Raw genomic sequence first — 97,869 nt, 5'->3', positions numbered from 1 at the left:
GGGGCAAGCCCGCTCGCCACAACTTGCCCTGAAACAGTGCGCAACGGCATACGTCAAATGACGTACACCGTTACGTCAGGCTGCGTATACCCGCGATGGCCGGCTGCCGCCATGCTGAACCCCTCATTGCAGAGGAGTCGCCCCATGGCACCACGATTGATCCGCTCCACACCGCTGTTGGCCTTGTCCTTACTGGCGGCCGCTCTGTTCAGCCAGGGCGCGCTGGCCGATAACGAAGGCCTGGCCGTGACCCCTACCGAAGTCACCGTCGGCCAGTTGCACTCGGCCACCGGCACCATGGCGATTTCCGAGACCGGCTCGATCCAGGCTGAGCGCCTGGCTATCGAACAGATCAACGCTTCGGGCGGGATCCTGGGACGCCAGATCAAAGTGATCCAGGAAGACGGCGCCTCCGACTGGCCGACCTTTGCCGAAAAAGCCAAGAAGCTGCTGGTCAACGACAAGGTTGCCGCCGTGTTCGGCTGCTGGACGTCGGCTTCACGCAAAGCCGTGCTGCCGATCTTCGAGAAAGAAAACGGCTTGCTCTACTACCCGACCTTCTATGAAGGCCTGGAACAGTCGAAAAACGTCATCTACACCGGCCAGGAAGCCACCCAGCAAATCCTCGCCAGCCTTGACTGGATCGCCAAGACCAAGGGCGCCAAGACCTTCTACCTGGTCGGCTCGGACTACATCTGGCCACGCACCTCGATGAAGATCGCGCGCAAGCACATTGAGAACGTGCTGCACGGCACCGTGGTCGGCGAAGACTACTACCCGCTGGGCAACACTCAGTTCGGCTCGTTGATCAACAAGGTCAAGCTGAAGAAGCCGGACGTGGTGTTTGCGGCCGTGGTCGGCGGCTCCAACGTGGCGTTCTACAAGCAACTCAATGCGGCGGGTGTGAATTCGTCCAAACAAACCCTGCTCACCCTGTCGGTCACCGAAGACGAGTTGCTCGGCATCGGCGGCGAAAACATGGCCGGCTTCTACGCCTCGATGAAGTACTTCCAGAGCCTGGACAACCCGAACAACAAAGCCTTCGTCGAAGCCTTCAAGGCCAAGTACGGCAAGGACGCGGTCATCGGCGACGTGACCCAGGCGGCGTACCTCGGCCCTTGGTTGTGGAAAGCGGCGGTGGAGAAGGCCGGCAGTTTCGACGTGGATAAAGTCGTGGCGGCAAGCCCTGGCATCGAGCTGAAAAACACGCCGGAAGGCTACGTGAAGATCCACGAGAACCATCACCTGTGGAGCAAGTCGCGCATCGGCGAAGTGCAGCCCAACGGGCAGTTCAAGGTGATCTACGAGTCGGATCTGATCGAGCCGAACCCGTTTCCCAAGGGTTACCAATAACCCCCAGGCACACGGAGTTTCAAACTGTGGGAGGCGGCTTGCCCCCGATAGCCGTGGGTCAGCCACAGCTTTATAAGCTGACCCACCCTCATCGCGGCAAGCCCCTTCCCACATAAGGCAAAACGGCACAAGCCTGCATTTCATCTCTCTGTAGGAGACCATCATCATGGAATGGCTATCGGAATTTGGAGCCATCGCGGCGATGCAGGGGTTCAACGGTTTGTCCGTGTTCTGCGTGCTGTTGCTGATGGCATTGGGGCTGGCGATCATTTTTGGCCAGATGGGCGTGATCAACATGGCCCACGGCGAGTTCCTGACCATCGGCGCCTACACCACCTACGTGTGTTCCAGCCTTACCGCGCACTTTGCGCCAAGCTTTCAACCCTATTACTTCTTCGTTGCCATTGCCCTGTCATTCCTCGTTGCCGGTGCCATTGGCTGGCTGGTGGAGTGGGCGATGATCAGCCGGTTGTACAAGCGTCCGCTGGACACCTTGCTTGCCACCTGGGGGTTGTCCCTGGTGATGCAGCAAACCTTTCGCTCGGTGTTCGGCGCGCGTGAAGTCAGCGCCGAACCGCCGGCCTGGCTGATGGGCTCGGTGAATTTCACCGATGCCATCGAGATCCCGCGCAACGGCCTGTTCATGATGGGCCTGACCCTGCTGCTGACCGCCGCGATCTTCCTGATGCTGTACCGCTCGCGCTGGGGCCTGCAGGTGCGCGCCACGGTGCAGAACCGCCTGATGAGCCGCGCGGTGGGCATCAATACGCGCAAGGTCGACCGCATGACCTTCGCCCTCGGCTGCGGCGTGGCCGGTGTCGCGGGCGCGGCGTTTACCACCATTGGCTCCACCGGGCCGACGGCGGGTTCGCAGTACATCGTCGACACCTTCCTGGTGGTGGTGTTCGGCGGCGCGCAGAGCCTGTTCGGCACCATCGCCTCGGCGTTCGTGATCGCCCAGACCCAATCGCTGTCGGAGTTTTTCCTCAGTGGCTCGATGGCCAAGGTACTCACGTTGTCCTCGGTCATTCTGATCCTGATGCTGCGCCCGCAAGGGTTGTTCTCCATCAAAGTGCGCAAGTAGAGGCGAGCAGATGAAGGCTTTAGACAAGCTGCTGGGCGGCCAGCAAAATCTGATTGGTATCGTGTTGTTGGCATTGCTGGTACTGGTGGTATTTCCCCTGACCCTGGACGCGTTCCGCCTGAACATGGTCGGCAAATACCTGACCTATGCGTTTGTCGCCGTGGGCCTGGTGCTGTGCTGGGGCTATGGCGGCATTCTCAGCCTGGGGCAGGGTGTTTTCTTCGGCGTCGGCGGTTACTGCATGGCGATGTTCCTCAAGCTGGAAGCCTCCGACCCCGAGAGCACCAAGATCCAATCCACACCGGGCATCCCGGACTTCATGGACTGGAACCAGATCACCGAACTGCCCTGGCTGTGGCAGCCGTTTCACAGTTTCAGCTTCACGCTGGTAGCGGTGATTGCGGTGCCGGTGCTGCTGGCGTTCATCATCGGTATGGCGCTGTTCAAGCGGCGCGTGGGCGATGTGTATTTCTCCATCGTCACCCAGGCGATTGCGCTGATCCTTACCGTGCTGATCGTCGGCCAGCAAGGGCTGACCGGTGGCGTCAACGGCATCACCGACCTCAAGACCCTGCTGGGCTGGGACCTGCGCACCGACAGCGCGAAAATGATCCTGTACTTCATCAACGCCGGCTTGCTGTTCGGCTGCATCTTTATCGGCCGTTTTATCCTCGCGTCCAAGCTGGGCCGGCTGCTGATGGCGATGCGCGACAAAGAAGAGCGTGTGCGGTTTTCCGGCTACGACGTGGCCAGTTTCAAGATCTTTGTGTTCTGCGTGGCCGCCGCGTTTTCGGCGATTGGCGGGGCGATGTTTGCCCTGCAGGTGGGCTTTATGTCGCCGTCGTTCGTGGGCATCGTGCCGTCAATCGAGATGGTGATTTTCGCCGCGGTGGGCGGGCGCATGTCACTGCTCGGCGCGGTGTATGGCGCGCTGCTGGTGAACTACGGCAAGACCTACTTTTCCGAGTCCTTTCCTGAATTATGGCTGTACCTGATGGGCGGGCTGTTTATCGCCGTGGTCATGTATTTCCCCAATGGCCTGGCTGGGTTGTGGGACAGCCACGGTCGCCAGGCATTGGCCAGACTGCTGCGGCGCACACCCGTGGCGGCGCCCCCGGTGAGTCCGGCGGTTAAACCCAAGACTAAAAGCAACATCCTGGAGACCCAGCCATGACCGCCGTCGGCTTTGAAATGAAAAAACCGGTGTTGGCCATTGAAGGCCTCACCGTGTCGTTCGACGGCTTCAAGGCGGTCGACAACCTCAACCTGTACATCGACCGCAATGAAGTGCGCGTGGTCATCGGCCCCAATGGCGCCGGCAAGACCACGGTGCTCGACCTGATCTGCGGCAAAACCCGCGCTACCAGCGGCAGCATCCAGTTCGACGGCCAGGAACTGACTAAGATGCGCGAGTACAACATCGTGCGCGCCGGCGTGGGGCGCAAGTTCCAGAACCCGTCGATCTACGAAAACCTCACGGTGTTTGAAAACCTCGAGATGTCTTATCCCGCCGGGCGCAAGGTGTGGGGCGCGCTGTTTTTCAAGCGCAGCGCTCAGGTGGTTGCGCGGGTCGAGGAGGTGGCTAGAGAGATTTTTCTCGGGGATTTATTGCAGCAACAGGCCGACCTGCTGTCCCACGGGCAAAAGCAGTGGCTGGAAATCGGCATGTTGCTGATGCAGGACCCGGAGTTGCTGATGCTCGACGAGCCGGTGGCAGGCATGAGCGTGAATGAGCGCGCGCAAACCGCCGAATTGCTCAACCGCATCAGCCAGGGCCGCTCGGTGCTGGTGATCGAGCACGACATGGAGTTCGTCAAAAGCATCGCGCATAAAGTCACGGTGCTGCACCAGGGCAAGGTGCTGGCCGAGGGCAGCATGGAGTCGGTGCAAAGCAACCCGAAAGTCATTGAAGTGTATTTGGGCCACTGAGGAATCCGGCATGTTCAAGATCGACCAGTTGTCCTGTGGTTACGGGCAGAGCCAGATCCTGCACGATCTGCAACTGAACGTGGCCAAGCGCGAGATCGTCGCGGTGATGGGCCGCAATGGCATGGGCAAGACCACGCTGTTCAAGAGCCTGATGGGCATTCTGCCGCAGTGGCAAGGCCAGGTCAGTGTGGACGGGCACGATGTGTCGGCGCTGGAAACCCATGAGCGGGTGGCGCGCGGGATTGCCTATGTGCCCCAGGGCCGCATGATTTTCCCGAGCATGACGGTGCTGGAAAATATCCAGACCGGGTTGCCAGCGTCGGCCCGCGGCAAGGTGCCGGAGGATTTGTATGCGCTGTTTCCGGTGCTGCATGACATGCAGTCGCGCAAGGGCGGCAACCTGTCCGGCGGGCAGCAACAGCAGTTGGCGATTGCGCGGGCGCTGGCGACCAACCCCAAGGTGTTGTTGCTCGACGAGCCGACGGAGGGCATCCAGCCGTCGATCATCAAGGACATTGCGCGCACGCTCAAAGAGATTCGCAACCTGCGCGATTTGACCATCGTGGTGTCCGAACAGGTGCTGTCGTTCACCCTGGAGATTGCCGACCGCTTTCTGGTGATCGAGAAGGGCCGCTTCGTGATCGAAGAGACCCGCGACCGCGTGGATGAAGCGACCATCAGCCGCTACCTGTCTGTCTAAAACAACACAGTTCTAATGTGGGAGCGGGCTTGCTCGCGAAAGCGGTGTACCAGTCGACTTATCTGTTAACTGACACACCGCTTTCGCGAGCAAGCCCGCTCCCACAGTTGTTTTGTGTCTGCTTTGAAAATCTCATACGTCATCCAACGTATTTCCGGTTTTCCCTGGCTCCCCGAGACTGGATTCCACGCACCAGACCATCCGCTCAGGAGCCAGTCCATGACCGAAACGCTGATCAAAGTCGACCTCAACCAGCCCGTCACTGAAAACGAAAATATCCATAACCGCTGGCACCCGGATATCCCGATGGCGTGCTGGGTGAAGCCCGGCGATGACTTCATTCTGGAAACCTACGACTGGACCGCCGGCGCGATCAAGAACAACGATGACGCCAGTGACGTGCGCGACGTGGACCTGTCCACCGTGCATTACCTGTCAGGCCCGGTGGGTGTGCACGGCGCCGAGCCGGGTGATTTGTTGGTGGTGGACTTGCTCGATATCGGCGCCAAGGCGGATTCGCAATGGGGCTTCAACGGCTTCTTCTCACGGCAGAACGGCGGCGGTTTTCTCACCGATCATTTCCCCAGCGCACAAAAAGCCATCTGGGATTTCAAAGGCATGTTCACCCGTTCGCGGCACATTCCGGGGGTTAACTTTGCCGGCCTGATCCACCCCGGCCTGATCGGCTGCCTGCCCGACCCGGTGATGCTCGCCGACTGGAACCGCCGCGAGCAGGAACTGATCGATACCAACCCGACCCGCATGCCGCCGCTGGCCAATGCGCCACTGGCCGCCACCGCGCACATGGGCAAGCTCAAGGGCCAGGCCCGTGACGATGCGGCTGCGACCGGCGCGCGCACGGTGCCGCCGCGTGAGCATGGCGGTAACTGCGATATCAAGGACCTGTCGCGCGGTTCGAAGATTTTTTTCCCGGTCTATGTCAACGGTGCCGGGTTGTCGGTGGGTGACCTGCACTTCAGCCAGGGCGACGGCGAAATCACATTTTGCGGCGCCATCGAAATGGCCGGCTGGGTGCACATGAAGGTCGAGCTGATCAAGGGCGGCATGGCCAAATACGGGATCAAGAACCCGGTGTTCAAGCCCAGCCCGATCACGCCGAACTACAAGAATTACCTGATCTTCGAAGGCATCTCGGTGGACGAACAGGGCCAGCAGCACTACCTGGACGTCAACGTCGCCTACCGCCAGGCCTGCCTGAATGCGATCAACTACCTGACCAAATTCGGCTACTCGCCGGCCCAGGGCTATGCCTTGCTCGGCTCGGCGCCGGTGCAGGGGCATATCAGCGGTGTGGTGGATATTCCGAATGCCTGCGCGACCTTGTGGCTGCCGACGGAAATCTTCGAGTTCGACATCAACCCCAATGCCAACGGCCCCACCCAGTTCCTCGACGGCAGCGTCGACCTGCCCATTGCCCCGGACCTGTAGCCATGCCGACCTACGAATATGCCTGTGACACCTGCGGCACGTTCACGATGTTGCGGCCCATCGCCCAGCGCAACGAGCCCAGCCAGTGCCCGTACTGCGAAGGGCCGGGCGGTCCGCTCAGGGTCTCGGCCCCGGCACTGCAAACGCTGTCGGCCAACCAGCGCAAGGCTATCGCCGGCAACGAGCGCAGCGCCCATGCGCCGCAAACCGTCGGCGAATACCAGCAAAGCCGCAAACATCCGGCCGGTTGCAGCTGCTGCGGCACCCGCAAGAAAGTCGAGCCGAGCAAGGCCAACCCCTTGGGCCTCAAGACCAGGACCGGGCCACGGCCGTGGATGATCAGTCACTAGACCAGGAGTGATGTTATGCGTCATGGCGACATTTCCAGCAGCCCGGACACCGTCGGTGTCGCGGTGGTGAACTACAAGATGCCGCGCCTGCATTCCAAGGCCGAGGTCATCGACAACGCGAAGAAAATCGCCGGGATTATCCTCGGGATGAAGCAGGGCTTGCCCGGCATGGACCTGGTGGTGTTCCCCGAATACAGCACCATGGGCATCATGTACGACCACGACGAGATGATGGCCACGGCCGCGAGCATCCCCGGCGAAGAGACGGCGATTTTCTCGGCAGCGTGCCGCCAGGCAAACACCTGGGGCGTATTTTCCCTGACCGGCGAGCGCCACGAGGAGCACCCGCACAAGGCGCCGTACAACACGCTGGTGCTGATCAATAACCTCGGCGAAATCGTGCAGCGCTACCGCAAGTGCATCCCCTGGTGCCCCATCGAGGGTTGGTATCCGGGTGACCGCACCTATGTGTGCGACGGGCCCAAGGGCATGAAGATCAGCCTGATTATCTGCGACGACGGCAATTACCCGGAGATCTGGCGCGACTGCGCGATGAAGGGCGCCGAGTTGATCGTGCGCTGTCAGGGTTATATGTACCCGGCCAAGGATCAGCAGGTGCAGATGTCCAAGAGCATGGCCTGGGCGAATAACTGCTATGTGGCAGTGGCCAACGCGGCGGGGTTCGATGGGGTGTATTCGTACTTCGGCCACTCGGCGATCATCGGCTTTGACGGGCGCACCCTGGGTGAGTGCGGCGAGGAAGAGATGGGCATCCAGTACGCGCAACTGTCGGTGTCGCAGATTCGCGATGCGCGGGCCAACGACCAGTCGCAGAACCACCTGTTCAAGTTGCTGCACCGTGGCTATACCGGCATGCATGCCTCGGGCGATGGCGACAAGGGCGTGGCGGACTGCCCGTTCGAGTTCTACCGCACCTGGGTGCTGGACGCGCAAAAGGCTCAGGAGAATGTCGAAAAAATCACCCGCAGCACCGTGGGTGTCGCCGAGTGCCCGGTGGGGCAACTGCCCCATGGCGGCAAAGAAAAAGGGGTGGAGTAGGGCATGCGGTTTACCTTTGAACCGGCGCAGGTGATGGCGCTGTTGCGCAGTCGCATCGTTGGCCAGGAGGCGGCGCTGGCGCAGGTGGAGCGGCTGCTCAAGGTGGTCAAGGCCGATATCGGCGAGCGCGATCGGCCATTGAGCGTCAACCTGTTCATGGGCCCGACCGGCGTGGGCAAAACCGAAATCGTGCGCCTGCTGGCCCAGGCGCTGCATGGCCGGGCCGACGGGTTTTGCCGCATCGACATGCACACCCTGGCCCAGGAGCATTACGCCGCCGCGCTGACCGGCGCGCCGCCGGGGTACGTGGGCAGCAAGGAAGGCATCAGCCTGTTCAACAGCGAATTGATCCAGGGCAGCTACAGCCGCCCTGGCATCGTGTTGTTCGATGAACTGGAAAAAGCCAGCCAGGAGGTGGTGCGCAGCCTGCTGGGCATTCTTGATAACGGCCAACTGACCCTGGCGGGTGGCACGCGCACCCTGGATTTTCGTAACAGCCTGATTTTCATGACCAGCAACATCGGCGCGCACCAGGCGCGTCGTCATCGCCAACGCTTCGCCCAGGGCTGGCGGCGGCTGCTGCGGGTATTTGTGCGGGGCGAAGCGGCGGTGTTGGAAGAGGCGTTGCACGGGCATTTCGAGCCGGAGTTTCTCAACCGCATCGACCGTATCCTGATGTTCGAACCCCTCGACAAGCGCTGGCTTGATGCGCTGCTGGACGTGGAGCTGGAGAAGCTCAACCAGCGTCTGGCGGCGCACCAGCGCTCATTAAGCATGGATGCGTCGGCGCGGGCATGGTTGTGTCGCCAGCACGACGCACGGTTTGGCGCGCGTGCGCTGGGCCGCCGTGTACGGGTGGAGCTGGAGCCGGCGATCGCGGAGTGCTTGCTGCGCGATCCTGCTGTGCAAGGGATGCGAGTAGCGGTGCGGGGTGAACACTTGGACGTTTCGCGACAATAGCCTTGCATGCTGACCAATTAGGGCTAATATGATCCGGGTAAAACAAATAACATCCGGGTAATAAGCCATGCCTACGCAACATACATCGCTGTGCACTGCCTTCTTCCGTCACCAGCGCGTGGCGGCCGGCGCCTATTCGGCGGTGGCCGAAACCCTGGCAGGGCTGGACCTGACAGCCGGCACCTTCCTGGTCTTTGATGACGCCACCGGCGCCCAAGTCGATTACCCATGGCCTGGCGGTTATGTGCCCGAGCAACCCGCAGACACAGCAATCGACGAAGAGCCTCCCGCAACCCCAACGGTGGGCCGCCCGAAGCTGGGTGTGGTCGCGCGGGAAGTCACGCTGCTGCCGCGCCACTGGGAATGGCTGGGCCAACAACCCGGCGGCGCCTCGGCGGCCTTGCGCCGGTTGGTGGATGACGCGCGAAATGCCAGCGCTGGCCGTGATCAGGCGCGCCAGGCCAAGGAAGCCAGCTATCGTTTCATGAGCGCCATCGGCGGCGACCTGCCTGGGTTTGAAGACGCCTCGCGGGCATTGTTCGCTGAAGATGCGGCGGCCTTCGCCAGCAAGATCGGGCACTGGCCGAAGGATGTGCAGACGTACCTGGCCTGGCTGTCGCGCAATGCTTTCCCCGTCTAACAATAATTCCGGGACTCGAACGACCATGGAAGTCACTCAGCAACGGCCGTTGTGGCAGATCTACCTGATTTTTTTGGCACCGATGGTGCTGTCCAATTTTCTGCAAAGCTTTTCCGGCACCCTCAACGGCATCTATGTCGGGCAAATGCTCGGCACCCAGGCACTGGCGGCGGTGTCGGGGATGTTTCCCATCGTGTTTTTCTTTATTGCCCTGGTGATCGGCCTGGGGGCGGGCGCTTCGGTGCTGATCGGCCAGGCCTGGGGCGCGCAGGAAACCGGAATGGTGAAGGTGATCACCGGTGCGACGCTGACCCTTGGCGCGCTGGTAGGCCTGATCGCGGCGGTGCTCGGCAGCCTGTTCGCGCGCCCGGCCCTGCAGGCGCTGGGCACCCCGATGGATGTGCTCGACGATGCCGTGGGTTATGCCCAGGTGATGATGCTGATCATGCCGCTGCTGTTGGTCTTCATCCTCTACACCCAGTTGCTGCGCGGCGTCAGTGACACGATCTCGCCGCTGCTGGCGCTGATGGTCTCGACCCTGATCGGCCTGTTGCTGACGCCGGCGCTGATTCGTGGCTGGATCGGCCTGCCGCCCATGGGCATCCAGAGCGCGGTGTACGCGGGGCTGGTCGGTAATGCCTCGGCGATGCTGTTTTTGATCCTGCGCCTGCGCCACAAGAACCATGTGATGGCGCCGGACCGTGAATTGCTGGCTGCCTTGCGCCTGGACCGGGCGATCCTCGGCAAAGTGCTGCGCATCGGCTTGCCGACCGGCTTGCAGATGGTGGTGTTGTCGCTGTCCGAATTGGTCATTCTTGCGCTGGTCAACAGCCACGGTTCCCAGGCCACGGCGGCGTATGGCGCGGTGACGCAGATCGTCAATTACGTGCAGTTCCCGGCGCTGTCGATTGCCATTACCGCTTCGATCCTCGGCGCCCAGGCGATTGGCGCCGGGCGCCTGGAGCGAATCGGGCCGATCCTGCGCACCGGCCTGTTGATCAACACCTGCCTGACCGGTGGATTGATTGTGCTCGGCTACCTGTTGTCGCACTGGCTGCTGGGGCTGTTCATCACCGACGACGCCGCGCGGCTTAATGCCGAGCACCTGCTGCACATTATGCTCTGGAGCGTTTTGGTCTTTGGCTTCCAGGCGGTAGTGGGCGGGATCATGCGCGCCAGCGGCGTGGTGCTGATGCCGGTCGCTATCTCGATTTTCTGCGTGCTGTGTGTGGAGCTGCCGATGGCGTATGTGCTCAATGCGCACTTCGGCCTGCAAGGTGTGTGGATGGCGTTTCCGGTGACCTACCTGGCGATGCTGGCGCTGCAGACTGCGTATTACCGGCTGGTGTGGCGGCACAAGCAGATCAAGCGGCTGGTGTAGCGCGGGCTTATTGCTTCAAGCCGCGCAGCAGTAACTCCAGACCCTGCAAGCCTTGCTCCAAACGGTCGCCCGGGTGTTCATCGCGGGCGATCCACAGCGCGGTGTTGACCAGGCTGCCATTGATCAATTGCGCCAGCGCGACGCTGGGGCCCTGTTCGATGGCTCCGGCCTGCATCAAGCCCTCAAGCAACTGGCACAGCGACGCGACGCAGTGTTGCTGCGACCCGGTATCGCCGAGCACGGCCGGCGCATCCTGCAAAACGATGCGTTGGATTTCGTCGTCCTGGGCCATGCGCAAATACGTTCGGCAGCGTTCGCGAAAACCTTCCCACGGGTCCTGGGCCTGATCGGTGATGTGCTGCAGTCGCGCGTCCATTTCGCTGTCGAGTTGGGCGACCACGGCGGCCAACAGGCCTTTCTTGTCACCAAAGTGATGGTACAACGCACCACGGGTCAGGCCGGCGCGCGCGGTGAAGTCGTCCATCGACGTGTTGGCATAGCCCTGTGTGGCGAAGGCTTGGCGGGCGCTGGCGATCAGGCGGGCGCGGGTTTCTTCGATTATTTCGGCACGGGCTCGGCTCATGGGGTGGGCTCGCGAGGGTGTTTGAGGGTTTGACATACGCCGCGTATGTTACGCATGATTTTGCCACATACGCACCGTATGTATTTTGCCTTGATGCCTGCCGATAGCAAGCTTCAAGGTCTTGAGGAAGAGGTCAAGCAGGATGGCAAATCCCTACGCCGAATTGTTCCACGCCCCTGGCAGCCGGGCTTTTGTACTGGCCGGCATGCTTGCGCGCATGCCGATATCGATGACCGGTATCGGCCTGATCACCATGCTGTCGCAAGTGCATGGCGGCTTTGGCCTGGCGGGCGCGGTGGCGGCGGTGTTTGCCTTGGCCACGGCGTTTTGTGCGCCGCAGGTTTCGCGGTTAGTGGATCGCTACAGCCAGGGCAGGGTGCTGCCGATAGCGGCGCTGATTGGCGGTGGGGCGTTGTTGCTGTTGCTGTTGTGCACCTGGTTGCAGGCGCCAAGCTGGACATTGTTTGTGTTCGCCGCCCTGGCCGGTTGCATGCCCAATATGTCGGCCATGGTGCGGGCGCGCTGGACCGAGTTGTACCGCGGCCAGCCCAAGTTGCAGACCGCGTTTGCCCTTGAGTCGGTGCTCGACGAGGTCTGTTTCATCATCGGCCCGCCGATCTCGGTGGGCCTGAGTGTGGTGCTGTTCCCGCAAGCCGGACCCTTGGTGGCAGCGCTGCTGTTGGCGGTGGGGGTGACCACCTTCGTGCTGCAACGCGCAACTGAGCCGCCGGTGCATGAACATCAGGACCATCACGGCCGCTGGCTGATCGCCTCACCGTCGGTACTGATCCTGATGATCCTGTTGCTGGCCATGGGCGTGATTGTCGGCGTGGTGGACGTGGTCAGCGTCGCATTCGCCCAGCATCAAGGCCAACCGGCGGCGGCGAGCATCGTGCTTTCGGTGTATGCCATTGGCTCGTGCCTGGCGGGGTTGGCGTTCGGCACGCTCAAGCTCAAGGCGCCGTTGCCCCGCCAGTTTCTGTTCTGCGGCGTGGCGACGGCGTTGACCACCTTGCCGTTGTTGCTGGTGACAAATATCCCCGGGCTGGCCGTGGCCATCTTCATCTCAGGCTTGTTCTTTGCCCCGACGCTGATCGTGTCCATGGCCCTGGTGGAGCGGATCGTCCCGCCCAGCCGCCTGACCGAAGGCATGACCTGGTTGATCACCGGCCTGAGTATCGGGGTGGCCATTGGGGCCGCCAGCTCGGGTTGGATGATCGACCATTTCGGCGCCACCAGCGGGTTCTGGGTGGCGCTGGTGGCGGGTGCGGTGGTGCTGGGCTCAGCGCTGCTGGGCTATCGAAGGTTGGGCTGATCAGCCGATCGCCGGAGAAGGTTCTGCGCAATGATGTTGCAAAAACTCATTCAGCGCCTGGCGCGTCAGGTCATTGAGCGTCACTTTCTTACGGGTCGCTGCCAGGGCTGCAGCCAGATGCAGGTCATGGCCGACCCGCACGTTGAATGAACCCTTGCACGGTTTCTCCGGTGTTTGCCCGAGGGTGTGGCACGTCGCGAGATAGTCTTCCACGGCCTCTCGAAAGGCCACGTCCAGCTCCGCGACGGTTTTGCCCTCATAGCTGACCAGCGCCTTGATAAACAGCACTTTGCCAAACAGGCAATTGTCTTCGAGGCTGGCTTCGATAGAGCCGATGTAGCCGTTGTGTTTCAGTTGGTTGTTCACTGAATCAGTTCTCCTGATTTCAATTGTTCGATGATCTGGCGCCGAATGTAGTGTTTCAGTTCGTTGCCAGGGTGAGGCTTGTGCAAGGTGATCATTGCACTGGGGTCGCCGATGTCGAATTTGACGCGGCTTCCAGCCCCTTCAATCTGTGTGTAGCCAAGACGCTTGAGTAGCGTTTCGAGCTCTGGCCAGGTAAAGGCCATGCGCTCGTTGAGCAGTTTGGCGAGCAGCTTTTCATTTTTGGACACGGCGTTCCCTGCGTGTAACTAAATGTAGTTGCAAAAAGTGGTGTTCGTCAATGCTAGCTCGGCTTCGTGTGTCTTTGCTGAGATTGATGTAACCCTTGATGACACCGCGCCTCACGCCCTTGATCCCCCGCTAATTTTTCCCCGCCCGGTTCGTTTTATAGGGACGACGTGCCTTTGTGCTTCCTGCCTATTGCTCCGGACTCCAAGAAATGAATGCTGAAGACTCCTTGAAACTTGCTCGCCGGTTTATCGGGTTGCCCCTGGAAAAACGCCAAGTATTCCTGCAGGCCTTGCAGAAAGAGGGCGTGGATTTTTCCCGGTTTCCGATTCCGGCGAGTGTGGAGGCAGAGGATCGCCAGGCGCTCTCCTACGCGCAGCAGCGCATGTGGTTTCTGTGGCAATTGGACCCGGCCAGCGGCGCCTACAACCTGCCCGGCGCGGTGCGGCTCAAGGGCGCGCTCAGCCTGCGTGCGCTGGAGCAAGCCTTCGCCAGCCTGGTGGCGCGGCATGAAACCTTGCGCACAGTCTTCCAACGCCAGGCCGATGAACGCCTGACCCAGGTTTCGGTAGATCCGTCGCTTGTCGTCGAGCACCTGGACTTCAGCGCCATGGCCGCCGTTGAGCAGGAGCAGGCCGTCAACGACGCGGCGACGCGTCAATCGCTGTTGCCGTTCGATTTGGAACACGGCCCTTTGCTGCGCGTGCAGTTGCTCAAGCTCAACGCGCAAGAGCATGTGTTGCTGCTGACCCTGCACCACATCGTCTCCGACGGCTGGTCGATGAACGTGCTGATCGACGAGTTCATCCGCTGCTACGACGCCCATGAGCGCAACGAGGCGCCGCAATTGCCGGCGCTGCCGATCCAGTACAGCGACTACGCCCTGTGGCAGCGCCGCTGGTTGGAAGCAGGGGAGCAGGCACGTCAGCTCGGGTACTGGCAGGCGCGTCTGGGCGACGAGCATCCGATACTGGAACTGCCAACCGACCACCCGCGTCCAGCGATGCCGAGTTATCAGGGCACTCGCCATCATTTCGCGATTGACCCAAGCCTGGCCGCGCAACTGCGAACCTGCGCGCAAAAGCACAACGTCACGCTGTTCATGCTGTTGCTGGGTGCTTTCAATGTGCTGCTGCACCGTTACACCGGGCAGGCAGACATTCGCGTCGGCGTGCCGATCGCCAATCGCAACCGTACCGAAGTCGAAGGGCTGATCGGCTTTTTCGTCAACACGCAAGTCCTGCGCACCGAACTGACCGGGCAAACCCGCGTTGGCGAACTGCTGCTAGGCATCAAGGAACACGCGCTGGGCGCCCAGGCTCATCAGGAATTACCCTTTGAGCGCCTGGTGGAGGCCCTCAAGGTCGAGCGCAGCCTGAGCCATACGCCGCTGTTTCAGGTGATGTACAACCACCAGCCGGTGGTAGCCGACATTGCCAATGTCAGCACCGCTTCAGGCCTTGAGCTTTCGCTGGTGGAATGGCAAGGGCGCACCACCCAATTCGACCTGACCCTCGATACCTATGAGAAGTCCGGCACCCTGCATGCTGCGCTGACTTATGCCAATGACTTGTTCGAGGCGCCTTCCATTGCGCGCATGGCCCAACACTGGATCAGCCTGTTACAGGCCATGGTGGCCGACGGCGAACAGCGCATTGGTGAATTGCCGATGCTGGCAGCCGATGAGCAGCACGTACTGACCCATGCGTGGAACCAGACTGACGAAGCCTACCCAACCGAGCGCGGCATCCATCAACTGATCGAAGACCAGGTGCAGCGCACGCCGAGTGCTCCCGCGCTGGTATTCGGCGAAACCACGTGGACCTACGCCCAACTCAATGCCCGCGCCAACCAACTGGCGCATGCTTTGCGTGAGCAGGGCGTGGGCCCGGACGTGCTGGTGGGGCTGTGCGTCGAGCGCTCCGTCGAAATGGTCGTGGGCCTGCTGGCGATCCTCAAGGCCGGTGGCGCTTACGTGCCGCTGGACCCGGAATATCCTCAGGAACGCCTGGCCTACATGATCGAAGACAGTGGTATCACGCTGCTGCTCAGCCAGCAAAGCCTGCTGGCCATCTTGCCTGTCGAAGGTATTCAGGTGATTGCCCTCGACCAGCCGGCCAGTTGGCTGGCGGGCTACAGCAGTGCATCGCCCGACAGCGGCGTTCACGCACTCAACCTGGCTTACGTGATTTACACCTCCGGCTCGACCGGCAAGCCCAAGGGCGCAGGCAACAGCCATCGCGCCTTGGTCAACCGCTTGTGCTGGATGCAGCAAGCCTACGAATTGACGGCCAGTGATGCTGTGCTGCAGAAAACCCCGTTCAGTTTTGACGTGTCCGTATGGGAGTTTTTCTGGCCGCTGATGACCGGCGCGCGCCTGGTGGTCGCGGCCCCCGGCGAACACCGCGAGCCGGCCCGGCTGATCGAAACCATTGGCCGCCACGCCATCACCACGTTGCACTTCGTGCCGTCGATGTTGCAGGCGTTTATCCATGAGCCGGGCGTGCAAGCCTGTACCAGCCTCAAGCGCATCGTGTGCAGCGGTGAAGCCTTGCCGCTGGATGCGCAACGGCAGGTCTTTGCCAAGCTGCCAGCAGCCGGGTTGTTCAACCTCTACGGCCCGACTGAAGCGGCCATCGACGTGACCCACTGGACCTGCATCGATGAAGGCGCCGACAGCGTGCCCATCGGGCGGCCCATCGCCAACCTCGCCACCTATGTGCTCGACGCTCAACTCAACCCGGTGCCCGCCGGTGTGTCCGGCGAGCTGTACCTGGGCGGTACCGGCCTGGCGCGCAGTTATCACCGGCGCCCGGCGCTGACTGCCGAGCGCTTTGTGCCGAGCCCGTTCGTCAACGGCGAGCGCCTTTATCGCACCGGCGACCGCGTGCGTCAGCGCACTGACGGCGTGATCGAATACCTCGGCCGTCTTGATCACCAGGTTAAATTGCGCGGCTTGCGCATTGAGCTGGGCGAAATCGAAACGCGCCTGCTCCAACACCCTTCGGTGCGCGAGGCGGTGGTGCTGGTGCAGGGTGGCAAGCAGTTGGTCGCCTACCTGGTGCTCGACAGCGAAAAGCCAGCGGACCTCAAGGCCTGGTTGCTCAGCAGCTTGCCGGAATACATGGTGCCGACCCATTTCGTCGTGCTCACCCAGTTGCCGGTCACCGCCAACGGCAAGCTCGATCGCAAAGCCTTGCCACTGCCGGATGCTGCGCCGCAACAGGCATTCATCGCGCCTTCGAGCGACCTGCAAAAAGCCCTTGCGGCGATCTGGAGTGATGTACTGGGCGTTCCACACGTGGGTGTGGACGACAACTTTTTCGAGCTGGGCGGCGATTCGATCATCTCCATCCAGGTGGTCAGCCGTGCCCGTCAGGCAGGCATTCGCCTGAGCCCGCGGGACTTGTTCCAATATCAGAGCGTGCGTAGCCTGGCGCTGGTGGCGAGCTTTGAGCAGGCAGTGGTTATGGATCAGGGGCCGGTCACCGGTGAGGTGATTCTGACCCCGGTGCAACAGGCGTTTTTCAGCCAGGCAATTGCTGCGCGCCACCACTGGAACCAATCACTGTTGCTGACCCCGCGCGAGGCGCTGGAACCTGCGCAGTTGGACGCCGCCCTCACACAGTTGATCAACCACCACGACGCCCTGCGCCTGAGATTCACCCGGCAGGCCGATGGCTGGCAGCAAGCCCACGCCGCACCGGCCGCTGAAGCTGTGCTGTGGCAATCCAGCGTCGGCACCGAGGCTGAATTGGCCGCGTTGTGCGATGAAGCCCAGCGCAGCCTGAACCTGGAACAAGGCCCGATGCTGCGCGCAGCGTTGGTCACCCTGGCTGACGGCGCCCAGCGCCTGCTGCTGGTGGTCCATCACCTGGTGGTCGACGGCGTGTCCTGGCGCGTGCTGCTTGAGGATCTGCAACAGGCTTACCGCCAGGTCCCATTACCCGCCAAAACCAGCAGCTACCAACAGTGGGCGCAGCAGTTGCAGGCGCACGCGTATACGCTGGAAGCGCAACTGCCTTTCTGGCTGGCGCAGTCCTGCGATGCCGAGCTGCCATGCGATAACCCCCAGGGCGGCCTGCACAATCGCCTGGGCGCCACGCTTGAAACCCGCCTTGATGCCGAACACACCCGGCAACTGCTGCAAGACGCGCCAGCGGCTTATCGCACCCAGGTCAACGACCTGCTGCTGACGGCGCTGACGCGCGTGATCAGCCGCTGGAGCGGCCAGGCCGCCGCACTGATCCAGCTGGAGGGCCATGGTCGCGAAGACCTGTTCGACAGCCTCGATCTGAGCCGCACGGTCGGCTGGTTCACCAGCCTGTTTCCGGTGCGTTTACAGGCCGCAGGCGAACTGTCGGATGCAATCAAGTCGATCAAGGAGCAACTGCGCGCGGTTCCGGAAAAGGGCCTGGGCTACGGCCTGCTGCGCTATCTGGGCCAACCGCAATCGCGTGAAGCCCTGGCCGATTTGGCTGCGCCGCGTATCACCTTCAACTACCTGGGGCAGTTCGACCGCCAGTTCAACGAGTCAGTGCTTTTCGTCCCGGCCAGCGAAGGCAGCGGCCAGGCGCAGGACCCCCAAGCACCGTTGGCCAACTGGTTGACGGTGGAAGGGCAGGTGTATGGCGGTGAGTTGTCGCTGCAATGGGGTTTCAGTCGCGAGATGTTCAACGCTGCGACTATTCAGCGCCTGGCGGATGACTACGCTACGGAACTCAAGGCGTTGATCGAGCATTGCTGTGCAACGCCTGCTGGGCAGGTCACGCCGTCGGACTTCCCGCTGGCGCGTATCACCCAGCAGCAACTGGATGCGTTGCCCGTGGCCGGGCCGGACATCGCCGATCTTTACCCGTTGTCGCCGATGCAGCAGGGCATGCTGTTCCACACCCTGTACGCGCCCCAGGGCCAGGCCTATATCAACCAACTGCGCCTTGACATTGAAGGCCTTGACCTGCTGATTTTCGGCCGCGCCTGGCAAGCGGCACTGGACCGGCACGACATCTTGCGCAGCAGCTTCCACTGGCTGGGCCTGGACAGCGCCCATCAGGTAATCAGGCGTCAGGCCGACGTGCAGTTGCAGGTGATCGAAGACGTGAATGCCGACCTCGATGCGCTGGCTGATGCCGAACGCTCACGCGGCTTTGAACTCAATGCCGCACCGCTGTTTCGCCTGATGCTGGTGCGCAGCACAGGTTCGGCCTGGCACTTCATCTTCACCAGCCACCACATCCTGATGGATGGCTGGAGTAACGCGCAGTTGCTCGGCGAAGTGCTTGCCCATTACGCAGGCCAGGCCGTGCCGGCGCCGCAGGGGCAGTTCCGCGATTACCTGGGCTGGCTGCAACAGCAACCGTCGGGCGAGGGCTACTGGAAAAATGCCCTGGCGCCATTGCAAGCGCCAACCTTGCTGGCTCAGGCACTGCGTGCGCCGGTCGGCGGCGTGGGCATGGCTGACCATCAAGTGCTGCTGGACAACGACTTTACTCAGGCCCTCGGCGAATTTGCCCGCCAACAAAAAGTCACGCTCAATACTGTGCTGCAAGGCGCCTGGAGCCTGTTGCTGCAACGCTACAGCGGCCAGGCTTGCGTGGTGTTCGGCGCGACCGTCGCCGGGCGTTCAGCGCCGCTGCCGGGGATTGAGCAGCAGTTGGGCTTGTTCATCAACACCTTGCCGTTGATCAGTGCCGCGTCGCCCGCCCAATCGGCCGGCGCCTGGCTCAGCGAGCTGCAAGCCTTGAACCTCAGCTTGCGTGACCATGAACACGTGCCGCTGTACGACATCCAGGCGTGGGCTGGCCAGCAAGGTGCGGCGTTGTTCGACACCTTGCTGGTGTTCGAAAACTTCCCGGTGGCCGACGCATTGAAGCAAGGTGCGCCCGCAGGCCTGACCTTCGGCCGCATGCACAACCATGAGCGCACCAACTACCCGCTGACCCTGGGCGTCGAACTCGGTGCCGGCCTGCGCCTGGACTTCAGCTATGACCGCGCCCATTTCAGCGAGCAGCAGGTGAAGCGGCTGGGCGCCAACGTGCGTTACCTGTTGGCGCAAATGATGGCGGACGCCGGTGTGCCGCTGGGTAACCTGCAACTGCTTGACGCCGCGGCGCAGCACGATGTACTCACGCTCAGCCAGTCTGCCGGTGCCGCCCAGCGTCCTCAGCGCGTGCATGAGCGCATCGCTGCCCAGGCCCACGCCACACCTGACGCGCTGGCGGTTCAGGCGGGCAGTGAGCGGCTGAGCTACGCCCAACTCAACGCCCGGGCCAACCGCTTGGCCCATCATCTGGTGGCGCTCGGCGTAGGGCCGGGCCAGCGTGTAGGCCTGGCCAGTCGGCGTGGTCCGCAGCTGATCGTCAGCCTGCTGGCGGTGCTCAAAAGCGGTGCTGCCTATGTGCCGCTGGACCCGAAATACCCTGCAGAACGTTTGGCCTACATGCTGGCAGACAGTCGTTTGAACGTGCTGCTCAGCGAAACCGGTTTGCTCGCGGATCTGCCGCTGCCACAAGGTTTGGTCCGTGTGGATTTCAGTGCGTCTGGTGAGGAACTGGACGGCTACCCGGCGACCAATCCGCTCAACACGGCGGCGGCGGCCGACCTGGCGTATGTGATCTACACCTCCGGTTCTACCGGCCTGCCCAAAGGCGTGGCCATCGATCATGCCGCGCTCGGCCAGTTCTGCGACAGCGCAGAGGCCTACAGCCGGCTCAGTGCGCAGGACCGCGTACTGCAATTTGCGACCTTCAGCTTCGACGGCTTTGTCGAGCAGTGCTACCCGCCGCTGTGCGTGGGCGCCGCCTTGATTATGCGTGGCGACGAGCTGTGGGACGCCGGCCAACTGGCGCGCGAGATCGTCGAACAGGGCGTGACCCTGGCCGACTTGCCGGCCGCTTACTGGTATTTGCTGGCCAAGGAGTGCGCCGTCGACCGCCGCACCTTGGGCAACCTGCGCCAGGTGCACGTGGGCGGTGAAGCCATGTCGGTGGAAGGCATCCGTGCCTGGCATGCGGCGGGGCTGGGCGCTGTGCGCCTGGTCAACACCTACGGGCCGACCGAGGCGACGGTGGTGTCCAGCGTGCACGATTGCCAACTGGCGGATGCCAGTGATGCGTTCGGCGTGCCGATTGGCCGCGCCATCGCAGGCCGTTCGTTGTATGTGCTCGACAGTGGTTTCGAGCTGCTCGGCACCGACGGCGTCGGCGAACTGTGCATCGGCGCCGAAGCGGGCCTGGCCCAGCGCTATTTCGACCGCCCGGCCTTGACCGCCGAACGCTTCCTGCCGGACCCGTTTTCTGCTGTGCCCGGTGCACGCCTCTACCGCAGTGGCGACCTGGCGCGTTACAACGAAGCCGGTGCGTTGGAGTACGTCGGTCGTATCGACCATCAGGTGAAAATTCGTGGCTACCGCATCGAAATGGGCGAAATCGAGGCCGGCCTGCAAGCTTTGCCGCAGGTGCGTGAAGCCGCGGTGATCGCCCAGCCGAGTGCGGTTGGCATGCAACTGGTCGCCTACGTGGTGCCCGCCCATGGTCACACCCTGGACGCTCAGGACCTGGCGGCCACCTTGCGCCAGTCTCTGCCCGATTACATGGTGCCCGGGCATTGGCTGGTACTTGACGCTCTGCCACTGAACAACAACGGCAAGCTTGACCGCCGTGCACTGCCGACGCCTGACCTGAACCTGCGTCAACAGGCGTATGTGGCCCCGCAAAGCCCGCTGCAAGTGCAATTGGCGGCGATCTGGCAAGCGGTGTTGCAGGTCGAGCAGGTCGGCCTGACGGATCACTTCTTCGAGCTGGGCGGCCATTCGTTGCTGGCCACCCAGGTGATTTCCCGCGTGCGTCATGAGTTGAAACTGGAAGTGCCGCTGCGCGCACTGTTTGAGCAGCCGACGCTGCAAGGGTTTGCGTCGGCCTGTTCGGGCTTGCATCAACACAGCGCTCAGCCGCTGGTGGCGCTGGAACGTGGCCAGCCGATGGCGCTGTCTTTCGCCCAGGAACGCCAGTGGTTTTTGTGGCAACTGGACCCCACTAGCGCCGCGTATCACGTACCTACGGCGCTGCATGTGCGCGGCCAATTGGACATCACCGCGCTGGAGCGCACGTTCCAGGCGCTGGTGCTGCGCCATGAACCGTTGCGCACCACCTTTGCTGACGACGGTGAGCGGACCTGGCAGGTGATTCATCCCGACCTGGCGATAAATGTCGAGCAGGCGAGGGCAGCGGCCCCGGCGATCCAGGCCTGTGTGGAGCAAGAGATCCAGCGCCCGTTCGACTTGCGCAACGGCCCGCTGATGCGCGTCAAACTGCTGGTGATCGCGTCCGATCACCATGTGCTGGTGATCACCCAACACCACATCATCTCTGACGGCTGGTCGATGCACGTGATGGTGGATGAGTTGGTGGCGCTGTATCAGGGCCAAGCTCAGCTGTCGGCGTTGCCGATCCAATATGCCGACTATGCCGTGTGGCAGCGCAACTGGATGGCGGCCGGTGAACAACAGCGCCAACTCGATTACTGGCAACAGCGCCTGGGCGATGAACACCCGGTGCTGGAACTGCCGTTGGACCACTCGCGCCCGGCGGTGCAGAGCTTTCGCGGTGCGCGTCAGCAGGCCCAACTCGAACCTGCGTTGTTGGCTGACCTGAAGGCATTGGCCCAGCGTGAGGACGTGACCCTGTTCATGCTCTTGCTGGCCTCGTTCCAGACCTTGCTGCATCGCTACAGCGGGCAGTCCAGGCTGCGTGTCGGGGTGCCGATCGCCAACCGCAACCGCCTCGAAACCGAGCAGCTGATCGGTTTCTTCGTCAACACCCAAGTCATCCAAGTCGACCTTGACGGGCAGATGGCCTTCGAGCAATTGCTCGGTCAGGTCAAGCAGCGCGCCCTGGAGGCCCAAGCCCATCAGGACCTGCCGTTCGAACAGTTGGTAGAAGCGCTGCAGCCAGCGCGCAGCCTGAGCCACAACCCACTGTTCCAGGTGATGTTCAATCACCAGGACAACCTGCGCTCCGCCCCGGTGCAACTGCCGGGCCTGGCGTTAGAGCCGCTGGATTGGGCCGGCCACACCACGCAATTCGATTTGAGCCTGGAAACCGAAGAGTCTGCCGACGGCCTGTGGGCCTCTCTGACCTACGCCACCGATCTGTTCGAACCCGAGACGCTTGCGCGCCTGGCGCAACATTGGCAAAGCCTGCTGCGCGCTGTGGTGAATGACGCGTCGCAGGCGCTGGATGAACTGCCGATGCTCAGCGAGCAGCAATGGCAACAGACTGTGCACAGCTGGAACGACAGCCACGCCGAGTACCCGCATACGCGTTGCGTGCATCAGTTGTTCGAAGCGCAAGTACTGGCAACACCGGACGCAAGCGCACTGCAATTCAATGGCGACACCCTGAGTTACTGCGAACTCAACCGCCGCGCCAACCGCTTGGCCCATCGCCTGATTGCGGCGGGCGTCGGCCCTGACGTGCTGGTGGCGGTGCATGTCGAGCGCTCGTTGGACATGGTCGTCGGCCTGTTGGCGACCCTCAAGGCCGGCGGCGCCTATGTGCCGCTCGACCCGCAGTTCCCGGCGGATCGGCTGGCGTTCATGCTCGGAGACAGCCAAGCGCAGGTGTTGCTGACCCAGCCACACCTCAATGGTCGCCTGGCGCAACCGCAGGGCCTGCACGTGCTGCTGGTCGATGACGCGTGTGGGGACGAACACAACCCGCAGGTCAATGTCACGCCGGAGCACCTGGCCTACGTGATTTACACCTCTGGTTCCACCGGCAAGCCCAAGGGCGTGATGGTGCGGCATCAGGCACTGTGCAGCTTTACCTGCGGCATGGCGGACACCCTGCAGATCGGCAGTGATGCGCGGATTTTGTCGCTGACCACTTTCTCATTCGACATCTTCGCCCTTGAGCTATACGTGCCACTGACCGTGGGCGCCACGGTGCTGCTGAGCGGCAAGGAACTGGCGCTCGACCCGGAGGCGATTCTCGATCTGGTGCACAACCAGTGCGCCAATGTGCTGCAAGCCACGCCTTCGACCTGGCGGATGCTCCTGGAAAGCCCGCGCGCGTCGCTGCTACAGGGCATCAAATGCCTGTGTGGCGGCGAAGCGCTGCCGGTCGACCTGGCCCAACGACTGCTCGACCTGCAGGGCTCGGTGTGGAACCTTTATGGCCCGACGGAAACCACCATCTGGTCGGCTGCTCACCGCCTTGAGCAGGCGCAGCCTTTTGTTGGTCGCCCGATTGCCAACACGTCGCTGTTCATTCTCAACGCCGGGCTGACGCCATGCCCACAAGGGGCGGCCGGTGAATTGCTGATCGGCGGCGCTGGTCTGGCGCGCGGTTATCACGCGCGCCCGGCGCTGACCGCCGAACGTTTCGTGCCCAACCCGTATGGCGCACCCGGTGAGCGCCTGTACCGCACCGGCGATTTGGCGCGCTATCGTCCGGACGGCGTAGTGGAGTACATCGGCCGCGTAGACCATCAGGTCAAGGTGCGCGGTTTCCGTATCGAGCTGGGTGAAATCGAAGCCTGCCTGCGTGAGAACGCGGCGGTGCGTGAAGCCGTGGTACTGGCCGACAACGACCGTTTGATCGCCTATCTAGTGACCTTTGCTCCCGAGCAACAGGCGAGCCTGCGTGAGCAATACAAGGTTGATCTGCGCGCGCGTTTGCCGGACTACATGGTGCCTGCGCACCTGATATTCCTTGAAACCCTGCCGCTGACTCCCAACGGCAAGCTCGACCGCAAGGCACTGCCCAAGGCGGATGCCGAGCTGTTGCTCAAAGCCCATGTGGCGCCCGTCAGCCCGCGCGAACAGCAGGTCGCGGCGATCTGGGCCGACGTGCTGGAGGTGCCGCAGGTGGGCCTCGATGACCACTTTTTTGAACTGGGCGGGCATTCGCTGCTGGCCACGCGCGTGGTGTCGCGAGTACGTCAGGTAGTGGCGTTGGAAGTCGCGCTCAAGACCCTGTTCGAACAGCCTGTGCTCGGTGACTTTGTGCGTGCCTTGGGTGAGGAGGGCGTCACCGCGCCTGCACTGCTCAAGGCCGACCGTGCGCAGCCGTTGCCACTGTCTTACGCCCAGGAGCGCCAGTGGTTCCTTTGGCAGCTCGACCCGCACAGCTCGGCGTACCACATCCCCAGCGCCTTGCGCTTGAAAGGCGCGTTGGACGTGGCCGCGCTGCAACGCAGTTTCGACACCTTGCTGGCGCGCCATGAAAGCCTGCGCACGCATCTGCGCCAAGACGCGAGCGGTGCGGTGCAAGTGATTGAAGACCTGGGCCTGATTGAAATCGAACGTTGCGATACCGATGAGGCCGGGCTCAAGACGCAAGTGGCCGAGGCGGTCGCGCAGCCGTTTGACCTGCTGCGCGGGCCGTTGCTGCGCGTGAAATTGTTGCGCCTGGCCGCGGACGATCATGTGGTGGTGCTGGTGCAGCACCATATCGTCTCCGATGGCTGGTCGATGCAGCTGATGGTCGAGGAGTTGGTGAAACTCTACGCCGCCTTCAGCGACGGCCACACGCCGAATTCGCCGGCGTTGCCGATTCAATACGCCGACTACGCCCTGTGGCAGCGCAACTGGATGGAGGCCGGCGAGAAAGCACGCCAGTTGGCGTACTGGCGTGAACAGTTAGGCGGTGAGCAGCCTGTACTGGAGTTGCCGTTTGACTACCAGCGCCCGGCGTTGCCGACCCATCGCGGTGCGCGCTTGGGCTTTGAATTGACACCGCAGCTATTGGCTGGCTTGCGTGGTGTGGCGAAACAGGCCGGGGTCACGTTGCCGATGGTGTTGCTGGCGGCCTATCAGGCCTTGCTGCACCGCTACAGCGGTCAGGAAGATGTGCGCGTCGGCGTGCCGATCGCCAACCGCAACCGCCTTGAAACTGAGGGCCTGATCGGCTTCTTCGTCAACACCCAAGTGCTTAAGGCTGACGTCAACGGCCAGATGAGCGTGGCGCAACTGTTGCATCAGGTGCGCCAACGCTCTCTGGAAGCCCAGGCCCATCAGGACCTGCCTTTCGAGCAACTGGTAGAGGCGCTGCAGCCCGAGCGCAGCATGAGCCTGAGCCCGTTGTTCCAAGTGCTGTTCAACCACCGCGTGACCTCGGCGGGCAGCCATTTGCAGCGTTTGCCGAGCCTGCAGGTCGAGGTGTTGAGTTGGGATGAGGGCGTGGCACAGTTCGACCTGGCGTTGGATGTAGAAGAGTCGCGCGAAGCACTGCATGCATCCCTGAGTTACGCCACTGATCTGTTTGCCCCCGCGACCATCGAACGCATGGCCGGGCATTGGCAGAACCTGTTGCAGGCCATGGTCGATGATCAGCAGCAGGCCATCGGGCAGTTGAACCTGCTGAACCCGGATGAGCAGCAGCACATTCTGCACCTGTGGGATTGCACCGGCTCGGGCTTCTCAGCCGCACGTTTGGTGCACGAACTGATCGCCGACCGCGCGCGGGAAACCCCAGATGCCGTGGCGGTGAAATTCGACTCGCACACCCTGACTTACGGCGAGCTTGATGCACAGGCCAACCGCCTGGCGCATGCGCTGATCGCTCGTGGTGTGGGGCCCGAAGTTCGCGTGGCGATCGCCATGCCGCGCAGCGCTGAAATCATGGTGGCGTTCCTCGCCGTGCTCAAAGCCGGTGGTGTGTATGTGCCGCTGGACATTGAGTACCCGCGTGATCGCCTGCTCTACATGATGGGCGACAGCCGCGCCCAGTTGCTGTTGACGCACACCAGCGCCTTGCAGCAATTGCCGGTCCCGCAAGGACTGAACACTCTGGCAATCGACCGCAGCGAGGACTGGGCCAACTTCAGCGACGCCGCCCCTCAGGTGGCACTGGACGGCGACAACCTGGCCTACGTGATCTACACCTCCGGCTCCACCGGTATGCCCAAAGGGGTGGCCGTGTCCCACGGTCCGCTGGTGGCGCACATCATCGCCACCGGTGAGCGTTACGAAACCGGCCCGGCGGATTGCGAACTGCACTTCATGTCGTTCGCTTTCGATGGCTCCCACGAAGGCTGGATGCACCCGCTGATCAACGGCGCCAGCGTGCTGATCCGCGACGACAGCCTGTGGTTGCCGGAGTACACCTACGCCCAAATGCACCGCCACAATGTGACGATGGCGGTGTTCCCACCGGTTTACCTGCAACAACTGGCCGAGCACGCCGAACGCGATGGCAACCCACCGGCAGTGCGCGTCTACTGCTTTGGCGGGGACGCGGTAGCCCAGGCGAGTTACGACCTGGCATGGCGCGCACTGAAACCCACCTACTTGTTCAACGGCTACGGCCCGACCGAAACCGTGGTGACGCCGCTGCTGTGGAAAGCCCGTAAGGGCGACCCGTGCGGTGCGGTGTATGCGCCCATCGGCACGTTGCTGGGCAACCGCAACGGTTACGTATTGGATGCGCAGTTGAACCTGCAACCCATCGGCGTCGCTGGTGAGTTGTACCTGGGCGGTGAGGGGGTGGCGCGTGGTTACCTCGAGCGCCCGGCACTGACCGCCGAGCGTTTCGTACCGGACCCGTTCGGCAAACCTGGCAGCCGCGTGTACCGCAGCGGCGACTTGACCCGTGGTCGCCCGGACGGCGTGGTGGATTACCTGGGCCGTGTCGACCATCAGGTGAAAATCCGGGGTTTCCGCATCGAACTAGGTGAAATCGAAGCCCGTCTGCGCGAACAGGACAGTGTTGGTGAAACCGTGGTGGTGGCACAGGAAGGCCCGACCGGCAAGCAACTGGTGGCATATGTCGTACCCACTGATCCGGCCCTGATCGACCAGGCCGAGTTCCGCGACGCCTTGCGTCGGGCCCTCAAGACCCGCCTGCCGGATTACATGGTGCCCACGCACTTCATGTTCCTCGCGCAGATGCCGCTGACCCCCAACGGCAAGCTCGATCGCAAAGGCTTGCCCGCGCCGGATGTGAGCCTGATGCAGCAACGCTACGTGGCCCCGCAAACCGAACTGGAACAGCAGATTGCGGCGATCTGGGCCGAGGTGTTGCGCCTGCCGCAAGTGGGCCTGGACGACAACTTCTTCGAAGTCGGCGGCCATTCTTTGCTGGCGATCCAGATCACATCGCGGGTCCAGTCCGAGCTGGGCCTGGAAGTGCCCCTGGTTGAAGTGTTCCAGACCGAAACGCTGCGCGCCTATGTGCAGGCCGCAGCCACCTTCCGCGCCGGCAGCGCGGAAGATTTTGATGATCTTCGTGACTTTTTGAGCGAACTAGAGGCGATTTGAACCATGCTTTCCAACCCTAATATCGATCTGGTCTCGCGCTTTCTTCGCCTGCCGCTTGAACAACGTCAGCAGTTTTATCAGCGCCTGCAAGCGCGTGGCATGAGCTTCGCGCAACTGCCGATTGCCCCGACCCGCCACGAGGTCCAAGCACTGCCCTTGTCTTACGCTCAGGAACGCCAGTGGTTCCTCTGGCAGTTGGACCCTGACAGCGCCACCTATCACATCCCTGGCGCGCTGCGCCTGCAAGGCCAGTTGGACTTGGTGGCGCTGCAGCACAGTTTCGACCGTTTGCTGGCGCGCCACGAAGGCCTGCGCACCCGCTTGCTACAGGATGGTGAGCAGTTGTTGCAGGCCGTGATGCCTGAGGCTCGCGTTGAAATCGTGCAGCGACGCACGGACGAACAGCACCTGATGGCGCAGGTGGAAGCTGAGGTCGCGCGGCCTTTCGATCTGCTCCAGGCACCGCTGTTGCGCGTGACGCTGCTGCAACTGGCCGACGATGAGCATGTGCTGGTGATGGTGCAGCACCACATCATTTCCGATGGCTGGTCGATGCAGGTCATGGTCGAGGAGCTGGTGCAGCTCTATGCCGCCAGCAGCCAGGGCCGCAGCCTGGAATTGCCCGACCTGCCGATCCAGTACGCTGACTATGCCCTGTGGCAGCGCGGCTGGATGGAAGCGGGTGAGAAAGCCCGTCAATTGGCGTACTGGGAGTCACTGCTGGGCGGCGAGCAACCGGTGCTGGAATTGCCCCTCGATCACCCGCGACCGGCTCAGCAAAGCCATCGCGGTGCCAGTTTGCAGGTGCATCTGTCACCGACGCTGGTCAGTGGTATCAAGCGCCTTGCGCAGCAAGAGGGCGCGACCCCGTTCATGCTGCTGCTGGCTGCGTTCCAGACCTTGCTCTATCGCTACAGTGGACAGTCGGACATCCGTGTCGGCGTGCCGATTGCCAACCGCAACCGGGTCGAGACCGAGCGGCTGATCGGCTTTTTCGTCAACACCCAAGTGCTCAAGGCCGACCTTGACGGGCAGATGAGTTTCGTCGAACTGCTGCAGCAGACCAAGCGTCGCTCGCTGCAAGCCCAGGCCCATCAGGACCTGCCGTTCGAACAACTGGTGGTGGCGTTGCAGCCCGAGCGCAGCCTGAGCCACAACCCATTGTTCCAGGTGATGTTCAACCACCAGACCGACGCCCAGGGCGGGCGCGAGGGCCAGCAATTACCGGGGCTGCGCGTCTTGGAACTGGACTGGGACAACCAGACCACGCACTTCGATTTGAGCCTGGACACCCATGAGTCCGCCGAAGGCATCTGGGCGGCGCTGACCTATGCGACCGACCTGTTCGAGGCCGCGACGATCGAGCGTTTGGCGCAGCACTGGCAGAACCTGCTGCACGCAGTGGTGAACGCACCGCAGAGTCGTCTCAGTGATGTGGTGATGCTCGGCGCCGCCGAACAAACGGTGGTACTCAAGGCGTGGAACGCGCCAGCTACCGGCATCGAACTGCACGCGGTGCATCAACTGTTCGAGGCTCAGGCCCGGCAGCACCCTGAACGCCAGGCTTTGGCGCTGGACGAGCAGGCCATCAGCTATGGCGAGTTGAACCGCCAGGCCAACCGTCTGGCCCACTACCTGATCGCCCAGGGCGTAGGCCCGGAAGTGCTGGTCGGCATCGCCGTGGAGCGCTCGTTTGCCATGGTGGTGAGCCTGCTGGCGGTGCTCAAGGCGGGCGGTGCGTACGTGCCGCTCGACCCGGAATACCCGCGTGAGCGCCTGCTGCACATGCTTGAAGACAGCGGCGTGAGGCTGGTGCTCACGCAATCGTCGCTGCGTCAGCGCCTGCCGCTGCCTGGGCATTTGGCGACCCTGGACATCGACCTGGCGGATGCGCAACTGGCGCAATGTGCCGAGCACAATCCACGGCTCGACTTCGAACCGCGCAACCTGGCCTACGTCATCTACACCTCAGGCTCTACCGGCAAGCCCAAGGGCGTCGCCATCAACCATGCCGCCTTGAGTGAGTTCGCGAGCATTGCCGCTGACTATTCGTGCCTGACTGCGGACGACCGAGTTCTGCAGTTCGCGACCTTGAACTTCGACGGCTTCGTCGAGCAGCTGTACCCAGCCCTGACACTCGGTGCCACCGTGGTGCTGCGTGGCGCGCAACTGTGGGACGGTGCCGAGCTGTACCGGCAGGTTATTGCTCAGGGCATCACCCTGGCCGACTTGCCCACGGCCTACTGGAAACTCTTTTTGCAGGATTGCCTGGTGGCCGGCCCGCGCGCTTACGGCGCACTGCGCCAGGTGCATATCGGCGGCGAAGCCATGCCGCTGGATGGCCCGGCGTTGTGGCGTCGTGCTGGGCTTGGGCATGTGCGCCTGCTCAATACTTATGGGCCGACCGAGGCGACCGTGGTGTCCAGCGTGCTGGACTGCAGCGCCGACACCACTATGATCGGCGCCAGCAACAGCCCTATCGGCCGCGCGCTGGCGGGGCGTGGGTTGTATGTGCTCGACCGTGATTTGAACCTGCTGCCGGTCGGTGCCGTGGGTGAGCTGTATATCGCCAGTGAAAGCGGCCTGGCGCGTGCCTATCTGCAACGCCCTGCGCTGACGGCGGAACGGTTTGTCGCCGACCCTTTCAGTCATTCGGGTGCGCGCCTGTATCGCACGGGTGACCTGGCTCGCTGTCGCGCTGATGGCGTGATCGAGTACGTCGGGCGGGTCGATCATCAGGTCAAGATCCGAGGTTTCCGCATTGAGCTGGGTGAAATCGAAGCATTGCTGCTGGCCCAGCCAGGCGTGCGCGAAACCCTGCTTCTGGCGGCTGACAACCAACTGCTGGCCTACGTGGTACCTACTCACGCGCTGCCCGAGCACGAGCAGGTTGCGGCGGGTGAACAGCTCAAGGCCACGCTGCGCGAGCAATTGCCGGATTACATGGTGCCTGCGCACCTGATCTTCCTCGCACGCATGCCTTTGAACCCCAATGGCAAGCTGGACCGCCATGCCTTGCCCAAACCGGATGCCACGTCGGCGCAAGCCGATTGGCAAGCGCCGGTTACCGCCCTGCAACAGCAGGTTGCGGCGATCTGGGCCGACATCCTCGGCACCGAGCGGGTCGGGCTGACTCAGCACTTCTTCGAGCTGGGCGGGCATTCGTTGCTGGCGATGCAGGTGGTCTCGCGCCTTCGTCAGGCGCTGAACCTGGAAGTGCCGCTCAAGACCCTGTTCGAGCAACCGCGCCTGGACGGTTTTGTCGCCGCTATTGAAGCCCATTCCCCGACCGCACCAAAGGCGCCGGCGCTGGTGCCGGTGGGGCGTGACCAACCGCTGCCGTTGTCGTATGCCCAGGAGCGCCAGTGGTTCCTCTGGCAACTGGAGCCGCAAAGCGCGGCGTATCACGTGCCTAGCGCCTTGCGTTTGAAAGGGCAGTTGGACATTGCCGCGTTGCAGCGCAGTTTCGACACGTTGCTGGCACGGCATGAAAGCCTGCGCACGCATGTGCGCCAGACCCACGACGGCGCAGTGCAGGTGATCGACCCGTTGGCGTCGGTGCAGATAGTGTGTGGCGATGTCGAGGAGGCCCAGCTCAAGGCGCGAGTAGAAGCTGAAATTGCCAAGCCGTTCGACCTGCAACAGGGGCCGTTGCTGCGCGTGGCGCTGCTGCGTCTGGCGGCTGATGAGCATGTGTTGGTGCTGGTTCAGCATCACATCGTGTCCGATGGTTGGTCGATGCAGCTGGTGGTGGAGGAACTGGTACAGCTTTACGCCGCGTACAGCCAAGGGCAGGGCGTGCAATTGCCGGCGTTGCCGATTCAGTACGCTGACTACGCTGTGTGGCAACGCAACTGGATGGGCGCGGGTGAGAAAGCGCGCCAACTGGCCTATTGGCGCGAGGTGCTGGGCGGTGAGCAGAGCGTGTTGGAGCTGCCCTTCGACCACCCACGCCCGGCCGTGCAGAGCCACCGTGGCGCACGCCTGCCTATCGAGCTGGCGCCGACACTGGCCCATGACCTCAAAGCCTTGGCCCGGCAGCAAGGTGTGACACTGTTCATGCTGTTGCTGGCGTCGTTCCAGACCTTGCTGCACCGCTACAGCGGTCAGGAAGAAATCCGCGTCGGCGTGCCGATTGCCAACCGCAATCGCAGGGAAACCGAGCGCCTGATCGGCTTCTTCGTCAACACGCAAGTGCTCAAGGCCGACCTGCATGGCCAGATGAGCGTCGAGCAGTTATTGCAGCACACGCGCCAGCGCGCGCTGGATGCTCAGGCGCATCAGGACCTGCCGTTCGAGCAACTGGTCGAAGCCTTGCAACCGGAGCGCAGCCTGAGCCACAACCCGTTGTTCCAGGTGATGTTCAACCACCAGACCGATGTGGGTCAGGCCCAGGTTCAGCACCAACTGCCGCAGTTGCGGGTAGAGGGGCTGGACTGGGAGAGCAAGACCGCGCACTTCGATCTGGACCTGGATATCCAGGAATCCAACGAGGGTATCTGGGCCACGCTGGGGTATGCCCAGGATTTGTTTGAGGCCGGCACCGTGCAACGTATGGCTCGCCATTGGCAGAACCTGTTGCAGGGCATGGTCGCCAACCCGCAGCAAAGCCTCAGTCAATTGCCGCTGTTGGACAGTGCCGAGCAGCAACAGATTCTGCACCTGTGGAACTGCACCGATTCGGGCTTCTCGGCCAAACGCCTGGTGCACGAATTGGTCGCCGACCGTGCGCGGGAAAACCCGAATGCCGTGGCGGTGAAATTCGATTCGCAAACCCTGACGTATGGTGAACTCGATGGCCAGGCCAATCGCCTGGCGCATGCGCTGATCGCCCGAGGTGTGGGGCCGGAAGTACGCGTGGCCATCGCCATGCCGCGCAGTGCCGAGATCATGGTGGCGTTTCTGGCGGTGATGAAATCCGGTGGCGTCTACGTACCGTTGGACGTGGAATACCCACGTGATCGCCTGCTGTACATGATGCAAGACAGCCGTGCAAAATTGTTGCTGACCCACTCGGCTGTGCAGCAGCGGCTGCCGATCCCCGAAGGCCTGGAAGCGCTTGCGGTTGATCAGGTCCAAACTTGGGCCGAGGCTGACGACAGCGCCCCTCAGGTGGCACTGGACGGCGACAACCTGGCCTACGTGATCTACACCTCCGGCTCCACCGGTATGCCCAAAGGGGTGGCCGTGTCCCACGGTCCGCTGGTGGCGCACATCATCGCCACCGGTGAGCGTTACGAAACCGGCCCGGCGGATTGCGAACTGCACTTCATGTCGTTCGCTTTCGATGGCTCCCACGAAGGCTGGATGCACCCGCTGATCAACGGCGCCAGCGTGCTGATCCGCGACGACAGCCTGTGGCTGCCGGAGTACACCTACGCCCAAATGCACCGCCACAATGTGACGATGGCGGTGTTCCCACCGGTTTACCTGCAACAACTGGCCGAGCACGCCGAACGCGATGGCAACCCACCGGCAGTGCGCGTCTACTGCTTTGGCGGGGACGCGGTAGCCCAGGCGAGTTACGACCTGGCATGGCGCGCACTGAAACCCACCTACTTGTTCAACGGCTATGGCCCGACCGAAACCGTGGTGACGCCGCTGCTGTGGAAAGCCCGTAAGGGCGACCCGTGCGGCGCGGTGTATGCGCCCATCGGCACGTTGCTGGGCAACCGCAACGGTTACGTATTGGATGCGCAGTTGAACCTGCAACCCATCGGCGTCGCTGGTGAGTTGTACCTGGGCGGTGAGGGGGTGGCGCGTGGTTACCTCGAGCGCCCGGCACTGACCGCTGAGCGTTTCGTACCGGACCCGTTCGGCAAACCTGGCAGCCGCGTGTACCGCAGCGGCGACTTGACCCGTGGTCGCCCGGACGGCGTGGTGGACTACCTGGGCCGTGTCGACCATCAGGTGAAAATCCGTGGTTTCCGTATCGAATTGGGTGAAATCGAAGCCCGTCTGCGCGAACAGGACAGTGTTGGTGAAACCGTGGTGGTGGCTCAGGAGGGCCCATCCGGCAAGCAATTGGTCGCCTATGTGGTGCCGTTGGACCCGGCGTTGATCGACGATGCCGTGGCGCAATCGAACGGCCGCGAGGCGCTGCGTCGTGCCTTGAAAACCCGTCTGCCGGATTACATGGTGCCCACGCATCTGATGTTTTTGCCACGCATGCCGCTGACGCCCAACGGCAAGCTGGACCGCAAAGGCTTGCCGCTGCCCGACGTGAGCCAGATGCAGCAGGTCTACGTAGCGCCACAGAGTGAACTGGAGCAGAAGATTGCCGCGATCTGGTCCGACGTGCTGCGCCTGCCGCGTGTGGGCTTGCATGACAATTTCTTCGAACTGGGCGGCGACTCGATCATTTCGATCCAGGTGGTCAGCCGCGCCCGCCAAGCGGGTGTGCGCTTCACGCCCAAGGACCTGTTCCAGCACCAGACGGTGCAGAGCCTGGCAGCCGTAGCCCGCGAAGGCGAGGGCGCGGTGGTGCTGGATCAGTCGGCGCTGACCGGCGAGTTGCTGCTACTGCCGATCCAGCACGCGTTTTTTGCCGATGACATCCCGCAGCGCGAGCACTGGAACCAGTCGGTGGTGCTGCAGCCGCACCAACGGTTGGAGGTGCCTGTGCTGTTGGCGGCACTTGAGGCGTTGATCGTGCATCACGACGCCCTGCGCACTATGTTTGTCCAAGGTGCAGACGGCTGGCGTGCGGTGTATCGAACTGCGCAGCAGCATCAGGCCGAACAGGTGTTGTGGCAGACCACGCTGAACACGGCTGAAGAGCTTGATGCCCTGGGCGAAGAAGCCCAGCGCAGCCTCGACCTGAGCCAAGGCCCGCTGCTGCGTGCGGTGTTGGTGGGCATGGCCGACGGCTCGCAACGCTTATTGTTGGTGATCCATCACTTGGTGGTGGACGGTGTGTCCTGGCGCATCCTGTTGGAAGATCTGCAAACCGCCTACCACCAACTGGTCGAAGGCGTCAGCGTGGTGCTGCCGGCCAAGACCAGTTCCACCCGCGCCTGGGCCGAGCGTTTGCAAGCGTACGCCGGTACTGCGGCGCTGGCCGAGGAGTTGTCGTGGTGGCAGTCGCAGCTGCAGGGCAGCCGCGCCGGTTTGCCGGGCGCCGACCCGCAGGCCAGTGTCAGTAACCGGCATGCCCTGAGCGTGACGACGCACTTGGATCAAGGGTTTACCCGGCGCTTGTTGCAAGACGTTCCAAGTGCCTACCGGACCCAGATCAATGACGTGCTGCTGACCGCTTTGGCGCGCGTTATCGTGCGCTGGACCGGTGACGCGTCGATGCTGATCCGCCTGGAAGGCCACGGCCGTGAGGACCTGTTCGACGAGATCGACCTGACTCGCACCGTCGGGTGGTTTACCAGCCTTTATCCATTGCAATTGGCACCAACCGACTCCCTGGCGGGTTCGCTCAAACAGATCAAGGAACAGCTGCGCGCGGTACCGCACAAAGGCCTGGGCTTTGGCGCCTTGCGTTACCTGGGCAGTGCCGAGGCGCAACAGGCATTGGCGGGTTTGCCGCGCCCGCGCATCACGTTCAATTACTTGGGACAGTTCGACACCAGCTTCGAGAGCGGCGAACAGGAGGGCTTGTTCGCGCCTTCCGGTGACGCCAGTGGCGCCGAACAAAGCGTCGATGCGCCGCTGGGCAACTGGCTGGAAATCAATGGCCAGGTGTACGGCGGCGAGCTGAAGCTGAACTGGAGTTTCAGCCAGGCCATGTTCGCCCAAGCAACCGTGCAACAGCTGGCTGATGAGTACGCGTTGGAACTCAAAGCCTTGATCGAACACTGCTGTGCTGCGGCCAATCAGGGCGTGACGCCGTCGGACTTCCCGCTGGCGCGCCTGTCGCAAGTTCAACTGGATGCGTTGCCGCTTGCCGTTTCTGAGGTTGAAGACCTGTACCCCTTGTCGCCGATGCAGCAAGGTATGTTGTTCCAGTCGCTGTATGGCGAAGGGTCGGGCGATTACATCAACCAGATGCGCATCGATGTGGACGGTTTGGATGTACCGCGCTTCCGCCAGGCCTGGCAGGCGGCGGTTGACCGGCATGAAATCCTGCGCAGCGGCTTCCTCTGGCAGACCGATGTGGAGCAACCGTTGCAGGTGGTCTACAAGCAGCGACGAATGCCGCTTGAGGCGCTTGATTGGCAGGACCGCACCGATTGCCCTACGGCACTCGATAGCCTGGCCGAATCGGCACGCGTTCAAGGTTTTGTATTGGAGCAGGCGCCGTTGTTGAGCCTGTCGGTGATACGCACGGGTGCGTCGAGTTATCACTTGATCTACACCAATCACCACATCCTGATGGATGGCTGGAGTGGTTCGCAGCTGTTTGGTGAGGTGTTGCAACATTATGCCGGCGAGCCGCTGTCTGCACCGACCGGGCGTTACCGCGACTACATCGCCTGGTTGCAGGCGCAGGACAAGGCCGTCAGCGAAGCCTTCTGGAAGGCTCAACTGGTCAATCTGCAGGCGCCTACGCGTCTTGCACCTGGCCTGTCGAGCGATGAGCCTGCTGCATTGGCGGCCAATGGTGAGCATCGCCTGAGCTTTGACGCCGCTCACACCGAACGCCTCAAAGTGTTCGCGCAAGGCAACAAGGTTACCCTCAATACCTTGGTGCAAGCTGCCTGGTTATTGCTGCTGCAACATCACACCGGGCAGGCTACCGTGGCCTTCGGCGCCACCGTGGCAGGTCGCCCGGCCGAGCTGCGCGGTATCGAGCAGCAAGTGGGTTTGTTTATCAACACGCTGCCTGTGGTGGCCACGCCTGAGGCGCAGCTGTCGGTCAGCCAGTGGCTGCAACAGATCCAGGCGCAGAACGTGCGCTTGCGCGAGCAAGAACACACGCCGCTGTTCGAGATCCAGCGTTGGGCCGGGTTGGGTGGCGAGGCGCTGTTCGACAGCATCCTGGTGTTCGAGAACTACCCGGTGTCCGAGGCGTTGGAGCAAGGCGCGCCGTCGGGCCTGCGCTTTGGTGCGGTGCACAGCCTGGAGCAGACGCACTACCCGTTGACCGTGCTGCTGGGCATGGGCGAAAGCCTCGGGCTTGAGTTCAACTATGACCGTCAGGCCTTCAGCGCCGCACATATCCAGCGCTTGGCCGAGCACTTCCAGCAGTTATTGAATGCCTTGATCGTCGATGCCGACCAACGCCTGGCCGCACTGCCGTCCGTGACCCAGGCCGAGCGTGAGACGTTGCTGGCATGGAACGCCACGGCTCAGACTTACCCGCTGCATCAGGGCGTGCATCAGTTGATTGAGGCCCAGGTGCTACGTACGCCGCACAGTCCGGCCCTGGCCTTTGCCGGGCAGCAGTTGAGCTACGCCGAACTTAACCGTCGGGCCAACCGCCTGGCGCATCGTTTGGTGGCGGCGGGTGTCGGGCCGGACGTGCTGGTGGGGCTGGCGGTGGAGCGCTCCATCGAGCTGGTTGTCGGCCTGTTGGCCGTGCTCAAGGCCGGCGGCGCCTATGTGCCGCTGGACCCGGAATACCCGCGTGACCGACTCAGTTATATGCTGCAAGACAGTGGCGTGAATCTGCTGCTGACCCAGGCACATTTGTTGGCGCAACTGCCGCTCTCGACAGGCGTGCAAAGCCTGGTGCTGGAGACCGGCGAAGCATGGCTTGAAGGTTACAGCGAGCACAATCCTGATGTCGCAGTGGATGGCGAGAACCTGGCGTATGTGATCTACACCTCGGGCTCGACCGGGCAGCCCAAGGGCGCCGGCAATCGGCATTCGGCACTGACCAATCGACTCTGCTGGATGCAGCAGGCATACAGCCTGGATGGTGGCGATACAGTGCTGCAGAAAACCCCGTTCAGTTTTGACGTGTCGGTGTGGGAGTTCTTCTGGCCACTGATGACCGGCGCGCGCCTCGTGGTGGCAGCGCCGGGAGATCATCGCGATCCGGCCCGGTTGATCAGCTTGATCAACGCCGAGCAGGTCACCACGCTTCACTTTGTGCCATCCATGCTGCAAGCCTTCTTGCAGGACGCGGCGGTCGGCTCTTGCCATAGCCTGCAACGCATTGTGTGCAGCGGCGAAGCATTGCCGGTGGACGCGCAGCAACAGGTTTTTGCCAAGCTGCCCGCTGCCCGGTTGTACAACCTGTACGGGCCGACGGAAGCCGCGATTGATGTGACCCACTGGACCTGTGTCGAGGAAGGCAGTGATGCCGTGCCGATTGGCCAGCCCATCGCCAACCTGGGCTGCTACGTGCTGGACAGCAACCTGGAGCCGGCGCCGGTGGGCGTGTTGGGCGAGTTGTACCTGGGCGGTATTGGCCTGGCGCGGGGTTATCACCGTCGGCCGGCGTTGACCGCTGAGCGTTTTGTGACTGACCCCTTCGGCAGTGGAGAGCGGCTGTACCGCACTGGCGACCTGGCGCGCTATCGCGACGACGGTGTGATCGAGTACGCGGGCCGCATCGACCATCAGGTCAAACTGCGTGGGCTGCGCATCGAGTTAGGTGAAATCGAGGCGCGTCTGCTGGAGCATGAGTGCGTGCGTGAAGCGGCCGTGCTGGCCGTGGACGGCACGCATTTGGTGGGTTACGTGGTATTGCAGGCGCCGAGTGAGGATTGGAAATCCGTGGTCGGCACGCACTTGTCTGCGCACTTGCCGGATTATATGGTGCCCGCGCAGTGGGTCGTGCTTGAGCAGATGCCGCTGAGCCCGAATGGCAAACTGGATCGCAAGGCGCTGCCCAAGCCTGAAGCCAGCGGCGCAGACCAATACCAGGCGCCGCACAGCGAGATTGAGCAACAGGTTGCAGCGATCTGGAGTGAGGTGCTGGGTGTTGAGCGGGTGGGGTTGAACGACAACTTCTTCGAGTTGGGCGGCCACTCCTTGCGCGTGCTGTTGCTCAAGGAGCGCATCCGGCAGGTCAGCGGGGTCAACCTGTCTGTCAGCCAATTGATGCTCAACCCAACCGTGCGCGGGCAGGTTAATTGTCTGCAGGGCGATGCGCGCAGCGAGTTGATCGTCAAGCTCAACAGCCAGACCCAAGGTACGCCGCTGTTCATGTTCCACCCAAGCTTTGGTTCGGTGCATTGCTACACCGCGATCGCCCTGGCGCTGCGCGAGCAACGCCCGGTGTACGGGGTGATCTGTCGTGCGCTGGTGGAAGAGGGCGCGTCGGTGCCTGAATGGCAGGCGATGGTTGACGATTACGCCGCGCAATTATTGGCGGCTCAGCCACAGGGTGCCTATCGCTTGGCCGGTTGGTCGCTGGGCGGCAACCTGGCGATGGAAGTCGCCTATGCGCTGGAGCAAGCAGGGCGTGAGGTGGAGTTTGTCGGCTGGATCGATTCGGCGCCGCCGCAGTGGCTCAAGCCGTATTGGGACGCGGTGATCGTGGAGGAGGGGCGCGAGGCATCCGCCAATGAGCGCCGTGCGGCGTTGCTTGGGGCAATGTTCCCGGCGTTTTCCGAGCAGATTGAAGGTGCGTGGCAGGAGTGCCAGCGTCAGGCAGCGGATGAAGACGGGCAATGGCACGCGTTCGTGGGCTGGGCAGAGCAGCATTTGGGTGAAGGTTTTACCCGCATCAAGGAAGAGTTGCTGCGTGGCAACGAGGCACAGATTTCCTGGGAGGTTGACCGTGCGTTGAGCGAACGCTTGGAAGCGGCGGACTTCAAGCCGATCCAGGCGTCGGTCAGTTGCTGGTGGGCCTCATTGAGCCGCGCGGGGCAGTTCAAGGACCTGATCGAACAGAACATGGCGAAGGTGATTGGGCAGGGGCGCATCGAGCGTTCGGTGATGATCGACACCGATCATGACGGCATTATCGACAGCGCCGCGTTCATCAACAGCCTGGTGGCCGCCATGGAGTAAGGAGGGCGACGCACGAATCAACCCGGATCATTGATGCGGGTTTTTTTGTGCTGGATTTCAGGCCGGGCAGGCATCAAAAAAGGGCTCCGCAGACGTGATTTTCTGTGGAGGCTGGCTTGCCTGCGATGGCATCGACTGGGGGCCTGATATTTCGAGGTGCATGCATCGCAGACACGCCAGCTCCCACAGTTGACCGAGCATGGCCTTAATACACAGGCATAAAAAAGCCCGATGAGAGCGGCGCTTTCATCGGGCGTTGGGTTGATCGCTTGGGCGATCAGTGCATTTGATCAGAAGTCCCAGCGAGTGCTGAACATCACGTTACGCGGATCACCGTAGGCGGCCGAGTTATAGAAGCCCACGTTGGTGTAGTAGGTGGTGTCGAAGATATTGTTGAGGTTGACGGTCGCCGAGAGGTTCTTGGTGACCTGGTAGCGGGTCATCAGGTCCACCACTGTATAGGACGACTGGGTGATGTCCTGGTTTTTATTGAGCGGCTGGTTCCAGATCTCATTCCAGGCCTTGCTCTGCCAGCGCACGCCGCCACCGACAGTGAACTTGTCCAGAGCGCCCTTGAGTTTGTAGGTGGTGTTCAGGTTGACCTGATTTTCCGGCTCGAAGGTGGAGATTTTCTTGCCGTCTTCGTCGCGCACGATCTTGTGGGTGTAACCGCCCTGCAGCTGCCAGCCTGGGCTCAGCTCACCGGAGATTTCTGCTTCGTAGCCTTTGGTGACGGCCTTGGAACCCTTGAACGCATAGTTGTCGGGTGTCGGGGTTTGGTTGTTGTAGGCATCGTCAGAGATAGCGCGATTGGTCTCATGCACCTCGAAATACGCAAGGCTGGTGTTCAAGCGGCCGTCAAAGAACTCGCCCTTCAAGCCTATCTCGTAGTTTTGCCCTTCGTCCGGCTCCAGCAGCGTCTGGTTGCGGTCTTTATAGGTGCTTTCCTGAGGTTGGAAAATATCGGTATAGCTGGTGTACACCGAGAAATTGTCGTTCAGGTCATAGATCACACCCGCATACGGGATGAACCGGCCGGTTTCCTTATAGGAGGGGTTAATACCGGTGACGTGATAGTTGGCGACGCGACCGCCGAGAATCACGTTCAGGTCATCCATTACGTTCAAGCGTGTCGTCACGTAGTAGCCGGTCTGACGGATATTGTCGTCGGTGTACTGCTGGACCGGGCCGTAGATCGGCTTGGCGATCTTGCCATTCCAGTTATAGAAATCGACTTTGTTGCCGCCTGGCCATTCCGGTGACCAATAACCCTTGCCCTGCCAGCGCGAGGTGCCGATCGAGCCGCCTACGACCAGTTCATGGTCGCGGCCGAACAAGCTGAAAGGCCCGGTGGCATACAGATCGGCCGAGGTGCTTTTGGTTTCGCCCGTGTACTTCTGCCCATTGACCGACGCGCTGCCATCGGACTGGGGCTCAACGAACTGAATCGAGCCAAGGTCGGCGTGGTAGCTGTTGATCTTGTGGTCAAGTTGGAACTTGGTGACCCAGCCATCGCCCAGATCATGCTCGAGCATGGCAAAGGCGGTGCGGGTGTTTTGTTCCCAGGAACTCCAGGTGGTGCCGTTGTTGTAGGAGCGGGGCATCTTGTTGATGCTGCCGTCGTATTTCACCAGCGGGAAGGAACCAGACCAACTCGAACCTTGTGGAATGCTGTCCTGGTAGTCGAAGCCCACGGTCAGCATGGTATCGGGGGACAGGTCGAACTCGGTAATGCCGTAGTAGGTTTCGGTCTTGCGGGAGTAGTGGTCCATGAAGGAATTTTTGTCTTGGTACGCCGCCACTGCGCGACCACGGACGTTGCCGCTGTCGGTCAACGGGCCGCTGACGTCGACTTCGCTGCGGTAGTTGTCCCAGGAACCTGCGCCCAGTTGCACATGGCCTTTGAATTCCGAGGTGGGCTTCTTGCGAATCAGGTTGATGGTCGCGCCCAGAGAGCCGGCACCGTTGAGCAGGCCGGTGGCGCCCTTGAGAACTTCGACGCGGTCGTAGATCGCCATGTCGCTCAGGGTGTTACCTGCCGAATAGCCAACGTTGCGCACGGTGGACGGAATGCCATCGTACTGGAAGCTGTTGACCGAAAAACCACGGGAATAGTAGTTGGTACGGTCGGTGTCATAGGCCGACACGGTGATGCCCGGGGTGTGGCGCATCACGTCATCGACGTTATTGAGGCCAAAGTCTTCGATGTGCTGGCGGGTGATCACCGTAATCGACTGCGGGGTTTGCCGCGGCGTCAGGCTCAAGCGGGTTGCCGTGGCAATGGTGCCTGGCGTGTAGGAACCGGAGCCCTCGGTGATGTTGCCTAGGGCGTTGCCGGTTACCTCGGTAGGGCTTAATTCCAGCTCTGCGGATGTACCGGCGGCGGTCACGGTCAGCGAGTTGCCATTGAAGGTGTGGGTTGTCTCTGTGCCACCCAGCAAGGTGTCGATTGCCCGCTGCGGTTCCATTTTGCCCTTGACTGCGCGGCTGCTCTTGCCCTGCACATCGCTCGGGCTGTACAGCACCTGCACGTTGGTCTGGCGCCCAAACTCTTGCAGTGCGCTCCCTAGCGACTGTGCAGGAATATCCAGCTCGATCTCCTGTGCCTGCGCATAACCTGCAACCGGCAGCGATATCGCCAGGGCCAAGGCGCTCGGAAGAAGATTGATGTTCAGGGCCCGGCGCATGGATAGCGCTTTGCTCAGGGGGCTGAGACCGAGTCTTGCTGGCATGGATGCTTTCTCTTCTATGTTTAAGTGGGCAAGTTATAGGTGTTTATTGAGTATTGTTCTCATTACCACTAGTGAGACGTTCCTACTTGTAAAAACCGGAAAATAAATTTCAGGCAGGCTCCATTTCGTGCACCACCTGGCCGGCGCGCAGTCGCACCAATTGATCGGCGATGTCGAAGTAGCGGTCGTCGTGGCTGATTACGATGATGGTTTTGCCCAGGCGCTTGAGGTCCGGCAGCAGCTCGGTGTAGAAAATCCGGCGGAAAGCCGGGTCCTGGTCCGCGGCCCATTCGTCGAACACCAGTACCGGGCGTTCTTCGAGCCAGGCGTTGACCAATGCCAGGCGTTTGCGTTGGCCGGTAGACAGGTCGGTAGTGCTGAACACGCCGTCCTTGACGCTGACCTTGTGCGCAATCTCCAGGCGCTCCAGGTATTTGGCGGCGCTATCCAGTGAGTGGGTGGCGCTGCCTTGCACCAGATCGTCGAACAGGTAGTAGTCGGAGAAGATCGTTGTGAAGAGTTGGCGATAGTCATCGCGCTCGGGGTCGGTGACGGCCTCGCCGTTCAGGCGGATCTCGCCCGCCTGGGGCGGATACAAGCCCAGCAGTAGTTTGATCAGGGTGGTCTTGCCGCTGCCGTTCTCGCCGACGATAAACACGATATCGCCTTGTTTGATGCTCAGGTTGATCGGCCCCAGGTGGAACGGTTCGCTGCCTTCAATCGCCGGTGGGCTGTAGCTCACGCCGCGCAGTTCCAGGCTGTTGACGACCGGTTTTGGCGCTTCGCTGTCATCCATCAGCAGGTGCGGTTCGGGGGAGGAGAAGCGCTCCGACAGCTCGCTGATCCGGCCAAAGGCGATCTTGGCCTTGCCCACCACCGGCAGGTAACCGAGCAGGTGTTCCAGCGGGCCTTTCATGTATAGCAGCACCAGCACGAAGCCGGTGATCACCGTAGGGTCGGGGTTCGGGTTGTAGGCCTGCATCGCCAGGGCCAGGCCGATTACCACGAAGAACAGCATCGAACCGAACGTCTTGGCGAGGATATAAATGTTGACCGAACGCACTTGGATATCGCTGATGCGGTCTGCGGTTTCCTGGATGCGATGGGTATTCATGCGATAGCGCCGTGGGCGGTGCATGCGCAGCTCCTTGGCGCCGGAAGCGATCGCGTTGTAGTAGCGCTGCAATTCATCTTCATGGCTGCGCGCCAAGTCGAAGCCCTGGATGCCTTTGCCACCGGCAATGAATTGCACGGCGCTGCCGATGATGATCGCCACCACCATCATCAGGAACATCGGCACCGACAGGTAGGCAAGGTAGCCCAGGCAGCCGAGGGTCACCGTGGCGGCGATGGCCAGTGGCGTGAAGGCGAAAGAAAAATCGCTGATGGTGTCGACGTCATGGGTCAGCACCGGGATCAGCCGGTGGGAGCGGTAGCGCTCGATCTGGCCGATGGGTGCCGACAGCACTTTCTCGCCCAGATCTTTGCGCAGGGCAGCAATGATGCGTTGCCCGACATAGTTGGTGCCAATGTCGGAAATGATCGAGCTGATCAGCGCCAGTACGCACAGCGCCGCAAAGGTCAGGACCACGCCTTGGGTCATGCCGTTGACCGAATGCAGCGCGTTATTGATGGTGGCCAGCAGCAAGGTAATGGCCAGGCCGCCCACCATGCCGAGGGCGACGGAGATCGTCACGATGGTACGAAAGGGCCTGAGCAAGGCGAGCAAACCCTTGAAGGCGCTGCGTTTGGGGTCGGTCATAAGTACTTCCCGGAGAATGAAAAGAGGGGCTGGGCACACAGACCCTTACCCATGACAAACGAAGCGCCGGCGCGAGTATTTAGCTCGGCGTGCCCTTTGCTGGTGGAGCGGCATAAATTGCCGCGCAGCTGGTTCGTTCTTGTGCTGTAGGCGCACGTGCATCGACGCCGCGCGCAGTCCATTCAGCGAGAGCGAAACAATGACGAAAAAGAACCTGGTGTATGTGTGGTCCCTGCGAAATGCCGCAGCCGACAAGGCCGGGCAGCCGGTGGCCTACAAGGACCACGAGCGCTACATGAAGTCGGTGCTGGAGTTTCTGGTGGGCTCGTTGAACGACACCCCATTGGGCGAGGCGTACAACCTGGTTGGCGTGGTGTACGACGATGACGAACAGAACCCGCGCGACCAGCAACTGGTCAGCGATTACGGCTTTGCCTACAAACCAGGCCGCCAGTGGCTGTACCCGGCGGATCTGCAAGTGCAGGGCCGGTTGGTTAACGATTTGTTGCTGAGCGTGCCGTCCACCTATCGCCGTCTGCCACGCGGCAGCGCCGAGCACATCGCCGGCAAGCAGGATTTCGAGCGCCGCCTGCACGACACGCTGGTGGAATTGAAGGCTGATATCGTCGTGCTGGATGGTTTGCTGGTGATTCTGGATGAGTTGGTGCGGCCAGGCGCGCCGTTTGCGCGGCGCATCATGAACATTCACCCAGGCATTACGCGCATCGAATCGCCTTACGAACGCCGCGGCGCGTACGCCACCTGGAACGCGTTGTATGGTGCGCGCGGGCAAACCGTGGTGGATTGGGCGACCAAGGCCACCACGCCGTCCGAGCCGCTGTACCTCACCGGCGCGTCGTTCCACTACGTGGATAACGGCATTGATTCGGGTGAAGTGTTTCACGACGTGCTGAAAACCGAGATTTCGCCCGAGGACACCATCCTCGAACTGCGCTGGAACAACTTCAACAACAGCCTGTTCCCGGCGTTGCACGAAGGCTTGGAGTTGTTGGCCAAGCAGGCCTGAACACAGCCCTATGGGTACCTGCAGAACCAAAATGTGGGAGCGGGCTTGCCCGCGAAGGCGGCGGCCCTGTCGATACAGGGGTGACTGACACACCGCTATCGCAGGCAAGCCAGCTCCCACATTTGAATGGTGGCGGTCTTGACGGCTTGCGCACGACCCTAAGCCCAGCCGCCCAGCCATTGCCGCGAACCCTTACCTGGCATACGCAAGGCAAAATGTGGGAGCGGGCTTGCCCGCGAAGGCGGCGGCCCTGGCGATAAAGGGATGACTGACCCACCGCTATCGCAGGCAAACCAGCTCCCACATTTTGAACGGCGCCGCGCTTAAAGCTCGCGCACTACCCGAAAGCCAATCCAGTCGCCGCGCGTTTGCGGGTAAATATTGTTGCGGTTGCCCGAGCGTGAAAACACGGGCGCTTCGCCCCAGTCATTGCCGCGAATCTGGTAGCTCTCGCAGTTCGGTTCGACCCAGGCGCTGCCGTCGGTGGGCGCACCGACGTAGTTGGGGTGCTCGCAATCGGCAACCCGCTCATAGACATTGCCGTGCATGTCGTACATGCCAAACGCATTCGGCGGGTAGCTGCCCACTGGCGAGGAATAGCTGTAGCCATCCGCCGGGCCGTAGGTGTTGGCATGTTTGGCGATGCTGTAACCCTTGCCCTCATCGAAAGGAAACGGAAACGGCCCGGTGGTGCCCGCACGCGCCGCATATTCACGTTGCGCTTCGCTGACCATCTGGTACTTCTGCCCGGTCTTTTTCGACAGCCAGGCCACATAGTTCTTGATGTCGTCCATGTCCATGCACACCGCCGGCTGGCGCGGGCCTTGTGGGTAGCGTGGTTTGCTGGCGATGCATTCGCGCCCTGGGCGGGTGTCGCCGTCGGCGATCTTGACGCCGGTCTGGCGGATATAGCTGTCCCATTCACCGGCGGTGATATGGAAGCGGCTCATGGCAAAGGGTTTGGCGAAGGTCACCTCATGCATCGGGCCTTCGTCGGGCTCGCGGCCGACTTCGTCTTCCGGGGTGCCCATGGTAAAGGTGCCGGCCGGCAGCACGACCATTTCCGGGCAGTCCTTGCAGTCTTTGAATACTTTGCCCGGTTGCGCGGTGGCGGCCTGGGCCAGGCCTGGCAACAGCGCGCCGCACAGGGCGGTCAGCGCCAGGGCAGTGAGGGGCTTGAGTCGGGATGGAGTCATGTGGGCATCTCGTTCAAAGGAAAAAGGGTTCACAGCCGTTGGCTCAGCAAGCTCATGAAACGCTGGATTTCATCCGAGCTGTTAAGCAGGCCGGGGGAGGTGCGAATCACGGGGCCGACATCGCGGTCTACCGCATCGATCACCACGCGGTTTTTCATCATGTGGGCGACCACGGCCTCGCTGTCCTGGCCCTTGACGCGGAAGAAGGTAAAACCGGCGGAGAGATCAGGGCTGCGCGGCGTCACCAGCTCGATCTGCGAGTGAGCCAGCAAACGGCTTTTCAATTCGCTATTGAGCGCGTGAATGCGCGCCTGCACTTGCGGCTTGCCCAACTGCAAATGCAGCTTGAAGGCTTCGTCCACCGCCCAGCGATGCTCAAAAGCGTGGTAACCGCCGGGCGTCATGGTGGTGGCGAAATTGGTGTCTTCGGAGAAGGTCGGCACCATCGGCGTCACGTATTTGTTTTCGGCGTCACGGGCGCACACCAGGCCGGTACCGCGCGGGCCGAACATCCATTTATGTGTGCCGGCGATAAAGAAGTCGCAGTGCATGTCGGGGAAGTCGAGGTTTTCCACGCCAAAACCGTGCACACCGTCCACCACGTAGAGAATGCGGTCGTTTTCATCGCGGTGACGGTTGAGTGCGTCCACCAGCCTGCCGATCTCGCCAATCGGTAGTTTCACGCCGCTGCCCGACTGCACCCAGGTCATGCCCAGCACGCGGGTGTTGGGGCGGATACTGCGCTGGATATTGCCGAGGATTTCGTCGGCAGACACGCGGTTGGCGTCTTCGAACAGCCTGAACCGGCGCACCTGCGTGCCTTGCTTGAGCACGCGAAAATCCAGGACGTTCTGGGTGGCGTAATGCTCGTGCACGGTGGTGAGGATTTCCTGGTCGGGCCGCAGCTTTATCCCGCCGTAGATCATCGCCAGCCCCTCGGAGGTGCTGCCGGTGAGGGCAATTTGTGCCGGCTTGGCATTCAAGTAGCGACCGGCCCATTCCCGTACCTGGCCTTCGCGTTTCCAGGTTTCCTCAAGACCCCAATCCATCGCCAGCCCTGGGTTGTGGTCGATTTGCTGGCGGTAGCGGTCGATCGCCTCGCGCACCGGCTTGGGGTGCGAGGCCACCAGGAAGTTGGAGAAGTGCAGGTAGTTCGGGTCCTGGTTGAACAGCTGTTTCAATCCCGTCCATGGGTCGTTCGCAGCGGGTGCCGGGTTGTCGGCCAATGCTTGAGGTATCAGCGCAGCGCCCAGCGGCAGGCTGGCGGCGAAGACACCGGCCTGTTTGAGAAATGTACGGCGATCAGTCATGGACGTGCTTCTAGGTGGTTAGCGGTTGGCCAAGGGCTTGGCGGCTTTTTGTACCTGGTCCCATACGCGCAGGAAGTTGCCTCCCCACAGCTTGGCGATGTCGGCTTCGGAGTAGCCACGCTGGATCAGCTCAGCGGTGACGTTGCGCACCTCGCCGACGTTCTCCCAGCCCTGGATGCCGCCGCCGTCGTTGAAGTCCGACGAGATGCCGACGTGATCGATGCCGATCTTGCGCACGGTGTAGTCGATGGCGTCGCCCCAATCCTTGAGGGTGGCCTTGGGTTCTTCTTCGAGAATGCCGTACAGGCCCTGGGCGTACTGGCCGAACTTCTGCTCGGGCCAGGCGGCAATGATTGCGTCGCCGGGCATCAGGGCCATGGCCAGGTTGGGCAGCGGCGGCAGGTCGAACCGCGCGCGCAGGGCGTTGAGTTTGTCTTGGGTTGGCTGGCTCAGCGGACGCAAATAGGCCGGGAAGCCCACCACTTGAACCACGCCGCCACTGTTCTTGATCAGTTGCAACTCCTTGTCGCTGAGGTTGCGCGGGATATCCACCGAGGCGCGTGGCGCCGAGTGGGACGCCACCATCGGCGTGCGGCTCAATTGCGCCACCTGCTCCAGGGCTTTGGTCGACATTTGCGACACGTCGATGATCACGCCCAGGTCATTGAGGCGATGCACCGCCTGCTGGCCGATGGGCGACAGCCCTTCGAGGGCGTCGGTCGAATCATTGAAAAACGGCAGTGGGCGCGACGAGTCGGACCAGGCGTTATTGCCGATATAACTGAAGCCGAACATGCGCATGCCGCGCGCCGCCCACAGGTCCAGTTGGTTCAGGTCATCGCCCAGCGGGTAGGCGTTGAGCATGCTGATAAAGATCGCGAATTTTCCCTCACCGTGCAGGCGGCGGAAATCGTCCGGGGTGTAGGCGATGCCAACCTGGTTGGGAAAGTCGCGCACCATGCCGGAGATGATCTTGTAGCGCACCTCTTGCTCGTGGCGGGCCTCCTCGACAAAACCGTCGGTGGGCTTATGCGGCGCGTTGGGGCCGTTCCAGATTTCCGGCCAGCCGAAAATCGTCAGGGCTGCGCCGGACAAGCGCCCGCGCGCCGCCTTGGCCAGGTCGAACTGGCCGCTGCCATCTTTGTCGGCCTCATTGCCGGCCGTGCCGAAATCCATCGGCAGCGTGATGTGGCTGTCGAACGACAGCAGGCGGTCCTGCATTTCATTGGCTTGCTTGATTACCTCCAACGGGTAACCGGCATTGCCGCGAAACCAGTGGTCCCAGACCAGAAAGCCGGCCCCGGCGCCGATGGCCAATGCCAGCGGCAGGCCGATCAACAGCGCCTTTTTCGAACGTGGTTTTGTCATTGCCATCTCAGTCAGTTGAGGCCTTTGCTATCAGGGAAGAACGAGCCATCGCCGGGGAAATTTAGGCCCGCTTCGCGCGGCGGTAAATTTGCGAAGGCTGCAAACGTTCTAGCTCTGATTAAGCCGTTTCCTAAGGTAGACAATGACGATCTCTCGACGTGGGTTCATCGCAGGCCTGGCGCTGACGGGCGCTGCCGTGCCGGCGGCCTTTTATGCCCATCGCGAGCTGACGCGTGAAGAAGAATTCCCCATTACCCCGGGCGAAGCCACGGTGGATTTGGCCGACACTGAAGGCCAGCACTTGGCGAACATTTTGCGCGGTGTGTGGAGCCTGCGCCTGGAAGGCCGCGACGCCGGGCTAAAGGGCTTGCCGCTGCAAGGCCTGGAACTGCTGCTGGACATCGCCCCGCGTGGCCGTGGCCTGCGCGGCTACCTGGACACTGCTGAAAACCTGCGCGCCGAAGGTGAACCGCGTTACCGCGTACTCGGTGACGTGCTGACAGGCGAGGGCGCCTTGCTTTACTGGCGCCTGATCGACCGCGAGGCGGCCGACGGCGCACCGGCCTATGAATTCAAGATGACCCTCGATGAAGTCTGGGCCGACTTCGCTAACGCCGGCAGCAGCACCCTCAGCGGGCAGATCCTCAACCTTGATCGCCCCTTGGCGTTGACCGAGCGTGACAACCGCTTTATCGCCCACAAACAATTGTTTCCCGAAGCCCGCCAACGCATCGGCCTGAACCCGACGCTGCTGGCCTGGCTGATTTCGCCGGAGCACCGCCTGTTTCACCAACTCTGGCACGCCACCCGCGACCAGTGGCACAAGCTCTCGGAAGAAAAGCGCGACGCCTTGCGCGGCATCGGCTGGCAGCCCGGCCCGCGCGGCCAGGAACGCGACGCACGCGGCAAACGCAAAGATCGCAACGGCTCGGGTATCGACTTCTTTTTCATGCACCGCCATATGCTCGGCACTGCGCGTTCCATGCAAGACCTGCCGTCGTGGCCGCAATTCCCCGAGCCACAGCCGGCGCTGGAACGCGACCGTCTGGGCTTTGTGCGTTACTTCGATAACCACGACGGCTTCGCGTTGCCGCCCTGTTGGTCGGCGCCGGATGACAGCGAATACACCCAGTGGGTCAGCGATATCAAGGCGGCCCAGACTTACCACAGCAACTTTCAGGTCTGGGAATCCCAATACCGCGATCCACGTTACCTGGCCAAGCTGAGCCTCGGGCAATTGGGTTCCGAGATGGAATTGGGCCTGCACGACTGGTTGCACATGCGTTGGGCCTCGGTGCCCCGTGACCCGTCCAACGGCGCGCCGGTGCCGTTCGCCCGCGACCCGTCGGACTTTGCCGCGCGTTGGTACGCGGCGGAGAACGATTTTCTCGGTGATCCGTTTTCATCCCATGTAAACCCGGTGTTCTGGCATTTTCACGGCTGGATCGATGACCGCATCGAGGATTGGTTTCGCGCCCACGAGCGCTTCAACCCCGGTGAGGTCAGCCGGCTGGAAGTCAATGGCGTGAACTGGTTCGCGCAGGGGCGCTGGGTGGAGGTCGGCGATCCGTGGCTGGGGCCGGACACCCACGGCTGCAGCACCACGCCGGGTTTGCAGATGGGCAGGTCGATGGAGATGGACCCGGAGACCATGAAGCTGGCGCTGCGTATTACCTTTGCCGCTGAGGACGAAGGCTTGCAGGCATTGTTCAAGCGTGTGCCGAGGCGGCCCTGGTACGCACGGCACCTGAAGGTCAAGTAACGCCTGGGACGTTGGGCCAGAGATCGGCCACCAGGAACAGGCGTTCGGCTTCTTCCCAATCCTCGCCATTGCGAACCAGGCGTACCAGAAGCTGCGCCGGCGCCATCGGGTCCAGTGCCGCCAGCCAGCCTTGCATCTGCTGCTCACTCCACACCTCGTCCTGCGGGTAATGCGCCGGCGCAAGCCAGGCATGCCGCGGCAGCGGTTGCCAGCGCCCCGGCGGGCTGGCACTGACCAGCGTCGGCCAACCGCGCTGATGCAGCCAGCGCCCCCGCAGATGCTGCGGATGGGCACCGTGAGGGGGTTCGGCCTGGCCGGGCCAGGGATAGAGCAAATACCCGCCGAGCCACAAATGCGCATCGAACTGCTGGATATCCAGCGCCGCCAATGCCTCGCGGCTTTCCGCACGCGCTGAAATCGGCAACTGATGCTGAGCGAGGTGTGCCAGCTTGCGGTCCAGCCGATCATGGCACCCCGGCCCCAGCCATTGCGCGGCGTCCAGGCCGTTGCCGTCCTGCGGCCCGAGATACAGTTTGATCGCCAGTTCCAGGTGGTGCACGCCATCGCGGTCGCGCAGCAGCATGTCCAGCTCGCCCAAGGTATGCCCGGCGCGGCGGATCGGCAGGTTGGCGGCGAGCAATTCCACGCCCGGCGCATGCTGCACGGCAAATTGCCATAGGCGCTCGTAGTAAAGGCCCAGGCGCCGTGTGCGGGCAAGGCTTAGCCAGTGCTGCAAGGCGCTGCTGTCTTGATCGAGCGCGCGTAACCATCGCTCCAGCAGATGCGGTGCCTGCACCCACTCACTGCCGGCCAGCGGGTGGCGCTGCGGCCAGGGCGTTTGCGCGAGCATCGGCGGGGCAAGCATCACCCACGCCAAATCGCGCACTTCGGGGTGGCGCAGTTGGCGGGGCAGGTTGTGCAAATCCGGGAACACAGTCATGGTCCGAGCATAGCCGTTTAACGTCTGTACAGGTGGCTGAGAACCATTGTCATCAAGGGTTCACGGCGACAAAGGATTTTGCCTGACGCGGCCTTTCGCCCATAATCGTTGTTTTTCGCCACACCCCAAACCCCGCAGGAGCCCCATGGAGCAATTTCGCAATATCGGCATTATCGGTCGCTTGGGCAGTACCCAGGTGCTGGACACCGTCCGCCGACTGAAAAAGTTTCTGCTCGAGCGCCACCTGCACGTGATCCTCGAAGACACCATCGCCGAAATCCTGCCGGGCCATGGCCTGCAAACCTCGTCGCGCAAAATGCTCGGCGAAGTCTGCGACATGGTGATTGTGGTCGGCGGTGACGGCAGCCTGCTCGGCGCAGCCCGGGCGTTGGCGCGGCATAACGTGCCGGTGCTGGGGATCAACCGCGGCAGTTTGGGGTTCCTGACCGATATCCGCCCCGATGACCTGGAAGTCGAAGTGGCCAAGGTGCTCGACGGCCATTACCTGGTCGAAAACCGCTTCCTGCTGCAGGCCGAAGTACGCCGCCACGGCGAAGCCATCGGCCAGGGCGACGCGCTCAACGACGTGGTGCTGCACCCCGGCAAGTCGACGCGGATGATCGAGTTCGAGCTGTATATCGACGGCCAGTTCGTGTGCAGCCAGAAGGCCGACGGCCTGATCGTCGCCACGCCGACCGGTTCCACGGCGTATGCGCTGTCGGCCGGCGGGCCGATCATGCACCCCAAGCTGGATGCCATTGTGATCGTGCCGATGTACCCCCATATGTTGTCCAGCCGGCCAATTGTGGTCGATGGCAACAGTGAGCTGAAAATCGTGGTGTCCAAAGACATGCAGATCTACCCGCAAGTCTCCTGTGACGGGCAGAACCATTTCACCTGCGCCCCCGGTGACACCATCACCGTGAGCAAGAAGGCGCAGAAGTTGCGGTTGATCCACCCGCTGGACCACAACTATTACGAAGTGTGCCGGACCAAGTTGGGCTGGGGCAGCCGCTTGGGGGGTGGAGGCGACTGATGCTCGATCCCGCGCGTAGCTACGACCTGATTGGTGACGTGCACGGTTGCGCTAATACCCTTGAGCACTTGCTCGACCGGTTGGGCTACCACAAACAGGGCGGCACCTGGCGCCATCCGACGCGAATGGCGGTGTTCCTCGGCGATATCATCGACCGCGGCCCGCGCATTCGCGAAGCGCTGCACATCGTCCACGACATGGCCGAGGCCGGCCAGGCGCTGTGCATCATGGGTAACCACGAGTTCAATGCGCTGGGCTGGACCACGCCGGCGCCGCCGGGCAGTGGCAAGCAGTTCGTGCGCGAACACAACCCGCGCCACGCGCGGTTGATCCACGAAACCCTGACCCAGTTCGAGCACCACCCGGCCGACTGGCACGACTTTCTCGGCTGGTTCTATGACATGCCGCTGTTTGTCGACGCCGGGCGTTTCCGTGTGGTGCACGCGTGTTGGGACGAGGGCTTTATCCAGCCGCTGCGCGCGACGTTCCCGGATGGCTGCATCGACCAGCACTTTCTGCAGGCCGCCGCCGTACCGGGCAGTTTTGCCTGCAACGCCTTCGACCGCCTGCTGCGCGGCACCGACATGCGCCTGCCGGATGGCCTGACGCTGACCGGCGGCGATGGGCTGACGCGCTCGTTCTTTCGCACCAAATTCTGGGAAGACGACCCGAAAACCTATGGCGACATCGTGTTCCAGCCCGATGCGCTGCCGGAGCCGGTGGCGCGTACGCCGCTGTCGTCCAGCGAAAAAAATTCCCTGCTGCGTTATGGCGTCGACGAGCCGTTGCTGTTCGTCGGCCATTACTGGCGCAGCGGCAAACCCGCGCCGATCCGCCCGAACCTGGCCTGCCTGGATTACAGCGCTGTGCTGTACGGCAAGCTGGTAGCGTATCGGCTGGACCAGGAAACCCAGCTGGATCCGCGTAAATTCGTCTGGGTCGACGTTGAGCGCCCTGAGGTTATTTCATGAGTACCGTAGCTGTTTTGCGCTTGCCGCTGAGTGTCGACCTGGCGGGTTTCGTCAAGTTGCTGCAACGCATGCAAGTGCCCCATCGTGTCAGCGAAGAGGCCGGCGAGCAGGTGTTGTGGGTGCCCGAAACCATCAGCGACGACGTGCGCGTGTTGTACCAACGCTTTCCCGACGGTGACCCGGACCAGCAACTGGACATCCCCGAGCGGGCGCCCGTTACGCGTCCCAGCTTTGTTCAGCAGGTACGCCACAGCCCGGTGACGGCGCTGGTGCTGCTGGCGAGCATCATTGTTGGCGCGGTGACGTTGCTGGGTGAAAACCTGCAAACCATGAGCTGGCTGACGTTTCTGCCGTTCCATGTGACGGGCGAGTACCTTCAGTTCACGCCCTTTGCCCAGACTATGGCGTCGGGGCAATGGTGGCGGTTGGTCACGCCGATGCTGATCCACTTCGGCATCCTGCATTTGGCCATGAACGGCATGTGGTACTGGGAACTCGGCCGGCGCATTGAAGTGCGCCAGGGCAGTATCAACCTGCTGGGCCTGACCCTGCTGTTCAGCCTGGTTTCCAATTACGCGCAATACGCCTATGGCGGCCCGAGCCTGTTTGGCGGCCTGTCCGGCGTGTTGTATGGCTTGCTCGGGCATTGCTGGATTTTCCAGTTGCTGTCGCCCAACCCGGCTTATCGTCTGCCTCGCGGGGTGCTGGCGATGATGCTGATATGGCTGGTGCTCTGCATGTCGGGGCTGATCTCGATGATCGGTTTCGGCGAAATCGCCAACGCGGCTCATCTGAGCGGCTTGGTCATCGGTTGCCTGACGGGTTTGCTGGGTGGGTTGTACAACCGCCGCAAAGCCTCCATTTGATAAGGAAGAGCCTTATGTCCTCTTTTGCTGAAATGATCGAAAACATCACCCCGGACATCTACGAGAGCCTCAAGCTCGCCGTGGAAATCGGCAAGTGGTCCGACGGCCGCAAGCTCACCGCCGAGCAGCGTGAGCTGTCGCTGCAAGCGGTGATCGCCTGGGAAATCCAGAACCTGCCCGAAGAGCAGCGCACCGGCTACATGGGCCCGCAGGAATGCGCATCGAAGTCGGCACCGGTGCCGAACATTCTGTTCAAGTCGGATGCGATCCATTGATTGAAATTGGTCGCGGTGCAGTCAGCAAAATGTCGGCGCAACTCGGTGAGCCGACCGTTCAATACGCGTTTCGCCTTGGCGATACCGAGGTGCCGGTCAATCCGTTGATCGGCACGCACGTGCGCCTGGAATACCTCGGCGCCATCCATTGCAGCCATTGCGGCCGCAAGACCAAAACCAGTTTCAGCCAGGGTTATTGCTACCCGTGCATGACCAAGCTGGCCCAGTGCGACCTGTGCATCATGAGCCCCGAGCGTTGCCATTACGACGCCGGCACCTGCCGTGATCCGGGCTGGGGCGAGCAATTCTGCATGACCGACCACGTGGTTTACCTGGCCAATTCGTCTGGCATCAAAGTCGGCATCACCCGCGCTACCCAGCTGCCGACGCGCTGGCTGGACCAGGGCGCCAGCCAGGCGCTGCCGATCATGCGCGTGGCGACCCGCCAGCAATCGGGCTTCGTCGAAGACCTGTTTCGCAGCCAGGTGGCCGATAAGACCAACTGGCGCGCACTGCTCAAGGGCGATGCGGTGGCGGTGAACCTGACCGAAGTGCGCGATGCACTGTTTGCCTCGTGCGCCGAAGGCCTGCTGGGTTTGCAGGAACGCTTTGGCCTGCAGGCCATCCAAACGATTGCCGACATTGAACCGATCGAAATCCGCTACCCGGTCGAGCAGTATCCGACCAAGATCGTCAGCTTCAACCTGGACAAGAACCCGATTGCCGAAGGCACGCTGTTGGGGATCAAGGGCCAATACCTGATCTTCGACACCGGCGTTATCAACATTCGTAAGTACACGGCCTACCAGCTCGCCGTGCATCAGTAAAAGGATGCCACCCATGCGCACCGAACAACCGAAGATGATTTACCTGAAGGACTATCAGGCGCCGGACTACCTGATCGAAGAGACGCACCTGACCTTCGAGTTGTTCGAGGACCACAGCCTGGTCCACGCGCAGCTGGTGATGCGCCGCAACCCCGAGCGTGGTGCGGGCCTGCCGCCGCTGGTGCTCGATGGCCAGCAGCTTGAACTGCTGACCGTCAACCTGGGCGACCGTGAGCTGAGCGAAGCCGACTACCAGTTGACCGACAGCCACCTGACCCTGCAACCGACCCGCGAGACCTTCACGGTCGACACCAGCGTGCGCATCCACCCGGAAACCAACACCGCGCTGGAAGGCCTGTACAAATCCAGCGGCATGTTCTGCACCCAGTGCGAGGCCGAAGGCTTCCGCAAGATCACTTACTACCTCGACCGCCCGGACGTGATGAGCACCTTCACCACCACGGTGATCGCCGAGCAACACAGCTACCCGGTGCTGCTGTCGAACGGCAACCCGATTGCCAGCGGCCCGGGTGAAGACGGGCGCCACTGGGCGACCTGGGAAGACCCGTTCAAGAAACCGGCCTACCTGTTCGCGCTGGTGGCCGGTGATTTGTGGTGCGTCGAAGACACCTTCACCACCATGACCAATCGTGAAGTGGCGCTGCGCATCTACGTCGAGCCGGAAAACATCGACAAATGCCAGCACGCCATGAACAGCCTGAAAAAATCCATGCGCTGGGACGAAGAGACCTACGGCCGCGAGTACGACCTCGACATCTTCATGATCGTGGCGGTCAACGACTTCAACATGGGCGCCATGGAGAACAAGGGCCTCAATATCTTCAACTCCAGTGCCGTGCTGGCGCGCGCCGAAACCGCCACTGACGCCGCGCACCAGCGGGTTGAGGCGATCGTGGCCCACGAATACTTCCACAACTGGTCGGGCAACCGCGTGACCTGCCGCGACTGGTTCCAGCTGTCGTTGAAGGAAGGCTTCACGGTGTTCCGTGATTCCGGCTTCTCCGCCGACATGAACTCGGCCACGGTCAAGCGCATCCAGGATGTGGCGTACCTGCGCACTCACCAGTTCGCTGAAGACGCAGGCCCCATGGCCCACGCCGTGCGCCCGGACAGCTTCATCGAGATCTCCAACTTCTACACCCTGACCGTGTACGAAAAGGGCTCGGAAGTGGTCGGCATGATCCACACCTTGCTCGGCGCTGAAGGCTTCCGTAAGGGCAGTGACCTCTATTTCGAGCGCCACGACGGCCAGGCCGTGACGTGCGACGACTTCATCAAGGCCATGGAAGACGCCAATGGCGCGGACCTGACCCAGTTCAAACGCTGGTACAGCCAGGCCGGTACACCGCGTCTGGCGGTGAGCGAGTCCTACGACGCCGCTGCCAAGACCTACAGCCTGACCTTCCGTCAAAGCTGCCCGCAAACCCCGGACAAGGTTGAAAAACTGCCGTTCGTGATCCCTGTGGCGCTGGGCCTGCTCGACGCGAAGGGCGCCGGTATTGCCTTGCGCCTGGCCGGTGAGGCCAGCGCTGGCGCCACGTCCCGAGTGATTTCGGTGACCGAAGCCGAGCAGACCTTCACCTTCGTCGATATCGCCGAACAACCGCTGCCGTCGTTGCTGCGCGGCTTCTCGGCGCCGGTGAAACTGAGCTTCCCGTACAACCGCGACCAGCTGATGTTCCTGATGCAGCACGACAGCGACGGGTTCAATCGCTGGGATGCCGGCCAGCAATTGTCGGTGCAAGTGTTGCAGGAGCTGATCGGTCAGCATCAAGCGGGTCAGCCGCTGAAGCTGGATCAACGGCTGATCGACGCGCTGCGCACGGTGTTGAGCGATGAAAGCCTGGACCAGGCGATGGTCGCCGAGATGCTCTCGCTGCCAAGCGAGGCCTACCTGACTGAAATCAGTGAAGTGGCGGATGTGGAAGCTATTCACGCCGCCCGTGAGTATGCGCGCAAGCAGCTGGCCGACAACCTCTACGAATCGCTGTGGCTGCGCTACCAGGCGAACCGTGAGCTGTCCAAGCAGACACCTTACGTGGCCGCGGCCGAGCACTTTGCCCGTCGCGCCCTGCAGAACATTGCGCTGTCGTACCTGATGCTCAGCGGCAAGCAGGAAGTGCTGGCGGCGACGCTGGACCAGTTCGACACCAGCGACAACATGACTGAGCGCCTGACGGCGCTGGCGGTGCTGGTCAACTCGCCGTTTGAGGCGGAAAAGGCGCAGGCGTTGGCGGTGTTTGCCGAGAACTTCAAGGACAACCCGCTGGTCATGGACCAATGGTTCAGTGTGCAGGCCGGCAGTACCTTGCCGGGCGGCCTGGCGCGCGTCAGGGCATTGATGGAGCACCCGGCGTTCAACATCAAGAACCCGAACAAGGTGCGGGCGCTGGTCGGCGCGTTTGCCGGGCAGAACCTGATCAACTTCCACGCCGCTGATGGCTCGGGCTATCGTTTCCTGGCCGATTTGGTGATCCAGTTGAACGGGTTCAACCCGCAGATCGCTTCGCGCCAGTTGGCGCCGTTGACGCGCTGGCGCAAATACGACGGCGCGCGCCAGGCGCTGATGAAGGCGGAACTGGAGCGCATTCGTGCCTCCGGTGAGCTGTCCAGCGACGTATTCGAGGTGGTCAGCAAGAGCCTTGCGTAAGGTCTGCGATTAAAAAAAACGGCCTGAGCAGGCCGTTTTTTTCGCCTCAGATAACGGGTGGGCGAGGGGCGTCCAAGCCGGTGTCGGTAGGGAAACGCTCGGCAATAATTGCGTGCGGAACGCCCAGTGGCAGGGCACTGGCGCCATCCAGGCGGGCCACTTGTTCGGCCGACAGTTGCACGTTCAGCGCACCCAGGGTTGCATCGAGCTGCGCGCGGGTGCGGGAGCCGAGGATCGGGATCAGCGCGGTGGTCGAGCGGCGGGCTTTTTCGCGCAGCCAGGCAATGGCGACGTGGGTTGGGCTGGCGTTGAGTTCGCCGGCGACTGCCAGCAGGGTATCGAGTACGGCGGTTTCGCGGGCGCTCTTTTCCGAGTGGATCAGCATGCCCAGTTTGTTGGCGCGGTTGTCGTCCTGCGTTTCACGGTATTTGCCGGTGAGGAAACCACCGCCCAACGGCGACCACAGCGTGGCGCCCAGGCCCAACGCTTCGGCCATCGGCAGCAACTCGCGGTCGGCGCTGCGCTCGGCCAGGCTGTATTCCACCTGGACGCCGATGATCGGCGCGAAGCTGCGCACTTCGGCCAACAGATCCGCGCGGGCGATACGCCAGGCGGGAAAGTTGGAGAGGCCGGCGTAGTGGATCTTGCCGGCACGCACCAAGTCATCGAAGCCGCGCAGGATCTCTTCCATCGGCGTGACGTTATCGCTCATGTGCGCCCAGAGCAGGTCGATGCGGTCGGTGTTCAAGCGCTTGAGACTCTCCTCGACGGCACGCACCATGTTTTTGCGGTTGTTACCGAGCTTGAGCGTGCCTTCATCGGACGGCTGGGTGCGCAGGCTGTATTTGGTGGCGACCACCAGGTTGTCGCGCTCGGCGGCGATAAATTCCCCCAGCAGCTTTTCGGCCTGGCCGAACTGGTAGCCGTTGGCGGTATCCAGGAAGTTGCCTCCTGCTTCGAGGTAGCCATCGAAGATCTGCCTGGCTTCTTCGCGCTCGGCGCCATGGCCCCAACCTGTGCCGAAATTACCGGTGCCCAGGGCCAGTTCCGATACCTGCAGGCCGCTGCGGCGACCAAAAACTTTACTGCGCATACAAAGACTCCTGTGGGGTGATTTTTTACATGTCTTGAAACATGTATTTAATATGATCCTCGTAATTTATCCGGTCAAGGGGCTTTTTTACTGCTGACGTTTTCTGACAGGAGGCTCTGTTAAGCTTCGGTACTTGTTCCTTTCTCGGTGGGTTTGACGTGTCGCGTACCACACGATTGCTGACCTTGTTGCAGGCCCTGCGGGGCAAGAAACGCCCGGTGACGGCCGCCGTACTGGCGGCGCAACTGGAGGTGTCCGAGCGCACGCTGTATCGCGATATCGCTGAATTGACAGCGCTGGGGGCACCGATTTTTGGCGAGGCCGGAGTAGGGTACGTGTTGCGCAGCGGGCTGTTTCTGCCGCCATTAATGCTGAACGCCGAGGAAACCGAAGCGATCGTGCTGGGCCTGCGTTATGTCGACCAACGTGGCGACGATGTGCTGAGCCGCGCCGCGGCCAATGCGTTGGCGAAAATCGCCGATGTGCTTGATCCCGCCGCCCAGGAAGCATTGCGCAACCCCACGCTGTTGCCCGGCCCTCCGGGGTTCGGTTACCCGGAAAATCGCGTGCCGCTGAACGTGTTTCGCGAGGCGATCCGCAACCAGGCCAAGCTGCAAATCGATTACGCCGATGCCAGCCAAACCCAGAGCCAGCGCCTGATCTGGCCGCTGGCCCTGGGTTTTCTCAATGACGTGCGCGTGATTGTGGCGTGGTGCGAGTTGCGCGGCGCTTATCGCACCTTTCGCACTGACCGAGTGGCCGCAGCCGAAGCTCAGGGTGATCGCTACCCTGGCCGACGCAGTGACCTGTTGCGAGCCTGGCGCAAGCTGATGGAGCAGAACGAGTCCGCGCCGTTTACTCCTGACAAAAACTGACACAACCCTGGCTTAGCATGGCGTCATAAATCATTAAAAAGGAGCTGCGCCATGTCAATTCCTGAGTTGGCACCCGCGATTGTGGCCTACATCGCCGCGACCAATACTCGCAACACCTCAAGCATTGCCGAGTGTTTTGCCGACGATGCCAATGTGTTTGATGAGGGTGAGCATCAAGTCGGCACCGCCGCGATTGCGCGCTGGATGGAAGACACCGGGCGTCGTTATCAGCCTCGGGTTGAAGTGCTGAACGTGCAGCATCGCACCGGCAAAGTGTTGGTCAGCAATGTGGTTTCCGGTAATTTCCCCGGCAGCCCGCTGGAGCTGCGCTACACCTTTCGACTGAACGAGCAGGGCAAGATTTCGCGGCTGGATATCTCTGTGTAAGTCATACTGGCGCGCATGACTTTCGACTCGCCTCTCGCCGCTTATCAATACGCCACTACCCAGCCCGGTTTCGTGCCAGACGAGGCCCAGCGCCGGGCGGTTGAAGCCCTGCAACACTGCCACGAAGCCCTGCACCAGGGCCGCTCGCCAGTGACCGGTGTGTACCTATGGGGGCCGGTGGGGCGGGGCAAGACCTGGTTGATGGACCAGTTCTATCAAAGCCTGCGGGTGCCAGCACGCCGTCAGCATTTTCATCATTTCATGGGGTGGGTGCATCAGCGTCTGTTTCAACTCACGGGTACCCAGGACCCTCTGCAGGCGTTGGCCCGCGAGCTGAGTCAGCAAGTACGCGTGCTGTGTTTTGACGAACTGTTCGTCAATGACATTGGCGATGCAATCATTCTCGGCCGTTTGTTCCAGGTCATGTTTGATCAGGGTGTGGTGATGGTCAGCACGTCCAATCAACCGCCCGATCAGCTCTACGCCGACGGCTTCAACCGCGAGCGGTTTGTGCCAGGCATCGAGGCGATCAAACAGCACATGCAGGTGGTAGCGGTAGACGGTTGCGAAGATCATCGTTTGCATCCTGGCGTGGGGCTGCAGCGCTACTGGGTGAACCAGCCGGATGCGCTCGAGACGCTGTTCAAGCAATTGAGCGCAGGGCAGGCAGTGCGCAGCGGGCCAATCAGTGTCGGCTTGCGCTCGATTGTGGCGGTGCAATCCTGCGATATGGTGCTCTGGTGTCGTTACGCCGAGCTGTGCGAGCGGCCGCTGGCCGCCATGGACTTCATGCTGCTGTGTGATCGCTTCACGGCCATCCTGTTGGGCGACGTCCCCTGCTTGAGCGCACAACAACGCCCGGCAAGGATTGCCCGCGGCACCGAAGACGCGGCCCAACGTGTGGTGGCCGGTGACCGCGAGCTGCCGCAGTTGTCGGTGCACGATGACAGTGTGCGACGTTTTATCGCCCTGGTGGACGAGTGCTATGACCGCAAGGTGCCCTTGTATATCGAAGCCCAGGTGCCGCTGGAAAGCCTCTACACCGAAGGCTACCTGGCGTTTCCGTTCCGCCGCACGCTCAGCCGCTTGCAGGAGATGCAACTGCAGCGCTTCGGGACCTAGGAGTCTTTTCGGAGTCTTTTCGCGCACGGCGCGTCATCGAGGAAGCAAATGGACATCCCAGACACGCTGGTGCTGCAAGCCAGCTACACCAATGCGGTGCACGCCGACGCCTGGGCCTGAGTCAGAAAATGCTGCAAAAGGTCAGGGAAATCGCCCGGCAGCGTGGTTGCTGCAAGATCACCCTTGAAGTGCTCGAGGGTAATGACGTGGCACAGGCCGCGTATCGCAAGTTTGGTTTTGATGAATCGGATCTTTGATCCGGCACAGGGGCGCAGGCTGTTGTGGAATAAGGTGCTTTGATAAATAACGTGCAAAAAAAAGGCGCCATTAAATGGCGCCAAGTTAACCTTTGCCAACGGAGCGGGATGGCACAGGGTAATGCGGATTAACTAAGTATTAAATCAGCTGTTGGGTTGCGGCTCTTCACTGGATTGTTCAGCCGTGTGGGTCTTTACACTCTTGCCATCGGCAATCGCTGTTTGGTCTGTGGTGCCATGAGTCTTCTGTTGCATGAAGGTGAAGTTGTTATAGAACTCCTTCGATCGCTCTGAACCGCCTTCTGCAAAGGCGGCTGCGGAAGTCAGGGTCATCAGGCTGGCAAGCATCAAGGTCGAAAGTTTCATAAGAGGTATCCCCATTAAGTGTGATCGGTATCCGCCTCGTCCGTGATCAGATTCATGGGGCGATTGTGGGGCGATCTTATTAAGTGGGAATTAACGGCTTGGGGCCCCGAAGTTAACGATTTTGTTAACTTCGGGTCAGCGATTTAAAGCTTCCAGTCCAGCGCAAGCGTGACGGATCGCGGGTCGCCCCAATACACACCATTATAAAAGCCGACACGTTCGTAATACTTTTTATCAAATAGATTGTTAATGTTAAGCGACGCTGAAACATGTTCGTCAAATTGGTAGCGCGACATCAGGTTGACCACGGTGTAGGCCTGTTGGGTGATTTTGGTGCTCTCGGTGTTCAGGTAGCCGTTCTCGTCGCGGCCGCCTGTCGGTCGGTCAGCGAAATCGTAAAAATCGCTCTGCCAATTTACCGCGCCGCCCACCGTCAACCCGCGCCACTCACCCGGCAGGCGATAGGCCGTCGAGATTTTCAGCAGATTGAGCGGCAGGTTGGTGTTGTTGCGCTGCTTGTCACCGTTCGTCGAGTGGGTATAGGTATAGCCCGCAGACAGATTCCAGTCCGGCATGACTTCACCTGACACCTCAACTTCAAAGCCCTGCACCTTGTTGCCTTTGCCGCTGGCGGTGTAGAACTGCTCACTGCTGACCGGGTCCGGCGCGGCGTTGCTGTCCAGTTCGGCCACGTTATCCTGGGTGCTCCAGAAATACGCCGTCGCCAGGTTCAGGCGTTCGTTCAACAGGCTGCCTTTGAGGCCTATTTCGTAGTTGCTGCCCACCACCGGCTGCAAATACTTCTTGCTGGAATCCCGCGCGGTTTGCGGGTTGAAAATATCGGTGTAGCTGGCGTACACGGTGTATTCGGGTGTGAGGTCGTAAAGCAGGCCAGCGTAAGGCGTCCACATGTCGTTGTGGGTCTGGCGGGTTTTAGTGGATTGGGTCAGTTGGTTATCGGTGTTGTATTCAGGTGAGACGCTTTCGATTTCCCAACTGCCATAGCGGCTGCCCAATACGGCATGCAGCCGGTCGGTCAGGCTCAGGCGTGTGGCGAGGTAACCCGCCTTCTGTTTTCGGCTGCTGTGCTCGCCCTTGAGGCCAGTGGTGCGGTCCGGGAACTTGGCGATGCCACTCATGTGTCGCCAATCTTTGATGTCCGTGTAGCCCTGGGGATTATTGACGCGCTGAAAAGGCGCCGTATCGCGCTGTTCGGATTCGCCATACCCGACCATTAATTCATGCTCGCGCCCCAGCAGTGAATAAGAACCGGCGATATTCAAATCCACCACGTCCATTTTCGATGTGCCGACCATCTGGTTGGTCCAGGCCGTCATGCCGCTGCCATCCGGATTGGGGAAGCCGGCGCCGCCGTAATACACCTTGCCGTCCGTGTCGCTTTGGCGATGGGTATAGGCAGCTTTCAGGTGCCAGTCTGCAGACAGCTTATGCTCGATGGAGGCAAAGGTGGTTTTGTCTTTGAGCGGCCAGGAGCTCCAGTCGGTCGCCAGGTTGGCGGAGCGCGACAGCCGAGCCTTGCTGCCATCGCTGTTCCAATAGGGCAGGGTGCCCCAGGAGCTGCCCTGCACATGCTTGTTCTGGTAGTCCAAACCCACGGCGACAACGGTGTTGTCCGTCAGATCGGCTTCTAGGATGCCGTAGCCCACTTCCCGTTGCATCGCATAGCTGTCGCGAAAGGACTGGCTGTCACGGTACGCCAGCACGGTACGGCCACGCAGTCGCCCGTCAAACGCCAGTGGGCCGCCTACATCGATATAGCTGTAGTAGTTGTCATGGCTGGCACCGCTGACGCCGGTTTTGGCTTGCCACTCTGTGGTGGGGCGCTTGCGGATCATGTTCACGGTGGCAGAAGGGTCGCCCGCCCCGGTCGTCAGGCCGGTGGCGCCGCGCACAACCTCAATGCGGTCGTAGATGATGGTGTCGGCGTCGGACTTCATGCGGCCAAAGGTATTGAGCATGCCGTCGATCTGGAAGTTACTGATCGAGTAGCCGCGGGAAGAGTAACTCGCCCGGTCCGAATCCAGGTGCTGCACCGTAACGCCGGTGGTCTGGCGCAAAGCATCGGTGAGGGTATTGAGATTGAAGTCATCCATCTGCTGGCGGCTGATCACCGAAATGGATTGCGGGGTTTCCTTGATGGACAGGTTCAGCTTGGTGGCGGTGCTCATCGAGCCGGTGGTGTAAGCCCCGGTGTGCTCGGTAGTGGTGCCCAGGCCTTCGGCGGTAATGCTGGTCGCACCCAGTTCGTAGGCTTTGGCCGGCAGGTGTTCGGGGTCGGTATCAGCCATCAGCTCCGGGCTTGCAACGGCGCCGAACAGGCCAAAGGTGAGGGTCATGGAACGGGTAAAAGGCGCGAACATCGCAGCAGACTCCTTGTCGTCTTCGATGCCACCCCGGAAAGGGAAGGCATGGCTCAAAGACGAAAGGAGCGGGGGAACTTTAGGCTCAAACGAGAATGATTGTTATCTTTGTGTTACAAAGCCGGTGACTACTTGACCACCACTTCGGCGGCATCGACCTTCTTCGGCTTGATCAAGCTGAAATCGATAAGGCCTTTTTTCTGTCCTATATACGGGTCGCCAATCATCCGCGGGCGCGCCTTGAAGCTGTCATTGACCAGGCTTTTGCTGCGGTCCCATTCATCAAAGCTCAGCCCGGCCATGTCCGCCCAGGTGTGAATCAGTTGCGAGCTGCTGTAAGGGCGTTGCAGGTCGCTGGCGAAACTCCAGTCGTGGGTTTCGCGCCACTTCGGCGAGGCGTACGCCATGAACGGAATGGTGTACATCGGTGCCGTCGGCTTGCCTTCGTTGCGCCCCAGCGTGCCATGGCCGGCCGAGTCGAATACGTCTTCGCCGTGGTCCGACAGGTACAGCAGGAAGCCGTTGGGGTCGGTCTTGGCGTAGTCCTTGATCAGGCTCGACACCACGAAGTCGTTGTAAAGCACCGCGTTGTCGTAGCTGTTGTAAGTGGGCAACTGTTGGTCGCTGATGCCTGGCGGTACGCCCTGACGATCGGTGAATTTGTCAAAGGTCGGCGGATAACGGTACTGGTAGCTCATGTGGGTGCCCAGCAGGTGCACCACGATGAACTTACGCTCGGTGGGGTCGGCCAGGGCCTTGGCGAACGGTGCAAGCACGTCGCCGTCGTACTGGCGGGCGTTCTGGTTGCGGTTGTTATTGAGGTACACCTGCTCGTCGGCCTGTTCGGAAAAGGTCGTGAGCATGGTGTTTCGCTTGGTCATCGTCTGCTGGTTGGTGATCCAGTAGGTTTTGTAGCCAGCCTGTTTCATCACGCTGACAATCGACGGCGTTTTGAGGTACAGGTCAGGGTTTTCTTCGTCGGCGAAGGTCAGCACCTGTTGCAGCGCTTCAATCGTGTAGGGGCGCGGCGTGATGACGTTATCGAAGACCGCCAGCTGGTCGCGCAGCTTGTCCAGTTCCGGCGTGGTATTGCGCGGGTAGCCGTAAAGGCTCATGCGCTGGCGGTTGGTGGACTCACCGATTACCAGGACCAGGGTCGACGGCTGGCCGGCCATGCTGTCCTTGAGGTTCTTCAAGGGCGGGATCTGGCTGGCACTCGTGAGCATGCCTTGCATGCTGTTCAGCTGCTCGGTGTAGCGGCGATAGGCGACGATCATCTGCCACGGCACAGCGGGCTCGACCCGCGACTCGAAGCCATCGATGGCCAGTTCCATGGTGGGGTTGGTTGCAATCTGTTTCACCAATGGATAACCGACCACCGCCAGGACAATCGCGGTGGCCGCGAGAATCGACTGGCCGCGCGGCAGGTAAACCGGGCGCAGGCGGGTCCACAGGAAGATCGCCAGGGCAGTGTGGGCAATGAACGCCAGCACGATCCACCAGGCAAAATATTGAGTGGCGTATTCGCCGGCTTCAGAGATGTTCGACTCGAACATGATGAAGATGACGCTTTGGGAAAATTCCTGCTGGTAAATGAAGAAATAACCCAGGCTGGCCATGGAGCAAGCCCACAGCACAACGCCGATCAAGGCGGCGAGCAGGCGCGTACGGCGCGGGAACAGCAGCATGGGCGCGAGCCAGAACGCACTCAGGAAGAAGGCTTGGCGAAAACCGCTGAAGCCGGAAGTGCCGGTCAGCTGGATCAGCAGTTGGGTAATACCCGAGAAATACCAGAAAAACAGAAACAACCAGCCAAGGCCGGCCCAATCAAAGCCTTTCGCAGACTTCGTGCTGCGTTTGAACATCGCCATCCAGCGCTCCAACCCGATAATTGCCAGTTGCCGCGCAGGAATACGCGCAGCAGAGGGCTACCGCATGTGGGTGGCCCTATTCGGCGGGAGTATCGGGAGGAGGATGTGAAAACTTCGTGAGTTATTCCTGAACGCTTCGTTCAGCCCACGTTCAGCAAAGTGCGGGCTGAGGCCCGGACGTTTGATTGATTTGCGCCTGAAGGTGTGAGCGCAGGCGCAGGACTTCCTGCTGCAGCTGATCGCGCTCGTCTTTCAACTGGCGCAGTTCGTCGCGACGGACGGTGACATAGAGGGTCTGTGGCGGGCGGATCGTCTGTGCTGTGCTCATTGCTTACCTCGCAAATAGCCGGTAGATCGCGGTGCCGGAACGCTTAATCGAGGTCCTCGGCAACAGTCGCAGCGATTCTGAATTCTTTTTTGAATCAATGGAACTTTTTTATTTTTGATGGTCGTTGTGACTTTTACGGCCGTGATGCTGAAACGATGGCCTTTTTTTGTCATGAAACTACAAGGATCCGCTCTGGACTAACCCTCATTAGCCTCATTGCGCTATAAACTATGTCACACATTTATTTAGCAGTTAGGAGCATCAGCACATGCAACTGGGGATTATCGGACTAGGCCGCATGGGCGGTAACATTGCGCGGCGCCTGATGCTCAATGGGCATACCACCGTTGTATACGACCGTAACGAAGCATTCGTCAAAGGCTTGAGCGAGGAGGGCGCCACAGGCGTTGCCGACTTGAAGGCCTTGGTAGCCGGGCTGCAAAAGCCTCGCGCCATCTGGGTCATGCTGCCTGCAGGCGACCCGACCGAAAACACCATCAATGAACTCAGTGAGCTGCTTGAAGACGGTGACGTGATCATCGACGGCGGCAACACCAACTATAAAGACGACGTACGTCGCGCTAAAGCCCTGTCGGAAAAAGGCCTGCACTATGTCGACGTCGGCACCTCCGGCGGCGTCTGGGGCCTGGAGCGTGGCTACTGCATGATGATCGGTGGCGACGCCGAGACTGTACAGCGCCTCGACCCGATCTTCGCCAGCCTGGCCCCGGGCCTGGGCAATATCCCTCGCACCAAGGACCGTTCCGCCTCGGCTGACAGCCGTGCCGAGCATGGCTATATCCATGCGGGTCCAGCGGGCTCCGGGCACTTTGTGAAGATGATTCACAACGGCATCGAGTACGGAATGATGCAGGCCTTCGCCGAAGGCTTCGACATCCTCAAGACCAAAAACTCGGAAAACCTGCCGGAAGATCAGCGCTTTGATCTCAACGTTGCTGACATCGCCGAAGTCTGGCGCCGTGGCAGCGTGGTCTCGTCCTGGTTGCTGGACCTGACCGCCGACGCCCTGGCCACCGATCCAAAGCTGGACGGCTACTCAGGTTCCGTGGCCGACAGTGGCGAAGGCCGCTGGACCATCGAAGCGGCCATGGAGCAAGCGGTGCCGGTACCGGTGCTGTCCACCTCGCTGTTCGCTCGCTTCCGTTCCCGTCAGCAGAGCACCTACGGTGACAAAATGCTGTCTGCCATGCGCTTCGGCTTTGGCGGCCATGTGGAGACTTCCAAGAAATGACCGTCAACGGCAAGAAACCCAAAGCCGAACCTGCTCCGCCCACCACGCTCTTTCTGTTTGGCGCCCATGGCGACCTGGTCAAGCGCCTGCTCATGCCGGCGCTGTACAACTTGAGTCGTGACGGGCTGCTGGGCGAAGGCCTGCGCATTGTGGGCGTTGATCACAACGCCATCAGTGATGCCGACTTCGCCAAGAAACTCGAGGACTTCATCCGCACCGAGGCCGCAAGCAAGGTCAAGGGCAATGCCGAAAACGCCCTCGACCCAGAGTTGTGGGCACAGTTGGCCAAGGGCATCAGCTACGTCGAAGGCGATTTCCTCGACGACAGCACCTACGTCGACATCGGCAAGAAGATCGCCGACAGCGGCACCGGTAATGCGGTGTTCTACCTGGCGACTGCGCCGCGCTTCTTCAGTGAAGTGGTGCAGCGCCTGGGCAGCGCCGGCTTGCTTAATGAAACCGACGATGGCTTCCGTCGTGTGGTGATCGAAAAACCCTTCGGTTCCGACCTCGCCACCGCCGAAGCGCTGAACGCGTGCCTGCTCAAGGTAATGAGCGAGAAGCAGATCTACCGCATCGACCATTACCTGGGCAAGGAAACGGTGCAGAACATTCTGATCAGCCGTTTCTCCAACGTGCTGTTTGAAGCGTTCTGGAACAACCATTACATCGACCACGTGCAAATCACCGCGGCCGAGACCGTCGGCGTAGAAACCCGCGGAAATTTCTTCGAAAAAACCGGCACCCTGCGCGACATGGTTCCCAACCACCTGTTCCAGTTGCTCGCAATGGTAGCCATGGAGCCGCCGGCGGCGTTTGGTGCCGATGCGGTGCGTGGTGAAAAAGCCAAGGTCGTCGGCGCCATCCGGCCCTGGTCGTTGGAAGATGCGCGGGCCAACTCGGTACGCGGCCAGTACACCGCTGGCGAGATCGCCGGCAAGGCGCTTCCCGGTTACCGCGAAGAAGCCAACGTCGCGCCCGACAGCAGCACCGAGACGTTCGTTGCCCTCAAGGTGATGATCGACAACTGGCGCTGGGTCGGTGTGCCGTTCTACTTGCGCACCGGCAAGCGCATGAGCATTCGCGACACCGAAATCGTGATCTGCTTCAAGCACGCGCCGTATGCGCAGTTCCGCGATACCGAAGTGGATGAGCTCAAGCCCACCTACCTTAAAATCCAGATCCAGCCCAATGAAGGCATGTGGTTCGACCTGCTGGCCAAAAAGCCTGGGCCAACCCTGGAGATGGCCAATATCGAATTGGGTTTTGACTACAAAGACTTTTTCGAGATGCAGCCGTCGACGGGTTACGAAACCCTGATCTACGACTGCATGACCGGTGACCAGACCCTGTTCCAGCGCGCTGACAACATCGAGAACGGCTGGCGTGCGGTGCAGCCGTTCCTTGACGCCTGGAAAGAGGACGATGGCATCCAGGCTTATAAGGCCGGTGAAGATGGTCCGGCAGCGGCCGATGCCTTGCTGGCCCGCGATGGCCGTACCTGGCATAGCCTGGGATGAATGATGCCGCGATCCATCCCATCCGATTTGTCCTGAGCGATATGGACGGGACACTGTTGCGTCCCGACCACACGCCCAGTCAGCGCACCATTGATACAGTGCGCGCCATGCGCGACGCCGGCGTGTTCTTCAGCCTGGCCAGCGGGCGGCCGCCCAAGGCCATGATGCAGATGATCGAAACGTTCGGCATCGATGTGCCGGTGGCAGGCTTTAACGGCGGCACGTTGATCAACCCCGATGGCAGCGTGCTGCTGGCCCATCATCTGCCGGCGGAGGCGGCGCTGGTCACGTTGGCGCTGTTCTCCGGGCAGCCGGGCGTCGAAGTCTGGCTGTTTGCCGATGGCGAATGGCTGCGGCGTGACCCGCCCGGGCCGATGGTGGCGGTTGAAGCCGCTGGCCTGGGGTATGGGCCACTGGTCGTGGAGAGTTTTGAGCCGTACCTGGATCGGGTCGACAAGATTGTCGCGGCCAGTCGCAATGCTGAGTTGCTGATCGAGCTGGAAGCGCAGTTGCAGCCCAAGGTTCAGGGGCTGGCCCATGTATCGCGTTCGCAACCGATTTACCTGGACGTAACAGCGATGCAGGCCAACAAGGGTGATGCCTTGAAAGCCCTGGCTGCGCACCTGGGTGTACCGCTTGAGCAGACAGCCGCCATTGGCGACGGCGGCAACGACCCGGCGATGTTTCACGTCGCCGGTTTGTCGATTGCCATGGGCCAGGCAGAAGAGGCCGTCAAACGTCAGGCCAGCGTCGTCACCGGCAGCAATGTCGAGGATGGTGCTGCACAAGCGTTAGAGCGGTTTATTCTGGCGGCGCGATAAGCGCCGTCACTGGCCAACGCAGATGCACTGAACTTCCGATCATTGTTTTTAAATGAGGGCAATGATCGGAAGTTGCTGTGTTGTCTTACTTGGGCATTGCCCAGGACTGCAACTTATAACCATCTTTGTCGAGTTCGGCGCGAGCCTGTAACAACAAATCTTCCAACTGAGCCGGGTCGGTATAGGCGCTCGAGGACAGCTGTTTGCTGCCAATACGCGTGTTGGTGCGGTCGATGACGCTCAGGCTGAGGGCGCCATTGCCATCGTGCCAGGCCACGCACTGAAAGGGCTGAAAAGCACGGTCTGCGATCAAAAGAGCTTCGTTGATGCGGAGCGGGGCGTTCATGTGAGTCTTCTCTCTAATGCCCATTCAAGTGAGTGCCGTCGGTTGGGCGAGCCAGACGGCGAGTTACTTGTACTGATGCTCGACGGCGGGGTACGGGTCACATGCTAGAGCAATAAATTTTAACTTTCCGTGATCAACGTCAGGTAAGCGGCTGTTTTGAAAGCTGAATGAACGTCTCTGTGCGCGGCGATTTTTACTTGGAAACCTTCAGCAGTGGCTTTCTGCCAACACTTATAGCGAAATGGTACAAGGCGCGCGTCAATACCTTGCTAGTGTTAGCGCCAGGCCTCACAAACCTTTGTTTCTAAATAACTTTAAGAATATTGGCGCCAAGGAATAGTCATGGTTGTTACACCTGTCCAGCGTCGTCTGCTTGTGGTCGATCCGTGTGATGACTGCCACGGACTGCTGCCCGGTCTGCGTACCGCCGGATGGGAAGTGGACAGCTGCGCCCTTGGAGTCGTCGGCGATCGGTCTTGCGACGTTGGCCTGCTGCGCTTGCAGCCCTATCACCTTGAGCGCCCGGAAGCGGTCAAGGAGTTGATCAGCCGCAGCGGTACCGAGTGGATCGCGGTGCTTAGCCAGGACGTTTTGCGCCTGCAAAATGTCGGAGATTTCGTCTGCGAGTGGTTTTTCGACTTCCACACCTTGCCGTTTGACGTGGCGCGCGTGCAGGTCACGTTGGGGCGTGCGTTCGGCATGGCCCGCCTGCGTGGCAAGGGCCACACGCTGATAGATGAGCCCGGGCATGAATTGCTGGGTGACAGCCGGCCGATTCGTGAACTGCGCAAGCTTTTGGCCAAGCTGGCACCGACAGAATCGCCGGTGTTGATTCGCGGTGACAGCGGCACCGGTAAAGAGCTGGTGGCCAAGACCTTGCACCGCAAATCCCAGCGCCACGCCAAGCCGTTTGTGGCCATCAACTGCGGTGCAATTCCCGAACACCTGATTCAGTCCGAACTGTTCGGCCATGAAAAAGGTGCGTTTACCGGCGCGCATCAGCGCAAGGTCGGACGCATCGAGGCCGCTCATGGAGGCACGCTGTTTCTGGATGAAATCGGTGATTTGCCGATGGAGCTGCAGGCCAACCTCTTGCGCTTTTTGCAAGAGAAGCAAATCGAACGTGTCGGCGGCAGCCAACCCATCCCCGTGGATGTAAGGGTATTGGCGGCAACCCACGTCGACCTGGAAACCGCGGTTGAGAAGGGCACCTTTCGTGAAGACCTGTATTACCGCCTGAATGTGCTGCAGGTGGTCACCGCGCCCTTGCGTGAGCGCCACGGCGATGTAGCGATGCTGGCCAACCACTTTTCACGTTTCTACAGTCAGGAAACCGGGCGCCGCCCGCGCAGCTTCAGCGAGGATGCACTGGTAGCCATGGGGCAACACCCATGGCCGGGCAACGTGCGCGAGTTGGCCAATCGCGTACGCCGCGGTCTGGTGCTGGCCGAAGGACGACAGATCGAAGCGGCGGACCTGGGTTTGCTGGGCGAGCAGGCAATTGCGCCACCGATGGCTACACTGGAAGATTACAAGCACCGCGCCGAACGCCAGGCGCTGTGCGATGTGCTCAATCGGCACAGCGACAACCTGAGTGTCGCAGCCAGGGTGCTGGGGGTTTCCCGGCCGACGTTCTACCGATTGCTGCACAAACACCAGATCCGCTAGGGCGGGTAAAACGAAAGCCCCGCAACGACCCTTATCGTTGCGGGGCTTTTCCTTGCGCGGCTTAAAAGTAGTACGGGAATTTCAAGCTGAACGTAAAGTCCGGCGCATCGTCCGTCATCCCGATCGACAGGTTCGGCACGATGGTCAGGTTTTCCGAGGCGGCAATGGTCATGCCCACGTTGAAATAACCGGCGTTGGCATCGCTGGACACCACCGACTGCCAGTCCTGGCCGTTTTGTTTGATCTTGCTTTTGCGCTGCACCAGGTCCGACACGGAAAACGACATGCTCATTTTCTCGTTGAGGGCGAAGGCGACCCCCAGGCCAAGTTGGAAGCTGTCGCCCAGGCTGATTTTGCCGGGGACTTTCTGGTTGACGTTAGGGCTGATATCGCCGAATGACTCTTCGAAGTTATGCGTATACGACAGCGAGCCGAACAGCACCGCCGGATCGAAGGTTTTCACCAGGGAGATGCCTGGCGTTACCGACCACACACCGTTGCCCGTCGGCAGGCTTTCCGGCACGGCAAGGTTATTGTTATTGGCTTGCTCGATCAGCTTGATGCCGTAGGGCTCCTGGCCGGTCGGGGCCTTGACGCGCACTGACACCACTGCATCCGGCAGGTTGGCGCTTTCATCCAGGAACTTGTAAGCAATGCCGAAGTTGACATCGCCGATGGTCGGGTCTCGGGTCACCGAGGCTTCGGACGTGGCGTTGGAGTCGCCGTTGGCACCGCCCGACTGATAAGTCGACTCGCGGTACACCACCGGCACGTTCAAGTCGAACTGCCAGCGATTGTCCAGGTTGTAGCGCCCGGTCAGGTCCAGGGTCCAACTGTCAGATTTGATTCGGTCCAGGTTAATGTTGCCCAGGAAGATCGAGTCCAGGGCCAAAAAGCCGTTGAGGGAGAGCTGGCGAGCATCGTAGCGGGCATAGGTAAGGCCGGTTTCGAAGCTGAACTTGCCGTTACCGAAAAAGCCGCTGGCTTCGTTGTACAGGTTGCTCACGCTTTGCGCCGGGGCCGAGTCGTCCTTGAGGCTTTGCCCGTAGGAACTGCCGCCGCCGGCGCCACCCGAGGCTGCCGCCGCACCTGTGCCAGGCGTATGACCGGCCACGGTGGTACCGCCTTTCTGGAAGTCGGCGGGGGATTTGGCCAAGCGTTTGGGGGCGGGTGTTGCGGGTTGGTCTTCTACCTGCCGTACGCGTTGTTCCAGTACGGCCAGTGCTTTTTGCTGCACTTCATAGCGTTGTTTGAGTTCCAGCAGTTCCTGCTTCAAGGTCTCAATGTCGGCATCCGGCGCGGCGTATAGCATTGATGCAGGCAAGAGCGTACTCAAGCAAACCACGGCACGTAACGATAACGATCGATGCATGAAATAAGCCGTCCCTTTCTAATGCGTAAGTGTCGTGGCTCAGCGTAGTTCAATATCCGGAGGGGCGTAGGCCTTTGAGTTGATCAAGATTAAGGTTTTGCGTGAGGTTGTTCAGACCGTTGTTGCCCAGCACCACATTGAGTTGGGTCATGTTGTTCACAAAGTTGCTGTTGCCTTGAATGACCGTGCCTTGCAGGACGTTGCCGCCGCCAATTTGCTGCACCGCATTGCCCTGGTTGTTACTGGCCTGAAGCGCCATTTGCAGCCCGCCGTTATTGGCCGTGACCGTCACCTGGCCGGCAGCGGTGCCGCCGGTGATCGGCTGGCCAGCCATCAGCGCTTGCCCTGATTGCACGTAGTTGGCAGGCGCCAGGCCGTTTTGGGTGACGTTGATGTCCACGCCGTTGCTGGCGGTGTTGCCGTCGCCCGCTGCGCGCACGCTTTGCGTCACGCCCTGGCCCGTGCCCAGGCCTGCGCCGCCGATGACCGTGCCGGTGCCTTGTGGTTGCTGGGTGACGCCGGTGCCATCATTGCCGGTCACCTGCACATAAAACTGAGGGGTCACGGTGGCTGAGCTGACCTGCATATTGGCCGTGCCGGTGACGGTTGCACCGGCGGCATTGGTCCAGGTGCTGCTCATGACGATCCCGAAGCTGATAATCCGCCCCGGCATGACATAACGCCCACGCAGCTCGGCCATTTCCGAGTCCTTGAGTTCGATCGGCTTGAACGCCGAGGAAGCATAGGCAGGTACTGAGGCTGCCAGGCACATGACCGTCAGCCAGCTTCGAGTGTTCATCGTGTGCTCCTGGAGCATCCTGCTCCTTATTGCGCTTCTAGAAGAAGTCGCTCTGGATAAAACCGAAGTCCATCAATTCACTGTCGCGTACGGGGCTGAATTCGTTCAGTTGGCTCTTGGCGGTCAGTGGGTTGGGCGGCGTGAGCAGGGCGTTGGCCTTGTCGTAACCCTCGCCGATAACCGCGAACACAATGCCGTTCCAACCTTTGACGAAATCGTCTTTGGCATAGCGCTTGTTACCCAGCACGGGGTCGCCGATGTACACCCAGTCGTTGTCGGCCCGTTGCAACACCACGAAATGCTTGTAGCCACGAATATCCAGCAACACCACCACCGGCACTTTCACGGTGATCAGTACTTGCGGGGTGATCCGGTAGCCCTTGGCGCGCATGTGGATGCTTTCCAGGTAGCGCTTCATGTCCAGCATCGAAAAGCCCTGGGTGCGCACGAGGTTCTGGTCGGCGTTGACCAGCATGCCCTTGATGACGTGGTCTTCATCCACGTCCATCCAATAGGCTTGGCGCAGGATGGTCGCCAGTGCGGCCGCGCCGCAGCTGAAGTCGGTTTTCTGTTCCACCAGGTTGGCGAACTTGCGCTCGCGGATGCTCTCGACCTTCTTGTAGACCACCGCGCCGTTAGGCATGACCACGGCCATTTGCGCCGCCCAGGTCGGGCCGGTGAGTGCCAGCAGCAGAAGGAGGGCTCCAAAGCGCATGATCGTAGGACCTGTTGGACACTGGAAATAAAAAGGGCCTTGTTGCCAAGGCCCTGTCTGCATCAGAAGCGAGTGATTGCGACGTTGTTCTGACCTTGGTTGTTGCTGCCCGACAGAACGTTGGAGTTCGACACGCCGGAGCTGAAGTTCATCGAGTTGTTCACGCTGGCGTTGTTGACCACCGGTTTGCTGCTCCAGCCGTGGCCGCTGCTCAGGTTCTGGGTCAGGTTACCCGACACGTCCTGCACGCCGGCGACGGTTGCGGCACCGCTGTCGCCATTACCCGAGGCGATTGCAACACTGCTGCTGCCCTGGTTGGAGGTGCCCGATGCGGCGTTCAGTTGAATCACGCCCGAAGCGTGGTTACCGCTGTCGTTGAGGGACGCGTTGTTTTTGGTGCCGCTGTTGATCACCAGGTTGCCGGTGTTCGACTGTGCGGTGCCGGTGCTGGCGAATACGAAGTCGGCGTCGCCGGATACGATGGCGACATCGTTTTTGCCTTGGTTGTTGTCGCCGCTCAGCACGTTGCCGTTGGCCACACCGCTGATGTTGTTGTAGGAGTCATTTGCCGAAGCGTTGTTCTTGGTTTTGTCATTGAGCACCACGTTGCCGTGGTTGCTTTGACCGTCTTGGGTGGTCGCCGCTGCGGTCGTTGGCGCAGACTGTGGATGATGGTTGGGTTGACCCGCTTGAGCAGCAACAGCCATGAGCGCAGCGAGAGCGAAAGCCAGTGGTTTGAGGGCCATTGTAGTTTTCATGGTGTATCTCCTTGCTTCTATTAGTTGGTTAAGTGTTGGTACGTTCCAGCTACCGACTCAGCTCCATCAGTTGAGTCGTAAATTCAGGGTGTTAGCCACTCGGTTCCCCACCCCGGCGCTCTGGTTGACCTGAACCACTCCACGGCTGCCGGTGAAGGCCTGGTCGCTGGTCACGACCTGGCGGCTGCCAGTGGTAGAGGTCAATCCTGAGTCGGTTGCAAGCGCAACGTTCTGTTGCGACATGACGCTGTCGTCGATGCTCTGCGGGCCAGCGCTGACGCTGATCCGCACGGCATTGATCATCTGGTTCTGGGCCCCGGCCGACTGATTGACGCTCAGTGCACCGTTGCCATTGCTGAAAGCGTTGCCTTGGATCGTCGTCCTGGCGTTCAGCGCGCGGTCGGCCGCAGCGCCGCTGATTTTTTGCGTGACGGTCACCGTTGCCTGGGCGTTGTGGCCCACAGCGATCGCGACGTTGTTGCTCAACTGTTGCTGATCGCCCGCAGCCTGGTTGATCGAGACCACGCCGTTGTACTGCGTGCCCGAGTTATCGATGCTGGCGTTGTTGTTGCTGTCGGCCATCGCCGCTGTGCAACCGAGCGCCGCCAGTAGCATCCAGGTGCGATTCATTTCATCGCCCCCCCGGCCATGCCGCTGATGTTGTTCAGCGGGGCGAGGCCGCTGGATATCGCACCGTTGACCGTGCCCGAAATGCCGCCGCCACTGTTGTGGCCGGCCGCGCTGCTGGCGCCCAGGCCTGGACCGCTGCCGATCGTGTTCAAACCAGTGATGTCGCCGTTGGGCATGATGCTGCGAGTAATGCTTGAGCCGCTGCTGATGCGCCCAATGTCGTTGTCGCTGAGTTCATTGGTGGAGGCGCGCAGCACTTGCGCTGACGGGTTGGCATTGACGGTGTTGGGGTAGGGGTCGACGCCGCGTGAGCGGCCGATGACATACGGTTGAACCGGGCGCTCAATCACGATCACGCCATCACCTGCCGCGAGCACTGGAAGGCTTGCGCCGGCACTCAATACGCAGCTGATCAGCAGGAGGCTCAGTGAGCCTGAAGTGTGTGTGTCCACGGCAGTGTTCCTTATTCTTAGCGCTGACCCTAAACAGCGCTGTAAGGGAGAGAGCAGAACGCGTGCCGCTTTTTATTTGTTTTTGAAATTCAGAGGGTTGGGATCAAAGCAAGGCGAAGTGATGGTCGTGCTGTATCAGCGTTGAGACAGTGCCCCCGTGGCCGCGCATAGGCGGCCCCGCCTCAAGGCTGTCTCATGGCTGAAACAGTCGGTGTGACAGAACGATGAATCCGCTCAGCACGGGCGGTTCAGGGCACAGACGTGTTTCAAAAATGGACACTCAGGGGCGCCAGCGATCCCGTTGATGCAAAGGGCATCAGCCTTTGGGGGCTTTACGTGGAATCGAATTGAGCACGGGGTTGCCGTCCTGGTTCTGGGTCAGGTAGACCGGCAAAACCTTGGGCAGGGAGGGGACGAGGTTATTGACCTCGTTGATGTTGTAGATGCCGCCGATGCGAATGGTCCCAGTGGTGGTGTCTGCCAGCATCACGGGTTTATTCAGGTAGCGGTTGATCAGTGGCAATGCATCGGCCAACGCCAGGTTGTCGAGCACCAGTTTGCCCTGGCGCCAGGCAAGCGCGGCGTCATTGGGGCTGATCGCGGCGATTTGCGGCGTAGCATCGCCCGTGTGGTAGCTCGCCTGCATGCCCGGAGTCAGCGGCACGCTGCCATGCACGGCGTCGCTGGAAATCTGTACCGAGCCCTCAAGCAGCATTACCCGCACCTGGTCCTCGTATTTCCAGACGTTGAATTGCGTGCCCGTGACGCGCACCTGGCCGTCGCCAGCCCGCACGATGAAGGGGTGGTGGCTGTCGTGAGCGACCTTGAAAAACGCCTCGCCCTTTTTCAAGGTCGCCCGACGCTCGTCCTTGTAGTGGCTGTAGACCAACTCGGTGCCCAGGTTCAGCTCCACCTGGCTGCCATCGCCGAGGGTGATCTTGCGCAGGCCCTGGGTGGCTTCGAAGTGTTCATACGAGCTGGGCAACCAGCCCGCTTCCCAGCCCGTGAGGGCGGCAAGCGGCAAGGCCGCCAGGCACACGGCTGCGGCAACGGCGTAGGCGCGCAGCCGCCTGCGCGGCTTGAACGCCAGCACCGCCGGCGCCGGCTCGCTGCGTGGCAGGTGATCGGCCACGTCCCAGATTTCCAGCATGGCCGCGTATTCGAAGGCGTGCAGGGGATGTGCGTCGTGCCAATCTGCAAAAGCCTGACGTTCGCCCGCCGTGCAGTCATCGGCATGCAAGCGCATGCACCAATGCGCGGCGGCGTCGGTGATGGCGTCATATTCGGCTTCTGAAAGGGACTTTTCGCTCATTAACTCATCCTGATTTCGCACATTCTAACCTCCCGAGGCGGATGGCGAGAACAGCCATCATGGCGATTGCACATCAATTGGAACTTATTCTCGTTTGAAAACATCAGAAAAACAGAGGACATGAGTCCGTCATTCCCCCCAATGGAGTACGAAAATGCTGAAGAAAACCTTAGTCGCCCTGTGTGCAACCACCGCGCTGCTCAGCGCTGGCGCAGCCCTGGCGGATAAACCGGGTGCGGGCTGGATCACCATCGAGAAGGCCATTGAAACCGCCAAGGCCAAGGCCGGGTATGTCGAAGTCTACAGCGCCGAAGCCGATGACAAAGGCTACTGGGAAGTCAAAGGGCGCAAGTCCGATGGCGTCGTCTATGAAGCGCGTATTGATGGCGCTTCGGGCAATATCCTGCGTGACCAGAAAGACTGACGTCCTGCCGGGAGCCTGCTCAGGCTCCCGCATCCAGCGCTCGGCCCAGTTGGCAGATCAAGTAAGTCACCGAGTCGGCATTCGCCAGAATGGTGTCGATGCGTTTGTCCGGGTCGCTCATGAAGATCGCCCGGGCGTCGTTGAGCGTCCGCGCACCGGTGGTGTTCAACACTTTATTCTTCAAGGCTCGGGTCCAGGGACGGTCACCAAAATCCTCCCATTGCTCGCTGAACACATCCCAGGTCTTGAACAGCATCGTCGCCGGCGTCAAGGTTGACAGCGCCGTGTCGCGCAGGTGAGCAAGGTCCATCAACATCAACGGCGCGCCGCTGACGTGTACATTGATCAGGTCTGTAAACGGTCGCATGGTGTCCAGGTAGGCCAGGTCTTCGGTCGCGGAAATCAAGTGCGTTATCTCGTGAATCAACGTCGTCGCGCGTGCGTGCGCCGAAATGTCGAACGGCACGATCAAGCGGTTCTGATAGATGTCCATGGGTGGGTCGAAGAACCGGTCCAGCAGGTAGATCTTCTTTTCGGCGTCGTTGGGCAAGACGAAGGCGAAGGTGTCGTGTGGGCTGTACCGGTGGATACCGCTGACAAAACGCATCGAGTCGGGGGCGGTCAGGGTGGGATTGACCAGTTCATCGAGCACTTCGTCGACTCGCCTTTCAACCCTGTGCATTTGTTCAGCGGTCATGGTGATGACGCCGAACAGCTCACTTAAAAAACATCCGACCCGACTGTTCGGGGCTCTCAGCACCGCAAAATTGACGATGTTGCGCTTGCAGGTGACCGCATAGTAGGTCGCAACGTTGAGCGCTTCGTCGATACAGTGCGCCTTCCAGCTGGACAGCGCGGCGATTTCCCGCAAACCCACGGCCTCGATATTGATGGCTTCCCGCTCGGCTGCACGGGTGGAAAGCCTGCCTGCGTAGCGGCTCAAGGTTTTTCCAAAGCGCGGGTGATGCCGGTCAAGGTCCAGCACCCACTCGCCCAGGGCGTTGCGCTGCAAATAAGGGCCTTGCTGTGCACCGTTGCTGATGCGCCAGTGCTCACCGGCTTTTTTCACGGGGTAGACTTTGCCCGCCAGCGGCACCAGGCTGAGGGCGCCGATGTCATCGTGGTACACGTGGCTGTAGGCGCTTTTTGTCAGGTCGGCCAGGGCAGTGTCGTGGTGTTCAAAGGTTTGCAGGTGCGTACGCCGCGGCGCCGTCAGGTCCTGCTCTGCCAGGCTGGTCGCGGTGGGGGCAGGGGCCTTGAGCCATTGCTCCAGCGTCGGTTGCTCCGCTGGGGTTGGCGCATCGGGCAAAACCCTCTCCAGGCTTTTGCGCAAGGTGGCCATTTCGGCCACGCCTAGCGCGAAAGTTTTCAAGGCGTGCGCCCAGCGGTGTTGCTGCAAGTCTTCGGCAGACAGTTTGAACAGTTTGTAGCTGCGCCACACCACCAGCGGGTACGTGAGTTTGCCCGCCATCAACTGCAGAGTCTTGGGGATTTTGCTGGTCAGCAGGCGGGTGATCGCCTCCCACTGTGTTTTGCCCGCAAGCGTGAACTGGCAGCTCAGCATCCGGTTCAGCATCTCGCTGTTGTCGGCAAACAGACGGTTGAGCAGGTTACCGCTGATGGGTGATGAGCCCAGACGAATCTCCGCGTTCTGCTGACGCCCATGCGGCTGCAGCAGATGGCGGTAAGTCGCCTGATGGGCCGTTTCCAGCTGACCCACGATCCACTCCTGCAAGGCCCCGGGCGTAGTGAATTCATCGAGCAGGGCGGCTTCATTCGCGTATTCCCTCAACACATGTTGGGGGCTGTAGGGCGCGTACAAAACCACTGGGGCGGAGGCGTCGGCGTGCGGGCCGATCAGGTAGCAACCCAAGGCCTTGACCAGGGCTGCACCCTCGGTGGCTATCAGTTCCAGCGGGCGAATGGTTGCCGTCACACCGCGCACGGCGGCGCGAGCCACGGCGTCGGGCATATCCAACACCTGCCGGATAAAACTCCAGGCCGAGCCGGACAGCCGCCCATCCAGTTTTTGTTCGTGGGCGTATTGCAGCAGTTGCCAGGGCAACTGCCGACAGAACAGGTGACGGCGCTGGCGTGTGTCTTCGGTTTGACCGCCCAAGTGAGCGGTCAGCAATGGCTGGTAAAGGCTTTTCAAGTCCAGCTGTCGAACCAGTTGCACCACGGCATTACCGTCCAGCGTGGGCGGCAGCGGCGTGGCAGTCCGTGAGGTCGGGCGGATCTGCTCGGCGCGCAACGCGGGCAGGTGCCGCAGGGCGAAGTCCGTCAGCGTTTGAATGGTGCCTTCGCGTTCGATACGCGCAGGAATCAGTATGTTGTCCGGGTTGACCACCTGCCCGGGAAAGCGCGCATTGAGCAGGGTTGAAAGCGTGCTCATGACCTGTTCGCGCAAGGGCGTGATGCTGTGCAGATAGTCACGCTCGTCCGGCGCACTGAGGCGATATTGTTCAAGCAGTTCGGCATGCAGGATCTGCTCTGACGGCTGCGCCATGCCCAGCCATACCGGCAGCGCCTGCTGGTTGACCAGGGCGCGGGTAAGCGTGACAGCCCTTTGCAGGTTGGACGGCGGCGCCCGCCGGATCAGCGCGTCCATGCAGTCCTGAAAGCGTTGTACGCTCACTGGCATCGACAGCAGGTGATCAACCTCGCCCGACAGGAACTGGTTGTAGGACTGTTGACGGTTGTTGAGCAAATGATCGTCGATGCGTTGCATCGGGCCCAATTGAAGGCGTTGATGAGGCACACGCCTCGACGCCGGCAGGTTTTCGACAAGGGGCAGGCGCGCCTGCTCATCTTGCAAGCGTTGCCCCAATTCATCGCGCAAGGCCTGGATCGAATCAAACGCCTCATAGCCGCGACTCACCGTCCATAGCAGCGCCGCACCGGAATGAAGAACGTCCAGGCCGCCGCGTTCCGACAGCACAAAACAATTGGCCAGGGGCTGCAGCGCGGTCTGCGTACCGACCTTCAAGGTCAGGCCATAGGCATCCGGTATAAAGCCGTTCAGGCCGTGGCGGGTCAGCCTGTCCATGCTGTCGGCATTGAGCACGCTGGCCAGCAGCCCGAGATGAGCCGGCGGCAAGGTCTTGGACAAGCGCCTCAGCTCAGCTTCGCCACTGAGGCCCTGAAACATTGCCTGGCCAAGATGCACAGGGTGAGTGTCCACCAGCAGGTGCGGCAGCGCGCGCAAGCCTTGCGTAAACGAGCTTAAGACCCGCTCGATGACCGCGTTGAACGTGGCCACGGTCAAACTCGGCGCCTGGTAGGCGACGCCTTTGCGCCGCTGGTAAAACCCGCTCCGGCTGGAGCCGGTCAAGGCGTTGGCCTGCCGGGCGAGCCGCGCGATGAAGTGTTCAACCATGTTCAATGAGGTCTGCGGTGGGCGCTCTTCGCGCTCCAGTGCTGTCGTGGCGTAGGTGTTGATCTCAATAGCGTCGGCACTCAGCGCCAGGTGCCTGCTGGCCAACTCTGCCTCCAGGGCGTGGGCTGCCAGCTCACGAAGCGGCCTGTGTTTGCTGCGTTCGAGCACCAGCGCCGCATTGACCGCATGCAGCCGCTGCAAGTGCGCCTTGGCCTTTTCCGCGATGACCGTGCCGGGCTGGCCACTGCCCGTGGTGATGGGGTGGACGCTCCAGCGCCCTTCGGTTTCCTGCTCCATCAGACGGCTGTCGAGCAGGGTGCGCACGTCCAGCGCACTGTCGAGCAGAGCGGCCAGGTCGATACTGCCCGCGCCGCGCCGATACACGCCTAACGCATGTTCCAGGTTGTTGAACTGTTTGGCCGCGATGTCTTCGATCATCTCCTCGAAGACATTGCCGACCACAGGATGGCCCGTGACGTGCAACGGGTCCGTGCCGACAAACAGACTGCGCTCATCCAGCGAGACGAAGTTGAGCAGCTCATCTTCATGCCCGGCGGTCCTGAGCATGACCCGCAGCGTGTCGTTAAGGGCATTTATGTCCTTGAGTACCTGCAGACCGCGCGACTGAGTGTAGAGATAAGCGTGGGTGTAGCTGATCAGCAAGGTGCTGGCCAGCTCCACCGTCTGATGATAGGGCGCGTGAACGCGCACTTTTTCCACGCTCAGGCTACTGGCGTAGGTGGCGCGGGCAGCCTGGTCCGAAAGAAACAGGGCGCGCAGCGCCTGGCTTTCTTCAGTGCTCAGGATCGTATTCTGGTGTTTGAACAACAGGTCGGCGCGAAACTTGTCACTCATCACCCGGGCAAAAAACCGCAGGCGTGATTGCCCGCCGTCGAAGTCTTCGTTCCAGTAGGTCTGGAGCAGGCTGTGCAACAGGCTCGAAAGGAGGCTGCTGGTTTGTTCGACGAGGCTGTCCCAGCGTTGCTGGTCTTCGGCCAGTTGCGCCCCGGTAAACGCGCGGGTGTCATGGCCGACGTTGAAGAACGTGTGGGTCTGCCCCGAGGGCCAGGCCTGCTTGACGTAAAACTGCAGCAGCGCATCGCGCAGTGGCATCGAGGCGACCCAGCGACGGTCTGCTGCCGTCGAGGCCTGGCTGAAAAAATTAACCCGCGTATCGCTCTGGTTGAGGCCGGGAAAGCAGGTTCGCGCCATGATGGTGAGCAATGTGTCGAGCATCCAGTGCAGGCTGGGGAGCTTGCGTAACTGCTCGAGCATCGCGGCCACATTTTTTTGTTGGCCGGCCAGGATGGCCTGCTCCTGGTCTTCCATGACCGCGCCCGGGATGACGGCGGTGCTCACCGTCAGGTGCAGATTGACCGGCAGTGCATCACGCTCGCCGATGGCCACAAACTGCAGCCACTCTTCGCGCTTGGCCGGATGCGCCAGGCGCTCCTGTACGTCCATGAGCAGGTCGGCGCGGCTGTCGAACAGCTCCAGGCCGCCATAGGGGCTGTAGAGCACGGCCTTACTGGCATCGGGTGTGGGGCTCATCATAAACGCCCCGGCCAGCACGATGGCGGGCTTGCCCTCAGCGGTGGCCAGCAGCCGTTCCACCTTCATCGGGTAGCCGTGCAGCGCCTCGTTCTGGCGCGCTGCATCAGTGGCGTAGTAGAGCGTGTGCAGCCAATCCAGGTCCTTGACCGAAAACCCCAGCGCGCGCTCTCGCGCAGTCGGGGCTTTGCGTTTGACGGTCTGTAGGAACTCATCGAAAAAGTACGGCGGTGTCACGTGCGTCATGGGGTGCTCTCCTTCCACGCGGCGGTCATCAAGCGCCAAAGTAGGAGGTCGCACAGCACGCTTGGCGGTAGATAACGCAAGCGCCCGTTGACAGCAGGCACAGGAGGCGTTGTTTAATCGGCGGTCTGGATTCTTGTTGTCTCTTCCAATTATAAAATCGGAGCTACAGATGTCTGCCCAGTCCCCGCTCGTTGACAGTCCTGCAGCATTCATCGGTTTCAATGACCTGGTGGGATTGCTGCAGGCGATATTCGTCAAGCACGGCACCTCACCGCAGGTCGCCTCGATCCTGGCACGCAATTGCGCCAGCGCCGAGCGCGACGGTGCGCACAGCCACGGCATTTTCCGCATCCCCGGTTACCTAAGCACGCTGGCCAGCGGGTGGGTCGACGGCAAGGCCACGCCCGTGGTCACGGATGTGGCGTCCGGCTTCGTGCGCGTGGATGCCGGCAACGGGTTCGCCCAGCCGGCCCTTGAAGCGGCGCGCGCGCTGTTGGTAGACAAAGCTCGCAGCGCCGGCATCGCACTGCTGGCGATTCACAACTCACATCACTTTGCCGCGCTGTGGCCGGATGTCGAGCCCTTCGCCGAAGAAGGGCTGGTGGCGTTGAGCGTGGTCAACAGCATGACCTGCGTGGTGCCCCACGGCGCCGACCGGCCGCTGTTCGGCACCAACCCCATCGCCTTCGCCGCACCGCGCGCCGACGGCTCGCCCATCGTCTTCGACCTGGCCACCAGCGCCATCGCCCACGGCGACGTGCAGATTGCCGCGCGCAAGGGCGAGCGCTTGCCGCCGGGCATGGGCGTCGACAGCCTCGGCCAGCCGACCCAGGACCCCAAAGCCGTGCTCGAAGGCGGCGCGCTGTTGCCCTTTGGCGGGCACAAGGGCTCGGCCTTGTCGATGATGGTCGAGTTGCTGGCGGCGGCGCTGACGGGAGGCAATTTCTCGTTTGAATTCAACTGGGCCGATCATCCGGGCGCGCGGACACCCTGGACCGGGCAATTGCTGATCGTCATCGACCCGAGCAAGACGGCCGGACAAAACTTCGCCGAACGCAGCCAGGAACTGGTGCGGCAGATGCATGCGGCGGGGTTGCGGCGCTTACCGGGGGATCGACGTCACCGCACACGGGCGAAATCGCAGCAACAAGGTATTGAGCTGGAAGCGCAAGAGTTGGCGCGCTTGCAGGCCTTGCTGGAGACGTAAAAAAGGGGCTGCGCCAACGGCGCAGCCCCCCATGCATCAGGTACGGTGTATCAGTTACGGCGACCCAGCAACAACCCCACCACCAGGCCGAAACCTGCGGAGATGGCCACGGTCTGCCATGGATGGCCACCGATGTAGGTTTCGGTCGCGTCGACCACCGGCTTGCTGCGCTCGCGCACGTTGGACACCGACTCCAGCGCTTGCTTGAGTTTGATGGCGACCTGTTCGCGCAGGGTTTCGCCTTCTTCGCCTACCAGGGAGGCGCTGCTCTTGAGCAGTTTGTCCGACTCTTCGATCAACGCCGTCAGTTCACTGAAAGCTTGATCCTTGATTTGATCTTCGACAGCTTGGGCGGCAGATTTGCGGGCCATTGTGTGACTCCTTGCAGGTGAATGTGACAGTGAACAATGGAGTGTCGGGCGGCGGCAAAAGTTGCAGTTTTTTTGCCGGGGCCTGTTTTTGGGCAAAATCCGAATCAGGAAATTTCGACCTACAGTGTAAGATGTCGCCTATTTATGCAGCAGGTAATTCCACATGAGCTTCAATCTCGCCAATAAAACCCTCGCCGAACGCGCCGAGCTGGAAGATGAAAAGTCACGCCTCTACGACCTGTGGCAGACCAACCTGGGCAAGGCCAAGGGCGAAGCGGCGCGTTTGTTCGGCGAGCGCGCCAAGCGCAAGGGCAAGTGGGCTGAATGGGTGCGGGCAGAACTCGACGGCATGTCGCCGCCGGAGTTTTCCAACATGGTGCGCAGCGAAGTCAACAAGCTGATGGCCGCGGCGAAATAAAACACGCCACAATCGCCTCGCGGACCTTGAGCAACAGCGGGTCAAGCTGCGCTTGGGTGCGCCAGCCCAGTTCTACCGGGTAAAACGGCAGCGCCAACGGGCAGGGCAGTACCCGCAAGCCGGTCATCTGCGCAATGGCCTGGGCCGCATGCCCGGGTATCGTCGCCACCGCCGTGCTGCCCTTGAGCAGAAACGGCAGCGCGGCAAAGTGGCTGGTGGACGCGCACACCTGGCGGCTCAACCCTTGCGCCGCCAACCCTTCATCGGTGATCCCGATAAACCCGCCCGACGACACCAGCACATGTTCGCGCGCGACGAACTCATCCAGGCTGATAGCGTGCTGGCTGGGCGCCAGGCTGTCCGGGTCGACCAGGCAGCGGTAATCCCCTTCGCCCACGACTTGTCGACTCAGCCTGCGCTCGGCAAACCCGCCTGCGGTGATTGCCAGGTCCAGGCTGCGGTCGAGCAGGGCCGCGGCGACGATCTGGCTGTGGGTCTGGCGGAAGATCACCCGCAGCTTGGGCGCACAGCCGGCGATGGCCTCCATCAACCGACGAGCGTAAGCAATCTCGAAGTCATCGGATAACCCCAGGACCACTGAACGTCCGTGATAGTCATGGTTGTCCGGGTGGACCATGGCCAGGCTTTGTCGGCAGCGGTCCAGCGCTTCGCTGATCACCGGTTTGAGCTGATTGGCGCGCAACGTCGGCGCCAGGCCACGGCCGGTGCGCACAAACAATTGGTCGCCATACACGTCGCGCAAACGCCGCAGGCCTGCGCTGATCGCCGACTGGGTGACGCCCAGGCGCAAGGCGGCGCGGCTGGCACTGGACTCGTCGTGCAGGGCTTCGAAGGTTTTCAGCAGGTTCAAGTCAACCTGGGCGATATTCATTTGGCTCATATCATTCAGCACTGAAGTGGGCTTTATTCATGATCGCGGCTGGCCGGAGAATGGGCAACCCCCCTTATCTGGAGTGATCGTGATGCCCGTTTCTACCGTGGCTGCCTTGCAAATCGGTGCCTTGCCGGAAGGCAAAGCGCAAACCCTGGCGCAAATCCTGAGCTATGAACACGAGATTAAGCGCAGCGGTGCGCAATTGGTGGTGATGCCTGAAGCCTTGCTGGGCGGCTATCCCAAGGGCGAGAGCTTCGGCACGCAGCTGGGTTATCGCCTGCCGGAGGGGCGCGAAGCCTTTGCACGCTATTTTGCCAATGCGATCGACGTGCCGGGCGTCGAGACGCAAGCGCTGGCCGGGTTGTCTGCCCGCACCGGTGCCAGCCTGGTACTCGGCGTGATCGAGCGCAGTGGCAGCACGTTGTATTGCACGGTGCTGTATTTCGAGCCCAATGGCGGGCTGGTTGCCAAACACCGCAAGCTGATGCCCACCGGTACCGAGCGGTTGATCTGGGGCACGGGCGATGGTTCGACCTTGCCGGTGATCGACACTGCCGTAGGCCGCATCGGTGGTGCGGTGTGCTGGGAAAACATGATGCCGCTGCTGCGCACCGCGATGTATGCCAAGGGCGTGGAGGTATGGTGCGCGCCGACCGTGGATGAGCGCGAAATGTGGCAGGTGAGCATGCGCCATGTTGCCCATGAAGGGCGTTGCTTTGTGGTCAGCGCTTGCCAGGTGCAGGCCTCGCCTGCGGCGCTTGGCGTGCAGGTGGCCAATTGGCCGTCAGACCGTGCGTTGATCGCGGGCGGCAGTGTGATTATCGGGCCGATGGGCGATGTTCTGGCCGGGCCGTTGGTGGGAGAGGCCGGGTTATTGACCGCGCAGATCAATACCGATGACCTCGTCCGGGCACGTTATGACTATGACGTGGTGGGGCATTACGCTCGGCCGGATGTGTTTGAGCTGGTCGTGGATGAGCGCGCCAAACCGGGTGTGCGCACCCTCACCGAGTGAAGCCGGCCAAGGCGCAGGTGCCGGCAAGCCCGGCGCCTACCGCGTGGCAGGTAGTGTGTTGAGCCACTCTTCGCGGGTCATTTCCCAAATATCCCGCGCGAAGGTGCCTTCCACAAACCGACCTTCCTGCGACCTGATCAAGCGCATGCCGGTGCGCTCGGATATCCGCCGCGAGCCTATATTGGGCGCGGCCTTGGGCACACGCAGCACGGGGCGCTTGAGTACCTCGAACCAATACTCGGTCACCGCCGCGCTGGCTTCGGTCATCAAGCCCTGGCCTTGCCATTGCGGGCCCAGCCAGAAACCGCGGTTATCGTCCTCTTCGTCCATCAGGCTGATATTGCCGATCAACTGCTCCGGCGCACTTTTGAGGCGGATTGACCAATGCCACTGTTCGCCCCGCGCCATCGCCGGCAAGGCGACCTGTTCCAGGTAGCAGCGCGCGCCATCGGCCGGGTAGGGCCAAGGCACGTCGGCGTTGAGGTAGCGCACCACGTCCCAATGCGCGAACTGCTGCTGGATAGCCTCGGCATCCGCGAGCACCAGCGGGCGCAGGATCAGTCGTTGGGTAAACAGTACCGGTTGGCGGGCCATCACCAGGTCGCCGTGTTCGGCAGGTCCAGCGTGCCGCGCTCGACAAAACGCAGGGTGCCAAACAGGCCACCCGCCAGTTTGCCGCGCAGCACATAGGGCAGGTTGTTCAAGCTCTGGGTCTGGCTCAGGCCCAGGGTCTGGCGCAACACGGAAAACGCCGAAACGCTCACCGGCACCATCAGCACGGTTTCAGAAAACCGTGGGATCGAGCCCGACTGGTCACTGACCCCCGACGCCAACGGCCGACCATTGACGTCCAGGTCCAGGGCTACGCCGCTGTAGTCGATCGCCGTGTCATTGGGGTTTTGCACCCGCAGTTTCACGGCGAATCGTACTTCCAGGTCCTGGCTTTGCAGCGGCTCGATGCCGACCACGCTGATGTTGACCGGGTCGCGATTGGGGAACAGCGCGCAGGCGCTCAAGGTCAGCAGCAGTAACGATAGAACCATGAGCTTGCGCATAAAAAGGTGCTCCTATTTCGTGACGTCCGGGTCCTGCATGACCTTGAGGGTAGAGGACTCCGGATCAAATTCATCTTCTTCCAGCTCTATGAACTCTTCGGGCAGGAAAATGTTCAGCAGAATTGCACAGAACGCGCCCACCGTGATTGGCGACTCGAAGATGTTGTGCAGCGCCTTGGGCAGGTCGCGCAGCACTTCCGGTACGGCGGCCACGCCCAGGCCCATGCCCAGGGAAATCGCCACGATCAGCACATTGCGTCGGTGCAGCCCGGCTTCGGCCAGAATCTTGATTCCGGCCACGGCCACCGTGCCGAACATGATCAGGGTGGCGCCGCCGAGCACCGGCTTGGGCATCAGTTGCAGCACTGCGCCGATCATCGGGAACAACCCCAGCAGCACCAGCAGGCCGGCGATGAAGTACGCCACATAGCGGCTGGCCACGCCGGTCAACTGGATCACCCCGTTATTCTGCGCGAAGGTCACCATCGGCAGGCTGTTGAACGTGGCGGCCATGGCCGAGTTGAGGCCGTCGGCCAGCAGGCCCGACTTGATGCGTTTGATATACAGCGGGCCTTTGACCGGTTGTTGCGAAATCATCGAGTTGGCAGTCAAGTCGCCAGCAGCTTCCAAAGGCGAAATCAGGAAGATCACCGCCACCGGGATAAACGCCACCCAATCAAACGAGAACCCATACTTGAACGGCACCGGCACGCTGATCAGCGGCACGTGAGGCAGTGCTGCCAGATCGACACGGCCCATGCACCAGGCCACTACAAAACCCAGCGTCAGGCCGATCACGATTGAACCCAGGCGCAGGAACGGGTTGCTGAAGCGGTTGAGGACCACAATGGTCAGCAGAACCAGCGCCGCCAGGCCCATGTTGCCGGCCGCGCCCAAATCGCTGGCGCCATAACCGCCGGCCATATCGGTAACCGCCACTTTGATCAGCGACAAGCCCATCAAGGTAATGATGGTGCCGGTTACCACCGGCGTGATCAGCTTGCGCAGCTTGCCGATGAACTGGCTCAGCACCACTTCGATAAAGGCTGCGAAAAAGCAGATACCAAAGAGCGTCGACAGAATTTCATCGGTGCCGCCGCCCCGGGCCTTGACCATAAAACCGGCGCTGAGAATCACGCTGATAAACGAAAAGCTGGTGCCCTGCAGGCACAACAGACCCGAACCGACCGGGCCGAATGTGCGCGCCTGCACAAACGTGCCGAGCCCGGACACGAACAGCGCCATGCTCACCAGGTACGGCACTTCGCTTTCAAGGCCCAGCACGCCGCCGACGATCAAGGTGGGGGTGATGATGCCGACGAAACTGGCGAGCACATGCTGCAATGCGGCAAAAATCGCCGCGGTGAAGTGCGGGCGATCTTCCAGGCCGTAGATCAGGTCGGATTTATAGCGGGGGCGAGGGGTTTGAGCGTCAGACAAAATACAGGCCCGGTAGGGAAAGGGGGGCGCAGGATGCCAGAAAGTGCCGGCCGTCAGAAGTGTGTAAAAATTTTTCGATACACCCTGCATTAGATCCCGGCACCTGCCGATACCGTATTCAAGCCCACACAACTCTTACAACAGTGGTGCCCAAAGATCAGAGCGGTGCGTTGACGCCCACTGATCGTGTCGCGGCAGGGACGCTCGCCCACTCTTTCTCGAGAGCAGCCCTATGTCCCTACGTAATCTGAATATTGCCCCGCGCGCGTTCCTCGGTTTTGCGTTCATTGCGTTGCTGGTCGTGATCCTCGGCGTATTTGCCGTTAACCGCATGACACAGATTCGCCAGTCTTCCCTGGACATGGGGACCATCCAATTACCCAGCATGAAATTTCTCGGCAACATGACGGAAAACGTCCTGCGCTTGCGCATCCTGTCGTTCCGGATATTGATCAACCGTGAGCCTGCGGCCCTTGAGGAGGCCAAGACCCGTGTAGCGGTGTTGGTCGACAAGGTCAAGCAGGCCCAGCGTGCTTACGCGGTCATGCCGGCAGGCCCGGAAGAGGCAGCGCTGTACAAAGCCTTCGCCGCGACCCTCGACAATTACTTCGCGGCGCAGGCCGAGATGATGTCGCTGTCGCAGCAGAACAAAGTCGAGGAAATGCGCAGCCTCATCAATACGCGGATCAAGGACGGTACGGATCTGATGGGCGAGCAGCTGAACAAACTGATCGCCATCAACAGCGTCGATGCCGACCAGGCCGGCCGGGACGCTGAAGGCAGCTACCAACAGGCCGTCAGCGGCATCATCATCGTTTCGGTGGTGGCGGCGTTGATGACGGTGTTACTCGCCTGGCTGCTGACCCGCAGCATCGTTGCGCCGCTGCGCAAAGCGGTGCAAGTGGCCGAAACCATCGCGAGCGGCAACCTGACCACGCTCGTCGAAGATGCTGGCAAGGATGAACCGGCCCGCCTGCTTGGCGCTTTGTCCGCGATGCAGACCCACCTGCGCCAGACCATCCAGCACATTGCCGGTTCGGCCACGCAACTGGCCTCTGCTGCCGAAGAACTGAGCGCCGTCACCGAGGAAGCCTCCAGAGGCCTGCAACAACAAAACAACGAAATCGACCAGGCCGCCACCGCCGTCAACGAAATGACCGCCGCCGTGGAAGAGGTGGCGCGCAATGCGGTGTCCACCTCTGAAGCGTCCAGCCAGTCCAACCAGGCGGCGCGCGAAGGCCGTGACCGTGTGGTGGAGACAGTCGGCGCGATTCAGACCATGACCCAGGACGTACAAACCACCTCGGTGATGATCGAAGGCCTGGCGACGCAGGGCCGTGACATCGGCAAGGTGCTGGACGTGATCCGCGCGATTGCCGAACAGACCAACCTGCTGGCGCTCAACGCAGCGATTGAGGCGGCACGCGCCGGTGAAGCCGGGCGTGGCTTTGCGGTGGTGGCCGATGAAGTGCGGGCGCTGGCGCATCGCACCGCGCAGTCGACCCAGGAAATCGAGAAAATGGTCGCCGGCATTCAGACGGGTACCGGCGAAGCGGTGCAGTCGATGCAACAAAGCAATCAGCGCACCCAAAGCACCCTGGAAATGGCCCGTGCCGCCGGTGTGGCGCTGGAGCAGATTACGCAGTCGATCAGTTTGATCAACGAGCGCAACCTGGTCATCGCCAGTGCTTCTGAAGAGCAGGCCCAAGTGTCCCGCGAGGTGGACCGCAACCTGATCAACATCCGCGACCTGGCGACTCAGTCGGCAGCCGGCGCCAACCAGACCAGCGCCGCCAGCCACGAGCTATCGCGCCTGGCGGTGGATTTGAACGCGATGGTGGCGCGGTTCGTGATCTGATGATCGAGGCATGTTGGGTGTGCGTTGCTCCCTGTTTTCGCTCAGTTTTTGCCAATGCCCAGTAGCCGACTTGAGGGGGGCAAGCACAAGCAGAGCGGCTTTATGGTGGAAGCGGGCTTGCCTGCGATGCAGGCACCGTGGTGTATCAGGTACACCGGGTTGATGCCATCGCAGGCAAGCCAGCTCCCACCTTTGACCGAGTACACACGCCACCCCTCTACCTGATGCACAGAGACCCAACTGTGGGAGCGGGCTTGCCCGCGAAGGCGGTAGGTCAGTCAGCTCATGTATCACTGGCCCACCGCTTTCGCGAGCAAGCCCGCTCCCACCTTTGATTGAGTTCCGCCTTCAAGGTCAGGTCGGCTGTCAGGCCGCCGTGCTCTGCTTTTGACCTTAGGCGCCCCGTTAAACAATGGACACCCCCCCCGGCCAAACCAAGTCCCCGCGCTCACACCTCACCCACCACAACCCAACGCTCTTCACGGGCCGCCACACGAATCGCCGTTGCCAACTGCTCAACCGCCCATGCCGCTTCAAAGTCAGTGCCCGCCGCGCCTTGCCCCGCCAGCGCCATGATCAATTCGTGCACTTCCAGCGTCTTCAACTCGTTGTACCCCAGTTGATGCCCGGCCGCCGGGCTGAACGCGGCATAGCCGGGCAGGGCAGGGCCGGCCAGCAACCGTTGGAATCCGTCCTGGCCGAGCCGACACACCCGCAGTTCATTCAAGCGCTCCTGATCGAACGCCAGCGTGCCTCGCGTACCGCTGATTTCAAAACTCAGGTGGTTCTTGTAGCCGTGCTTGAGCCAGCTGCTGCTCACCGTGCCGCGCGCGCCATTGGCAAAGCGCAAGAGTGCGTGCACCTGGTCGTCCACCGCGATGGGTTTACAGTCGCTGCTGCCGCTGACGACCGGGCGTTGGGCATGGACGGTCTGGGTGTCGGCGCACACGCTGTGCACCTCACCTACCAGATAGCGCGCCATCGACAGCAAATGACTGCCCAAATCCGCCAGGGCGCCGCCGGCATGGGCCACGTCACAGCGCCACGACCACGGTGAGGCCGGGTCGGCCATGAAATCTTCGCTGAACTCGCCCTGGAAACTGATGATTTCGCCCAGTTCGCCATCGGCAATCATCTGCCGCGCCAGGCTGATCATCGGGTTGTGCTGGTAGTTGTAGCCCACCCGCGTGACCACGCCGGCCGCACTCGCGGCGCGGCGCATGGCCTCGGCCTGCGGCAGGCTGACGGCCAGCGGTTTTTCGCAATACACCGCCTTGCCCGCTGCAATCGCTGCCATGGCCATGGGGTAATGCAAGTGATTGGGCGTGGTGATGGCCACGACATCGACCTTGGGGTCATTGATCAGCGCCTGCCAGTCGCCGTGGGCCTGGGCAAACCCCCAGGCGCTAGCGCAACGCTGTGCGCGTTCGGTGTCGGCATCGGCCAGGGCGGCCAGGTTGAGGTGTACCGGCAGTTCGAATACCGCGCGGGCATTGTTGAACGCCAAGGCATGGGCGCGCCCCATGAAGCCCGTGCCGATCAGGCCGATTCCGAGTTCACGCATAGCGGTGGTCCTTTGGATTATTGTTTTCAGGACGTGTATTAATGGAATAAATATTCTCTAAATTCAATAGATGGAATAAATATTCATTAATCAGCCTGGCTAATGCACTCATATTCAGCCCATCGTCATCGCCCGCCAGTTAACAAAAGATAACGTAGCGCCGATTGTCAGACGATTCGAAAGCCCGATAGGATGGCCCCTGCTTCCTTCAGGCGCTCTAGATTGCAGGTTTCAGAGGCCGGCAAGGCAAGACGACCTAACAATAATAAATCGGGAGAAAGGTCTATGAGTGAGCCTGTCATGGGTTGGGTTGTTTGCCGCCCGCGCGTCGCCCGCAAGGTTGCGATGCTGGCTACAGCGCTCTCGCTGCTGGGGGTGTTGTCGACACCCGTGCTGGCAGCCGATGAAACCGGCGCACCGCCGGCATTTGCGATTCAATCCCCCAAGGCCGCCAAAGGCCTGATGATCGACGTGGTGCACGCCGGCTCCCGTCTGGTGGCAGTCGGTGACCGCGGGCACATCCTCTATTCCGATGACCAGGGCAGCACCTGGACCCAAGCCCAAGTGCCGACTCGGCAACTGCTCACGGCGGTGTTTTTCATCGATGAAAAACACGGCTGGGCTGTCGGCCACGACGCACAGATTCTTGCAAGCGCCGATGGCGGCGCCACCTGGACCCAGCAATACCAAGACCTCAAACGCGAAGCCCCCTTGCTCGACATCTGGTTCAAGGATGCCGAGCACGGCCTGGCCGTGGGCGCCTACGGTGCGTTGATCGAAACCACCGACGGCGGCAAAACCTGGGAAGACGTCAGCGACCGCCTCGACAACGAAGACCAGTTCCACCTCAACGCCATCGCCTCTATCAAGGACGCCGGGCTGTTTATCGTCGGCGAGCAGGGCAGCATGTTCCGCTCCAGTGACGACGGCCAGACCTGGGAAAAGCTCGAAGGCCCGTATCAGGGCTCGCTGTTTGGCGTGATCAGTACCGCTCAACCCCACACCCTGTTGGCCTATGGCCTGCGCGGCAATCTCTACCGCTCCACAGATTTTGGCAGCACCTGGGAACAGGTTGAGCTGAACGCGGCGCGGGGTGCCCTGGAATTCGGCTTGTCCGGCGCCACGTTGCTCGACGACGGTTCGCTGGTGGTGGTCGGCAACGGTGGCAGCGTGGTGATCAGCCATGACGACGGGCAGACCTTCAGGGTGTTCAATCGCCCGGACCGCATTTCACTCTCGGCGGTCACCGCGGCGGGCAACGGCAACTTGATTCTGGTCGGGCAGGGTGGCGTGCGTGTGGCCTCCGCCGCCGGTGCAGAGCTCTCAAAATAATAAGAAGGCGGGGTTTCAATGAGCAGTCATCACAACGATAAAGCGACCTTTCTTGAGCGCCTGATCTTCAACAATCGCCCGGCAGTGATCGTCATCTGCCTGCTGGTGAGCATTTTTCTGTTCTGGCAGGCGACGTTGATTCGCCCCTCCACCAGTTTTGAAAAGATGATCCCGCTCAAACACCCCTTCATCGAAAAGATGATGGAGCACCGCAACGACCTGGCCAACCTGGGCAATACGGTGCGCATCTCCGTGGAGGCCAAGGACGGTGACATCTTCACGAAGGAGTACATGGAGACCCTGCGCCAGATCAACGACGAGGTGTTCTACATCTCCGGCGTTGACCGCTCGGGCCTCAAGTCGCTGTGGAGCCCCAGCGTGCGCTGGACCGAGGTCACCGAGGAAGGTTTTGCCGGCGGCGAAGTGATCCCGCAGAGCTACAACGGCTCGCCGGAAAGCCTCGACCAGTTGCGCAACAACGTGCTCAAGTCCGGCCAGGTGGGGCGCCTGGTGGCCAACGACTTCAAGTCGAGCATTGTCGACATTCCGCTGCTGGAGTCCTACCCGGACCCGCAGGACCAGGGCAAGTTGCTGGCCCTGGACTACCGCAAGTTTTCCCACGAACTTGAAGACAAGATCCGCGACAAGTTCGAAGCGCAAAACCCCAACGTCAAGATTCACATCGTCGGGTTTGCCAAGAAGGTCGGCGACCTGATCGACGGCCTGGTCATGGTGGTGATGTTCTTCGGCATCGCATTCGTCATCACCCTGATTCTGCTGCTGTGGTTCACCAACTGCCTGCGCAGCACCGTCGCGGTGTTGAGCACCACGCTGGTGGCGGTGGTGTGGCAGCTCGGCCTGATGCACTTCTTCGGTTTCGGCCTCGACCCGTATTCGATGCTGGTGCCGTTCCTGATCTTCGCCATCGGTATTTCCCACGGCGTGCAGAAGATCAACGGCATTGCCTTGCAATCCAGTGAGGCGGACAACGCGCTGACCGCCGCCCGACGCACGTTCCGGCAATTGTTTTTGCCGGGGATGATCGCGATTCTCGCCGACGCGGTGGGCTTTATCACCTTGCTGATCATCGACATCGGCGTGATCCGCGAGCTGGCCATCGGCGCCTCCATTGGCGTGGCGGTGATCGTGTTCACCAACCTGATCCTGCTGCCGGTGGCGATCTCCTACGTAGGCATCAGTAAACGCGCCATCGCCAAGAGCAAAAAGGACGCGCACCGCGAACACCCGTTCTGGCGCCTGCTGTCCAAATTCGCCAGCGCCAAAGTCGCGCCGGTGTCCATCCTGCTGGCGCTGATCGCCTTCGGTGGCGGCCTCTGGTACAGCCAGAACCTGAAAATCGGCGACCTCGACCAGGGCGCACCGGAACTGCGCCCGGACTCGCGCTACAACAAAGACAACAACTTCATCATCAACAACTACTCCACCAGCTCCGACGTGCTGGTGGTAATGGTCAAGACCCGTGCCGAAGGCTGCTCGCGCTATGAAGCCATGGCGCCCATCGACCAGTTGATGTGGAAGATGCAGAACACCGAAGGCGTGCAATCGGCGATCTCGTTGGTGACCGTGTCCAAGCAGATGATCAAGGGCATGAACGAGGGCAACCTGAAATGGGAAACCCTGTCGCGCAACCCCGACGTGCTGAACAACTCCATCGCCCGTGCCGACGGCCTGTACAACAACAATTGCTCGCTCGCGCCGGTGCTGGTGTTCCTCAACGACCACAAGGCCGAAACCCTCGACCGCGCGGTGCATGCGGTGCAGGACTTCGCCAAGGAAAACAACAAGGACGGCCTGGAATTCATCCTCGCCGCCGGCAACGCCGGGATCGAAGCGGCGACCAACGAGGTGATCAAGGAATCGGAACTGACCATCCTCATCCTGGTGTACCTGTGCGTGGCGACCATGTGCATGATCACCTTCCGCTCGTGGGCCGCCACCCTGTGCATCGTGCTGCCGCTGGTGCTGACCTCGGTGCTGGGCAACGCGTTGATGGCGTTCATGGGTATCGGCGTCAAGGTCGCGACCCTGCCGGTGGTGGCGCTGGGCGTGGGGATTGGCGTGGACTACGGCATTTACATCTACAGCCGTCTGGAAAGCTTCCTGCGCGCCGGCCTGCCACTGCAAGAGGCCTACTACCAAACCCTCAAGTCGACCGGCAAAGCCGTGCTGTTCACCGGCTTGTGCCTGGCCATCGGCGTGTGCACCTGGATTTTCTCGGCCATCAAGTTCCAGGCCGACATGGGCCTGATGCTGACCTTCATGCTGCTGTGGAACATGTTCGGCGCGCTGTGGCTGCTGCCGGCGCTGGCACGGTTCCTGATCAAGCCTGAAAAACTCGCGGGGCAGAAGGGCAACTCGCTGTTTGCGCACTAAGCCCGACACCGTCGCGCAGTGGGGGGGGGGGGGGGGGGGGGGGGGGGGGGGGGCCCCGCCCCGCCGGGGGGGGGGGGGGGGGGGGCGGGGGGGGGGGGGGGGGGCGGGGGGGGGGGGGGGG

65 protein-coding genes and 1 pseudogene are annotated in these 97,869 nt (G+C 61.5%); 37 read left to right on the top strand and 29 right to left on the bottom strand.

From position 1 onward, the window contains the following. Window positions 1-144: 144 nt before the first annotated feature. From urtA to NTD89_RS00950, 11 genes are all read left to right on the top strand, one after another. A complete protein-coding gene (urtA, locus tag NTD89_RS01000; RefSeq protein WP_262206143.1) occupies window positions 145-1,353 on the top strand; it encodes an urea ABC transporter substrate-binding protein in 1,209 nt (402 codons plus the stop codon). Window positions 1,354-1,519: 166 nt separating this feature from the next. After that, window positions 1,520-2,437 carry an urea ABC transporter permease subunit UrtB gene (urtB, locus tag NTD89_RS00995; RefSeq protein WP_177410123.1) on the top strand — a complete coding sequence of 306 codons (918 nt, stop codon included), beginning with the start codon at window positions 1,520-1,522 and terminating at the stop codon, window positions 2,435-2,437. A gap of 10 nt (window positions 2,438-2,447) precedes the next feature. After that, complete coding sequence (urtC, locus tag NTD89_RS00990; RefSeq protein WP_262206142.1) at window positions 2,448-3,611, top strand: urea ABC transporter permease subunit UrtC; 1,164 nt, start codon at window positions 2,448-2,450, stop codon at window positions 3,609-3,611. Continuing rightward, window positions 3,608-4,366: an urea ABC transporter ATP-binding protein UrtD gene (gene urtD, locus NTD89_RS00985; RefSeq protein WP_177018230.1), complete on the top strand. Its 759-nt coding sequence runs from the start codon at window positions 3,608-3,610 to the stop codon at window positions 4,364-4,366. Before urtC ends, urtD begins: the two co-directional genes overlap by 4 nt. A gap of 10 nt (window positions 4,367-4,376) precedes the next feature. Then, window positions 4,377-5,066 carry an urea ABC transporter ATP-binding subunit UrtE gene (gene urtE / locus NTD89_RS00980; protein WP_145165737.1) on the top strand — a complete coding sequence of 230 codons (690 nt, stop codon included), beginning with the start codon at window positions 4,377-4,379 and terminating at the stop codon, window positions 5,064-5,066. Between the two features lie 219 nt (window positions 5,067-5,285). After that, entirely contained in the window at window positions 5,286-6,515 is a 1,230-nt protein-coding gene (gene fmdA, locus NTD89_RS00975) for a formamidase (RefSeq protein WP_262206141.1), read from the top strand. A 2-nt stretch (window positions 6,516-6,517) separates the two neighbouring features. Further along, window positions 6,518-6,865 (top strand): FmdB family zinc ribbon protein, encoded by a 348-nt coding sequence (locus NTD89_RS00970; RefSeq protein WP_145165735.1) that lies wholly within the window; start codon window positions 6,518-6,520, stop codon window positions 6,863-6,865. Between the two features lie 15 nt (window positions 6,866-6,880). After that, window positions 6,881-7,924: an aliphatic amidase gene (locus NTD89_RS00965; protein WP_262206140.1), complete on the top strand. Its 1,044-nt coding sequence runs from the start codon at window positions 6,881-6,883 to the stop codon at window positions 7,922-7,924. A 3-nt stretch (window positions 7,925-7,927) separates the two neighbouring features. Then, window positions 7,928-8,884: an AAA family ATPase gene (locus NTD89_RS00960; protein WP_262206139.1), complete on the top strand. Its 957-nt coding sequence runs from the start codon at window positions 7,928-7,930 to the stop codon at window positions 8,882-8,884. Between the two features lie 67 nt (window positions 8,885-8,951). Then, window positions 8,952-9,524: a DUF2239 family protein gene (locus NTD89_RS00955; protein ID WP_262206138.1), complete on the top strand. Its 573-nt coding sequence runs from the start codon at window positions 8,952-8,954 to the stop codon at window positions 9,522-9,524. Between the two features lie 25 nt (window positions 9,525-9,549). Next, complete coding sequence (locus NTD89_RS00950) at window positions 9,550-10,905, top strand: MATE family efflux transporter (RefSeq protein ID WP_242198400.1); 1,356 nt, start codon at window positions 9,550-9,552, stop codon at window positions 10,903-10,905. Between the two features lie 7 nt (window positions 10,906-10,912). On the opposite strand, the gene NTD89_RS00945 is transcribed toward NTD89_RS00950, so the two are convergent. Then, window positions 10,913-11,488, bottom strand: a complete 576-nt coding sequence (locus NTD89_RS00945; RefSeq protein ID WP_262206137.1) for a TetR/AcrR family transcriptional regulator — start codon at window positions 11,486-11,488, stop codon at window positions 10,913-10,915. 142 nt (window positions 11,489-11,630) lie between these two features. Here NTD89_RS00945 and NTD89_RS00940 point away from each other — a divergent pair, with 142 nt between their 5' ends. Next, on the top strand, window positions 11,631-12,803 hold the full coding sequence (locus tag NTD89_RS00940; RefSeq protein ID WP_262206136.1) for an MFS transporter: 1,173 nt from the start codon (window positions 11,631-11,633) through the stop codon (window positions 12,801-12,803). Here the strand turns inward: NTD89_RS00940 and NTD89_RS00935 are convergent, their stop codons facing one another. Together NTD89_RS00935 and NTD89_RS00930 are read right to left on the bottom strand one after the other, a co-directional pair. Continuing rightward, a complete protein-coding gene (locus tag NTD89_RS00935) occupies window positions 12,804-13,169 on the bottom strand; it encodes a type II toxin-antitoxin system HicB family antitoxin (protein WP_145165728.1) in 366 nt (121 codons plus the stop codon). After that, entirely contained in the window at window positions 13,166-13,417 is a 252-nt protein-coding gene (locus tag NTD89_RS00930) for a type II toxin-antitoxin system HicA family toxin (RefSeq protein WP_262206135.1), read from the bottom strand. Before NTD89_RS00930 ends, NTD89_RS00935 begins: the two co-directional genes overlap by 4 nt. Window positions 13,418-13,626: 209 nt before the next feature. Here NTD89_RS00930 and NTD89_RS00925 point away from each other — a divergent pair, with 209 nt between their 5' ends. Further along, window positions 13,627-27,675, top strand: coding sequence for a non-ribosomal peptide synthase/polyketide synthase (locus tag NTD89_RS00925; RefSeq protein ID WP_262206134.1), 14,049 nt, complete (start codon window positions 13,627-13,629; stop codon window positions 27,673-27,675). Window positions 27,676-27,678: 3 nt separating this feature from the next. After that, window positions 27,679-39,531 (top strand): non-ribosomal peptide synthase/polyketide synthase, encoded by an 11,853-nt coding sequence (locus tag NTD89_RS00920; protein WP_262206133.1) that lies wholly within the window; start codon window positions 27,679-27,681, stop codon window positions 39,529-39,531. Window positions 39,532-39,821: 290 nt separating this feature from the next. Here NTD89_RS00920 and NTD89_RS00915 read toward each other — a convergent pair whose 3' ends face one another. Both NTD89_RS00915 and NTD89_RS00910 read right to left on the bottom strand, forming a co-directional pair. Then, a complete protein-coding gene (locus tag NTD89_RS00915; protein WP_262206132.1) occupies window positions 39,822-42,263 on the bottom strand; it encodes a TonB-dependent siderophore receptor in 2,442 nt (813 codons plus the stop codon). A 109-nt stretch (window positions 42,264-42,372) separates the two neighbouring features. Beyond that, window positions 42,373-44,025 carry a cyclic peptide export ABC transporter gene (locus tag NTD89_RS00910; protein WP_262206131.1) on the bottom strand — a complete coding sequence of 551 codons (1,653 nt, stop codon included), beginning with the start codon at window positions 44,023-44,025 and terminating at the stop codon, window positions 42,373-42,375. 199 nt (window positions 44,026-44,224) lie between these two features. On the opposite strand from NTD89_RS00910, the gene NTD89_RS00905 reads away from it, so the two are divergent. Beyond that, on the top strand, window positions 44,225-45,052 hold the full coding sequence (locus tag NTD89_RS00905) for a N(5)-hydroxyornithine transformylase PvdF (RefSeq protein ID WP_094950653.1): 828 nt from the start codon (window positions 44,225-44,227) through the stop codon (window positions 45,050-45,052). A 323-nt stretch (window positions 45,053-45,375) separates the two neighbouring features. Here the strand turns inward: NTD89_RS00905 and NTD89_RS00900 are convergent, their stop codons facing one another. The 3 genes from NTD89_RS00900 to pvdM are packed head-to-tail and all read right to left on the bottom strand — an operon-like array spanning window position 45,376 to window position 48,926. Beyond that, on the bottom strand, window positions 45,376-46,248 hold the full coding sequence (locus NTD89_RS00900) for a formylglycine-generating enzyme family protein (protein ID WP_262206129.1): 873 nt from the start codon (window positions 46,246-46,248) through the stop codon (window positions 45,376-45,378). A 29-nt stretch (window positions 46,249-46,277) separates the two neighbouring features. Then, on the bottom strand, window positions 46,278-47,558 hold the full coding sequence (locus NTD89_RS00895; RefSeq protein WP_262206128.1) for an aminotransferase class V-fold PLP-dependent enzyme: 1,281 nt from the start codon (window positions 47,556-47,558) through the stop codon (window positions 46,278-46,280). Window positions 47,559-47,576: 18 nt separating this feature from the next. Beyond that, entirely contained in the window at window positions 47,577-48,926 is a 1,350-nt protein-coding gene (gene pvdM / locus NTD89_RS00890) for a pyoverdine-tailoring dipeptidase-like protein PvdM (protein ID WP_262206127.1), read from the bottom strand. Window positions 48,927-49,068: 142 nt separating this feature from the next. On the opposite strand from pvdM, the gene NTD89_RS00885 reads away from it, so the two are divergent. Beyond that, window positions 49,069-50,688, top strand: coding sequence for a PvdJ/PvdD/PvdP-like protein (locus NTD89_RS00885; RefSeq protein WP_145165719.1), 1,620 nt, complete (start codon window positions 49,069-49,071; stop codon window positions 50,686-50,688). Here the strand turns inward: NTD89_RS00885 and NTD89_RS00880 are convergent. Next, complete coding sequence (locus NTD89_RS00880) at window positions 50,681-51,628, bottom strand: DUF1853 family protein (RefSeq protein WP_262206126.1); 948 nt, start codon at window positions 51,626-51,628, stop codon at window positions 50,681-50,683. The two genes, NTD89_RS00885 and NTD89_RS00880, sit on opposite strands and share 8 nt — an antisense overlap. A gap of 145 nt (window positions 51,629-51,773) precedes the next feature. Here NTD89_RS00880 and NTD89_RS00875 point away from each other — a divergent pair, with 145 nt between their 5' ends. The 6 genes from NTD89_RS00875 to pepN are packed head-to-tail and all read left to right on the top strand — an operon-like array spanning window position 51,774 to window position 58,274. Continuing rightward, complete coding sequence (locus tag NTD89_RS00875) at window positions 51,774-52,664, top strand: NAD(+) kinase (RefSeq protein WP_010210870.1); 891 nt, start codon at window positions 51,774-51,776, stop codon at window positions 52,662-52,664. Further along, window positions 52,661-53,635: a metallophosphoesterase gene (locus NTD89_RS00870; protein ID WP_410017198.1), complete on the top strand. Its 975-nt coding sequence runs from the start codon at window positions 52,661-52,663 to the stop codon at window positions 53,633-53,635. The genes NTD89_RS00875 and NTD89_RS00870 overlap by 4 nt, the downstream gene beginning before the upstream one ends. After that, entirely contained in the window at window positions 53,632-54,501 is an 870-nt protein-coding gene (locus NTD89_RS00865) for a rhomboid family intramembrane serine protease (RefSeq protein ID WP_145165716.1), read from the top strand. The genes NTD89_RS00870 and NTD89_RS00865 overlap by 4 nt, the downstream gene beginning before the upstream one ends. Before the next feature lie 14 nt (window positions 54,502-54,515). After that, a complete protein-coding gene (locus tag NTD89_RS00860) occupies window positions 54,516-54,776 on the top strand; it encodes a YeaC family protein (protein ID WP_017138108.1) in 261 nt (86 codons plus the stop codon). Continuing rightward, window positions 54,773-55,603 carry a DUF2797 domain-containing protein gene (locus tag NTD89_RS00855; protein ID WP_262206145.1) on the top strand — a complete coding sequence of 277 codons (831 nt, stop codon included), beginning with the start codon at window positions 54,773-54,775 and terminating at the stop codon, window positions 55,601-55,603. Before NTD89_RS00860 ends, NTD89_RS00855 begins: the two co-directional genes overlap by 4 nt. A gap of 13 nt (window positions 55,604-55,616) precedes the next feature. After that, the gene (gene pepN, locus NTD89_RS00850; protein ID WP_262206123.1) at window positions 55,617-58,274 is read left to right on the top strand and encodes an aminopeptidase N; all 2,658 of its coding nucleotides are present in this window, start codon (window positions 55,617-55,619) and stop codon (window positions 58,272-58,274) included. A gap of 46 nt (window positions 58,275-58,320) precedes the next feature. Here pepN and NTD89_RS00845 read toward each other — a convergent pair whose 3' ends face one another. Further along, on the bottom strand, window positions 58,321-59,367 hold the full coding sequence (locus tag NTD89_RS00845) for an aldo/keto reductase (protein ID WP_262206122.1): 1,047 nt from the start codon (window positions 59,365-59,367) through the stop codon (window positions 58,321-58,323). A 158-nt stretch (window positions 59,368-59,525) separates the two neighbouring features. On the opposite strand from NTD89_RS00845, the gene NTD89_RS00840 reads away from it, so the two are divergent. The 4 genes and pseudogenes from NTD89_RS00840 to NTD89_RS00825 all read left to right on the top strand — a co-directional run. After that, a complete protein-coding gene (locus NTD89_RS00840; RefSeq protein WP_145165712.1) occupies window positions 59,526-60,242 on the top strand; it encodes a helix-turn-helix transcriptional regulator in 717 nt (238 codons plus the stop codon). Between the two features lie 51 nt (window positions 60,243-60,293). Next, on the top strand, window positions 60,294-60,629 hold the full coding sequence (locus NTD89_RS00835; protein WP_242198348.1) for a nuclear transport factor 2 family protein: 336 nt from the start codon (window positions 60,294-60,296) through the stop codon (window positions 60,627-60,629). Between the two features lie 15 nt (window positions 60,630-60,644). Beyond that, entirely contained in the window at window positions 60,645-61,751 is a 1,107-nt protein-coding gene (gene zapE, locus NTD89_RS00830) for a cell division protein ZapE (protein WP_262206121.1), read from the top strand. 104 nt (window positions 61,752-61,855) lie between these two features. Then, a pseudogene (locus NTD89_RS00825) lies at window positions 61,856-62,051 on the top strand (GNAT family N-acetyltransferase); the annotation flags it as partial. 101 nt (window positions 62,052-62,152) lie between these two features. Here NTD89_RS00825 and NTD89_RS00820 read toward each other — a convergent pair. The 4 genes from NTD89_RS00820 to NTD89_RS00805 all read right to left on the bottom strand — a co-directional run bounded on the left by NTD89_RS00820 (window position 62,153) and on the right by NTD89_RS00805 (window position 66,954). Then, window positions 62,153-62,374 carry a hypothetical protein gene (locus NTD89_RS00820; protein WP_262206120.1) on the bottom strand — a complete coding sequence of 74 codons (222 nt, stop codon included), beginning with the start codon at window positions 62,372-62,374 and terminating at the stop codon, window positions 62,153-62,155. Window positions 62,375-62,517: 143 nt separating this feature from the next. After that, window positions 62,518-64,755 carry a TonB-dependent siderophore receptor gene (locus tag NTD89_RS00815; RefSeq protein ID WP_262206119.1) on the bottom strand — a complete coding sequence of 746 codons (2,238 nt, stop codon included), beginning with the start codon at window positions 64,753-64,755 and terminating at the stop codon, window positions 62,518-62,520. 128 nt (window positions 64,756-64,883) lie between these two features. Then, window positions 64,884-66,626 (bottom strand): phosphoethanolamine transferase CptA, encoded by a 1,743-nt coding sequence (locus NTD89_RS00810; protein WP_124417718.1) that lies wholly within the window; start codon window positions 66,624-66,626, stop codon window positions 64,884-64,886. 151 nt (window positions 66,627-66,777) lie between these two features. Then, a complete protein-coding gene (locus NTD89_RS00805) occupies window positions 66,778-66,954 on the bottom strand; it encodes a DUF6026 family protein (RefSeq protein ID WP_164487944.1) in 177 nt (58 codons plus the stop codon). Between the two features lie 268 nt (window positions 66,955-67,222). Between NTD89_RS00805 and gnd the strand changes: the two genes are divergently transcribed. From gnd to NTD89_RS00790, 3 genes are read left to right on the top strand one after another with little or no spacing between them, the layout of a single operon-like run. Then, complete coding sequence (gene gnd / locus NTD89_RS00800) at window positions 67,223-68,206, top strand: phosphogluconate dehydrogenase (NAD(+)-dependent, decarboxylating) (RefSeq protein WP_065906492.1); 984 nt, start codon at window positions 67,223-67,225, stop codon at window positions 68,204-68,206. Further along, on the top strand, window positions 68,203-69,726 hold the full coding sequence (gene zwf, locus NTD89_RS00795) for a glucose-6-phosphate dehydrogenase (protein WP_262206109.1): 1,524 nt from the start codon (window positions 68,203-68,205) through the stop codon (window positions 69,724-69,726). Before gnd ends, zwf begins: the two co-directional genes overlap by 4 nt. Then, window positions 69,723-70,547 (top strand): HAD family hydrolase, encoded by an 825-nt coding sequence (locus NTD89_RS00790; protein ID WP_262206108.1) that lies wholly within the window; start codon window positions 69,723-69,725, stop codon window positions 70,545-70,547. Before zwf ends, NTD89_RS00790 begins: the two co-directional genes overlap by 4 nt. Before the next feature lie 85 nt (window positions 70,548-70,632). Here the strand turns inward: NTD89_RS00790 and NTD89_RS00785 are convergent, their stop codons facing one another. Next, on the bottom strand, window positions 70,633-70,893 hold the full coding sequence (locus NTD89_RS00785; RefSeq protein ID WP_106579746.1) for a hypothetical protein: 261 nt from the start codon (window positions 70,891-70,893) through the stop codon (window positions 70,633-70,635). A gap of 342 nt (window positions 70,894-71,235) precedes the next feature. On the opposite strand from NTD89_RS00785, the gene NTD89_RS00780 reads away from it, so the two are divergent. Then, on the top strand, window positions 71,236-72,561 hold the full coding sequence (locus NTD89_RS00780; protein ID WP_262206106.1) for a sigma-54 dependent transcriptional regulator: 1,326 nt from the start codon (window positions 71,236-71,238) through the stop codon (window positions 72,559-72,561). A gap of 61 nt (window positions 72,562-72,622) precedes the next feature. Here NTD89_RS00780 and NTD89_RS00775 read toward each other — a convergent pair whose 3' ends face one another. The 7 genes from NTD89_RS00775 to NTD89_RS00745 form a co-directional block, all read right to left on the bottom strand. Further along, window positions 72,623-73,933, bottom strand: a complete 1,311-nt coding sequence (locus NTD89_RS00775) for a transporter (protein WP_145165703.1) — start codon at window positions 73,931-73,933, stop codon at window positions 72,623-72,625. A 49-nt stretch (window positions 73,934-73,982) separates the two neighbouring features. Then, window positions 73,983-74,732 carry a hypothetical protein gene (locus tag NTD89_RS00770; RefSeq protein ID WP_145165702.1) on the bottom strand — a complete coding sequence of 250 codons (750 nt, stop codon included), beginning with the start codon at window positions 74,730-74,732 and terminating at the stop codon, window positions 73,983-73,985. A 37-nt stretch (window positions 74,733-74,769) separates the two neighbouring features. Beyond that, on the bottom strand, window positions 74,770-75,447 hold the full coding sequence (locus tag NTD89_RS00765) for a C39 family peptidase (RefSeq protein ID WP_145165701.1): 678 nt from the start codon (window positions 75,445-75,447) through the stop codon (window positions 74,770-74,772). 62 nt (window positions 75,448-75,509) lie between these two features. Continuing rightward, window positions 75,510-76,205 (bottom strand): heme utilization protein, encoded by a 696-nt coding sequence (locus NTD89_RS00760; RefSeq protein ID WP_145165700.1) that lies wholly within the window; start codon window positions 76,203-76,205, stop codon window positions 75,510-75,512. Window positions 76,206-76,271: 66 nt separating this feature from the next. Next, on the bottom strand, window positions 76,272-76,835 hold the full coding sequence (locus NTD89_RS00755; RefSeq protein ID WP_106579752.1) for an adhesin: 564 nt from the start codon (window positions 76,833-76,835) through the stop codon (window positions 76,272-76,274). Then, window positions 76,832-77,287: a hypothetical protein gene (locus tag NTD89_RS00750; protein WP_262206105.1), complete on the bottom strand. Its 456-nt coding sequence runs from the start codon at window positions 77,285-77,287 to the stop codon at window positions 76,832-76,834. The genes NTD89_RS00755 and NTD89_RS00750 overlap by 4 nt, the downstream gene beginning before the upstream one ends. A gap of 316 nt (window positions 77,288-77,603) precedes the next feature. Continuing rightward, window positions 77,604-78,599 (bottom strand): FecR family protein, encoded by a 996-nt coding sequence (locus NTD89_RS00745; RefSeq protein WP_242198330.1) that lies wholly within the window; start codon window positions 78,597-78,599, stop codon window positions 77,604-77,606. 154 nt (window positions 78,600-78,753) lie between these two features. Between NTD89_RS00745 and NTD89_RS00740 the strand changes: the two genes are divergently transcribed. Then, complete coding sequence (locus NTD89_RS00740; protein ID WP_106579755.1) at window positions 78,754-79,023, top strand: PepSY domain-containing protein; 270 nt, start codon at window positions 78,754-78,756, stop codon at window positions 79,021-79,023. 19 nt (window positions 79,024-79,042) lie between these two features. Here the strand turns inward: NTD89_RS00740 and NTD89_RS00735 are convergent, their stop codons facing one another. After that, entirely contained in the window at window positions 79,043-84,199 is a 5,157-nt protein-coding gene (locus tag NTD89_RS00735) for a dermonecrotic toxin domain-containing protein (protein ID WP_262206103.1), read from the bottom strand. A gap of 169 nt (window positions 84,200-84,368) precedes the next feature. Between NTD89_RS00735 and NTD89_RS00730 the strand changes: the two genes are divergently transcribed. After that, window positions 84,369-85,406, top strand: a complete 1,038-nt coding sequence (locus NTD89_RS00730; RefSeq protein ID WP_262206102.1) for an Ldh family oxidoreductase — start codon at window positions 84,369-84,371, stop codon at window positions 85,404-85,406. A gap of 50 nt (window positions 85,407-85,456) precedes the next feature. Here NTD89_RS00730 and NTD89_RS00725 read toward each other — a convergent pair whose 3' ends face one another. Then, window positions 85,457-85,777 carry a YqjD family protein gene (locus NTD89_RS00725; RefSeq protein WP_106579758.1) on the bottom strand — a complete coding sequence of 107 codons (321 nt, stop codon included), beginning with the start codon at window positions 85,775-85,777 and terminating at the stop codon, window positions 85,457-85,459. 163 nt (window positions 85,778-85,940) lie between these two features. Here NTD89_RS00725 and NTD89_RS00720 point away from each other — a divergent pair, with 163 nt between their 5' ends. Then, on the top strand, window positions 85,941-86,195 hold the full coding sequence (locus NTD89_RS00720) for a hypothetical protein (RefSeq protein WP_003190904.1): 255 nt from the start codon (window positions 85,941-85,943) through the stop codon (window positions 86,193-86,195). Here NTD89_RS00720 and NTD89_RS00715 read toward each other — a convergent pair. Further along, window positions 86,167-87,087: a LysR family transcriptional regulator gene (locus NTD89_RS00715; RefSeq protein ID WP_262206100.1), complete on the bottom strand. Its 921-nt coding sequence runs from the start codon at window positions 87,085-87,087 to the stop codon at window positions 86,167-86,169. The two genes, NTD89_RS00720 and NTD89_RS00715, sit on opposite strands and share 29 nt — an antisense overlap. Before the next feature lie 91 nt (window positions 87,088-87,178). On the opposite strand from NTD89_RS00715, the gene NTD89_RS00710 reads away from it, so the two are divergent. Beyond that, the gene (locus NTD89_RS00710) at window positions 87,179-88,105 is read left to right on the top strand and encodes a carbon-nitrogen hydrolase family protein (RefSeq protein WP_262206099.1); all 927 of its coding nucleotides are present in this window, start codon (window positions 87,179-87,181) and stop codon (window positions 88,103-88,105) included. Between the two features lie 36 nt (window positions 88,106-88,141). On the opposite strand, the gene NTD89_RS00705 is transcribed toward NTD89_RS00710, so the two are convergent. Genes NTD89_RS00705 through NTD89_RS00695 form a run of 3 tightly spaced genes read right to left on the bottom strand, consistent with a single transcriptional unit; the run spans window position 88,142 to window position 90,600 of the window. Then, on the bottom strand, window positions 88,142-88,699 hold the full coding sequence (locus tag NTD89_RS00705; protein WP_262206098.1) for a GNAT family N-acetyltransferase: 558 nt from the start codon (window positions 88,697-88,699) through the stop codon (window positions 88,142-88,144). Further along, the gene (locus NTD89_RS00700) at window positions 88,699-89,160 is read right to left on the bottom strand and encodes an LEA type 2 family protein (protein ID WP_145165691.1); all 462 of its coding nucleotides are present in this window, start codon (window positions 89,158-89,160) and stop codon (window positions 88,699-88,701) included. Before NTD89_RS00700 ends, NTD89_RS00705 begins: the two co-directional genes overlap by 1 nt. 12 nt (window positions 89,161-89,172) lie before the next feature. Then, on the bottom strand, window positions 89,173-90,600 hold the full coding sequence (locus NTD89_RS00695) for a nucleobase:cation symporter-2 family protein (RefSeq protein WP_262206097.1): 1,428 nt from the start codon (window positions 90,598-90,600) through the stop codon (window positions 89,173-89,175). Between the two features lie 232 nt (window positions 90,601-90,832). Between NTD89_RS00695 and NTD89_RS00690 the strand changes: the two genes are divergently transcribed. Continuing rightward, entirely contained in the window at window positions 90,833-92,458 is a 1,626-nt protein-coding gene (locus NTD89_RS00690; RefSeq protein ID WP_145165689.1) for a methyl-accepting chemotaxis protein, read from the top strand. A gap of 448 nt (window positions 92,459-92,906) precedes the next feature. Here NTD89_RS00690 and NTD89_RS00685 read toward each other — a convergent pair whose 3' ends face one another. Further along, the gene (locus NTD89_RS00685; protein ID WP_262206096.1) at window positions 92,907-94,022 is read right to left on the bottom strand and encodes a Gfo/Idh/MocA family protein; all 1,116 of its coding nucleotides are present in this window, start codon (window positions 94,020-94,022) and stop codon (window positions 92,907-92,909) included. 300 nt (window positions 94,023-94,322) lie between these two features. Between NTD89_RS00685 and NTD89_RS00680 the strand changes: the two genes are divergently transcribed. Both NTD89_RS00680 and NTD89_RS00675 read left to right on the top strand, forming a co-directional pair. After that, window positions 94,323-95,354 (top strand): WD40/YVTN/BNR-like repeat-containing protein, encoded by a 1,032-nt coding sequence (locus NTD89_RS00680; RefSeq protein ID WP_262206144.1) that lies wholly within the window; start codon window positions 94,323-94,325, stop codon window positions 95,352-95,354. An 18-nt stretch (window positions 95,355-95,372) separates the two neighbouring features. Next, the gene (locus NTD89_RS00675; protein WP_106580502.1) at window positions 95,373-97,748 is read left to right on the top strand and encodes an efflux RND transporter permease subunit; all 2,376 of its coding nucleotides are present in this window, start codon (window positions 95,373-95,375) and stop codon (window positions 97,746-97,748) included. Window positions 97,749-97,869 lie beyond the last annotated feature (121 nt).

This window comes from Pseudomonas sp. 14P_5.3_Bac1 (genome assembly GCF_025466135.1).
Classification (GTDB): domain Bacteria; phylum Pseudomonadota; class Gammaproteobacteria; order Pseudomonadales; family Pseudomonadaceae; genus Aquipseudomonas.
Note: the sequence above shows the minus strand (reverse complement) of the source record. Positions and strands in the feature narration are given on the sequence as shown.

Bases quoted from the DNA above. Each gene is read 5' to 3' on its own strand.
- NTD89_RS00680 (WP_262206144.1), top strand. From the start codon at position 94,323: ATGGGTTGGGTTGTTTGCCGCCCGCGCGTCGCCCGCAAGGTTGCGATG.
- urtB (WP_177410123.1), top strand. From the start codon at position 1,520: ATGGAATGGCTATCGGAATTTGGAGCCATCGCGGCGATGCAGGGGTTC.
- NTD89_RS00905 (WP_094950653.1), top strand. From the start codon at position 44,225: ATGACGAAAAAGAACCTGGTGTATGTGTGGTCCCTGCGAAATGCCGCA.
- NTD89_RS00770 (WP_145165702.1), bottom strand. From the start codon at position 74,732: ATGAACACTCGAAGCTGGCTGACGGTCATGTGCCTGGCAGCCTCAGTA.
- gnd (WP_065906492.1), top strand. From the start codon at position 67,223: ATGCAACTGGGGATTATCGGACTAGGCCGCATGGGCGGTAACATTGCG.
- NTD89_RS00835 (WP_242198348.1), top strand. From the start codon at position 60,294: ATGTCAATTCCTGAGTTGGCACCCGCGATTGTGGCCTACATCGCCGCG.
- NTD89_RS00965 (WP_262206140.1), top strand. From the start codon at position 6,881: ATGCGTCATGGCGACATTTCCAGCAGCCCGGACACCGTCGGTGTCGCG.
- NTD89_RS00885 (WP_145165719.1), top strand. From the start codon at position 49,069: ATGACGATCTCTCGACGTGGGTTCATCGCAGGCCTGGCGCTGACGGGC.
- zwf (WP_262206109.1), top strand. From the start codon at position 68,203: ATGACCGTCAACGGCAAGAAACCCAAAGCCGAACCTGCTCCGCCCACC.
- NTD89_RS00780 (WP_262206106.1), top strand. From the start codon at position 71,236: ATGGTTGTTACACCTGTCCAGCGTCGTCTGCTTGTGGTCGATCCGTGT.
- pepN (WP_262206123.1), top strand. From the start codon at position 55,617: ATGCGCACCGAACAACCGAAGATGATTTACCTGAAGGACTATCAGGCG.
- NTD89_RS00755 (WP_106579752.1), bottom strand. From the start codon at position 76,835: ATGAATCGCACCTGGATGCTACTGGCGGCGCTCGGTTGCACAGCGGCG.
- NTD89_RS00730 (WP_262206102.1), top strand. From the start codon at position 84,369: ATGTCTGCCCAGTCCCCGCTCGTTGACAGTCCTGCAGCATTCATCGGT.
- NTD89_RS00940 (WP_262206136.1), top strand. From the start codon at position 11,631: ATGGCAAATCCCTACGCCGAATTGTTCCACGCCCCTGGCAGCCGGGCT.
- NTD89_RS00880 (WP_262206126.1), bottom strand. From the start codon at position 51,628: ATGACTGTGTTCCCGGATTTGCACAACCTGCCCCGCCAACTGCGCCAC.
- NTD89_RS00745 (WP_242198330.1), bottom strand. From the start codon at position 78,599: ATGAGCGAAAAGTCCCTTTCAGAAGCCGAATATGACGCCATCACCGAC.
- NTD89_RS00805 (WP_164487944.1), bottom strand. From the start codon at position 66,954: ATGAGCACAGCACAGACGATCCGCCCGCCACAGACCCTCTATGTCACC.
- NTD89_RS00900 (WP_262206129.1), bottom strand. From the start codon at position 46,248: ATGACTCCATCCCGACTCAAGCCCCTCACTGCCCTGGCGCTGACCGCC.
- NTD89_RS00785 (WP_106579746.1), bottom strand. From the start codon at position 70,893: ATGAACGCCCCGCTCCGCATCAACGAAGCTCTTTTGATCGCAGACCGT.
- NTD89_RS00675 (WP_106580502.1), top strand. From the start codon at position 95,373: ATGAGCAGTCATCACAACGATAAAGCGACCTTTCTTGAGCGCCTGATC.
- pvdM (WP_262206127.1), bottom strand. From the start codon at position 48,926: ATGACAAAACCACGTTCGAAAAAGGCGCTGTTGATCGGCCTGCCGCTG.
- fmdA (WP_262206141.1), top strand. From the start codon at position 5,286: ATGACCGAAACGCTGATCAAAGTCGACCTCAACCAGCCCGTCACTGAA.
- NTD89_RS00705 (WP_262206098.1), bottom strand. From the start codon at position 88,699: ATGGCCCGCCAACCGGTACTGTTTACCCAACGACTGATCCTGCGCCCG.
- NTD89_RS00685 (WP_262206096.1), bottom strand. From the start codon at position 94,022: ATGCGTGAACTCGGAATCGGCCTGATCGGCACGGGCTTCATGGGGCGC.
- urtE (WP_145165737.1), top strand. From the start codon at position 4,377: ATGTTCAAGATCGACCAGTTGTCCTGTGGTTACGGGCAGAGCCAGATC.
- NTD89_RS00820 (WP_262206120.1), bottom strand. From the start codon at position 62,374: ATGAAACTTTCGACCTTGATGCTTGCCAGCCTGATGACCCTGACTTCC.
- NTD89_RS00970 (WP_145165735.1), top strand. From the start codon at position 6,518: ATGCCGACCTACGAATATGCCTGTGACACCTGCGGCACGTTCACGATG.
- NTD89_RS00860 (WP_017138108.1), top strand. From the start codon at position 54,516: ATGTCCTCTTTTGCTGAAATGATCGAAAACATCACCCCGGACATCTAC.
- NTD89_RS00925 (WP_262206134.1), top strand. From the start codon at position 13,627: ATGAATGCTGAAGACTCCTTGAAACTTGCTCGCCGGTTTATCGGGTTG.
- NTD89_RS00865 (WP_145165716.1), top strand. From the start codon at position 53,632: ATGAGTACCGTAGCTGTTTTGCGCTTGCCGCTGAGTGTCGACCTGGCG.
- NTD89_RS00725 (WP_106579758.1), bottom strand. From the start codon at position 85,777: ATGGCCCGCAAATCTGCCGCCCAAGCTGTCGAAGATCAAATCAAGGAT.
- NTD89_RS00845 (WP_262206122.1), bottom strand. From the start codon at position 59,367: ATGCGCAGTAAAGTTTTTGGTCGCCGCAGCGGCCTGCAGGTATCGGAA.
- NTD89_RS00700 (WP_145165691.1), bottom strand. From the start codon at position 89,160: ATGCGCAAGCTCATGGTTCTATCGTTACTGCTGCTGACCTTGAGCGCC.
- urtD (WP_177018230.1), top strand. From the start codon at position 3,608: ATGACCGCCGTCGGCTTTGAAATGAAAAAACCGGTGTTGGCCATTGAA.
- NTD89_RS00740 (WP_106579755.1), top strand. From the start codon at position 78,754: ATGCTGAAGAAAACCTTAGTCGCCCTGTGTGCAACCACCGCGCTGCTC.
- NTD89_RS00955 (WP_262206138.1), top strand. From the start codon at position 8,952: ATGCCTACGCAACATACATCGCTGTGCACTGCCTTCTTCCGTCACCAG.
- NTD89_RS00715 (WP_262206100.1), bottom strand. From the start codon at position 87,087: ATGAATATCGCCCAGGTTGACTTGAACCTGCTGAAAACCTTCGAAGCC.
- NTD89_RS00895 (WP_262206128.1), bottom strand. From the start codon at position 47,558: ATGACTGATCGCCGTACATTTCTCAAACAGGCCGGTGTCTTCGCCGCC.
- NTD89_RS00765 (WP_145165701.1), bottom strand. From the start codon at position 75,447: ATGCGCTTTGGAGCCCTCCTTCTGCTGCTGGCACTCACCGGCCCGACC.
- NTD89_RS00920 (WP_262206133.1), top strand. From the start codon at position 27,679: ATGCTTTCCAACCCTAATATCGATCTGGTCTCGCGCTTTCTTCGCCTG.
- NTD89_RS00950 (WP_242198400.1), top strand. From the start codon at position 9,550: ATGGAAGTCACTCAGCAACGGCCGTTGTGGCAGATCTACCTGATTTTT.
- NTD89_RS00760 (WP_145165700.1), bottom strand. From the start codon at position 76,205: ATGAAAACTACAATGGCCCTCAAACCACTGGCTTTCGCTCTCGCTGCG.
- NTD89_RS00775 (WP_145165703.1), bottom strand. From the start codon at position 73,933: ATGCATCGATCGTTATCGTTACGTGCCGTGGTTTGCTTGAGTACGCTC.
- NTD89_RS00690 (WP_145165689.1), top strand. From the start codon at position 90,833: ATGTCCCTACGTAATCTGAATATTGCCCCGCGCGCGTTCCTCGGTTTT.
- NTD89_RS00915 (WP_262206132.1), bottom strand. From the start codon at position 42,263: ATGCCAGCAAGACTCGGTCTCAGCCCCCTGAGCAAAGCGCTATCCATG.
- NTD89_RS00910 (WP_262206131.1), bottom strand. From the start codon at position 44,025: ATGACCGACCCCAAACGCAGCGCCTTCAAGGGTTTGCTCGCCTTGCTC.
- NTD89_RS00790 (WP_262206108.1), top strand. From the start codon at position 69,723: ATGAATGATGCCGCGATCCATCCCATCCGATTTGTCCTGAGCGATATG.
- urtA (WP_262206143.1), top strand. From the start codon at position 145: ATGGCACCACGATTGATCCGCTCCACACCGCTGTTGGCCTTGTCCTTA.
- NTD89_RS00810 (WP_124417718.1), bottom strand. From the start codon at position 66,626: ATGGCGATGTTCAAACGCAGCACGAAGTCTGCGAAAGGCTTTGATTGG.
- NTD89_RS00875 (WP_010210870.1), top strand. From the start codon at position 51,774: ATGGAGCAATTTCGCAATATCGGCATTATCGGTCGCTTGGGCAGTACC.
- NTD89_RS00815 (WP_262206119.1), bottom strand. From the start codon at position 64,755: ATGTTCGCGCCTTTTACCCGTTCCATGACCCTCACCTTTGGCCTGTTC.
- NTD89_RS00710 (WP_262206099.1), top strand. From the start codon at position 87,179: ATGCCCGTTTCTACCGTGGCTGCCTTGCAAATCGGTGCCTTGCCGGAA.
- NTD89_RS00945 (WP_262206137.1), bottom strand. From the start codon at position 11,488: ATGAGCCGAGCCCGTGCCGAAATAATCGAAGAAACCCGCGCCCGCCTG.
- zapE (WP_262206121.1), top strand. From the start codon at position 60,645: ATGACTTTCGACTCGCCTCTCGCCGCTTATCAATACGCCACTACCCAG.
- NTD89_RS00960 (WP_262206139.1), top strand. From the start codon at position 7,928: ATGCGGTTTACCTTTGAACCGGCGCAGGTGATGGCGCTGTTGCGCAGT.
- urtC (WP_262206142.1), top strand. From the start codon at position 2,448: ATGAAGGCTTTAGACAAGCTGCTGGGCGGCCAGCAAAATCTGATTGGT.
- NTD89_RS00720 (WP_003190904.1), top strand. From the start codon at position 85,941: ATGAGCTTCAATCTCGCCAATAAAACCCTCGCCGAACGCGCCGAGCTG.
- NTD89_RS00735 (WP_262206103.1), bottom strand. From the start codon at position 84,199: ATGACGCACGTGACACCGCCGTACTTTTTCGATGAGTTCCTACAGACC.